Genomic DNA, 94001 nt, shown 5'->3' on the forward strand with positions numbered 1-94001 from the left:
CCACCGGGAATCCCACGGGCGGAGAAACGGGTGGGGTGACCGAGGGCGTGGCGGGAGGGAGCACCAGCGGCGATCCGGTCCATTCGCCCCCCAGCAACCCGCTGTGGTAGACGAAGACCACGCGCGATTTGTCCGCACACGTGCGGCCCAGCAACCCCACGTCGAGCTGGCCGCCGGTGTTTCGAATCACCGACACGTCCGACACCTGCGCGTCCCACACCCCGCCCGCGTTGGCCGCGACCAGGTCCACGCACGCTTGGCGAGGAAGGCCGGCGTAGCTGACGGAGAGCGAATCCCCGAAGCGTTCGACGGTGTAGGGCTGGACGTTCACCGCGCCGCCCCACGCGTTGGTCAAGACGCTTTCCCCGGCGCCGAGCTGGGAATCAGGGGCCAAACCATCGACCACTATGGCCGTGGTGCTCACCCCGCGGAACGTCCCCACCATCCCAAAACTGCTCTCGATACGTCGGGACAACTCACGCAGGTTGCGCGTTTCGCTGGCGAGCTTGGCCTTTGCATCGACCTGCCCGAAGAACAGGAACATCGCGCCCGTGGCGGCGGTCACAACGCCGAGCGCCAGCAAGGCCTCGGTGAGGGTGAAGCCCAGCGCGCTGCGCACGCCCTTGGAAAGGCGGGTGAGGGTGGGCGAACAACGGGGGCGGGTTGTGTGCGTCATGCATTCAGCATGCGATGCACCCGGGATTCCGCAAGCCCCTGTTTTTAGTCAAAAAAAGTTGGATTTTTCATCTTGACATTGCGTGGTGGTCTGGTTGCATGGGTTTAAGGGAGTGGGGCGACCTACTCACGAAAGCGCATCAAACAACCCAAGAGATCGCCGCCATGATTGAAAGCCCCATCCGCACGGCCCGCCCCATTGCGGGCCCTCCTTTCGCTCACATCCCTCCAACGGCTCCCGCGTTCCTGCCCGAAGGCAAGCTTCGCCGGCAAGCCCGCCTGGCCCGCCAGAAACGCCACTTTGAGCGCCAGCTGCGGAAGGAGCTGCAATGGAAATGACCACGGATCGGCTTGCTCAACGGCTTCTGGATGCCATCGAACACCGCAACCCTTGGGCGCTTGAAGAAGCCATCGCGGCTGTCCGCGAGGCACGACTGAAGGCGTGGAGGGGCTTGACGGCTTTCCCGTCCTTGGACCACCCGGTGGGGCCCAACGGAATAACAGCTTTCCACGTCGCTTGCATGGCGTGGCACGTGAACCAGGATGACCCGCACAAGCGGCAGTGCTACGACAAGATGGCCGGAATGCTGGCTGAAGCCGGAGCGGACGTGTTCGCGGAGTTCGGTCCGGCAAAACAACGCTGGACGATCATCGAAGCACTGCATGGCGCTGCGCCGCCGTCTGTCAAAGCATGGATGGCCTCTCAGCCGTTCGATCTGCATTGCTCGCCTTCAAACGTCGCCTACACGCTGCAGTGGGGCTGCCGTCGTCCAACCGTCTCGCTGGAAGAATAGAAGGGAATCCAAGGGCTGAACGGCCCGAAAGGTTTGCAAAAACATGCACTTGCGCAATGGTGGCGTCGGGGTAGATTCCGTAGGAACCCCTATCTACTCACGAAAGGATGCCGTATGCGACTGTGCAACTTCTCACTCAAGGGCGGCGTCGGCCGCACGACGCTGGCCCTGAATCTTGCCGGGTGCTATGCCCGTGACCCCAGCCTGCGTGTGTTGGTCAACGACCGGGACCCCCAAGCCGGAGCCTGTGCGTTTGCCTCACTGTCGGACGAAACACCGTTCAGTGTCGGGCGCTCGCGCTCCCCTGGCTTCGACGTGGAGATCACCGACACTCCACCACGCCTGCCGGACAACGAAGTGATCCCCGAGGCCGATCTCTACCTGGTGCCCACGTTGCTCGATGGGGCCAGCTTTCTCATCTTTCTGCGAACCGTGGATGTTCTTGAAAAGAAGGGAAAGCGTTACCTGCCCATCGCCAATCGGGCCAACGAGAAGCGGGCAGCCCATCGACGCCGCTTGCAGCACCCCAAGATGTCGGGCGCCATCCTCGTGCGGGATCGTGCGTTGTTTGCGGACTGCTACGAGGAGGGAAAGACCGTGTTCGACGCCAACGGCCGCTGGGCCCGGGTGGCCCAGGAGGAGATCCACGTCTTGGCGGTCCGCGTTCGCGATACCTTGGCCGCTGGTGCAGGCCGGAGGGCTGCGGCATGATGGAGTTTCCCTTGGCTTCCCTCCCAGATCTACCCATGGCCACTCGCAAAGCTCCTGCCAAGAAGGCTGCCACGAAGAAGGCCGTCAAGCGCACGTTGGATGACGTCAAGGACGTGACGCATGCCAAGCCCCGCCGGGCCAGCAAAGCGGCAAGCGTTCCGATTGCCCGAATCCCGGAGCACCTGTTGCTGGGGCCGGGCGACTACCCGGAGCGCAAATCCTATTTTGACTATGACGACAGCCAGAAAGCGGGCAGCGTCGGAGGAAAGCGGGTTCACATGGTCATGCCCCGATCGGTCACCCTCCATGACTACCGCCGTCGGGAGGACGGGCTGCGCCACCACCGGGCCATGGTGACCATCCCGCCAAAACTCCGCGAGAACATCGCCAAGCTGTTTGGCTTCGACGATTCGGAAGGCGCCGGCAGTGAAGTCGCGTTGACGACCGCCATGGTGGCGTTGGCCGACTACGCCGCGGCGTCGCTCATCCAGGATAAAACGCTGTTGATCGTGAGCTCGCCGGTGGACGAGCACGCGGAGGACCGCAAGGCAGCCCGAGTGGCGGTGCGGAACTTGGGGATGAGCAAGAACGGGAAGATTTACTGAGCGTGGCACTTTGCCCTCTGACCGCTGATCAAGAAAACGCGATCTGGGCCACGACTTGGCGTGTCCCAAGCATGACGGCACAGCCGTTGACCGGTTGGTTGCTTCACTCGATGGGAATCTGGGCAGACAAGCGCACGCTTTCCGATCGGTTGCTCAAGATTTTTAAGGTCTCCGCCAAGACTTGGGAGGCTGGGATTCCACGCAGGCCTAAGAAGCGTCAGCAGGTCTGCGATGGCCTGGTTGCTTACGCCCGGCAAAGCCATGCTGAGCTGATGCCGGAGTGTGCGGAGCGCCAAGCCCGTGCGATGGAGCGAGGTGCACGCGCTCTGTCCGAACATCCAACGCTCCCCCCGTGTAACTTCTTCCACCACACGCTTGGTATCGCAGGCGGAGATAGGCTGGAAGCACTGGCGGTTGCATTCGACCAGGTTTCCGCCGACGTCCTGCATGGGCGGTTGTCCAGGGACAGTCTGTCAGCGGCGGTGGTCAAAGCGGCAGCAGAAGTGGTTGGACTACCCGCGGGTGTTATGCAGCCGGATAGCCGGCTGGATCCAGGCTTGGATGCGTTGCTTCTGCTGCTGGCTCAGATGGATCACGACCTCACCACTCCTCTGATGGCCAACGCGGGTGAGATCAACAGCTTGGTGGCACTTTTGATTGATGCGCCCAGAAGTGGGGTGAGAAAGCGGGTTCAGCACCGACTGTTGGACATCTATTTTGCCTTGGCTACAGCCGCGGCCGGGCGTGACCTGCCGGAGAGCTTGCCGAAGGTCCGTGAGATTGAGGACGTGCTCATGGGCGGCCCGCCCGAATCCGGTGGCCAGTCCTGGGTGGTGCGTTGGCGCAATGGAACCAAAGCGCTTCGAGAAGAGGACGTGGCATCGGTGATCGCGCACGTCGGACACGTTTCGGGGAAAGACGTGTCATGGACCATGCGACGTCTCTATGTCGCCGCCCAAGTGTGGGGGAGGGTGGAAGAGCAGGGGGCGGAGGCGGTTAAGCTGGCCGGCGAGCGCTACTTCCAGTGGTGGAACGCTCTGTGCAACCAGGGGCGGGTGAAGACCCCATGGGTCCAGCCCTACTGGTCCCAGTTTTCGACAGGCAAAAGATGAAGCGGCTCCCCTCACTTCGAGGCGGAGCCGCCATGGCTCACTTGCCGTTCCGCTTTGCAACCACCGAGGCTGCTTTGGCCTTGAACGCCCGTTGTTGAGGGGAGGGGCTGGGTTGGCGATCCACCGCGCTTTGGATACGTCGCTGGGCAGCATGGGTCATTGGGGTCTTCTTGCTGTTGCTCATCGTGTTGTCCTTCCAAGAGATCGGGGTGAGCGGTCAGCCTAGAAGTGAGAAGCGGGGAAGGTGGTTAGAAATCTTGGGAATTTGATGAGCTCTTGAGACAGCTGGGGCCAGTCCGGCGCTCACATCGGCAGGGGCGTGTTGCTCAACTTGGATGACTCCTGTTCAGTCACCCTCCTTCGCAACGCCTCCTTGGACATCTTGGCTGGGGCGTCCAGCGTGAGCTCCTTTCCGTCCAACGAACGGTAGAACGGATCGTCCACCCCCGCGCTGACGTAAACGACCAGGTCCGGCCCGATGGTCAACAGGCCTGCATCGAACAGCGCGTGGATGTCCTTTCGTAGCAATAGGCCGTTGTTCAGAGCGTTGGTGGAAGCTCCGTTGTAAGGGACGATGTGAGCGGCGTCGATGACGCTGGCCAGGGCGGTCCCGGTGACCATGCACACCGCTCCGTAGTGAGCGACTAGGCGCTTGCGAAACTCAGCCTGGCCCTCTCGGATCACCCGGAGGACCTGCTCCATTCGCTTCCCCTCTGCTGCGGCAGCATCAGGAGCGGGGGGCAGTGGCTTTTCCACCCTTAATCGCCCGCTCTCCTCAAGGACGCCCTGGAGGGCTTGGATCACATCGTGACTGAAAAGCTCTGATGCCGGGCGCAACTGAAGGTCAATCCCGGACCGGTGCCGGATGTGCGCCAACAGAAGTGCGGCGTCCTCCACATACTTGAGTTTCTTTTCGCGCATGCTCCAAAGTTGGTTCAGCTCGCCCAAGCTCAAGATCTTCAGCGCTGACCTAACATCACGGCTGCTCATCCGGAGGTGGCTCAGCCCTTTTTGCAGGTGTTGACGAACCAGGTATTCCTCTAGCTCCGGCGGGTTTCCATCTTCGTTATCGCGAATGGTGAACAGGCTGCTGAAAGGCTTGTTGAATTGCTCCTTCCACTTCTTCTTTCGCCGCTGAGGCTTCGGCGGGCTCCGGTTAGCCTTACCGTCGCTTTCCTTGTCCTGATCTTTTTCGTCCATGTCGGTCAATTGATTGTCTGAGCTTGCCTCAATGGTAAGGGATCCCTGGTGTCCGGGCGCCCTTTCGACTGGCGCTTGCGGGCTTTCAACCACGCCGCTGCCAGATCGTCCACGTCGGCCTGCAGCGCGGCCCGTTCCCCAGGCAGCCATGCCCGCAACGTGCCACTGGCGACCCCAGCGTCCCGTTTCGCTAAACGGCGCCGGGCATTGAGCCACTGTGCCTTGGTTTCCTCCTGACGAGTGGCTTGGCGCTGTGTCCGCATGCGAACCGCGTTGGGCTTGTCGCTGTAAGTCCGGGCATGGTCTTTGCCTTGGCTAGGCCACGGTGTTTCGTGAGCGCCCTGTCGCCGCCGGCGGATCTGGCTCAGGCTTGGATACCGGGCCATCCACCGATTCTCAAACGTTCGATCGGGAGGGGGCGCTTCCCCTTGGGCCAGGGGGATGACCAAGGCGTGGAGGGCGATCAGTTGCCACACCGCCGATTGAAAAACATCCTCGGTTAACCCGAAGGCCACCACGTCGGGATGTTCCAGCCGTTGGCCCTGGTGCATGTTGCGCAAGAGCGCGGCCAAGTCGTTTCGCGTCAGATCGGCACGGTGGGCCAGTGGCCACCCCAGCACCCAGCCGTCCGAATGCCTCTGGACGTGAACGACGAACCGGGGGTGCATCCAGCGCTCTTGGAGCTGGGCAAGGACGCTGGCTGGCTTGGCAAAGCGCCCCACCTCGACCAGGTGGTTGTCGGAGCGCTGCAGGACAAACAGCCGGTCGGCCAGCAGGGCGTCCAGCGGTTCTGGTGGCAGCCGCTGGCTCAACTCGGGCCAGGCCAACAGGTCACGGCTGCCCCGCTCGGTGATGCAGCGCTTGCAAGCCATGCGCAGGTTCTCGGTGTCCCTTGGGCCGGCTAGGCTTGACGGAACGAGCGGTGAGAGCCCCCACGAGTGGCGACGGTCCAAGTCCAAGGGGGCGGTGCAGAAAGCGCACACAGGGCTTTCGGAACGGCGGGCCACGTCCAGCGCCCAGCGTGGGATGGCAGGCGCACGGACGGCATGGAAGGCCAGCACGCGACGGGCAAACGCGTCCAGGTCAGCGGTGTTCATGAGAGCACTCCTGAAACGACAGCAGGCGGATCGTTGATGGCCAATGGCGGTGAATGGAGGCCATGGCGCGCACCCTCGTTTGACTAAAACGAATTGGTGCGAGGGATTTGCGGCTTCCTTCCAGGGGTTCTTTGGCTCCCCACTTGTGATTCGGGAAACGCGCTGTGGGTGTATCCAAGGGCACTGCACACGTTTGACTAAAACCAATGTGATTTGGGTTTCTTGGGGCGGTGCTGCGGGTGGGCGAGGGCAACCTGTCCTGGGGATCCGGGGCAATGCGAAACGGTGGGCTGAAAAACTTTGCACGGGTTCCCGGGGTGGGGCATCGGTGGACGTGAGGGGTGGAAGAGCGGGAGCGTTGCGAGGGCATGGCGTGGGCGGTGGTCCTGTGTGGCGAGGGGGCGTAGACCACCAATAGCGCACCTGGGGCAACACGCAAGGGGCCGCCGAGAAGCAACTGCGAGAGCCCAGCGTGGGTGGAAGCAGTGTCGGCAGGGGCAGAGAAGCAGGAGCCCGGACGGTTCCCCAGAGTCGTCATACACATGACGCACTGAAGTGGGAGTGCGTTTTTCGCCCAAGAATCGGCGTCACGTCTGCCGAAATCCCAATCCAATCAAGGCCTGACCGTGTCTCCAGCGAATGGAGACAGTGTCGGTGCTTGTTAGCTCGTTTGGCCTTTGTTTTTCAGGCTCCTGCGGTGGGGCCTTGCCAACTCCGAGATTCGCGGTATCGGTGGAGTAATCCCGAAACGGAGTTACTCAACCAATGGCGTTCGTTCGTCACAACGTAAACCTCGACCGCGGGCAACTGAAACTTGCTCAGCGGCTTGCTCGTGAATCGGGCAGTGGGTTCAGCGCTTACATGCGAGAGGCGCTGGAGCGACACAACACCGCCACGTCCGTGGTGAGCGTGCTGGAGAACGCCAACGCTCAGCTGGAGCGCCTCATTGACGATCTGCGGGAAGAGAACGCGCTGTTCCGGAGTGCGCTCCAAGAAGACCTGCGGCGGTTGCGAGACGAAACGAAGGCGGAGCAGGACAGCGCCATTCAGCGCTACGAAAAAGCGCTTCGCAAGGTCGTGACGGCGGCCCTCTCGCAACCCTCTCCAAAAGGTTCTGGTGCGGCCAAGGTGCCCGCAACCGGACCCATGACTGCTCCACGCACCTAATTTTCCCCCACAGCAGGAGATCCATCCCATGAAACGTTTTTCCGTTCCTCTCACTCTCTGCCTGGCGGCGTTCTTGCCGCTTCAGGTTTCCGCCCAAGCCGCCCCTGATGCGGTCCATGCCGCGGAGGACGATGGCAAGCCCAATGCCGACAAGAAGCGTCTGTTCAAAGCCGGTGGCATCGGCTGCGTGGCCGGCGGAGCCATCGCCTTGCTCACGGGCAAGAAAGACAAGGCCCTGGGCGCTTGCGCCGCCGGTGCTGCAGTGGGGGCTTCGGCGTCCTACGTGAAGCAGCAGCGGGAGCACGCCGAGCAGGCCGCCGACGCCGCCCGTGCGGCTGGCATGAAGGCCGAAGTGGTCACCAAGACCGAAACCGTGGATGGCAAGCAGGAAGCCGTCCTGGATTCGTTGCGCTTGAACTACAACCCCACCGACATGAAGCGGTTGGACAGCGAAACTCGGGCCTTCCTCGACAAGTTCGCGGGTCTGTTGAACAAGTCCAGCAACGGGTTGACGGTGGTGTTCAAAGGCGCCGACAAGGCCGCCTGCCAGGTGCCCATCGTTGAGCTGGCCAAGCGTGGCGCGCTGTCCAAGGTCACGGTGGACGACCGCTGCGGCAGCGGTGAGCCCGTGATCGTCGTTACCCCGGTGCCTGACGTCCGGTGATCTCAGTGCCCGGGTGTCGATCGATGCTCGGGCTTCCTTCCCCCTTCCGAGGAGCCCACATGACCCCAGAAGAAAAGAACCAAAGAATCCTTCAGCGCAAGCGCAAGGAACTGCTTGAGCGTGCCAAGGCAACCCCAACCGCTTCGCCCACGCAGGAAGAGCGGCTGGTTTCCGATGGCGTGAAAGAAAACCTGAAAGCTGCCGGTCACTGGGCCGGGGTGATCAGCAAGCGCACTGCCGAGTTGACCCAGAAGGGCTTTGTTGCCGCTGCAGAGAAGGCGAAGCAAGCCAAGGCGCAACTGGACGCAAAGCGCACCCGAGAAGCCCAGGAACATCGTGGTGTCGAAGAGAAGCCTCAAGACGCTCCGCTCACCGTGGAGCAGGAAATGTTGGTCAGGCAACTGACGTCCGATGCAGCTGCACCGGTTCTCGTAGGAGCGGGTGATAAGGGAATGTGCACCGTTTGGGAACTGGTTGATGAATTTGGAGAGCCTGGCGCACAGGTTGCAGATGGATTGGGTGGCCCATCGGTGGACGCCAAGGCGTTGAGCAATGAAGATACGGCAGCCTTGGTCAATCTGTCTCAGCAGGACGCAGTGGAAGTCCTGTCCGTTCCCGCGGTGCTTGAAGGGTCCAACCGGCCCCCGGAGGCCGCGTCACCAGAGCAGCCAGTAACTCCAATCCAACCCAGCCCCCGCTCTCGTTTGCCTTGGGTCTTGGCCGGTGTGGTGGCGGTGGTATTGGCCGCGGGGGCGATCTACTTCTTGCTTGGGAAGAACAACCAGGTGCCTCCGAGCACACCGCCTCCCTTGATGCCGGTTGCCACTCCAGCCGTTCCCGAGCAGCTGCCCAAGGTGGTGGAGGACCCCGTGGTCCCGCCCGTTCCAGCAGTGCTTCCAGAGCAGGCCGAGCCAGAACCTGCGATCGAGAAGCCAGAGCCGGTCGACGCTCCCCCGGTAACGACGACAGCGCTGATTGCGTCCCAGCCCAAGCCTTCGCCGAAACGTGCGACCGCCCCATTGCCGAGGACGGCCCCCGCACCCGCCGCCGAGCCAAGGAATGACTGGCAGCAAAAAGCCAACGCAGACCTGGACGCTTGGGCGAAGAAGTCGGGGATCGACTGATCCCCCTTGCGCATCCGCGGATTCGATCTAGAAAGAAGTGACCTACTCACGAATAAGGGGGCGACATGTTCAAGTGGCTGTTCACGCAATACCGGGAACCCGGAAAACTTCACTTCGGCTCAAAGTGGCTGAACCTGCACGGGCGCTTGTTCCTCGGCAGCCCTGAATCGTTTGGCATGGGCCACCTGAGCGAAGGCGTCCGCCGCACTTTCTACTACTTGCGCGCCGATCGCAGGCCTCCGGTCAGAGACGACGCCGCGTATGAGGCGTGGACCAAGGATCGGCTCTACGCGAGCAAGGTTGAGCAGGTCGCAGAGCGCTGGGTGGCCAAGGCGGGCTTCCTGGCGTGCGCGCCGCTTTGCTTGGTGCTTGCCGTCTTGGCGCATTGGCTTCGTTGATTTGACAGGGGAGGGAAACAGAGATGGAAGCAATCAGTTTGTTCAACGTGCTTGACTGGACGAGTGGCTTGGGCCGCAAGTTCCGACGGAAGAGCGGCGAGCCTTCGGGCGTGAAAGAAGAAATCATCGTCCAGTCCCACGAGGAGTATGAAAACCTCGTGGGTCGCTTTGACGTGACCGATCGCGTTCGCAGCCGAGAGCTCGATGTGCCGGAGGCTGATCGGGATTTCGCGAAGGAATGCGGCGCGGTCTGGGACGAGAACGCCCAGGTGTTCAAGGTGCCCGAAGGACGCAGCGAGGACGAGTTCCAGGAGTGGTGGCCGAAGGTTCCGGAGGATTTGCGTGACACCCAATCGCGGATCATCACGACGAAGCGTGGGCGGCGTGCCGAGGGCTTCTTGCAGGGCAACGACATGGGGCAGGGCGGCGACAGCCTGGCCACTCCCTTGATGTATCTGGCCTTCCCCGTGATCGGCGTTCTGGCAACCTTCCTGGTGAGCCTCATCGGTTGGGCCGGCTGGGCCGCTCTGCTGCTGACCATTCCATACTTCATCGCCCTCAAGCAAGGCGAGGGCATGAAGGAGGCCCTGAAAGCCCTGGTGCTGCTGCAATGGGTTCCGATGGCGCTTCAGTTCATGGTCGGCGACAGCAAGGGCGGCACCGAGGTGGCAATGCAAGCCGGCGGCATGGCTGTGTATGCCCAGATGGCCAAGACCTACCTGTGGTGGGCCTTTGGCTTGGTCGGCGTCCTGTTTGTGGTTTGCTTTGTGGCGGCGGCCTCGCACCCGCACCGGGGCGTCATTGGCGGGACAGCCGCGCGCTTCATTCAAGCGATGCAGTGGGTGGGCCTCATCTTTGCCGCCTTGGTTGTCGCCAAGGTCCTGCCGTTTGGCTTGGGCGAGGCGGCACCTTACGTGTTGGCCTGCATGTATGCGATGCAATACGCCGAAGGCAACTTTGTCCAAAACGCCGCCCGGCTCTACCTGCAGAACAACGACAACAACCTGGCCACCCAAGGGGCGTTGATCAACTCACACGTCAAGGCACGTGAACAGCAAGCCGAGGCGGCCCTGCGGGACAAGACCCCGCTGATCACCATCGGGCGCGCCACGGGGCATCTGTCCGACAAAGGTTATGGCTACTCGCCCGACTTGGGCACCGTGATGATGTTCTCATGGCGCGATTGCCAGCAGGGCCTGCTCGTGTTCGGGGCCATCGGTTCGGGCAAATCCTATGCCGCGTTGCGACCCATCGCTCGTCGGTTCCGTAAAGCCGCCTTGGCAATGGCGTGTGTGGCGTCGGAACAAGGCGATGTAAGGGAGCGTTTGACGCGGCAGAAGCTGGCCGGCGGTGCTCTCATTGCCGACGGTAAAGACGGAGCAATCATCGCGGATCTGGAAGGATTGTTCGACATCGTCGTCAAGCCAGGAATGCGCGTGGGGCCCTATGAAGGGTTGGCGCCGGATCAGATCGTGCGGGCATTGCGCGGCGCATCCGGTGGGCGCGTGGACGAGAAATCCAAGCTTTGGACGGATGGTGGCGATGCGTTTCTCTACCACACGGGCATCATCCTTCGTGCGCTCGTGGATCACGAGATGGCTTACAGGTCCTGGTGCTCGGCCAAGCTGGAAGGGTTGGAGCGTGCACAGATGAACGCGGAGCTTGAGCTGGTCAAACAGCGAAAGCTGGGCGAGGACGTGGCCGAGACTGAGGCGTTGATCGAGCGGATCGCCGAGCAGATCGCCATCCATCGAATCCCGGTGAGCGACGACAGGCAATGGCATTACACGCCATTCCACCACATCAAGTTGTTGTCCATTGTGGAACGCGTGATTCCCGCCAGCCCCGCGCCTCGTGCCAATGCAAAGCTGATGGAGGTGGTGAAATACTTGGGCCTGGAAGAGGCGGACACGAGCCATGAAGAAGAGGGGCGGCTGGCCTATGCGGCTTACCTGCAGCAGCACCGCCTTCGTCAGGACAACGCTCCCGAAACCATCCATCCAGACCTCTTCCGTCCCATGTCTCAGCTGCAGAGCTCGCTGGAATGGGCGTTCCAGGAGATTCCCGCGATGCATCCGGAACAGAGACAATCGTTCACGCTCAACTCACGAGGGCTGCTGGAGAAGCTCTTGCGGGGCGAAAAGCTGCGGGACAGCAAGACGGACATGCCTTGGCATTCGATTGAGACGGGCGAGGTGGACGTGTCCGACGCACTCTATGGAGCCATGGTAGGCCTCTTCTTGCCCCCCACCCAATTCGGTGAAGCGGGTGAAATGATGATGCGCCTGCTCAAACAGCGGGTCATGAACGGAATCAAGGCGCGTGGTGCATTCGGCGACAAGTGGCGCGAAGCGTTGCCTGGGCAAACCGAGGTGATGTTGATGATGGACGAGGCCCACCTGTTGTTGACGGCCGATGACATCAACCTGTTCTCCGTTTCGCGCTCGCTGGGGTTGATGCCCGTGCTTGCAACGCAAGGGTTTGAAAGCTTGGTCAACGCCTTTGGATCAGTCAACGAGGCGGAGCTGATGGCCAACACGATGCAATCGGTGATCGCGCTGAAGTGCTCGCACAACACCCACGAATACCTGGAAAAGCGGTTCGGACAGGCAACGTTGACCACGTTCAAACAGCGCACCCGGGGCATCGACTACCAAGGCGGCATGAACAATTGGCGCCACTCCGTGCTCAACGACCCGGATCATGCCTACGCGTCCGCCTACGACAAGATGCGAATGGAAGGGGCCGGGCGGTTGACGGCTTCGCGCATCGACGCCGTGACGGGTCGCCGCTGGCGGATTGGATCGGAGGACACGCTGGGCCAAGACGAGATCGCGCGCGACATCGACATGCCCACCGGGGGCAAGCGCGAGGTGCAGCCGCTCTTCCTGCAGGAAGAATACTCCGCTCTTCTTGAGCCCCGCGGTCACGCCATCGTGGCGCTGAGCCGTGCCGGCATCAAGCGCTTCGACCTGGCGGAGCTGCTGCCCGACGCGGATTGATGCGGATAGGCGAGGGGGTTTGCCCCCTTGCCAAACCTGCGGATTGATCAACGATGAGCCTATTCACCCCAGCGGAGGAAACAAACATGAGCAACACCCTCTCCCAACCCATCGAAGAAATGACCGAGCTGCGAGCACTCCAGGCGCAGCGCAACGAGCGGCTTCTGGTCGATCGCCCACCGCCCCAGAAGGACAGCGCGGCCCGGGCCGACTTCGAGCAGAACGTGGCCCAAGACCAAGACGCCATCGAGCAACGCCGACAGCGCGTTCTGGATTGGGCAGAGAAGGCCTCGCCCGATCAGATCGCCGCGCTCCAGGCAAAGATCCAGGAGGCCGACAAAGCCGTTCGTGATGCAAAGCCGGACGACAAGCACGAGCAGGTGGTTCATGCGACCGTTGCGCAGTGGCGGCAGCAACGCGGGGCCCAGCGGGAGGAGACCCCTCCCATGTTGACCCGTGAGCAGCGGATGGAGAACGGACCTGGGCGCCTGGGATACGCCGATTACGCCCGCAGTTCGTTGAAGGAGGCGGCTTTCATGAAGGACTACGCTGCCAATTACGATTGGGAGAAGCACCAGAAGCAGGCCCAACCGAACGTCTTCCGACAGTAATTTTTCATCGATGTTCAAATCTGCCCGGTTCTGCGCAGAATCGGGCATTTTTGCGTCTTGACGTCCAGTTTGATGGTGCTTTACTGGTTTTGTAAAGAGTAGGTAGACCTACTCATAAAGCCAAAAGGAGAGCCACCATGTCCACGTTGTTCAATGCCCTCAAAGACTTCGCTTTCGAAAACGCGGTTCCACTGCTGACCAGCTTGTTCCTGCTGACCGCGGCCTTCGCAGCGGCTGTTCTCGTCTACCCCCCGGCCGTTCCGGTTCTGCTCAAAGTGGTGGCCATGGCGGTGGCGGGCTTTGTGACCATCGGGGTAGTGGTCCAGACTTCCTTCCGGTGAGCAGCCGGCGCTGGCTCAAGCTGCGTGCAAGGTGCAGGAAGCGTTGGCGCCGGTTTGACTGGGATGGGTTTGATTTCTGGTTCTACCCCGCGCTGATTTTCTACATGTTGGGTTGGATCGTCTTTGGCCCACCCGACAGCGTTTAGCGTTCGGGTCAGTAGTCCGGTAACGAAGCCGGGGCAGTCTGTAAAACTGCTGGTTCACTCCCCTGCAGGTTCAAGTCCTGCCTGACCCACCATTTCTGCGTGTTGGCTTGACGGCCAGCGATTCAACGCTACAACCATGGGGATGGACACCCAAGAATCCCTGTTGCGCCTCTTGCGTCCCCTGGGCCTCCAGCGAGCGGAGGCCTTGACGGGCGCGCTCGCGCGCGAAGCCGATGCGTCCAAAGGCCTTCACGATTCGCAAGTGTTGGCGCGTGCCCACGCCCTGAGCGTTGCCCCTGTCGAGGGTCGGTTGGGCGATCTGGTCTGGCAGGTCCGCCAGCGGAAGCACGATGATGTGCCCCAAGTGGACCTGCGCTGGGGCTTGCATAGGCTTGGGTTCGACGCGCCCACGCGGGCGTCCACCCAGAACCTGGTGCGTGCTTACGAGAGGCGCTTGGCAGACCGTGACGAGCCGATGGTTTACAGCACCTTGGCAGAGAGGGTGGCTGGGTTGTCCATGGCAGAGCACGTCTCGCTCTTCCAAGGCATGGCGATGGCGGTGGAGGAAGCGCGGGCACGGCAGTCCGATGCAAACCGGTTGCGGGAGAACGCACCATGGCAGGGCTGGCTCGTGGGGGCGTCCCGGGCGGGCCACGAAGCAGCACTGCTGGCCTGCATCGGCATGGGCGCGGACGCCCGGCTGCCCGATGCCAGCGGCAACACGCCACTGCATCATGCGGCCCGGTTTGGTCGCGCCTTGCTGGTCACCCCGCTGGTCCAAGCCGGTGCTGATGTGGCGGCCCTCAACGGCCACGGGTGGGCACCGCTCCACCTTGCCGCCCTTCACAAGCACGCCCGGGCCTGCCTCCACTTGATGGCCCACGGCGCCAATCCTGAGCAGCCAGGGTGGCGAGGGCGGACCCCAACGCGCATGCACCGACATGAGCAAACCCAAGCCCTTTGACGCGCTGGGTGACGTGCCCGGCAGCGTTGCGCCTTCCCAGCCGGTCCGATACTGGCACCGCGCCGTTCTTGCCGGTGCATTCGTTTTTGGCTTGGCCTACGTGGGGAGCATGGGCGTTGCCTGGCTCTTGCCGAATCCCGATGGCTCGCTCATCCGCTTCGCCGATGCTTTGAAAGGTGGTCTGGTGACCGCTTTTCACTTCCTGACCGCTGGCATCTCGGCACGTGCTCCGGCACGGGAGTTCATCGAACTGGTGTCCTACCACCACCCAGTGGCGACATGGTCCCGGATCGGGGTGTCGCTTCTGCTGGCGGCGGGCCTCGGTCTGCGGGTGTTCCTCAAGGCGACCGAGCCGGTGAGCAACACCTGGCACCTGTCCGGACCGCGGTTGCTGGAAGGAAAAGAGGCCGTGGACGAAGCCCGGCACCGCTTGATGACACCCAAGGAAGCCGAGGCGGATCCCTTCGCCCTGTCCCTCCACCCCGATCTGTTGCTGTCTAAAAAGCATTGGGCGCGCCACGTCCTGATCACCGGCTCGGTGGGTTCGGGCAAGAGCGTCATCCTCAAGCACATCCTGGAACAACTGACGCGAAAGAGGGACGCAAAGCTGTTCCTTTACGACATCAAGGGTGATTTCACGTCGATTTTCAAAAGGCCCATCATCGTGTCGCCCTTCGATGCGCGCTCCCACGTGTGGGACGTCGCCGCCGACGTGCGGACCCCGACCCAAGCGGCGGCGTTCGCTGCCTCGATCATCCCGGAGGGCGACGGCAACGCAAAGTTCTGGAGCATGGCCGCCCAGGACTTGTTAATTGGGTGCGTGCGCGAGCTCCAAAACACCCGGCCTGGCCAGTGGGGGTGGCGCGATCTGGCGGCCGTGGTGCGCCGTCCGGCCGCGGAGATGGCCGCAGGCATGCGCCCGCATTACCCCCGCGGCGCCGCACTGGTGCGTGACCCGGAAAGCCAGACCACGTCCAGCGTGCTGTCTTCCTTGGGGGGCTTCACCCGCCTTATCGACGATCTGGCCATCGCATGGCCCAAGGTTGGCAAGCGCCGTTTCTCGATGACCGAGTGGATACGGGACGACTACAACGGGCGCAAGCAGGTCATCGTTCAATCCGGACCGGACCCAACCCTGACGAAGGCCTACATCGCCGCCATGATCAACGTGGCCGTGCCGGATCTCATTGGGCCAGGCTTGCCGGACAACGAGGGCGGGCGTGGGCTCTACTTCGTGTTCGACGAGCTGACCAGCGCCGGGCGCTTGAACATCGATCCCTTGCTGGCGTTGGGACGCAGCAAAGGAGTGGTGGCCATCATGGCGGTCCAGGATCACTCCCAGATTGAGTTGGTCTATGGGGACAAGACCGCCCAGGCCTTCTCGTCGCTGGTGGGGACCCACGTGGTGTGCCAAGTGCAAATGGGGGCGACCCGGGACAAGCTGGCCAGCCAGCTCGGCAAGCGAAAAATCGCCTGGCGTGGGCACGAGGACAAAGCCCAAGTCCACGAAGAAAGCCGCGCGTTGGTTTCCAGCGGTGAGCTCACCGATCGGCTGGGTTTCCGAAAAGGCAAGCGCTACGGTCCCGAGACGTGGGGCATCGAGGCGATCGTGCAGATGGGTGGGGACGTGCTGTTGCTGACATGGCCCGGGAAGAGCCACCCAACGGTTCGCGAGGGGCAGGTGGCCGCTGCGTGGACCACCAAGCCAGCTGGCCCGGTGGTCGAGGGTGAAGGGCCATCACCGGCCGCGTCCCCTGCAAGCGCTGGCGCGTCCGCCTTCCCAACCACCGCCGAAGGCATCGATGCGGTGCAGCGGGTATTGACCATGACACCGGAGGAAATCGACGCGCTTTTCCAGCGGTGAGCGGCCTTGCCAACTCTCCGTTTTCTGGGACCTTGGAACAGTCAACGTTCTTTAGGGGAGCCCCATGATCAATCGCACGCCCATCAATGCCAAGGGCCAAAACTCGCACAGTGGCAACATGTTCGACTACATGCTGGCCACCGAGCGCCTGACCATCGACAGCGCCGTGGCCTATTACGCCGGCAGCGGTCCCGATCCGCGGCAGACGCTCAACTGGGGCGGCAAGCTCGCCGCCGAACTCGGCCTGGAAGGGCAGCCGGTCACCCGTGAGGTGATGGAAAAGCTTGGCAAGGGCTTTTCTCCCACCGGAAGGCCGTTGTGCAAAAACGCGGGCAAGGAGCCCCAATTGGTTATCAAAACGGATCGCTGGGGAAACGTGCGGTTGGACGACGACGGCAAGCCGATGGAGAAGTGGGAGGGGGGCCATCGGGTGGGGTTCGATCTGACCATTTCCGCCCCCGGGGACGTGAGCGTGGCGTTCGCGCTGGCGGATGATCGCGAGAAGCTGGCCATCCTGGAGGCCCACCGCCAGGCCTGCGCCGTCGCGATGCGCTACATCGAGAGCAAGGTAGAGACCCGGCGCGGAGAAGCGGGCGTAGACGTTATAGGCACGGCGGGATTGGTTTGGGCAGCCGCCGACCACGTCAGCAACCGGAACGTGGAATCCGACCTGCACACCCATCATCTTGTGTTCGGGGTTTCGAGGGGCGAGGACGGTCGGTGGGGCACCTACGACGCAATTGAGATCTATCGTCACACCCGCGCTGCGGATCACCTTTACAAAGCCGAGCTCTACGCCGCGATGAAAGCGCTGGGCTATGGGATTCAGCGGGAGCGCGAGGTGGACGTGATGGGGCACGAGACGGGCCAGATCCTCACCACGATTGCCGGAATCGACCGGGAGCTGGTGCTTAAGATGAAGACCCGCCGCCAGGAAATCCTGGACTACGTCAAAGAACACCCCAACGCCAGCCACGACGAGGCCTGCAAGGCCACCCGCAAGAAGAAGGAAGAACCGCCCTTCGAGCAGGTGGTCAAGGACTGGCAGCAAACCTTGTCCAACATCGCTAAAGAGCACCCGGAGCTGGTTCCCACCACCCAGTCGCTCAAGCAGACGAAAGGCCAGCACCTGGACCCGCATACGTTTGACGAGGTTTTGAAGCGCATGCACGAGAACGAGGCGATGTTCTGCGAGCATAACCTGGTCCGGGAGTTGGGGATGGAGTTCGCCGGGCAAAAGAACTCGGAAGAGGTTCTCCAAATGGTGAAAGAGTTCACCGAGCAGGACGATCTGGTGCGCGTGAAACCCGAATACCTCCACAAAGAGGACCGTGGCGCTAGGCTGGCACGAAGGCACAGTGAGGACCGTTTTTCCGCCACCTGGATGGTCGAATTGGAGGCCGAGATCATCCGCCGCTCGAAGGAGCGAGAGAGCGAGACGGACCTGAAGCTTTTCCGCTCCACCGTGGATCGGGAGATCGCCGCTTACGAAAAGCGAAAGGGGTTCACCCTCACAGAGGAGCAGAAAGCCGCCATCGGTCACCTCACTTACGGCACGGCCGGTGTGGGGGTCATGTCGGGGTTGGCCGGCACCGGCAAGACCACCGTGGCCGAGGTCTACAAGCAGTGCTTCGAAGCCGAAGGAAAGCAGTTGATGGGCTTGGCCGTGTCGGGTAAAGCCGCGGCCAAGCTGGAAGAAGAGTCCGGGATGCCCTGCATGTCTGTTGCAAAGTTCTTTTCCCAGATCCGGCAGGGCAAGGTTGCTCTGACGAAGAAGGACGTGGTGGTGCTCGATGAAGCCGGCATGGTGGCCACCGATGACACCTTGAAACTCATGACCTACTGCCAGGGGGTGGGCGCCAAGCTTGTCATGCAGGGAGACAGTGACCAGCTTCAGCCCATCGCTGCGGGCAACGGCTTTGAGCTCGCGAAGATGGCCTTGGGGGACAAGAAACTGACCGAAATCCGCCGGCAGAAGAACGCTGATGACCTGACCACCGCCAACAGCTTCTACGAGCGGGACGCCGAGGGAAAGGTCAAGAACATGCGACGCGGGCACCGCAGCCGCCAAGGCACATTCCATATGGGCGAAGAAATCCTGAACAACCTCAAGCAACGCGACTGCATCGACGACTTCGGCACGGACAAGCAGGCCATCAAAGCGTTGGTGGACGATTACTTGAAAGACAAGACGCCCATGGACGAGAAGCTGGTCTTGGCCCACACGCGCTCTGAAGTCAAGGCGCTCACCACAGGAATCCGAAAGGGGCTCCAGGAGCAAGGCGTGCTGGACAAAGAGGAGTTCACCTTCCGCTCGATCGTGAAAGGGCAGTGGGAGGACCTGACGCTCTCACGCCGCGACCGTGTGATGTTCACGGCGACCAACAACGACTTGGGCGTCATCAACGGCACCGAGGGCACGGTGGAGAGCATTCGGAAGGACAAATCCGGTGGCTACGACCTGGTGGTGCGCATCGACTCTTCGAACCCGAAAGAGGACGGGCGCATCCTGAAGTTCAACACCAGCGAGCACAACGCCTTGGCCCACCGGTATGCCATGACCGTTCACAAGGCGCAGGGGCAGGGGAAATCCGAGGTTTACCACCTGGCCACGAACATGGGCATGCTCGACCAGCAGTCTGCCTTGGTGGCGTTCACCCGCCTCACCAAAGGCAGCTACCGCATGTATACGACGGACAACGTGATGGATCGCTTGGCCGAACGGCTGGGAACCGAACGGCACAAAGAAATGGCGCTGAGCGTCGGACTGTCCAAGAGGCAGGCCGTCCCGGTGCATAACCTGGTCCAGGACGTGGAAGAGTTGTTGGCAGGATTGAAATCGCAAACCCAGGTGCCGGTAGAAAAGCATCGGGGCGCAGTGCACAACCATTGAATGGTTAGTCCATTGCCAGTCGGTCTTCGATTTCCCCGTCATCAGTCTCTGTGAAGAAAGCGAAATTGACCGCATAGAGTTCAATGATGGATTTCATGATGGTAGAAATCCTTGAGTCCGCCATGGATGTTGATTTCGCTTTGAAGATGAGGTGGTAGATGGCGGCCCATGTCGCTGCGCTGTCGTGAAACTTGATACGATTTCGCGGGCCAAGAAGCGAGCGGAATCTGCCCTCGGTAACCAATGCCTCAGCGGATTCTTCATGAACTACTTCGCATGAGGACATGAATAGGCGGCAGTTCTTTGGGATGCCAGACAGAAGTTCAGCCAGTCGCTGATAGGTGACTCCTTCTTGATTGGTCGTGTCGATGCCGTTCTTGTCCCCATGAGCAGAGATGTGCAGGTATCTGTATCCTGAGGCCCTGAAATCTCGAACTGCTGCCTTGAACTCCTTTCGAGTGCGGACATACGAATACTTGGTCTCCTTCCCGTGGAGACGAAGAATCTGAGCTAAGAAGACACCCTCAAACCGGCCATTGCCCTCATCATTCGGATAAAGGGATTCGATGATGTAAACGTTGGGGGTGGTCTTCATTTTTTTAGGTGCTTTGTTTGAAAGCCCATTCTGAGGCAAGAGTCGTTCAACTTGTCAACGGGGGAATGGCGTCTACGTTTACCCAGTGATGCAGCGGGCCAGCAATAAGACACTGGTCCCCGCCACTACCCACGGCCACCACCCCACGCATTCGGAAGGGGCTTTCACCGGTGTTCCCAGCTGCCACCGCCGCTGATGGGCCAGCCATCGCACGTGGGGCGTTGCCCGACGGTGGGGGTTGACCACAATCCCTGGCGGCTTAGCGTAGATGCGCCACCCCTCCCGGGAGGCCTTCACCCGCCACGCCTGCTCATACGCTTCGGCTTCCGCCCTGGTGGCGGTCACCACCTCCAGCGCATGGAACCGGAAGGGACGGTGCCAGCCGCCTTTGGGGGAGCGGTGCTGCTTCTCCCGCTGCTGCGGGTTCGAGCTTTGGCCGATGTAGCAGCCCCCGTCGTCGAACAGCAGGGCGTAAAGGGTGCGGGGCAGTGCGTGATACTTCTCGCTGCGTCCGAGGTTGTGGCGGTGGGGCATGGTCTCTCCGTGAGTAAAACGACCCACTCACGAATAGATCAGAATCTTGAGTTGGCAAGCCTGCTGCGAAGGGTTCGAGACGCCTATAGGCATTCATGTAAGCACTTGGCAACGAACAAGGGCCCCGAAGGGCCCTTGCCGAGACACGATCACCTCCTTTTCGCTGCTGACATTCGTTACCAGCCGATGGCCCAGGCTGCGCCCATGGCCGTGTCCTGCCCGCTGCGGGAAACCCCGATCGAGAAGGCCGATGGGGATCCGCGTGGGGTGGTCACGTCGCGGGTGTAGCCGATGGAAATGGCGGCTTGGCCGCTGCAGCCACCTACGCCTACGGCCAAGCGGTTGCGGTTCTCCCCATGGATGGCCGACGTCGAGGTGGCCATCTGGGCGTTGGCTTGGGCCATGGCGCAGATACCGCTCACCCGCTTGTCGAGCTGGCGGAAACGGCGGTCCGTCAGGTTCCAGCGGTCGTCTTGCTGCCGCTGGTAATCCCACAATTGGCCACCGTTGATCGCGTCCGTGGACCCTGCGGCGATCGCCCCCGCTGCCACCCCGGTTACCCGCTGGTTGCCGGCGTTGATCCCGGATCTGGTGACCGATGGACCGCCCTGGACAGTGAAGCCGTCGCTGTTGTGGATGGCCTTGGCCACCTGGACCGAGCCCTTTTCGGACAGTCCAACGTTGTCTTTCAAGCCAACGGTTTGGGTGCCGTCCCCGTTGTCAGTGACCTCGATGTTGGCCCCGGCCACCGTGGTGCTGCTTCCTCCGTCCTTACCGTCCTTGCCTGCTGGGCCTTGCGGACCGGTGGGGCCCTGTGGACCGGGGGTGCCACCACCGCCGCCAGGGTTTTGTTCCAGCTGGTGAACGCGCCCATCGAGATCGTAGATGGCACCGGCCACGGTGGTGTAGTTGTTACCGCTGCTCAGCTGGTAGTTCGGCGCCACGATCAAGCCGTTCACCATGGAGGCGCCAGCGCCCAAGGTTTCCACGGCGGTCCGCAGTTGGCTGACGGCCACGGCGTCGTCGTCCGCTTTGCCCAAGGCAACTTGGGTCAAGCGGCGGTTGCCAAAGGCTGCAGTGTCTTCTTCATCGCACGTGGTGTTGGCGCCCACGGCCACGCATCCCCATGCGTTGGCCACGGCACGGGGCCCCAATGCCACACTTTCTGTGGCGTTGGCCGTGGCAGACGCGCCGAAGGCGGCAGAGTAGGGCGCAAACGCCTGTGCCCATGGACCCACGGCGGTGCCGGCCTCGCCGGCAACGCCAGCGCTGTAACCGTAGGCGCCGGCAAAGTCGGCGGTTGCGTTGGCACCGGGCCCCACGGCGGATGCACCTTCGCCCTCGGTCTGGGATGCGGCGCCCAACGCGAGGTTGCGATCGCCTTGAGCATTCGCCCCGGCCCCGAAAGCCGCCGCGCCGTTTCCATCGGCTCTTGCGGTTGAGCCTACAGCGGTCCCGCCATCCCCGAGCGCGCGGGCACTAGAGCCGATGGCCACACCGGTGATCCCGCTGGCCAGGCTGTGCCCGCCAATGGCCACCGCGGAATCGCCGGTGGCTTGGGCTTGGGGTCCGACGGCGACGGCGTAAACCGCAAATGCCTGTGCGCGAGAGCCAATGGCGAGCGCATTTGAGCCCTGCGCTTCGCTCGAGAACCCCAGAGCGGTTGTATGGCATCCGCGAGCGGTGGCGCGATTGCCCACCGCAGTGGCCCCCAGGCACTCACCCGGAACGCCATTTTCATCCACCATTATCCCGCCGTCGGCGAGGGCGTCCGCCCCGATGGTCGTGGCCCCAACGGTCAACGATTGGGCGCGGTCGCCTACCGCAGTGGTCTCGGGTTTGGTGGCAACGGCACCGTTGCCCACTTGAACCTGGGCTTGCGCCGTGCCAGCAACAAGGCCTGCCAGCAAAGCGCAGTGGATGAGGGAGCGTTTCATGGGGTGGCCTCCTGGGTCTGAAATGAGTGAGCGTGTGCACTCACGAATAGATCAGATCCTGGAATGCGCAAGCCCCCCCCCAACGAAACTTCCCGGCGCAACGGCAGGAGGGGCCGGTGCGCCAGGAAGCGGTGGGGCCGACTTTTCCCCACCCCTGTTCTTCTACGACAGGGAAAAAATTCCGCAAGCCCCCTTGCGCGTTTTCGATTCTCCGCTTGCATGGGTGTATCGCTCATGTGAGTAAGGAGGCCTACTCATGTTTCAACGCTTGTTGCTCGCGCTCGCACTGGCCAGCGCACCCGTCTTGGTCCACGCGCACGCGCCAGCCACCGATTCCGTTGAGGTCCACGGGAAGAAGCCTGGGTTTTTCAAACGCCTGTTCCACCGCCACAAAGACGCCCCGCAGTGGGACGGTGTCCAGCCCGAGCTTCGCTCAGCGCTGGAACGCATCGCCTTGCAGATGAAGGACGAGGGCTACGACCTGCGGCTGATGGAGGGCTACCGTTCTAAACAGCGCCAGGCCGAGCTGCTCGCCAGCCAAAAGGGCGTGACCCAGGTGGGGCCAGGCAGCAGCTGCCACAACCACGGTTGGGCCGCGGACATGGTCATCTACAAGCGCGGGCGCCCTTCTTGGGACCTGAAGGACGAGCAGGTGCGGCAGGGCTACCAACGCTTCGGTGAGCTCGCCCAGCAGGCGGGATTGAGGTGGGGCGGGGCTTGGAAGAGCTTCAAGGACATGCCCCACGTCGAGATGCGCAGCGAGTGCCTGGTAGCCATTCGTGGCGGATCTGCCCCCCGCCGATCGCTGCAAACAGTGATTGCCAAGGCCGAGTCAGTGTCTGACGCACCGAAAGCACCCCGTTGGGCCTGGAGCGTCGATTCCGAGCTGGCGCCGGACTGGGCGTGCGAATCCGTGCTTTGCAGTGTGTCGTGGGCGACGGTGAGCCGGCCATGGAGCTATGGCGTAAGGCCGCCGTTGAAAGGACTCCGTCCAGAACCGTTTGCTGAGGCGTCCTGTCCCATGGCCCCAATTGCCCTGAGGCACACATGAGGAAGCGGTCCACCGGATTGCTTCCCTTTTCGGCGGAGAGTGGGGGCGAACGGGTCATCTGCCCTGATCGCGCCGGTTTGGAGAAGATCGAGATTGGCGATCCCAAGGGCGGCAAAAACGGCTGGATCCGTTGCACCGCAAGGGGTATGCTCATCGTGGGCACATTCAAGGGCACCTCCCAGATTCGTGAAACCCAAGCCGTCCAAGGGGTGAGGGCACTTCTCAAGGAAGTCCCACTCTCTCCGCCAGTTGTTTAAAAGAGCCTCTGGAAACAGGGGCTTTTTTGTTTCTACAGCCTTCGCTGCCCGCCCGCTTACCCATTCACCTGCAAAGATCGATTCTGCACGATCTGCTGCCGAACCCGGCCTTGCGCCTCGGATTGTATCCAGAGTGCGCGGCGTCTGATGCGGATAGAGCGCCGGAAGCGGCCGGCCTTGATCTCTCCGCAGATAAAGGTGGCGTCCATACCGGTCATCTGGCTCACGTGATCAAGCGATAGCAGCTCTTCCAGTCTTTCAGCCACGGCCATGATAGCCTCCCATGGCGCGAGCCTTCGCAGGACGGTAGGCCAGCCCAAGCTGGAACTGCAGAACGTTGTCGATCGGCATTTCGACCGAAGTGGGGCGCGCGCTGCGCGCCGGGCGATTCAGTCTTCGCCAGGCTGCGATGGCCTTGTCGGGTTCGGCATGCTTGCTGGTCGACCTGCAAGCGCACTCGACCAGGTGGCCGCCACCGGCGGATGCACAGCGCTTGTCGTGGATGTGGCGCGCGCGGTGGCCGGTGGCGCAGTTCGGCAACCCTTCCGGGTGGCTGATATGTTCTTGGGTCATGGCTGCACTCCTCGATGTGGGCTTCGAGCTGTTCGATCAGGAAGGTGGCTTCGCTGGCTCGTCGGCGGCGTTCGTGCGTGCTGACCGGCATGGGGCCGGCATCCTGGATCCACTTCAGCGGTTCAAGGAACCAGCTCGGTTCCACGGGTAGCCGGGTGAGTGGGTCGACCTTCTTGTCGGGCGGGAAGCAATCCGGCCCGGCCCAGTCCTGGCTTTCCCCGCAGCACAGACGTGGCGCTGGAAGTCGTGAACCTTCTCGGGCTGGACGACGCGCGGGGTCTCGAACAGGGCGCGGACAACGAGGTCGCGCTGGTGGGCGGCGTAGACGTAGCCGGCGTCGGCCTGGACCCAACTGCCCGGGCCCACGTCCTTCTCGTTGCGATACTCCCAGCGCACAGGCTGGGCGGTGTAGAGCGCGGTCAGCGTTGGAGTGGTGGCCGAGGGCGGCGCTCATGCGGCGGCCGCCTGCGGATTGCTGCGGTCGATGGAGGCGCGCTGGTCGATCTGATCGGCCGCAAGGACGAGGTGTTCGGCCACTTTCCGTGCTTCAAACGGGTTCAGGTTTACCAGCGCGTCGCCGACCTGGATGACAATGGTTCCTGCGTGGGCCGAGTTTCTACGCGGGCTGCGGCGCGGCTGGCGTGATGCCGTCAACCAGGCGCTGGAGCAACTGGTGCTGGCGCCGCCGGCGGGGATCGAGACTGGGACTAGGTAGGCGCGCTGCTATCGCAGCCGGAGGCGTTTGCCTGGCCGGAAAAGGCGGAGCTGCCGCTGGATGCTAGTGAGCCGGCGATTGAGCTGTAGCCGCGGGAAGCGATCACGATGGCTGAACATGGCCGGGGCCAGATGGCGCCATGTGCTATTCCGCCCACATCACCGTCGTCTGGTAAAGATAAGTTTGCATGGGCTGAGATTGCAGCGCGTCAATAAAAACCCAGCTCCTAGTGGAGCTGGGCCGGTCACGGTTTTATCAGATTTGCTGAATTGGTCCGACCTCTACGTCGCCGTTGCATCTGCCTACGCAGCCACCACCCAAGCCAGGGCCGCCAATCCCTCCGCCGTGACCTCCCCAGTCGCCCATGTCTCCGCCGCCGCCACCGCCTTCATAAATTGGCTCGGGCATGACGCCTTCGCGTGGCGTCTGACCTTCGCCTACCCAGTTCGATTCGAAATTCTCGTGGTAGACGGTGCAATGCGTTGCGTTGCATATCTGGTACGTCGTTCCAGTCGCCCACGCGAAGAGTGGTACGTAATCGATTGGTGCGCGTGAGTCTTTGATGACTTCCAGGGTTCTTGCGTCAGGAACCGGCGATGCCACGTGACAGTCGTTGCAGAAGTAGGGGCCGCGTTCAAAGGCTAAAGTGCTTGCAGCAAGGGCGAGCGCGGCAGTGGCTACCAAAATGAGAATGGCCTTGCGGCGGGGTATGCGGAAAAACTTCCTATCGACAGCAAGAGTCATAGATTTGATTTCCCTTTCTTAGGGCTAAGGAGAGCTGTTCTCCACTTAGCGATTTGTCCAAGGTACTAACTTGACGAGCCGGCACTATCGAGGGGTCCATGAGGCGTACTGCTTCAAAGTACGCTCTGCTTGTAACTTGGTCCTCATCGATCAGCACACCAGCGTGGTAGGCATTCCCCAGCTGAAGTAGCGCGTCGGCGCTACCTTGAGATGCCATTTCTTGCAGATAGCTTACGGCTGTCTGCTTGTATTCCTTTGCGCGGTCCGGGTTGCGAAGCAGCTCAGCAGGTCCGCCCAGAGCTGATTCGGAGTCTGCGGCATAGAGCAGTCTCGCTCCGATGTTCCCCTGCTCTGCAGCAAGCGATAGCCATTTGCTCGAGCTGACTTCATTTTCCGCCGAAAGGTCGTTGCAGGCAGCTGCGACATCTGGCGAGGCTTGCAAGGCGGCTCCCCTGGATGCGCGCCTGTTGATGTTTGCGCATTCATTGAGCTTTAGAAAGATCCCATAGGAGGCCGTCGCATCGCCGGCCATCGCCAATGGCGAAAGTTCCGCAACTACCTTGTCGACGGTGCCACTCGGCACACGCCCGAAGTCCTCAACGACATAGGCTCTGCCAGATAGATGTCGCACGCGAACTGATCTGTTGGCCGACGACGACAGACTGGTCGTTGTGGTTGTATGGGGCGCGGGGACCGAATTCGCGTCTATCGTGATCTTGGGCACGCCAGTCGTGGGCGTTCTGATGCTGTCATTGTCCTGTCGCGACGTGGGGGAGGTGGCGGCAAACCGCCAGATGCCTGTTCCAATCAAAGCAATTGCCGCTGAGAGGATTAGAACCTTAGTCTTTGATGACATTGCCTTCCTTCATGTTGTAACGAGGGGATCGAGCGTGTTTCGATCGGGCGCCCGATGACAGGGACGTCAGGCACGCCGAGCCTCAATTCCGTATTCACTAAGCATTCATATATGAATCACATTGTCAATTTCCGATGAACTTGTCGATCATGGAAGTCCGTGTTGTGCTGTAGGTAAATGCCTACTATGCGACGCTTCACTTCGTGCTTGAGGCAGCCATAGGATTTCTCTTGGCAGGCCTGGGGTCTGCAGGCGTGCGCATTTGGACGGCCGGAAGATGTGGCAGACCAAGGACGTGCGTGCGTCCAGCATCAGGCAGGGTATGCGCTACGCCGAACGCTGGTGCGCGGCGAGATTGTACCCGGAGATGCACCTGCGGGCGGCTTTGGCCCGGCTGCTGGAAACCACTCCAAGCGAACCGCTCGAACCGCCTCCGGGCCTGCCGCCAACGCTCGAGCAACACCAACAAGCCGGCGCCTAGCTGAGGCTGGGGCTAGAGATGTGGCGCGGATCAAAGAGGCGCTGTAACTGCGCCGATCACCGAAGGAGGCCAAGCCCAGTGCGAAGTACCCGATGAAGGTTTGGGTGAGGGCAGGGCATACGCAGCTTCGGTCCAGTCACGCCCGAGGTGGACGGTTGGGACAAGCGTGCCCGCAAAGCTAGTCAGGGAGACTTATCGGGAAGGGGGGGCAGAGGAGGCAGCGGGTTGGGCGCCGTAGCAAAAGGTTTTGGTGGCAGCGGGAGAGTCTTCGGAGCGACTGGCGGAGTATTCCACGCTGTCTTGAAGCCCAAGCTCTGCATCATCTGGAATGGAGTGCAGCAAGCCACTCCAACTGAGGCGCATGCGTCAGGAAGCTTTCTATTGTGAGCTGCTGCTTTGGGTCGGCTAACCTCATGGGTTACCACGCAGCGGTTGCCTGGATCCTTTAGGGCATGAGCCACCAAGAATGGATCTTGTCCAATCATCTGGAGTTGGACTTCGTTCAATGTCAGTGAGTACCCATTCTCCATCACCGTTCTAATGAGCGGGGAAGTAACGGAGTCCGCAAGGAGAATCGCATCTTTGTTCTTCTTTTCACTCGCCCAAGCAAAAAGCTCGTCTTTCTCGGAATTGTTGGAGCCGTCCTTGATCTCTTGGAAAATTTCCAATGGCATCTTGATGTTTCCAAGGCTTCCGTGGTGGTGGAGCCAAGACCAAAATTCAGGCACCCACGAGTGTCGGAAGTAGGTGTTCGCCGCTTGCATCACGACGTTCGCATCGACCAGATAGATCATCAGGCGGCCCTTCCATTTGCCGTGTTCAAGAGCGGGTACACACTACGAGGCGCAACGCCCAAGATTTTTGCCGCTTTCGATGGGCTGAGGCTCCCCTCCATCACCCCCCGGTAAGCGGTTTCTACCAGTGCCTTGCCAAGCCTATGGCGTCGAACAACATAAAAGTTCGGTCCGCCATCTTTTGCTCGATCTTTGCGAGCGTCCTTCTCATTCTGCTTTTGACGGCGCCATTCGGCGCGCATGAATTCCGCAACGCTGGTCCAAGATTCCTCGGAGATCCTGCCGGCTTGAAATGCGCGAAATGCGACGAGCGTTGTGCTGATGTTGCGCGCCGCCGCAAAGGCAGACATAGCATCAGCTAAATCGTTAGGAGCATTGCTCGCTGGCAGCGGTAGGGAGGCTATTTCCTCTGCAGAAAGCAGGAAAGTGCTAGCCACCTCATTGCAAAATCTCTCAGAAGCAAGCTCTGTGCTTAAAGTGCTGATGCCGGACTCGCCAAACCAAAGATGGCAAACCTCATGCAGCAGAGTGAAGCTCCACGCGCTCTTGGCGTCCTGGCTGTTAATTACGACAAACGGAGCGAAGGGGTCAGAAAGGGCTATTCCTCGGAATGCCCTAACATCGATATCCGTGTGGTGAGTGCCAAGATTACTTAGCAGCACGACGTAGATACCAATCGCCTCGAATTTCTCGCGCAAGTAAGAGAAGGCTTCATCCGTGTTCCTGGCGCGCCTGAATTCGTCGCGGCTAATGCCGCTCCACTTGACCACGCTAGCTAGAACAGACTCAACAGACGTCTTGCCCTTCGAAGACCCTACGAATCCCACCGGCGGCTGATCTTCCTCTTCAAGCAATGCGCGAACAAGTGCCTGCCGCGCTTTTACATCACGCAACAAAGTTGCAACCACCGGCTCATCTGCAGAACTCCGCTCGGGAAGTGTGCGGAAATCGAGGGAAGACCGGTCAGGTTCAGGTGGAGCAGAGAGATAAAAAGACAGCAGCGGCCTGCGGTAGGCTTTGGCCATCCTCAGGAGCATCGCATCGGAGGGCTCGTCCTCGCCCGTTTCAAGAGCGATCAGGCGATCAAGCTTGGTTGCCCGCTTTGTGTCGTTAAGGGCCAGCTTCGACGCGGCAACATCCGGCGTCATCCCCGCCGTTTCGCGTGCCCATCTCAAAATTTCAGGATTCACCGACGGCATGGCCATCCTGGCGCGTGTGCTGTGGATGGCTCGATCTTACCCGGGCTTCTGGGCAACTTCCAGTCCATGGCGTTCAGGGCGAAAACGGAGCATTCCCGCAGTACTCGGCCCATGCCATCATGAGCGCTCTCTGCTTCCCCAACATGGTTCCCCGCTTATAGGCTACTTTGGCTTTATCGCGGATCCTGTGAGCCAAGGCGGTCTCAGAGAGGTCGTCAGGGTAATCCGTGGTTTCACTAGCCCAGTCCTTGAATGTTGACCTTGACCCGTCCTGAATTGGGTTGACACTTTTCCCCTACGGAAAAGGAATGTTCAATGAAATCAACAATCAGGCGCAGCCAACGGGACTATTCGCTGGCCTTCAAGCTGTCGGTGGTCGACCAGGTAGAGCGCGGGGAATTGACCTACAAACAGGCCCAGGAGCGTTATGGGATCCAAGGCCGGAGCACGGTCCTTTCCTGGCTTCGTCGGCACGGTCGGCAAGACTGGTCAGCTGGTGCATCATTCCCTCCCATGAGCACCGTCCCCAAAGCCGTCGCGGCCAAGCCGCTTACGCCGGAACAACAGATCAAGGCCTTGCAGGTCCAGTTGCGAGAGGCGAACGAGAAGGCGCAGCTCTTCGAGGCGATCTTGGACGTCCTCAAAGAGGATTACGGGGTACGCATCGTAAAAAAGCCTTCCGGCAAGTCCTCACGCAAGGGCGCCTCAAAGGCGTAAGCGTGGCAAGGGCTTGCCGCCATTTCAGCATCAGTCGGCGGGCGTTCTATCAGGCTGGACACCGTCATCAGCGGCGAGACGCTGCTGATTCCACGGCGCTGGCGCTGGTGAGCGATTGCCGCGCGCGCCAGCCGCGGTTGGGTACGCGCAAGCTGCACCATCTGATTGAACCGAAGCTACAAGCGGCGGGGCGGGTAGCGGATATCACCTACCTGCCCACTGACGGAAATATCGTTTACCTGAGCCTGGTTACAGACGTCTGGTCACGCAAGATCGTGGGCTGGAGCGTGAATGAGACGCTGCAGACGGAACACACTGCGCAAGCACTGGAAATGGCCCTGAAATGGCGAAAAACGAGGCAGCGCCTGATCCATCATTCGGATCGGGGCATCCAGTACTGCTCGGACAACTACCAGACCATCCACACCAAGCATGGCCTGACCTGCTCCATGACCGACGGCTACGACTGTTATCAGAACGCGCTTGCGGAGCGGATCAACGGGATACTCAAAGGAGAATTTTTGCTTCGTCGCCCACGGGACCTGGGACAGGCCCGGCAGATGGTGGCTGAGGCAGTGGAGATCTACAACGCGGAGCGACCCCATCTGCCCCTTAAAATGCAGACGCCCGATGCGGTGCATCGGGCGTCTTTGGCCGCCTGAGGGCGGTCAGATCATCCACCCCATAGGTGTCAACCTATGGCAGGACGGGTCATACGGCCCTTGCTGCCTAGCCATCCGCCCACAAGGGTCAAGTGAACGAACAAACCAGTGCCGTCCTCCGATACCAGGGAAGTAACGCATTCAAGGACGGCAAGTGCTTCTGTTGCGCAATTACTGAGCTGGGCGCCGGTCAATTTGAATGCATCAGGCATCCGCGCTAGGCTGCGCATGCCCATGGAGGGCGACGAACGAAGTCATGGCATGAAGATTGGATGCAAGCATTCTGTTGCTGTTGCGGCCTGTGCGTTGAACTTTGGAATCAGCAGCGCCACGGCGAAAGGCCCCTGCCCTTGTTTCGTCTGCGAGGTCCAGTACATTGCATGTGAGGCGTCAGGTACAGACTTGAGTATCTGTGCCCGGAACTATATGCACTGCTTGCGTCTGAATGCCTGCATTTTCCCGTAATAGGACGCGGCGAGGACGTGTGGGGACCTTGCGATACCCTGCAGCCTCGCCACCATCCAGACAAAAGCCTCGGTCCTGCCGGGGCTTTTTCGTTTCCGGAAACGCCATGGCGTGCATCATGCCGGGGGCGAAACCGAGACGGTGTCTGTGTGCCCTGATGCAGGCAGGCATATTTGGAGGGAGCGGGATGCTCTCATCCCCGCTGCCCACCCTTCGGTTTGTTATGGCACAACGGGTAACTGGAGCACGACCGGAAGGCCCCATGCGGCCCCATCCGGTCCACGAACACGCCGACCTTGCACACCGGGCAGCGCTCTTCGTGGATGGCCGCGCCTGAAATCGCGGTCACTTCCACTGCTCTGTCCTTCACCAGCTCGTCCAGGAACGGCGAACGCTTCCCCTGTAGGGTGAACATGGCCACCGAGCGTCGCGCACGCGTCAGCGCGACATAGAACAGCCGCCGTTCTTCGCTCAGCGGATAGGTATCCCCATCCGGCATTGCCAGCGAAAGGACCGGGTCATCGGCGCGCAGGCTCGGGAAGCTGCGGTTGATCATGCCCGGCAGAATCACGTAGTCCGCCTCGCGTCCCTTCGACCGATGGACCGTCAGGAACTCCACGTCCATCGTGCTGCCGAAGGCAGTCTTCCAATCCGGTGGCACCGCGCTGCGATCGGCGCGATACCGCCCCAGGATGAATACAGTCACGCGCCCATTGCGGCCCTGCGGCACCGCGCCTGACAACAGCTGCTGATGCAGCCTGGCGAGGTACTGGCGAACGCCATCCTGCAGCTCCTCGCGACGATTCATCTGGAACGCTTGCAGCACTGGCCCCATTGCCGGTGCGGCAGAACGAACCGCCTTGGCAATCTGCGCTGGATTCCGGCTGACGAAACGGCTGGACGCATCGCAGAGCGCCTGGGGGCAGCGGAATGTCTGCTCCAGTTTCAGCACCTGGCCATGGCCCATCCACTCGCGGAATCCGGTCATCACCGAAACGTCGGCACCGGCGAAACGATTGATCGATTGCCAGTCATCGCCCACCGCAAACAGATAGCGGCCGGGGCGGCTGACCAGGGCACGGCAGAGCCGGGCGCGGGCGCGCGAGGCATCCTGGAATTCGTCGGCCATCACCAGTTCGTAGGGCGATTCATAGCGGCCCTGTTCCAGCAGTCCGGCCGCCATGTTGAGCATGTCTTCGAAATCGATGCCGTGCTCGTCAGCCAGTGCGTTGTCCCAGGCCTGGAAAACAGGGCTGGCGATTTCCAGGAAGCGCCGATGCCGTTCCTTGAACTGGTCTTCGGGCATCTGTCGCAGGCGCTCCGCCATATCATCCAGCGTCAGGCAGTTGCTCTTGGCATGGGCAATGAAGGTGCGCATCAAGCCGATCAGGTCCGCGTCCGGCATGGGCTTTGCGCCCTGCTCGGGCAGCTCGCGGTCGGGGTTGGGGTCGAGTTCGACACCGGAGTCGCCAAGCCTCTCCGCCATATCCCGCAGGGCGTATCCACTGCGCAGACCAAACGAGGTGGTTTCAACAAGGGCGGTGCCTCGTGCCGCATGCTGTTGACGCTTCCAATGCATACCTTCGGCGTAGTCGGGAAGCTGCTCTGGCGCCTGGCCATCCGCATCCAGCGAGAAGTGCTCGTGATACAGCCCGGCGTGCGGGTAATAGAAGTTGGGGCGATACTGGCAGTGGGTGTCTGTCGCAGTATCGAACTCGTAGCGTCGCTCGTAGTCGTACGTCACGCCGTTGTAGAACAGCCAGTCGGCGATCACGCATTCTTCCAGGCTCTTCACCCGCTCACCCTGCAGGGTGCGGATGTAGGGCGTGCCATCGCGTTCGTAGCCATCGGCCTCCATTTCCGCGCCGAATGCCGGCAGGTCGCGCCCGAACACCAGGCGGAACATGTCCCACTGGGTGCGGAAGTGGATCGAGCGATCCTTCAGGTCGTCCACCAGCTCGGCCAGCTTGTTGAAGCCCAGCGTGGCGTCAATGGTCCATTCGGGGATGTCGGGCTTGCGGCCGGTGACCTTGGCGATGATGGCCAGGCCTAGGGCGTGGAAGGTCCGGGCCTCAACCACGGTGTTGCCCATGCCGAGTCGATCGAAGGTTCGCTGCGCACGCTCCTCCAGTTCCTTGGCAGCATCCTTGTTGAAGGCGAGCATCACGATGCGTTCGGGCTCGACAAAGCCGCGGTCAATGGCATAAGCGGCCTTGGCGACCATCGTGGAGGTCTTGCCGGAGCCGGCCGCGGCCACGACCTGCACCCGATTGTCGAAGCAGATGACGGCGCGGGCCTGTTCCTCTGTCAGCGGCTTGCTCTCGACCCGGCCCAGGAAGTCCCTGGCCAACACCAGCTCGCGCAGGGTCATGGCCTCATTGGCTTCGGCCCAGGCAGCGGGCCAATCCAGGTTCCAGTCGCGCAGGGCGTCCAGCGCCGCGCGATGGCTGTCCGCATGCAGATCTTCATGCACGTCTTCGTCGCGGAACAGCTGCTCCAGCTCAGGCGGCTGCAGGGGCAGGTCTGAGCGCTTCGCAAGCAGCGCCTGCTGCTGCTCATGGGTGATCCAGCTGCGACCGGCACTGCCTCGGTCGATGAGGGCATCCGCGTCGCCCAACCAGGACTGGATCTGCTTCAGAATCGTGTCGAACAGGGCCTTGCGTCCACGCGTGGTTCGCGCAAAGAGCAGGTGCTGCAGGGCCCCCGCAAGCCGGGACGCTCGTCCGTTGGGGAGCCCGTCCACGCACAGCCCGGCAGCATCGCCGGTCTGCAGTTCGACCCGTGACCAGAAGACCCCTCGATGGACCTGCACCTGCTGATCACCATCCACGCGCAACCTGTACTGCTGGCCGGAGACACTGAGTTCAACGTACTCGCCATCAAGCCGCAGCGACCAATGGGGCGAACGGGTCACGCGTCGGCCCCAGCCCGAGGGGCGCCATTCCATAGACATCCAGATACTGCCTTGCAAGCGTCAATAGTGCTTATTGAGCCCCTAAGCCCACATGATAAGGGGCTTGGAAGCCGCCTGTGGTCGTCAGCTCGCGGATTGACCTCGGTACGGGCTTCGCGTGCGCAGGAAGTGGTCGGTGGAGTCGCGGGGTGTCGCGTTTATCGCGTGCGTCCCGGATGCGGGCTCCGTACGTGCCACTATGCACCTGTGCAATGGTGTGCCACGATCCGGCGGCTCACTGCATATTAAGTGAAAGCAGTGCTTGGAGAAAGGCCTGGGAGGGAATGCCCCGATGAATGCAGTGGATCCGGAATTAAAGAGGTTTCTGTCAAGGTTCGATGAGTGCCACACCTTCGAAGGCTGCGAGTTGACCAGTCCGGAAAGCCATGGGATCGACGACGATACGCCGCTGCATATAGCGGCGTTCAATAACGACGTGGATCTACTCAAAGAGTTGATGCCGTTCGTCACCAATATCGACGTACTCGGGGATATTGGATTGACCCCGATGGCGAACGCCGTGATTAGTGAAAGCCTCGAGGCCGTTGTCTACCTTCTCTCCTGTGGTGCGGACCCCATGATCCTGGATGAAGTGGGCGATTCGGTGCTGGATATCATGAAGATGAGACCCGTCTTCAATCAGTTGGTTGAGCAGATCGAGAGCGAGCTGCCGGGGGCGGTTTGAGGTGGGCGAGGTGTGGGTGCTGAGGCGCGCTCGTGGCTCCGCAACCTGGGGCAGGCCGAGAAGATCACGGCGCTAGGATCGCGTACCATCACTCGTAGGCGCGATCCTGCTTCGTCGGCGGTACTTCCACCACATCACCGCGTCGGATCAGCTCGTCCAGATCCACCGCCGAAGCGGCCAGGGCATCCTGCGCATCGAAATCCCACTTGTCCTTGTACTCGCGTGCCAGCAGGTCGCAGACCGCTTTGGCACGCGGATAGGCATCGTCCTTGCCCTCGTTCTGCTTCAGCGCATCGCGATGGATCTGGCACAGCATGAGCTGGTGCGCATCCTCGGCGCGCTCGCGCTCCCAGGTGATGTCGGGCAGGCCCGAAAGCGCAGCGGCAAGTGCGAACGCGGTCATTGGCATGTCGGGTGTCCAGGCAGCGATGGGAACCCGAGCGTATGCGAGCGGCAGTGGCTTGGGGACACCACCGCCCGCGTCGTTTCACTGCATGTTCACCATTCGCCGCAGCATGGAAGCTGCATCAGATGCAGTTGATCCAGACGACCTGCTCACGCATTCACATTCACCACAATCCGCCCACGCACCTTGCCCGGGATGATCTGGTCGTAGACGTCCAGCACCTCGGCAAGCCCGATCAACTGCACGGTACTTTCGAGCTTCTGCGGATCCAGGTCGGTGGCAAGCCGGTCCCACGCGCGCTGTCGGATGTCCTGCGGCGCATTCACCGAATCCACACCGGCAAGCGTCACGTTGCGGAGAATGAAGGGCAGCACCGAGCCATGCAGCTCATCACTCTGCGCCAGCCCGCAGGCGGCCACGGCGCCTCGGTATTTCGTCTCGGCAATGGCGTTGACGAGGGTAGGGCCACCGGCCACATCCACCACCCCGGCCCAGCGTTCGGCGCTCACCGGCCGCTCGCGCGGTTCTGAAAGCCGCGCGCGGTCGATGATCTCGGCGGCACCCAGGCTGTGCAGATACTCGGCGTGTTCAGGTCGCCCAGTGGCAGCCACCACGCGATAGCCCAGCTTTGAGAGGATCGCCACCGCGATCGAACCGACGCCACCGTTGGCGCCGGTCACCAGCACATCGCCCTTTTCGGGCGTCAGCCCCGCATGTTCGAGGGCCAGTACGCACAGCATGGCGGTATAGCCTGCGGTACCGATGGCCATGGCGTCGCGGGTGCTGAAGTTGCCGGGAATCCGGTTGAGCCATTCGCCCCGCACGCGCGCGCGCTGGGCCAGCCCGCCGTGATGTCCCATGCTCAGGTCCCAGCCATTGAGCACAACGCGGTCGCCTGGCTGGAAGTCGGCTCTACTGGATTCCAGCACCACACCTGCCAGATCGATGCCGGGAATGAGCGGGAACGTCCGGATGACCGGACTCTTGCCGGTCAGGGCGAGCGCATCCTTGTAGTTCAGCGTGGAGTACTCGACGTCCACCAGAACGTCGCCGTCCATCAGATCGGCTTCATCAAAATCGACCAGCTCGGTCGAAACCTGGTTGTTCGTCTTGCGGGTGAGCAGTGCTTTGAACGTCATGCTGGGCCTCACATTCAAGGAATGGGGCCATGCTAGGCTCGCACCGTTATCGCAACAAGAACGATGAATTTCCGTAGGTACTATGGTTTTCCGGAGTATGCATGCGTAGCAGGCGTTGGGATGGCAAGAGCGGTTGCGCGGTGGAAGTCACGCTGTCGGTGATGGGCGGCGTGTGGAAGCCGATCATTCTGTTTCACCTGATGACAGGCAAGCGACGTTTCATGGAGCTGACCCGGCGTGTGCCCAACGCCACCCAGTCCATGCTGACCAGCCAGCTGCGGGAACTGGAGGCTGACGGGGTGGTGATCCGCCACGTGTACCCGGAAGTGCCGCCGAAGGTGGAGTACGAGCTTTCCGAATTCGGCCGCACGCTGGTGCCGGTGCTGCTTGCCATGCGCGAGTGGGGTGAAACCTATCGCGGCCATAAAGGCACGGACAGCGACGGCTGAGACCTGGAGTAGTGCCGAAGCAGTATCCGCAGTACTGCAGGCAGCGCATGTGGCGCGCAGCCTGGTTTCATGAAGGGCTGCGATGCGGTTCCTGTTCCGTGGACGGCCGGTTGCCTATAGTGGCGCTGGAACCCTGCAATGGAATGCCCATGCACGTGATGTCCCCCAGCCGGTGTCTGACGCTTGCACTTGCCGTTGCAGTGAGTGCCGGCGCCTGTGCGCGGCCACCGTCCAACGAACACGAAAGGAATCCCGCCATGCCCGGCGCAACCCAGACCGGCCGCACGATCAACGGCCACACCTATACCGATGCGCCCGTGGACGTGAAGCTCGGGCCGAACACTTTCCGCATTCCGGCCAACTACCTGGACAGCCAGATCGCACCGTGGCCGGGCGAGGGCGTGACGCTGGTCATCGAGTGGCCGGACATGAAGCCGACGGCGCCGGGTGCGCGGGCGAATCCGCGTACGAATGATTTCCGGAAGGAGATTGCCATTCGGATCAACTACGTCGATCGCGTTCCCGTCGAAACACTGCTTTCAAGGCTGTCGTCAAATGAAGCCATCACGGAGGAGGGCTCTGTGGAAAGGGAGGATCCCAGGGACCGTCTCGATCAACGCGTTGCAAAGCCGCAGACCTTGGGCCTGACGCCCTATGCAATCGATGAAGCGAAGATGGTGGTGTACGCGAAGAAGTATGAGGCGCGGTACGGGAAGCCGCCTGTCCGCAATCCCGCCTACGAGAGAGACTGGTACATCGCACGCCAGGGCGATGGTCGGATCAGCTCGTTCATCAAATGTGACGGCGAGGAATTCCGACGCGACGGCGTGCGGCTGGAGGGGCGCGAGGTGATCAGTGAGCCCGGGGAAGTGGCAGCGGGCTGCGTTCATTACTTCGTGGACATCGACAACAAGCTGTCCGTCAGCCTGGACTACAAGAGAGCGTTTCTGAAGGACTGGAAGCGCATGGAAGAGGCCGTCAGGGACGTCATCGCGCGCACCCGGTCCAAGTGATCGGTGATTCAAGGAAGAGAAGGGGTAGGGTATGAGTGGATTGACCGAGCGAGATCTGAGCGTCCTTGGCAGCTATGCCAGAGACGGCAACCGCGAGCTTTACTGGAACTACCTGTCGCAACTGCCGGGAGCCGATGGATACGGGACACTGGCACTGGGTGTTGTACGCAATGACAGCCTGCCGGGACGCGTCGCGAACACTTATGCACAGAACTACGCGAAGAGCCAGCAGGAAGAGGGATCCCGGTTTCCAAATGCACAGTTGACCGAACGGCAATGGGAGTCCTTTGGGCAGACACTGCTCGAAAGAGATCTTGAGTTGCGGCAGCAGTGGATGAACGAGCGCCGCCCAGACCTGGCACTGAATCTTCCCGGCAAGGATGTAATGCTGGCTCACGACCGTGCATTTGAACGGCATGAACTCGATCCCAATTGCTGGACGCCGCGCGTGTTGCTGCAGGCGGCTGAGCAGAAGAGCGGCCCCGCGAAGCTGGAACAGATCTGGACCAACATGCTCAACAATGACTACGCCGGAGGCCCGCGTGTAGGCAACACCAGCGTCGATGCCATCAGCCAGATGGGATGGACGAAAGGCGGCCAGTACCTCACCCGGTTGAGCGTGCTGGAAGCCACCCAGGCCCTGGAAGGGCGCTCGGCGGTTGATCCGAACGTCATCGGTGGCAACAGCTACTACGCGATGTACTTCGAGGCGGACAGGAAATGGGCCAGCATCAGTGCGGGCGGCGGTCACATGTCGCTGCGCGAGATCACCGATCCCTCACGTATCGCCGAACTCAACGACGCGCGCGAGGTTCGTCTGGAGCGCCTGGAGAAGCGAACCCAGTTCCACCCGGACGACCCGTATCGGACCATTACCCGCAGCCCGCTTACCGCAGCCGTGGACGACGTGCCGGATCCCTCACAGGCGCCGACCCGTCTGGCCGACATTGGTCCTGGCCACCGTGAGTACACATTGCTGCAGCAGGTGCGCGAAGGCGTGGCCGCGATCGATGCCAGCGCGGGGCGTACCCACGATGAGAACAGCGAGCGTCTTGTGGCGAGCGTGATGGCCTTGGCCCGCCGCAACCAGCTTGAACGCGCCGATCACGTGCTGCTGAGCGCCCAGACGGCCGACGCTCCCGCAGGGCGGAACGTGTTCGTGGTGCAGGGCGAGATGACCGACCCCGCCCACCTGCGCGCTTCAATGCCCACGGATATAGCAGTACAGACGCCGGTTGCGCAGTCGTTGCAGCAGATGAAAGCGGTCGACCTGGATCGCCAGCAGACTGCCGGGCAACGCCAGCAGGAAATTGATGTGCAGGCGCGCGAGAACCATGCGATGCGGATGGGATGAAATCACACCGCCAGTCGCGTATGGAACCTTTTCAGTAGTAAGGCGCAGCGCCTGCCAGCCAATGCCAGCCCCCGAAATGGGGGCCGGCACGCATCACGGCAGTGCGTGGCTTACGGGATGGTGCAGCCGCTGTTCCGCAGGCAACGAGCAAACGCCGGGTAACAGACCTTCTCGCCATTACCCGCCGCCAGGCACGCGTCATACGCGGTGTAGCAAGGGGTACAGCGGGACTGCGCGGAGGCACTGCCGATTCCCAGGGTCAGTGCAGCAGCCGCAATAGCAACAGACAGCTTGAATCCAATCTTCATGCTTCACTCCGTTGATAGCCCTCCTTGGGCAACGGCAACGCTACAGGCGGAGGAGATCGTGCACAAGTGACTGGAAGTGCCGACGGTTTCGGACACGCGTGGACCAGTGCCAGGCAACGATCTGCTTGCCGGCAGTGGATCAGCGCTACACGTGCTTCCGGTCAGAAGCTGTAGGCCGCCTGCACATACACCCGCCGTGGATCTCCGGGGAAATGCCCGTTGCGTTCAATGAAGCCACTGGCCGCGTACACCTTGTCGAACAGGTTCTTGACGTTGGCCTGGAACTGCCACTGCCTCCACGTGGTCTTCCAGCTCACGTCGAACACGGTGTAGGCCTTGACCGTCTGCCCATCCAGGCTGACGCGTTCGCCGACGTGATCCGCGCCAAAGCCGATGGCGGAGTTGATCGCCGGCAGGTCATAACGCGTCCACAACCCCAGCTTGTTGCGCGGCGCATTGGCGAATCGGTCGCCTGAGGCGTTGGTGATGCCATTCGGTCCGGCGTCCTTCACCCGCGCATCGTTGTAGGCGTACGTCAGATTCAGCACCCAGCGCTCGCTGAGGTCGGCCAGCAGGTCAAGCTCCATGCCGGTGCTGCGTACCAGGCCCAGCGCGGCCAACTGGTTCACGCCACCGATCACCTCGCCGGTGGCCTGCACGATGTTGCTGCGGTCGATCCGGTAGGCCGCCATGTTCAAGGCCACACGGTCGGCCAGCAGCGACTTCATGCCTACTTCCCACTGCTTGCTGCGCTCGGCATCGAACGGTCCGCCAGCGGCCGGGTTCTGGTTGGCGGCACTCTGCGGCACGAAACCACTGGCGACGTTGGCGTAGACGTTCAGGCCCTCGCGCACGGTGAACGTGCTGCCCAGCCGCCAGCTGAGATCGTTGCCATCCACACTGTTGCCAGTGATGCGATCCTCATCCTTGAAGCCATCCCAGCGCACCCCGGCCAGCAAATGCCAGCGCGGGCCCAGTACCAGTTCGTCCTGCAGGTAGCCGCCATGGCGCTTGCTGCGGGTGGATGTGCTGCGCCAGGGCAGGGCCGCCAGGTTGTAGTCGTGCCAGGTACTGGCGCCGTACACGGGATTGAACAGGTCGATGCCGCGCACCGGCCCGGCGCCACGCGCAAGGTCAGCGCTGTTCGCGGTCTGTGCGGTGAAATCCGCATCCAGCTGGTACACATCGGCGCCGAACAGCACCTTGTGCTCAACCGTGCCGGTGGCCACCCGCCAGACGGCATTGCCGTTGGCAGTGAATGCTTCGTTGTCGCGTATCTGGTTGCGCAGCTGGCGGGTCATCCACTCGGCCACGCCATCGCGGTCACGATCGATCAGGCCCATCGGCTCGTGGTACATCTGGTGTTCGTTGTTGCTGAACCAGCGGGCGGCGAAGTCCAGGTCCAGAGTGTCGCTCGGCGCGAAACGGTACTGCGCCAGCGCCACTTTGGCGCGCATGTCGAGGAAGTCGCTGGCCTCGTTGTGGTTCCAGCGGCGGTCGGTCAGGAACGTGCCTGCATCGTTGACCGGCACGCCACGCAGGCGGTTGCCGCCAAGGTTCTGGGTGATGTCGGTGAACTGCAGCACCAGCTCGCCGGTCTGGCCAACGTCGAAGGCCAGCGAGGCGTCGCCGATCACGCTCTCGCTGTCGGTGTTCCAGCGCACGCCCTGTTCACTGTCGGCATAGATCCCGGCGCGATAGCGTACGCTGCCGATGGCATTCAATGGCCCGGTACCCTCGATCGATCCGGCAAGGAAGTCCTTGTCGCCGAGCTGGACCTCGATGCGGCGTTCGGCGCTGGCTTTCGGCTTGCGGGTCACGTAGTTGATGACACCGCCCGCATCACCCCCGCCATACAGCGCGCCTGCCGGCCCCTTCAGCACTTCCACGCGCTCGATGTTGAACAGTTGCGGCACCGAAAATCCTGCGTACGGGTCGCCGCGCAGGCCGTCATACAGCACGTTCTCCTGGCGGAAGCCGCGCAGGGTCACCCCGGCATAGCTGAAATAGCTGATGCCGCTGATGCTGCGATAGAGGTCGGTCACCTGGCGCGCGGCCTGGTCGTCGATCAGTTCACGCGGGATGACCTGGATCGACTGTGGGACCAGCTCCAGGGGCGTATCGGTGCGGGTGCCGACCGCGGCATCGTCTACCCGATACAGTGTCTGTGCGCGTCCGCGGACTTCGACTTTGTCCAGATCCTTGGGTGCGGCAGCGGAGGACTCAGCTGCATGCGCAAGGGTCGCCACGTGCAGGGTCAGTGCCAGGCACAGGGTGCGTTGCAGGGGCATGGGCAGGGGCATTGGGGAGGGTCACGTGTCTGCAAATGAGAAAGATTAGCATTTGCGATACTTCGACGCCTATTCCCCGGATGCGCTATGGACGCGCGCCGGGGTCCGTATACGGGGTGCCCGCCAAGGCCACCAGTACCCCGGTGGCACCGCGCACGATCAGCTGCCGCATGGCCTCACGCGGGTCCTCGCCCTGCAGCTGGCTTGCCAGTCCTTTCTCATAGGCCGCCACCATCGACGCCAGCAGCATGGCCGCGCCCAGTCGCGCTTCGGCGTCATGTTCGGGCCGGCCGACAGCGTGGGCCATCAATCGCGCCAGATCGTCAGTCAACTGCGCCTGCAGCCGTCGCGCGTGCGCGACCAGTACCGGGCTCTCCGCCACGGTGCCCCAGAAGGCGACAGCGCCGGCATTGATGCGCAGCAGCGGATGGCCAGCCTCCAGCAACTCACGAACGAGCGACTGGAAGGCCGCGAGCGGGGTCAGGCCGCTGCGCGCCATCATGCCCTCGCGCAACAGCGTGCGCGCCTCCTCATCCCGGTCGAACACCAGGTCTTCCTTGCTGGCGAAGTAGTTGAAGACCGTCTTGCGTGAGACGCCCGCGGCTTCGGCGATCTCGGACATGGAGACGGCCTCGAAGCCGCGCCGGATGATCAGCTCGGTGGCGACGTCCGAAATCGTTTGTCTGGTCACGGCCTTGCGTTGTTCGCGGCGGCCAGGAGGCGGGGTCATGGGCGGTTCACTTGTGAAAACGTACACCGAGTGTAACATTTGATCCGCCAGAGCGCCGACCCGGCGCTCACAAGGAATCTCGATGCTGTACGACGTCGTCATTGCCGGTGCTGGCCCGGTTGGCCTGTTCCTGTCCTGCGAACTGGCCCTGGCCGGGTGTTCGGTGCTGGTGCTGGAACAGGCCGGGTCCGCCGGTTCGCCGTTGAAGCGCCTGCCATTCGGGCTGCGCGGCCTTAACGCCCCCACGCTGGAGGCGCTGGATCGGCGCGGCCTGTTGGACGCGGTCGCCGCGACGCAGGTGCTCAAGCCCGAGAAGGGCGCGCCGCCGCCCGGCACCGCCCATTGGCTGGCGCAGCCGCGTGCGCTGGGTGGGCACTTCGCGGGCATTCCATTTGCACTGGACGATGTGGACCAGGCGCGCTGGAGCTGGCGCCTGCCGACACCGGCGGGCACCCAGATGGCGGTGGAGTTGCAGGCCCTGGAAGCGGTGTTCGCCGAACGTGCGACTGCGCTGGGCGTGCGCATCGAACGCGGGCGTGCGGTGCAGGCGGTGGATGCGCACGAGGCGCAGGTTGCCGTGCACACCGGCTCCGGCAGGGTCCACGGCCGCTGGCTGGTCGGTTGTGATGGGGCCCGCAGCACGGTACGCAAGCAATCGGGCTTCCTCTTCGCTGGAACCGGGCCAGAGTTCACCGGTTACACGCTGCTGGTCGAACTGGCAGATGGGTGTGTACTCACACCAGGCCGACAGTTCACCGATCACGGGATGTGCAATTTCAACCCGCCAGGCATGCTGGCGCTGGCCGATTTCGATGGTGGCGCCGGCCATCGCACGCCACTGGACCGGCTCACCGCGCAAGCGTTGCTGCGGCGGGTGTCTGGCCGCGAGGCAACGATCACTGCATTGCACCTGGCCACGACATGGACCGATGCTGCGCGCCAGGCGACGGCCTATCGCAGCGGACGTGTGCTGTTGGCGGGTGATGCCGCGCACATGCATTCGCCGTTGGGCGGCCAGGGACTGAACCTCGGCATCGGCGATGCGATGAACCTCGGTTGGAAGCTGGCCGCCGTGGCGCGGGGCAAGGCCGATGAGGCGCTGCTGGACAGCTATCAGGCTGAGCGCCATCCGGTGGGCGCCAAGGTGCTGGACTGGTCGCGCGCGCAGGTTGCGCTGATGCGACCCGGGCCCGGTTCGCGCGCACTGGCAGCGATCATGGCCGACCTGGCCGGCACCCGCGATGGGGCCACGTATCTGGCCGAGCGGATCTGGGGTGTTTCGCAGCAGCTGGATCTTGACGGAGACCACCCGCTGGTCGGCAGGAGCGCGCCGGATTTCCGGTTGGTCGATGGCCGCCGCCTGGGCGAACTGCTGAGAGCGGGGCAGGGGGCGCTGCTTGTTTTCGACCCGGCGTCTTCGCCGCCGCAGCATGGCCAACGCTGGCAGCCTTCCATCGCCTGCGCTGCAGATACTGGGGATGCGACATCGGGCCTGGGGGCGGTGCTGGTGCGCCCGGATGGCATCGTTGCCTGGGCCTGTGGCACGCAAGGGGATATGTCCGGCCTCGATTCAGCGCTTGCTTCCTGGACCGGTCCGACCCGGTGTTCTGCCGGCTAATGCGCAGTCACCATCGTCTGCGAGCGACAGCTGGCCTCGGTCATCACCGAGGCCAGCTGCTTCAGTGAGTAGGGCTTGCGCAGCAGCGTGAAACCGTGGCCTGGATCGCGGGCCAGCAGTTCGCTGTAGCCACTGGTGAGGATGATCGGAAGATCGGGCAGGCGGCTGCGGATGGTGCGGGCCAGATCCAGCCCATTGGTCCCGGGCATGACCACGTCGCTGAACACCACGTGGAAACGCGCAGCGTCGCGCTCGAGCTCCGCCAGTGCTTCGTCGGCATTGCGCGCGAGTACGACGTTGTACTCAAGCTCGCGCAGCGCACCGACTGCAAATTCGGCCACATCCACATTGTCTTCCACCACCAGTACGCACAATCCGTGACCATGCAGCAATCCCGGTTGCGCGGTCGGCAGCTCGATGGAGGCGTTTGCCTGCGCCAGCGGCAGATACAGCGTGAAGCGCGTACCGACACCGGCCTGGCTCTGTACGTCCACTTCGCCCTCGGACTGCTTGACGAAGCCGAACACCTGGCTGAGGCCAAGCCCGGTGCCCGCGCCCACTCCCTTGGTGGTGAAGAATGGCTCGAAGATCCGGTCCACCACGGACGGATCGATACCGGCACCGGTGTCGCTGACGCTGATCGCAGCGAAGTTGCCTTTCATCGGCGCCGCGAACCGTACGGAAGGCACCGATGTCAGCTGTTCCACATCGATCGTCACCTTGCCGTGGCCGTCAATGGCGTCGCGCGCGTTCACCGCGATGTTGATCAGTGCGGTGTCGAGCTGGGTCCGGTCCAGCAGCACCGGCAACGGGGCGTCGGGCAGGTTCACCGACACGGAGATGCGTGCACCCAGCACTGTGGTGATGATGTCTGAAAGCGCGCGTACGCTCTCGCAGAGGTCGAATACCTGCGGCGACAGGCTCTGCCTGCGCGAGAACGCCAGAAGCTGGGCGGTCAGGCGAGTGGCGCGGTCAGCGGCGGTTTCGATCGCCTGTACATAGCGCAGGCGCGCATCTTCGGCCGGCCAGGTATGCAGCAGCATGTCCACGGAACCGGTGATGACCTGCAGCAGATTGTTGAAGTCGTGGGCAACGCCGCCGGTCAGCTGGCCGATGGCCTCCAGCTTCTGCGACTGCCGCAGCTGTTCGCGGGCGCGTACCAGTTCAAGATGGGCCTCGCGTGCCTGCTCGGTGATGGCCGCCACCTGGCGGGTGTGCCGGTCGCGTTCGATCACCCGCTCGGTCTGCTCGCTGACCATGCAGATGATGCCGGCCACGCCTCCGCAACCGGCACGCAGCGGCGAGTAGGAGAACGTCCAGAATGTCTCGCGCAACGTGCCATCACGGTCCATCATCAACGGCATGTTCTTGAAACTGCGGCTTGTACCGCCGAAGGCGTCGTTGACAGCATCGACGACGTCGGCCCAGACGTCCGCCCAGACGTCTTCCAATCGGCTGCCCATGGCGCCGTGCAGCTTGCCGCCCAGCATCGGCAGGTAGGCATCGTTGAAGAAGAACGCCTTGTTGTCGTGGCCCCATGCGATCCACAGAGGCTCCGGAGAATCCAGGATCATCGCCAGCAGAGCGCGAAGTTCGGGAGGAGCGTTGATCGCGTCGGCGGAACGGGCCCAGTCGCTGTCCTGCAGCAGTCGGTAGGCGAGTTGATCGGGTGCCGAGACAGGAAGGGGGAAGGGATGCATGGCCGTGCGCGAAGAAAGGTGCCGCAGCTTAGCCGAGGTGATGTCATTGCGCCCTGCACAGCTCCTTTGCCCTGGCTGTCATCGGCCCTGCGCGGCGCACGAGGTGACTCACGGGGCGCCCTCTGACTGCACCATCATCCCTGCGCCAACAGCCTGCGTCGTGGCACCGTCGTATTGCAGCCTCAGGCACCCAGAAGCGAATTCACCTGCCAATCGGCAACCCGCGCATGGCTCACCGCCTGATGACTGCCGCATCCGTCGCAGCGGAACAAGGCGCCGCCCGGCAGCTGGACCAGATTGTCTTCGCTGGCCGAGCGGGTTTCAGAGCAATGCCGGCAGATGACAGTGAGCGCCGTAATGCGCTCCACCCCGCCAGACAGGTCGAACACAGCTTCAAAGGCATGGATGACAGGGTGACCAGTGGCCGGCATCGGGAAAGTCGTCGTGATGGGGAGGCCTTATCCTGCCCCCCCGATCGTGACGGGCTGGTCATCCGCATGCATTGGAACGATCAAGATGCCCGGCGGCTCAGAGATCCTTCTTCTTGCCGCTCAGGTCGATCGGCCTGTCACTGCCCTTGCGCTCGCTCGACCACACTTCCATGCTCTTGTTGCAGCGGCTCTCGCGGGCAGCCACTTCGGGCGGCAGGTCCTTCAGATGCGGCGACTCCTGGCAGGCCTGGTGCATGTTGCTGTCGTCATACGTGGCACAGGCGCTGAGCGTGGCCAGGGCAAAGGCGGTGAGGGAGGCGCGAAGCAGGGGCTGCAGGATCATGGGGAGGTCTCGGGTGGTGCCGGGCTGGCCATGGAATTCAAATCCGTGACCCCGGGCACGAGCAATCCGTCCAACCGCACTTGTTATTTTGTAACAGATGCGCGATAGTCCGGCGCCTGCTGCTGTCAGGCGACGCAGATCATCAGGATCATGCTCAGCGCCAGCATCAGCACGAATACGCGCCGGCTCAGCGCAAGGCAGGCCAGGCAGGCGGCCAGTGCCCAGGCAGCCAGCAGCGCGCAGGCCAGCAGCCACAGCCCGATCACGATCAAGGATCCGGTCGCCAGCGCCGACAACGCGATGGCCTTGTACAGAGCCACGCCCAACACGCTGCCGAGCACGCCCGCCTGCAGGGCGATGGCATCGTGATGTGCGGGGGCAGGCGCGTGGAGCATGGTGGCTGGATGGTTCCAAGCGTGAGCGGCGCGCGTACTGTGCCCGAATACACATCCACGCCATGTGTACTTCGCCGACGGCGTGATCAGTGACGGCGGCGCGACAGCAATAGCCCAATGCCCACCACGGGCACGATCCCAAGGATCGGTGCTTTGTACAACGGCCAGCCATGCAGTACGCCCGTGATCACCAGTGCCGCCGTCGCCAGCAACAGGCCCGCACCCCAAACGCGTGCGGGCCAGGCACCGAAGAAGTGGCGACGTTGCGGAGCCGCGGCAGCGTTGGCGGGCCGATCTGCGAGCGCCTCTGCCAGTGCGTCCCGGAAGGTTGGGAAATCATGCATCGATGCCCGCGTGCGCTGCAGCAGCACGCTCGGTCCATCGATCAGGATCAGATCGACATGATCGTCCAGGTTGTAGGACCGGATCTGCTTGAACGGGAGAGGAGGACGGTGCTGGAATACCAGACGATCCTGTTCCAGTACCACCCGGTCCCGTTGTGGGGAATAGACAACGAAGCCGAGGATCAGCGGCGACAGCGTGAAAATCGCTGCCGCGCCCAGTGCCGGAAGCGGCCCAAGTTCGGGTGCGACGGCAAACAGGAGTATTGCCAGTGGTCCGGCTCCGGCGGCAACGATGGCGTACTGGTGATAGCGCCTGAAGATGCGTACTTCGCTGCCGATTTTCCGCGGCCGGGCGGGGAGACGGGAGCGGGCGGTGGGTGACTTCATGGACTGCGTTCGATCACGGCATTCTGGCAAGAAAGCGTGGCGTCGCGTTGCAATGAAGTCCATACAACTATTTCGAATCCACCCTTGCTGGACCCCTGTGTGAGTCCTCGTGCGCCTTCGCCCATGCATCTGCTCAGTCGAACTCGCCCTCGGCCGATTCCAACCGCTGCCGGTACGCCGCCCGATGCTGGTACAGGCGCTGGCACTCGGCGGACCGGTGGATCCGGCTGGCCGGTTCGTTGGCCACGGCGTCGCACATCCTTGCGATGTGGTTGTTGGACGCCAGTTCGGTCACGAAGAACACGGCGGTGATGCCGGTACCCAGCAGCACGACATAGAGCAGGCGGCTGAGCCAGCGCGTGCGCTTGCGCTCGAAGTGCTGCTGGAGGGTCAGGTCGAAGCGGATGATGCTGAGCACGATCCAGATGATCGCGACCAGGAAGCAGATGGTAGGCAGCAGGCCTCGCCAGAGTCCTGCTTCGTACACCGACTCGCTGTAGTGAACTGCTGCCCCGGCACCTGCGATGGCGATCGCCAGCGCCCAGTTACGGCCCAGCGAGAGCAGGTCATCGAGCAGCTTCTCCCGGTTCCTGGTCGATCCTGCTGCCACGTGGGTTCCGTCTCCATGCTGCGACCGGCGGCGGAACTGCCGCCGATCCTGCAGATGGTGGAGCATCGCTGCGGCGATGAGAAGACCGCGCGGCTCAGTGTGCGAGGGCGCGGGCGCCGATCCAGCGCCGGTAGCGGCGGGTCCGACACTTTGCGGCCGCCTGTGCCAGCAGCAGGGCCCATACCGGTGAAATCGTGGGTGCGGTGGGGCGGTGCCGGCTCAACCGGCCCAGCTGATACTTCACTGCGGCCATGTGCGCACTGGCCGCCAGCGGCTTGCTGCGCCAGTTGATGTTGCGCAGTGTCGGCACCGGATCGCGGCCCTGCTGCCAGTGCTGCGGCAGATCCGGCTTGATCGCCAGCGCCGTGGCGATGCCGATCATGGCCACGCCGCTGGCCAGCACCTGCTCTGCCACTTCTCGGCGGCGGATGCCGCCGGTGACCATCAGCGGCATCGTTGCCACCGTGGCGATCTCGCGCGCGAATTCGAGGAAGTACGCTTCGCGGGCCACGCTGCGCTGGTCGCGTGCGGCGCCGGTCATGGCCGGTGCTTCATAGCTGCCGCCAGACAGTTCGACCAGATCCACGCCGAGGGGCGCCAGCATCTCGACCACGTCGCGCGCGTCCTCGGGCGAGAAGCCACCCCGCTGGAAGTCGGCGGAGTTGAGCTTCACCGCCACCACGAACGTGGGCGCCACCGCCGCGCGCACACCCTGCACGATCTCCAGCAGCAGGCGTGCACGGTTCTGCAGGCTGCCACCCCAGCGGTCATCGCGGCGGTTCGACAGCGGCGACAGGAACTGGCTGAGCAGGTAGCCGTGCGCGGCATGGATCTCCACGCCGCTGAAACCGGCGCGCTCGGCCAGCTCGGCACTGCGGATGAAGCGGGCGATCACGTCTTCAATATCCGCCTCGGTCATCGCCCGCGGCGGCGCGAACTGTTTGGACAGTGCGCCCATGTCCAAGGGGACCGCCGAAGGAGCCAATGCCGGCTGGCCGAGCGCGGCCGGCATCTGCCGCCCGGGGTGGTTGATCTGCATCCACATCTGCACCCCGCGCGAGCGCGCGGCGTCGGCCCAGGCGATGAAACGCTCCAGGTGGCGATCGTCCTCCAGCACCACGCCGCCGGGGCCGGTCATGGCGCGGCCATCAACCATCACGTTGCCGGTGATGATCAGTCCGGCGCCGCCGTCGGCCCAGCGCTGGTACAACTGCAGCAGCGCTTCGGAGGGGGCGTGGTCGGCGTCGGCCATGTTCTCCTCCATCGCCGCCTTGGCGATGCGGTTGCGGATGAGGGCGCCGGAAGGCAGCGCCAGGGGCGAGAACAGCGACATGGGACAGCTCCAGGACAGGGGAATGGCGCTACGCTAACCTTCAAGCTTTATTGAAGGTCAATGGGTTCCGATGTCGAGGATTCAGGCAGATGAAGATCGGTGAGCTGGCCCGCCGCACGGGCCTGGCGGCGTCACGCATCCGCTTCTATGAGGAGGCAGGGTTGCTGGTCGTCCAGCGGCAGGCCAACGGCTACCGCGACTACCCGGAGCAGGCGGTGCTGCTGCTGGAGCTGATTACCGGTGCGCAGCGCGCCGGCTTCAGCCTGGAGGAGATACGCGCCTTGCTGCCACCGGACATGGGCCAGTGGCAGCACGACGCATTGATCTCGATGCTGCAGCAGAAGGTGGCCGACATCGAGGCGCTGCAGTTGCGGCTGGCAGAGAGCCGGGCGCACCTGCTGGCCCTGATCGAGGACATCCAGGCGCGGCCGGAGGGCATCGACTGCGCGGCCAACTCGCGGCGGGTGCTGGAGCGCGTCAAGCGCGGTGAGCTGGCGCGCCCGACACTTGCGGCCGGCGATACGGCGTTGCTGCGGCCGGATCGCCGCCGCCGCGCGGGCAGCAGCTGACGATCCGGCGCGAAGGTCAGTGACTGCCCACGCCGGCTGTCTTGCGCTTCTTGTCCAGCATCACCGCCACGCACCACAGCAGCAGGCCGCCGATGGCGGTGGCGGCACCGACATAGCCGGTGCTGGCCGGGCTGAAGCCGGCACTGATCGCCATGCCGCCCAGCCACGGCCCCAGCGCATTGGCGGTATTGAAGGCGGCATGGTTGGAGGCGGCGGCCAGGGTCTGTGCTTCGCCGGCCACGTCCATCAGGCGCGTCTGCAGCACTGCCGCCAGCGCGCCCATGGTGCCGACGGTAATGATCATCGGACCGATCGTCCACACCGACTGCGCGGCCAGCGGATACAGCAGCAGCATCACGATCGACCACAGCAGCACCACGGCGGCGGCCTTGAAGTGGAACTTGTCGACCAGCCAGCCACCGGCGATGTTGCCGATGATCGCGCCGATGCCGAACACGCCCACCGCCAGCGGCATCCACGATTCGGCCACGCCGGTGACCTGCACCAGGGTCGGTGCCAGGTAGGTGAACACACAGAACATGCCGGCGAAGCCAACGGCGCCGATCGCCAGCGCCAGCCACACCTGGGTGGTGTTGAAGGCGCGCAGTTCGCGCATCGGCGAGGTACGGACCTCGTCCGGGTCCGGCAGCAGGAAGCGCGCGATCATCGCCACGGTGGCGATGGCCAGCACGCTGACCAGGGCAAAGGCGGTGCGCCAGCTCAGCTGCTGGCCCAGCCAGGTGGTCAGCGGATTGCCGACCAGGATCGCGATCGACAGGCCCAGCAACACGCGCGACATCGCCTGGCCGCGCTGGCCGGCCGGGCTGATCGCGGCGGCCACCAGCATCGCCACGCCGAAGTAGGCGCCATGCGGCAGGCCGGCGACGAAACGCGCAATGAGCATCGTGCCGTAGTTCGGTGCCAGTGCGCTGGCCAGGTTGCCGACGGCATAGAAGCCCATCAGTGCCAGCAGCAGCTTGCGGCGAGGGAAGCTGGCGCCGACGAAGGCGAGGATCGGGGCGCCGACGACCACGCCGATGGCGTAGGCGCTGATCAGGTGGCCGACCTGGGTTTCGGAAATCGACAGGCCGCGGCTGATCTCCAGCATCAGGCCCATGCTGGCGAATTCACTGGTGCCGATGGCGAAGCCGCCCAGCGACAGGGCAAGGATGATCAGGGTGCGCTGACGGGGCGTCAGCCGCGCAGCCAGGGAAGAGTTGGGGCTCATGCGGGGCGCGATGGGGGCGGGGAGCCGGTCATTGTACTGCTGCACCGCAACAAGGGCAGCAGCACTCAGGGTAAATCAGCGTTTGATCGGTGACACGTTCGCCCACCCGCCATCGCGCGGCGCGATCAGAGGCCCAGCGCTGCCCGGGCGTGCGCATACTTGCCGCGCAGGCGCCCGGCCGTCGCCGCGTCGAGCATCGCCAGGCGCTGCGGATCGGCGTTGTCATCCAGATCGGCCTGCTTCACCTTTAGTGCCAGCGGGTGGGCGGCAATGCGCGCGTAGTAGCTGTCCGCGTCGGGGGCCGCGTCGCGGTTGAGCAGGTGCACCGCCTCGCGCAGCGGGGCGGGAAAGACCTCGATCCGTGCGGCAAACGCCGGGCAGTCTTCGGCTACGTCATGCAGCCAGGCCACCACTTCGGCGTCATCGTCGCCGCGCACCGCGGCCGCCACCCGCGCCACATGGCAGATGTAAGGCTGGCCGGCCTTGTCCGTCTGGCCCGTGTGGGCCTCGGTGGCCAGCGTGCGTGCAAGTGCTACCCAGTCCATTGCAATCTCCTTGGATATCCGCAGACAGTTTCGCGCAGAAACCGTAGCGCTTGTGCATACGCCGATGACACTGCGATGGGCATCATGGCGGGGCAGGGGACGCAGTGTTGCCCCGACAAGGAGGAATGCGATGCAGGAATTCAGGCATGTGCTGGAAACCCGTGGCCGCTATCAGCTGGTAGCAGTGTCCTACGAGCCGGTGTACGCTCCGGGCGATGTGGTCGGCCATGCGGTCGTCGCCGACGATGGGGATCGTCTGACCGACCTGGTATCACTGGCCGAAGCGCGCCAACTGCTGTTGCAGCGGGTGCGTGAAGAGGGCGAAGAGCCCGGGCTGGAGAACGAAAACAACCTGCGGAAGAAGGCGTCGCGCTGGCGCCGCCGCTAGGCCGTCGCGCCCTCGTGCGCATCATGGAGGATTCGGGTGTTGCCCAGTAAGAAGTATCTGCTCATCGCCATCGTCACGCTGGCGACCCTGCTGCTTGGTTTCGTGTTTTCCGGCTACCTGGCCCTGTTGTTCCTGGGGTTGGACACCAAGCTGTTCACCTGGAACACGTACTACCAGTACTACCACGCCATCGGCCAACCGCAGGTTGCGCCGTTCGTGGGCAAGATCAAGTGGGCCGGCTACGTGGGCTTCGGCTTGCCGCTGCTGGTCCTGCTGGTGACCGGTCTGGTGCTGCTGCTGAAGAAGGACAAGCGCTCGCTGCATGGCGACGCGCGCTTCGCCACCGGCGCCGACCTGTCCAGGCATGGCATGTTCAAGAAGACCGGCCAGAGCATCGTGGTCGGCAGCCATGGCGGCAAACTGGTGCGGCTGGATGGCCAGCAGTTCGTGATTCTTGCGGCACCCACCCGTTCAGGCAAGGGCGTGGGCGTGGTCATCCCGAACCTGCTGGAATACGGCGAATCGCTGGTGGTGCTGGACATCAAGCAGGAGAACTTCGACCTGACCAGCGGCTGGCGCGCCAGCCAGGGCCAGGAGATCTACCTGTTCAATCCCTTCGCCGAGGATCGGCGCACGCACCGCTGGAACCCGCTCAGCTATGTCTCCGATGATCCGGCATTCCGGGTGTCGGACCTGATGAGCATCGCCGCGATGCTGTATCCGGACGGCGCCGAGGACCAGAAGTTCTGGGTCAGCCAGGCGCGCAACGCGTTCATGGCCTTCACCCTGTATCTGTTCGAAAACTGGGACGACGAGCGCAGCAGTGGCTTCCCGGGCGGCTCGGGCACGCCGACGCTGGGTTCTGTCTACCGGTTGTCATCCGGCGATGGCACCGATCTGAAGAAGTACCTCAAGGCCTTGTCGGAGCGTTCGTTCCTCAGTGGCAACGCGCGTTCGGCGTTCGCCAACATGCTGTCCCAGGCCGACGAGACGTTCGCCTCGATCCTGGGCACCTTCAAGGAACCGCTCAATCCCTGGATCAACCCGGTGCTGGACAAGGCCACCAGCAGCAACGACTTCCTGCTGACCGACGTGCGCAAGAAGAAGATGACCATCTACATCGGCATCCAGCCGAACAAGCTGGCCGAGAGCCGGCTGATCATCAACCTGTTCTTCAGCCAGCTGATCAACCTCAACACCAAGGAACTGCCCAAGTCCAACCCGGACCTGAAGTACCAGTGCCTGCTGCTGATGGACGAATTCACCTCGATCGGCAAGGTCGAGATCATCGCCTCGGCGGTGTCCTACATGGCCGGTTACAACATCCGCCTGCTGCCGATCATCCAGAGCATGTCCCAGCTCGACGCCACCTACGGCCGGGAAGTCTCGCGCACGATCATCACCAACCACGCGCTGCAGATCCTGTACGCGCCGCGCGAGCAGCAGGACGCCAACGACTATTCGGACATGCTGGGCTACACCACCATCCGCAAGAAGAACGTCACGCACGCCCGCGAGAAGACCCACAGCTTCACCGAGGAGCGGCGGGCACTGATGCTGCCGCAGGAGCTGAAGGCGATGGGGCCGGACAAGGAAGTGTTCCTGTACGAGGGCATACCGCATCCGGTGAAATGCGACAAGATCCGCTACTACAAGGATCGCTACTTCACCTCGCGGCTGCTGCCGAAAGTCGACGTTCCCATGCTTAACGTCTAATTCACGTCGTTAAATTTGTGACGTAGATTCATATTCACTGACGTGAAAACGTGAGTTGAGTCAAGAATTCGGCATTTGTTCATAGATTTTCAGACTTGTCTGACATGGAATTGACGCGTGGTTGTGCGACCCTGTGCATGCCGTTCAGAAATGTGTGATGGATGGCAGATGTTGTAGAGCAGGGTGGCCAGGAGTTTGTGCCATGAAACATGGATGGTTTCGACGTTGGTGAGGTATGCGGGTGTGTCGCCGGCAGTGTCTGGCGGCCCCGCGACTTGGTTGGCAGCCGTTGGCTGCAGGGGAGCCGGAGTGGGTGTGCTGCCAGTCAGTGCGTCGCTCCGATTCCGGCGTGCGCGACGCAGCGCCGGACGACCAGGGGACCAATGCTCGGGACTGCTTTTTCGTACGTCAAAGTGAAGCCCGTATGAATCAGGCGTTTATCGCGAAAATGTCCATCGCCGCAGTGGCGGCGTTGATGGTGGCCGGTTGCGCCACCAAGTCCGCTCCGGATTTCGGAGGCCGCTGGAAGCCGGTGAACCGCTTTGCTGCGGCAACCACCGAGATCCCGCTGTACTCCAGTTACGTCTACCAGGCCTCGCCGATGGATGGCACGCTCAAAGCCATGCTCGAGCGCTGGGCCAAGGATTCCGGACGCACGCTGGATTACCGCCTGAGCTCGGACTTCACCCTGTACGGCGCGGTCTCCAACATCGATACCACCAACGCTCAGCAGGCCGTGATCGATCTGACGGCGGCCTATGCAGCGCAGGGCATCTCCGTCTCCATCGTTGGCAACCAGATCGTTGTGCAGAGCGCTGGCTCGACGCCGACCGCGTCGGCACAGGGCGCTGATTCCAACAGCGGCACCTGAGTCCACCTCGAAATCATCGAACGTGCCGCTCCCCGCGCCTGTCGCAGGGGTGCCACGCCCATTGATGTTTCAGCAGTACGGAAGAATCCATGTTCCGCAAGAAGGATCCCGGCAATAGTCCCAAGGTCGAGCAGTCGGTCGCCAAGGCGGTCAGCTACGAGATCACCGTGGCCGACATGGCGCGTCGCAGTGAGCGCCGTGCCTGGTGGGTCGCCACCGGCTCATTGCTGATGTCGCTGGCACTGGCTGGCGGCTACTACTACATGCTGCCGCTGAAGGAGAAGGTGCCGTTCCTGGTGATGGCCGATGCCTACACGGGTACCGCTACGGTGGCGCGCCTGAGGGGCACGTTCCAGGGCGAGACGATCACCACCAACGAAGCGGTCAACCGCAGCAATGTCGCCCAGTACGTGCTGGCGCGCGAGTCGTACGACTCCGCGGTGATGGGGTTGCGCGACTGGGAGCTGGTGTTCGTCATGTCCAGTGATGCCGTGGCCGCAAGCATGAAGCAGCGCTATGCCAGCAACAATCCGCAGAATCCGTTCGTGATGTACGGCCGGGGCAAGGCGATCAGGGTCAAGATCCTCAGCATCACCCCGCTGGGCGTGCAGGCGAACGGCAGCTTCCGTGGCGCGTCCGTGCGCATCCAGCGCAGCCTGCTCGACAAGCGCAGCGGTGTGTCGACCTATCTGGACAACCAGCTGGTCACCATGCGCTTCCAGTACAACCAGAATCTGGCGCTCTCCGAACAGGACCGCGTGCTCAACCCATTGGCGTTCCAGGTCACGGAGTACCGTGTCGACAATGACTATGCGCGCGGGGTGCCCGTGCCGGATGACGGTGCCATGCAGCAGCAGGCCCAGGATGCCGCGCAACAGGCACAGCTCGCCGCGCAGCAGGCGCAGGGCATGTACGTTCCGAACAATCCGGCCGCTGCCACCATGATCGATCCCGCCACCGGTCAGCCTGTCGCAGTGCCGGCCAATGGGCAGATGCAGCCGATGCAGGGTGCGCCCATGCAGGGGCAGCCGGTCCAGGGGCAGCCGATGCCGGGGCAGGGCGCGCCGGGACAGCCGGCAATGATGCCGGCACCGAACCATTCCACCGGAAATGCTGATGGAGCAAGCAACCGATGAGTAGTCGAAAAATCAGGGGAAGCGCGTGGGCGCTGCTGTCGTTGCTGTCGCTGGTGTTTTCCAGCGCGGCGATGGCACAGGCAGTTGACCACTACGAGTATGAGAAGGACCGCATCTACCCGGTTCGCACCGGTCTGGGCCTCACCACCCAGATCGAGCTGAGCCCGAACGAGAAGATCCTCGACTACAGCACCGGCTTCAGCAGCGGCTGGGAACTCACCCGTCGCGAGAACGTGTTCTATCTCAAGCCGAAGAACGTCGACGTCGACACCAACATGATGGTGCGTACCGAGACCCATTCGTACATTTTCGAGCTGAAGGTCGTTGCCACCGACTGGCGCCAGCTTGAGCAGGCCCGTCGCGCCGGCGTGCAGTACAAGATCGCATTCGTCTATCCGAATGACACTGTGTTCGGCCCTGCCCAGTCGGCGGTCGAGGAGGAGGCGCAGCCGCTGCTCAGTACCGAGCTGGCCAAGGATCGCCAATACAACTTCAACTACTCCTATTCGACCAGCAAGGCCAAGAAGATGGGATGGCTGGTCCCGGTCAACGCCTACGACGATGGCCGTTTCACCTATCTGAAACTGCCCAACTCGCCCGAGTACAAGACCGGTATCTTCCCGGCCGTATTCGGTCGCGAGAAGGAGTATGGCGAGGATTTCGTGGTCAACACCACGGTTGAGGGCAATACGCTGATCGTGCACGGGACGTACCCGTACCTGGTCATCCGCCACGGCGACTTCGTCGTCGGCCTGCGAAGGAACGTGAAGAAATGAGCCAGCAGAACACTCCCGAAAACGATCCGAATCCGTCTCCGTACGGACAGGGGCCTGCGGCTCAGGAGCCATCGGCGAACCCTTACTACGGGCACGCGCAGGCAGAGGCGGCGCCGGATCTGGATGCCAGTGCCCCACAGCTTCGCTCTGCGGAAGAGCAGCGCTTGAACCGCAAGGCGCTGTTGTTCCTCGGCGGCATCCTCGTGTTGTTGCTGGCCATGGGCTTCCTGCTGCTGCGCAAGGGCAAGGAAGACGCTGAAGAAGCCAAGGCGCCGCCGCAGGTTGCACGTTCGAGCACCCCCGACCTGCCGATCATTGCACCCTCCGCGATTCGCGAGGCTGCCCGGGAAGCCGCCGAGCCCATTCCGATGCTGCCGCCACCGCCGCAGGAAACGATGGGCCCGACGTTCATTCCTCGTGCCGAACCCGAGCGCGAGGTCGAGCGTGGCCCGAGTCTGCTGGATCGCCGCATTGCCGGTAGTGGTGGCGCAGGCGTGGGCACGGGCGACGCTGGCGGCCAGGCCGCAGCAGGGGACAACGACGATCCCTACATGCAGGCCACGTTGGCTGCGCTGCAGGCGCAGAACGGCAATGCTCCGCCGGCCAAGGTGCGCCGCGGGCCTGATGTGGAGGATGTGTCCAATGCTTCCTACATCCGGAGCCCCGACGCGCTGCTGGTGCGTGGCACCTATCTGCGTTGTGTACTCGAGACCCGCATCATCACCGATCTTGCAGGTTATACGTCGTGCCTGTTGACCGAGCCGGTCTACTCGATCAACGGCCGCAGCCTGCTGCTGCCCAAGGGGTCCAAGATCTATGGTGCGTACGGTGGCGGTCCCAAGGGCAAGCGCGTGGAAGTGATCTGGGATCGCATCACCACGCCCAATGGCATCGACGTGGCCATGTCCAGCCCGGGCGTGGATCAGCTGGGTGGTGCCGGTCATCCTGGCCAGTACAGCGCGCACTGGGGTAGTCGCATTGCGTCGGCGTTGATGATCAGCCTGATCGCCGACGCCTTCAAGTACGCCGCAGCCGAACATGGCCCAGAGTCGACGACGGTTTCCAGCAATGGTTTCGCCGTTCGTTCGCCCTATGAAAGCGCCACCGCGCGCACGATGGAGCGTCTCGCCAACGAAGCCCTCACCAGTTCGAATCGCCCGCCGACTGTCACCATCAACCAGGGCACCATCGTGAACGTCTACGTCGCCAAGGACGTTGACTTCACCAACGTGCTCAACCCGCGCCGGTAACCCGAAGAACAACCATGGACGCCGAAGTGTCACCCCTCGCCCTCGTTTCCAGCGATTTCCTGCGCTATCAGTACGAAGTGCTGGGCATCGCCGAGTACATGACATCCCCGGAAGTGACGGAAATCTGCATCAACCGTCCCGGTGAGCTGTACCTGGAAACCCGGGCCGGGTGGCAGCGGGTGGACGTGCCGGGCCTGACCTTCGAGCGGGCCCGGCAGTTCTGCACCGCCGTAGTGAACGAAAGCAACACCGGCCAGCGCATCACCGATGCCGATCCGGTGGTGTCGCTCACGTTCCCCACCGGCCAGCGTGCGCAGTTCGTGATTCCACCTGCCTGTGATGCCGGCAAGGTTTCGATCACGATCCGCCTGCCGTCCAAGCACACCAAGTCGCTCACCCAGTACCACGAGGATGGTTTCTTCAACCAGATCCTGGAACAGGATGGCAGTCTGAGCGAGCAGGACCGCGAGCTGCTGGAACTGCGCCAGCAGCGCGAGTACGCAGAGTTCTTCCGTCGTGCGGTGATGTACCGCAAGAACATCGTGGTCTCCGGTGCGACCGGTAGCGGCAAGACCACCTTCATGAAAGCGCTGGTCAATCATATCCCGGACAACGAGCGCCTGGTCACGATCGAGGACGCACGCGAGCTGTTTCTGACCCAACCCAATGTGGTGCACCTGCTGTACTCCAAGGGCGGGCAGAGCACCAGCAATGTCAGCGCAAAGAGTTGCATGGAAGCCTGCCTGCGCATGAAGCCAGAACGCATCATCCTGGCCGAGCTGCGCGGTGACGAGGCGTTCTACTTCATCCGCAACTGCGCATCGGGCCACCCGGGCTCGATCACCAGTTGCCATGCCGGTAGCCCGGAGCAGACCTGGGATCAGCTGGCGCTGATGGTGAAGGCCTCGGCCGAGGGTTCGGGCCTGGAGTTCAACGTGATCAAGCGACTGTTGATGATGACCATCGACATCGTCGTGCATATCAAGGCGCATGCCGGCTCGCGCTACATCACCGGCATCGACTTCAATCCTGGGCGTGCCCAGGGGCAGGAGGGCTGACCAATGCTGCCAGGACTGGAAATGATGGCGTGCCCGGAAATGGCCGTCTCGATGGACGTGATGCAGCACGTCATCAACGTGGAATCGTCGCGCAACCCCTATGCCATCGGCGTGGTCGGCGGCGCCCTGGTGCGCCAGCCCAAGGCCCTCGACGAGGCGCTGGCCACCGTTCGCATGCTGGAGGAGAAGGGCTACAACTTCTCCATTGGCCTGGCTCAGGTCAACCGCTACAACCTGGGCAAGTACGGGCTGGATTCCTACGAGAAGGCCTTCCAGCAGTGCCCGAACCTGCAGGCTGGTTCGCGCATCCTCGCCGACTGCTACAAGCGCTCCGGTGGTGACTGGGGCAAGTCGTTCAGCTGCTACTACTCGGGCAACTTCGAGACCGGCTTCCGTCACGGGTACGTGCAGAAGATCTACGACTCGATCCGCCGCGGTCAGCAGGTCGCAAGCAACGGCGTCGCGCCGATTGACGTGGTCAGCCGCGGCGAGCGTCGGGTGGTCAGGGTCGAACATCATCCGCAGACGGCCTCGCCGGCCCAGGCACGCATCGTCGCCCAGGCCAGTGCGCCGGTGTACGTGCCGTCCAATGACCCGGCCCGGGCCTACACCGTTTACCCATCCACCGGTGCGATGGCCCGCGGCAGCCTGCTGAACATCGCCGACCAGGCGGTATCGCGCGTGGTGCTGGGCTCGGTCGATCGAATGATGCAGCCACAGGCACAGCGTGGAAACGACATGCCGCAGCAGGCTCCGCAGCCGTATCAGCAGCCTGGTGCGGCGCAGGGCGGGGCAGCCATGCCGCAACAGCTTCCCGGGATGGCTGCCGGCGCGAACGCGCCGGTGATGCTGCGCCCGTGGAATGAGCGTAACGCGCCAGCAGCGGACACCCAGAATTTCTACAACGCACCGGCGCCCCGTGCGCCGGTGCAGCAGATTCCCGCAGGGGATGCGGCCTTCGTGTTCTGACGAAGTCGTGGTGCGACCGGTCCCCCGGCTGGTCGATTCAGTTGTGTTAGTCCATCAACAAGGAAATCAATCCATGAAGCGATTCAATCTCGACCTCGTCCAGGCCCAGCGCACGCTGAAGACCATGCTGATGGCCGTCGCATTCGCCGGTGCTGTGTTCGCTCCGCAGGCCCTGGCCGGCACTGACTTCGGTGGTACCGATGGCAAGGTCTGCGGCTTCTTCTCCAACATCAACGGTCTGCTGAACATGGCCTCGATCGCCGTGGTCACGATCGCCGTGATCTTCGCCGGTTACCAGATTGCGTTTGCCCACAAGCGCATCGGTGACGTGGCCCCGATCCTCATCGGCGGTGTGCTGATCGGCGCGGCAGGCCAGATCGCGCGCATGCTGCTCGGCAAGGAGGCTGGCAGCTGCGAAAAGGTCGGTGGTGGCGACGGCGCTGGCATGGCGTTTGAAATGATCAAGCACGCCGTCCAGTACTACAGTGCATAAGAACGTCCTGTTCCGGGGATGCACGCGCCCAGCGATGTTCCTGGGCGTTCCCTACCTGCCATTTTTCATGGTGGCGGGTGGGTTGTTGCTGCTGAGCATGTACACGAACTTCTGGTTTCTGCTGACCATCCCGGTGGCCATTTTCATCATGCGGCAGATGGCCAAGCGTGACGAGATGATCTTCCGCCTGCTGGGCCTGCGCCTGATGTTCAAGCTCAAGGTGCGCAACGTGCAGGAGCATGATGGCATGTGGGTGTTCAACCCGAATCACTACCGCAACAAGCCAGCCCCCAGGGATTGAGGGCTGGATCCGGCCAAGCGGGCGTTGAGCGCCCGCCTGGCCAACTCCGCATCTTTGTCGGCAGTACCTTTTGGAAGCAGTCGTATGTTCAACCCAGATACCTCCATCAGCGAATTCATCCCCTTGTCGTCGCACGTGGCTCCGAATGTGGTGAAGACCACGGGCGGCGACTACCTGTTGACGTGGCACCTGGAAGGGCTGCCGTTCGTGGGGCGCGAAGAATGGGAGCTTGAGCATCGGCACAACACCTTCAACCGGTTGCTGCAGACGCTGCGCGCACCGGATTTCGTCAACGTTGCCTTCTGGGTGCATGACATCCGGCGCCGTCGCACCCTGAAGGGAAAGAGCTACTACAAGCAGCGCTTCAACCAGGATGTGTCCGACCAGTACATGGGCATGCTGTCCTCCCAGCGCATCATGCAGAACGAGCTGTACCTGACGATGATCTATCGCCCGGTGGTGGCGGGAAAGCGCTTCGTGGAGAAGTCCGCGAACGTGGACAAGCTGCGCGCCGAGCAGGAGCAGGCCGTCGAGAAGCTGATGGAGCTCGCCGGCAACGTCGAGGCTGTGATCCGCGACTACGCGCCTTACCGGCTCGGTATGTACGAAGCCAAGAACGGCGTGGTGTTTTCCGAAACGCTTGAGCTGTTCGGCTACCTGATCAACCGCATCGATGAGCCGGTACCGGTGCTGTCGGCGCCTGTGAAAGACTATCTTCCGGTCAGCCGTCATATGTTCTCGGCCAAGACCGGCGATTTCGTGATCAATACGCCCAATGGCGTCAATCATTTCGGCGCGATCCTGAATATCAAGGAATATGCCGAGGGGACCTATCCGGGCATCCTCAATGGTCTGAAGTATCTGGACTACGAGTACGTCATCACCCATTCGTTCAGCCCGATGGGGCGCCAGGACGCATTGAAGGTGCTGGACCGGACCAAGGGCATGATGATCTCGTCGGGCGACAAGGCGGTCAGTCAGATCGTCGAACTCGACCAGGCGATGGATCATCTGTCGTCAGGCAACTTCGTGCTGGGCGAATACCACTTCATCATCGCGGTGTATGGCGACAGCCAGGCGAAGCTGTCGCAGAACGTGGCCTCGACCCGTGCCGAGCTGTCCAACGCCGGTTTCGTGTCGACCAAGGAGGATCTGGCAGTCACCTCGTCGTTCTATTCGCAGCTGCCGGCCAACTGGCGCTTCCGCACGCGGCTGGCCAACGTCAGCTCGCTGAATTTCCTCGGCCTGTCGCCGCTGCACAACTTCGCCACCGGCAAGCAGCACAACAACCCGTGGGGCGACTGCGTGACCACGCTGCAGACCACCAACGGCCAGCCGTACTACTTCAATTTCCATGCCACCCATCCATCCGAGAATTCGCTGGGTGAGAAGGCGATCGCCAACACCATGGTGATCGGCAAGTCCGGTACCGGCAAGACCGCGCTGATCAACTTCCTGCTCAGCCAGGTTCAGAAGTATGAGCCGTCACCGACCATCTTCTTCTTCGACAAGGACCGTGGTGCGGAGATCTTCGTGCGTGCCTGCGGTGGCAATTATCTGGCCCTGGAGAACGGTGCGCCGACCGGCTTCAACCCGTTCCAGTGCGAGAACAACGAAGCGAACGTGCAGTTCCTGGCCGACCTGATCAAGGTGCTGGCCGGCAAGCGCGAGTACAGCGCCCGCGAGGAAGAGGACATCTACCGTGCGGTGGAGAGCATGCTCGATACGCCGATGCATCTGCGCAGCATGACCAACTTCCAGAAGAGCCTGCCCAACATGGGCGACGACGGCCTCTATGCGCGCATGCGCCGTTGGACTTCGGGCAATTCGCTGGGTTGGGTCTTCGACAATCCGATCGATACGGTGGATCTGAGCAAGGCCAACATCATCGGCTTCGACTACACCGACATCATCGACAATCCCGAAGTGCGCGTGCCGGTCATCAATTACCTGCTGCACCGCCTGGAATCGCTGATCGACGGTCGACCGCTGATCTATGTGATGGACGAATTCTGGAAGATCCTGGACGGCGAGGGTGGCCTGAAGGAGTTCGCGAAGAACAAGCAGAAGACCATCCGTAAGCAGAACGGCCTGGGCATCTTCGCCACGCAGAGCCCGGAAGACGCGCTGAAGAGTGATATCTCCGCTGCCCTGATCGAGCAGACCGCCACGCTCATCCTGCTGCCGAACCCGAACGCCAGCAAGAGCGACTACATGGATGGCCTGAAGTTGACCGAGGCGGAGTTCAAGGTGGTCACGGCACTGGACGAGCGCTCGCGCTGCTTCCTGGTCAAGCAGGGCCATGCTTCCAGTGTCTGCCAGCTCAACCTGCGTGGCATGGACGACATCCTGTCGGTGATCTCGGCCTCGACCGACAACATCGACATCATGCATCGGGTGCTGCAGACGGCTGCAGTCCGCAATCGGATCACCGTGGACGAACTCACGCCGGAACAGTGGCTGGAGGACTTCTACAAGAACCGAAAGGGCTCTGGTAAAGCCAAGGCCTCTGCCGAAACCGATGCGGCTTGAAAGCCCTGGATCAGACAGCGCCGAATGAAATCCATTCCCCTGGAGAAGAACATGAGCATGACATCCCGAAATCACAAGCGCCACCGCGGTCTGCGTCAGAAGCGCCTGGCAGCCATCCTGCTGGGGAGCATGGTCATGTTCTCCACCACGTCGGTTTCGGCCGGTGGTTACCCTGTCTTCGACCTCAGTAATCTCATGCAGGCACTGAAGGACTTTGCCCAAGGGAAGGCGCAAATGAAGGCTGACGGGCTGGAGTACGCGGCTCAGGTAACTCGGTGGAGAAGGACGTTCCAGGAGTACCAAAATGCGCTTGTCCAGATCCAGGGCATGATCAACAACTTCGGCTTGCCGCCAGGCGCCACATTGGAGCGGGTTCCAGACGACTATATGGTCGCCGACCTCTGCCGTACGTCGGCGGGCTTCAGCGCTGGCAGCCTGCTGAAGAAGTTTGTGCTGGATACCTCCGGTGATCTCTACGCGCAGCAGCAGCAGCTGTGCGTCAACATCCAGATGATGGAAAACCGGAAGCGCAACGAGACGGTGGATTTCATCGAGAAGACCATTCCCAGCATCAACGCGTCGTTGTCTGAGATCATGGGCTGGCGAGGCGGCGCCGATGGCAATCTTGCGGGAACTCTTTCGGCCGTGAACAGTGACTCCCTGCGTACGGCAAACGATATTTCCAAGCTGCAGCAGGAGTGGGAGGCGCGCATGCGGTCCTACGACGCCTATCAGGAGTCAATGATGGCCAATCAGCGCGTGCTGGCGCGCGTGGCATTGAAGGGCAAGCCGGGCGTCATCTCGCAGCTGGTCAAGACGGCCGCATTGGAACGCGCTTTGCACGTCGACTGACGCCGCTTGGGGCAGGTGCATAGGCACCCGCTCCACGAGGTTGTCCGGTAGGGATACATCAAGGGATTGCGGAAATGATCAGGTCGATTGCCAATTTTGATTTCAATGGCGGATTCCAGGATTTGATGGGGCACGTTGCACGTGTCCAATCGATCGGGGATTTCGTGTTCTTCAAGTTCATCTTCGACTTCCTGCGAAGCAAGATAAACAAGTTCGGCATCGACATGATGGGGGAAATGATGCAGTGGGTCGGCGGCATCGCCCTCACGCTCATGACCCTGTGGGTGCTGGTGCAGGGCTTCCGCATCGTGACCGGCCGCAGCCGGGACTCAATGATGGTGCTGGTGACCAATATGGCTCGTGCGGCGTTGATCGTCAGCGCGGCCACCACGATGGGCGCTTTCGGCACCAACCTTCAGAGCTTCCTCACCCACGACGTCAAGGCAGAAATCACGAAGGTCGTGACAGGCTCGAACGAGTCACCCGAAGCTCAGATCGACAAGAGCCTGGCATGGATGCAGGTGGCGCTTTCCAGTATCGACGCCATCCAGATCATGAATGACGGGGAGCTGCTGGAGGACAAGAAGCGGGCACTGTTCTTCATCGGCATGGGCACCGCAGGTCCAGCCATCACCGCTGGTGCGATGCTGATGCTGTATGAAATCGCCATGGCGCTGTTCATCGGCTTTGGCCCCCTGTTCATCCTCTGCCTGTTGTTCGACCAGACCAAGCAGTTGTTCCAACGTTGGCTGTTCTACGGCATCGGCACGATGTTCTCCATGGCCGTACTTGCAGCGATGGTTTCCATCGCACTGGACATGGTGGTACGTGTAGCGGCTACTTTCTGGACCACAGCGCTGGTGCAGGAATTCATCCTCAAGGAAAGCATGTCCGACGGCATGACCAGCCAGGCAATGCAGCAGGGAGGCATGGGCCTGATCCTCACCGCGTTGATCCTGACTACACCCCCAATGGCAGCGATGTTCTTCCAGGGTACCCTGGGCACCTTCATGGCATATTCGCAGATAGGCGGTGGTGCAAGTGCCTCGCCGAGTGCCGATGGTCGTCCGCCGGGCATGTCGGCTCCGCCGCCGGCGCCTTCCGCAGACGGCAGTCACGGTCAAACACAGCACAGCGCAACAATGCCGCGGCTCGATGGTAGCCGTGGGGCGCCGGTTCAGACCCCTGGCACACGAGGGAATGCATCCGGTGACTGATGTGGCGTCGCTGGCATCTTTTGAATTCGAGGAGCGTATGGGCTTTTCCGCATTGCACACCGTGGGTCAGCTTGCATTGAGTCTTGTTCTCTTTTTGGGTATTGCCTATCCCCACAATGCAAGCGCGGAAGGCAGATGTCCCCCCGGACAATATCCGATAGGTGATCAGGGTGTGGGCGGCTGTGCACCGATTCCAGGTGCTGGTGGCGCTGCTCGCCAGCCCGAGCCTGCAGGGCAGTGGCATAAGACGTGGGGCGCGATTGCGTCATCCGACGCAACAGCAGACGCAGGTGTTGCAACGGGTCGGCTAAGCAAGGAAAACGCGGAGCAGATGGCCTTGGCAGACTGCGGCAGGCGCGGTGCGTCCGATTGCCGGGTCATTTATTCGTATAGGAACCAGTGCGTTGCGTGGTTGGTTCCCAATAGCCAGGACGGAGCTTCCCGCGCCGGTCTTGCCAGCGCCAAGAATTCTGCCGAGGCACGGAAGTTTGCCCAGCAGTCGTGCGTCGACACTGGCGGGAAGGCCTGTCAGGTTGTATATGAGGACTGTACGAAGCCGGTCTATGAGTCGTTCTGATCCGGTGGTCGGATTGACGGTCTGGTAGCCAGTGCAACTCACTACGGCATCGAGAAGCTCTGTGCTTCTTGGGGCAGCTCCACTTCTTCTGTTTGCTCCAATATGGGCTGTGGCCAAAGGTCGCCAATCTTCTGGTCGTTACGCGATTGGGGAAAGGATGTAGGCGCCGCAGGGCAAGTGCTTGAGCAGTGTGGTCTTAGTGAGTCGTCTTCAGCTACCACAACCAGCGATCTGACGGCGCCAAGCCCTTCCTCCGTCAAGGCTGATAGCGATTCCCGCCCAGGGAAACTACGGCGTCGTTGCAATCAGTTTGTGAGGCTAGCGTTGCGAGAGGTCTGCGCAGAGACCTTTGGATATCGCGTGAAACACGGCAGATGATTTCAAGGACGGTGGAGTGGAAATGAGCAGAGGATATCTATTTGGAGGTCTGTGGCTTTTCGTTCTGCTATTGGGCATCGCGCCCATCGATTCTGTCGTGGCCGAGGGCCGCTGCCCGCCGGGCCAGTATCCGATCGGCGATCAGGGAGTGGGCGGCTGTGCTCCCATCCCTGGGGCAGGCCGGAGCGCGCCTGATGAGAATCCCGGGTACTGGGTCAAGACATGGGGTGCTGTCGCCAGCTCGCCTGGAGGAGATGCAGGTTCCGCCACTGGGCATCAGGCCAAGGCTTCGGCAGAGCGCCAAGCCGTCGAACGATGCCGGCAGGGCGGAGCTACCGACTGCACAGTCGTTTTTACCTACTACAACCAGTGCTATGCGGTTGTCCGGGCTGCACGACCGGAAAATGGCATGAGATTCAACACCGGGGCGACGAAAGAACAGGCGCAGGAGCGGGCAACCAAGGACTGCAAGGATTTGGGAAGTCAGGCTTGCTCCGTTTTCCATTCTGACTGTACCAAGCCTTTCTTCCAGCAAGACTGATCGGTTGTGACATCACACGGAGATTCAAGGCAAGGCCCGACTTCAGATCTTTGCGCGGTGATTCAGCTTTCGTAATTTCTGCTCTGCTGTTTGCTGCATTACTTGTTGCCAGCAACGCCTGTGCGGAGGGCCAATGCCCTGCGGGCCAGTACCCATCGGCGATCAAGGGGTTGGCGGGTATGCCCCGGTTCCTGGAGCAGTGGGAACTGCCCGCGAACCCGGACCTGCTGGCCAGCGCCGAGGACGCCGCCGAAGCGCGGAAGTTTGCCCAGCAGTCGTGCGTCGACACCGGTGGATGGGCGTGTCAGGTTGCATACGAGGACTGTACGAAGCCGGTCTATGAGTCATTCTGACCCGTTGATCGGATTGTCGGACTGGTAGTCAGCGCAACTCGCGATGGCGGCGGAAAGCTTCATGTGTTTGGGCGCAGCTCCGTTTGTTCTCTTGGCTCCAGCGTCGACAGTGGGCAACGATCGTCCGCTCAGGTCGTCCCACCTCTCACAATGGGCAAAGGAATGGGTCTCCCCATGAAACGAATCCACCTCGCTTTTCTTCCGTGTCTGCTGATTGCAGGCCTGCTGCCGTTCACTGCGCTCGCCGAAGGCAACTGCCCGCAGGGCATGTATCCCATCGGTGGCCAGGGTGTACTGGGCTGTGCGCCCATTCCGGTGAGCAGCTCAGGCTCCCCGTACAACAATCGCCCCAACTGGGCGCAGACCGTGCGTGGCGTGGCGATGGATGCCCGCGGCGACACCTTCATCAGCAACTCGATGCGCTCGCGGGGCAAGGCCAAGCGTGCATCCATGAAGGAGTGCAAGGAGTTCGGGAAAGGCGAATGTACGTTGGCGACCCTGTTCCAGGCGCAATGCGTGGCGGTCGCCCACGCGGGCCTGGGCACTGAAACCACCAGCGTCGCCACCGCCATGTCCGAACAGGGAGCGGTCATTGTCGCGATGCAGCAATGCAACGCGAAGGCGGCATGGAAGCAGCTGCCGCAGGGACAATGCGGGATCGCCAGAACGGCCTGCACGGCGGATCTGTTCATCAGGTAAGGCGCCATTCACGCTAAGCCCCGTTTTCTGTGATCAATTCCGCTTTTCGATTTCCTCGCACTTCGACGCGGCAGAACGCCTCGCGGTAAGCTCCCCACGCGTCATGAAAATGACGCGCCAGTGCCACCGAATGCAGGGGTTCTTCCGTCCAATGAGGACGCTGTCAGCCCCTGCATCGGGTGACGCTCGCCATCATCGCGGCCTTGCCGTACGCAAGGCTATGATCCCTGTCCGCGCAGGCGCGGATAAGCCGGAACGCGTTCCGGCTGGGCAGGGAGGCGGGTATCGGCATGACCACATTGAAGGAGTGGGAGGGGATGGAAGACAGGGTTGGCGCACACATGGACGATGCCCTGGCATTTGTTCCGTCCGGTGCGAACCTGCTGGAAGCCGTAAGGGGCGAACTCAACGGCGATGGCATCGAGTATCAGCTGCTGGTCATCGACCAGCCGACGCCGGAAGGGCTGGTGCCCGGCCAGCACGGGCCAAACCGGGTGCTGCTGTTGCTGCGCGGTGATGGGCGCGGGCGCTGGCAGCTGGCCGCGCGCAACGACAAGCTGGTGCCGTGTTCCACCCGAGGTGGCCTGGCCGGCGACCCTTTTGCGTATGCAATGGTCGAGAAGGGCACCTTCAGCGTGATCACCAACGGCGGTAGCCGCGAGCGCTGGAGCAGCACCTACCGGTTCCGCTATGCGCCCGCGGACAAGGCCTGCTGGGTTGACGGGGTGAGACGCAAGGTCGTGGATATCGAGACCGAAGCGACCAACATCCGGGATTACTCGGCGGCGGAGCTGGGCAGGGTGAGGTTCGAGGACTTCGACCCATCCAGTGTTGCCGAGGTGTCGCTTCCATGAGCCAAGCTCCAACCGGCGGAAGGGAATCCGCGCTGATGAAGATTCAGGAGTTGCACTGTGTCGACCGATAGAGAGTCGCAGCTGTTGCGACAGGCGACCAAAGCCGGCATCGACTCCCCGCTTGAACTGGCCAATTTCATGGCCCAGGCAGGGCACGAGTCGCGCGGCTTGAGCCGGCTCAACGAGAGCTTCAACTTCACCCGGGGAATCTCGCAGATCCCGGTGGAGGCTGCGTGGCGCAATGGCAACGCCGCGTTGGAGAGCGCCCGCCAGGAAGCGCTGCGTGGTCGCCCGGGAAACCTGGCCGAGCTGATGTACGGCGGGCGCATGGGCAACGACGCGCCTGGTGACGCGCTGAAGTACCACGGCCGCGGCTATCTGCCATTGGTCGGCAAGGAGAATTATGAGCGTGCCGGCAAGGCGCTGGGTCTGGACCTGGTGAATCACCCGGAGCTGGCAGCGCAGCCCGAGCACGCAGACCGTATTGCCGTATGGCAGTGGCAGACACGGGTGCCGGAGGGGGCGCGCCATGATGTGCGCGAAGCAACTTATGCGCTCAACGGCGCGCTCAATGGCATCGAGGCGCGCCGGCAACGATTTGAGGTCTGGCAGCAGAAGTTGACGCCGGACGTGATGGCGCGACTGGATCGCGGCGAAGTCGGTGCGCCGGCGCAGACCGTTGCACGCGACATGTCGCATGCCGGTGAGCCCGGCAACGCATTGTTCGAGGATGCGCGCCGGCACCTGCAGCAGATGGGGCCACAAAGTGGACTGCGCAGTGCACAGGAGCTCGACAATACCGCTGGCGCATTGGCGCTGGGGGCGCAGAAGGCCGGCCTGTCGCGCATCGATTATCTGCTGGCGGGCAACGACGGCCGTACGCTGTTTGCAGTGCAGGGCGCGCTGGGTGATCCGGCCATGCTGCGTGCGTCTGTTGACCGGGAGCAGGCCTCCCAGCAGCCACTGGCGCAGAGCAGCCAGCAGTTGGCGGCCAGCGTTGCGCAGCAGGATCCGACGGCCGCGCTCGCCCGCGAGCAGGAGCAGCGTTCTCGATCACTGTAGCACTTGGTGCCGGCGGGCAGGGTGCCCGCCGTTGTTTTGCGTACGACGCGTGGCGCCCTGTGGCGCCGACATGGAAACCCACCCGTAAGGACACCACATGCGAATCGTTCCCTTGAATGCCCTGCAGGCCGCTGCCCGCTGCAATGCATCCGCGCGCCGCCTGCCGCCGCTCTGGCTGCTGTCACTTGGACTTGCCGCAGCCTCGGCACAGGCTCAGGAGACAGCGCCGCCCGTCGCGGAAACGCACGCCACGGCACAGGCGATCGCTGATGCGCCTGCAGGGACGGCACCGCCTGCCACCGTCGAGCGAACCGTTCCGGCGGTAGCACCCGCACCGCCCGCATTGGCCATCGTGCCATTGCCGCCCGAGCGGGCGACCGAGCGGGCGCTCGGTGCGCGCTGCCCGGTGGATCTGGCCGGGCGACTGGCGACCCAGGGCGACCTGCTGACCGGCGCCTGCCAGGGCACCATGCCGGCGCATCTGGCCGCTCTGCTGGTCGCGCTGCCCGAGCAGGACATCCACCTGCCGCGCAACTGGCGCGAGCGAGAGGTACAGCAGAAGGCCTGGTTCAAGGCGGTGCCTGGGTACGGCCAGCGACCGGACTTCATCGTGCGGATGGGCGACGTCTGGGTGCGCTCGCTGGAAGGGCGCGACGCCGACAGCACGTTCTACCTGGTGTCCGCGCCGTTCACCTGTAGCGACCAGGTCGCCAACCGCGATGACTACAGCGCGGAGCCGGTACGTGTGCCAGCGGGTAGCTGCCGCGAGGCCTATGTGGGCCAGCGTGTGTACCAGGTGCGTGGCGATGCGCCGCCGAGGGATGTTACCGCCGAAGCGATGCCGGCCATGCCACAGGTGACCGAGGCGGATCGCGCACGCCAGCTGGCGCGTGGGGGCAGGATCACGCTGGATCACAGCAAGCTGCAGTTCGGGCCGGCCATGCGTTGGTTCGTGCAGTATCCGGAGACGGTGCCGAAGGGTGGGGCGCGTGCGTTCAGTGACTGGAACCGCGAGCATCTCGCCTTCGTGGTCTGGACCGGCGATCGCTTCGAGTTGCGCGACAAGGTCCCGCGCAGCCAGTGGCCGTGTGATCCGGTCGCGCCGGGCGATCGCGCCTGCGGCGGCTTCCCGGATTCCGGGCCGGATCTGTTCGTGACCGCCAGTGCATCTGCACCGGTCGCGGCCACCAGCCCCTGAGTCACGGTGCTGAGGCGGGAGCCGGAATGACCGGCTCCCGCGCTGTCCATCAGGCCTGCAGGCTGCGGGTCTGATGCTGCTGCTGTTCCAGCTGTTGGTCGCGCTCCAGCGCAAGGCGCTGGCCTGCAGCCTGCTGGTCGATGCGCTGGCTGCTCTGTTCCAGCGGCGTGTTCATCGCCACTGCCGTATCCACCGACACGCGAAGGTGGGCGGGGTCACCGCCCTGGCCCTGCACGGCGAAGCTGCGCGAGGCATCGGCGTTCATCACCACTTCGTCGATGCGCTTGCCGCCTGCAGCGTGCATCTCCGCCGCCAGGCTGCCCGCCAGCTGCGTACTCATCACGTCCGGCACGCGGCCAACGCGCACGTCATGTGCGTGCACGCCGCGGATCGCGTCGTTGAACAGCGGGTTACCCAGGTGGTTGGCATCGTCCATGCGCAGCATGCTGGTGTGATGGCCATTCTTCTCCGCTTCGCGGCGTGCCGGTTCACCGGGCTGCAGCGGGCCGCGGATGTGGTCGTACAGATCGATGGCGCCGCCCGGGATGCCGCGTGCAGCGCGGGTGACGCCGCGACGCAGTGACTCGACGTCGTCGCGATACTCCTCGATCATCTTGGCGTTGTCTTTCGCCAGCTTCTGCGTTTCCGGGTGCTTCAGCACCGAGCCTTCGTTGAGGAAGTTGCCCAGCTTGTGCGCACCGAACGAGCTGGTGGCCGCGATGATCGGGCGGTCCGGAATCAGATCACGCAGGGCGTGATTGCTGAAGCCGTTTGCCGCGAGCGTCTTGATCTCGTCGGGCTTGGCATAGATGCGTACCTGGCCGAAATGCGGTGACGCGGCGCTGACCGGATCGGAGGCCATGACGTGGTTGATCATGGTGTTGCCGCCTTCCGGAATGCGATAGCTTAGGCTGACCGCGCCGTAGGCATTGAAGGTTTCGCCCTTGACGTTGAAGTGGTGCGAGGTGATCTGGGCAAGAGCGCCGCCGAGGGAGTGACCGGTGACGGTGACCTGGGGCGCGGGCACACCGTTCAAGCGGGATTGAAGCGCAGCGCCTTCGAGCGTCCTCTGTGTCAAAGCAATCGCGTCAGGCGCCTGTACGTTGGTGCGCGCAACCACCATGCCGCCGTCGGTCAGAATCGCATCGCGAGCGATCTGCTCGGTGCCACGATGCGCAATGACGATCTCTTTGGTGTCTACGCGCTGATAGACGGTGCCCTGATAGCCGTTGAGACGATTGTTGACATGCTCAAGTATCTTGTACTCATGGCCGTTTAACGTGACTTTTTCTTCTTGGCCGGGTTCACGTCGGCCGACGGCCCGATCCTTGTAGGCGTCATTGGATAACGCGGCGTAGTCCTGAGAGGTGATGGTCACGGCGCGACCTCACTTGCGGAGAGGGTGATCGTAAACAGCTTGTCCTGCAGATCAGCGGCGTAGTTGCTGCGATCGGGCTCGCCACTGGCTGGGAAGTTGGGAACGCGATCTGCCTTCGGATAGACCAGATCCGGATAGTAGAGCGTATGGGCGCCACCTTCGGTCAGCGGCTTGGCGTCGACGAAGGTGAGGAAGCGGGTCTCTTCTTCGGCACCCGTTGCCTTCAGCATTGCCCCGGCACCGGTGAACTCCCACTTGCAGACGCCACGACCGTAGTAGTCCTCATCCAGCATGCGGTCCACATATAGCGTGCCGCGGTACTCGCCCTCAGCGACCTTGCGCAGCTCCACCGGTTCCTGGCTGGTGATACGTGCAGCTGTGCCGGTGGCCGGCTCGATGTGGCCGCACTGGTCTTCGTTGGTGACGTCGTACTGCGCTACGCCCTTGACCAGTGCGAAATCGCCGGGGGCATCCTTCAGGCGCAGCACCAGCTCATAGGCCTTGCGCGGGGTGGGGTTGAGCTTGGCGAGGCCGCGCCCGCCCTGGGCGACATCGGCTTCAGCAGCGGCACGTTCCTGGTTCATGGCGGTCTCCGGGTTGCAGGCGGTCAATAGAAGCAGAGCAAGGCACGGAATCATCTTGTGGCGCAATGTCGGCCTCCTTGGGGGTAGGGGGTGTTGAACTGGCAGCTCATGGCACGAGCTTCTGCACAGTGGTGGTGGTTGAGAACAGCGCGTCGCGCAGATCTTCGCTGTACCCCGACGGATCTTCCTCGCCACTGGCGCCAAAGTTGGCGACAGTGTCGGCGCGCGGATAGATAAGGTTTGGGTAATAAAGCGTAAGAGGTGAGTCGCTCTCCATGCGCTCCTTGTCGACGAACGTAAGGAATCGCGTATCCGCCTCGCCGGTCGTAGCGCGCAACATCGCACCGACACCCGTCAACGTCCAATGGCAGACGCCACGCCCGTAGTAATCCTCGTCCTGCATGCGGTCGAGGTAGAACGTACCGCGGTATTCGTTCTCGTCGACCTTGTGTAGTTCCACCAACTCCTGGCTGGTGATACGGCTGGCGGTACCGGTCGCCCACAGGACCCGGCCGCAGTCCCTGTGGTTGCTGACGTCGTACTGGGCAACGCCCTCGACCACCGCGAAGGGACCGGGGGCATCCTTCAGGGTCAGTACCAGCTCGTAGCCCTGCTGCGGTGACGGGTTGAGCTTGGCCAGGCCGCGTCCACCTGCGGCAACGTCACGCTCTGCGTCCGCGTAAGGCGAGCAGGCCGTCAGCGCCATCAAGAGGCCCATCGGTACCAGGTGGCGTCCATCGCGTGTCGGCGTGGCTACATCCATGGCGGCATCCTGCATCGTGCGTCCGTGTCCATATATCCTTCCCTGGTGACAGGTTTATCGATTATGGAGTGTTCTGGAAACCTGGCGCCAGCTACGGCAAGGTGTCGGTGACGGAATTTTGACGCATTCAGCGTTCGGCAGCGTCGCCGAATCGATTGCGGCACAGGCGATTCGGGGTTGACCAGGCGATTGCGCTTCGCGTTCGACATTTCGCCGCCAATTTGTGACAACGGTCGCCTATTCACGCGACGCTCACGCAAGCGAGCATTACGCCATGAACTACACCATCCGTGCCGAAGCCATTGATGATCACGCCACCCTCCATGCGCTCACCGAGGCCGCGTTCCGGAACGCGGCGCACAGCAGCCATACCGAGCAGTTCATCGTCGACGCCCTGCGCGCGCGCGGGGAGCTGAGCGTTTCGCTGGTGGCCGAGATGGACGGGAAGGTGATCGGCCATGTGGCGGTGTCGCCGGTGACGATCAGCGATGGCAGCACGGGCTGGTTTGGCCTGGGGCCGATTTCGGTATTGCCCGCCTGGCAGGGGCAGGGCATCGGTGCGGCCCTGATGCATGCCGCACTTGAAGCACTGCGTCAGCAGGGCGCACATGGCTGTGTATTGCTGGGCGAGCCCGCCTATTACGGTCGCTTCGGCTTCTGTGCCGAGCCGGGCCTGGTGCTGCCGGGTGTGCCGCCGGAGTACTTCCAGGCACTTTGCCTGCAGCCTCCGTTGGCACAGGGCGAAGTGCAGTACTCACCGGCCTTCGAGGCGACGGCCTGATCCGGGCCTGGCACGTTTCTGCTCAGGGCGCGCGCCAGACGGTCGGTTCGGGTTGCGGCTTCGGAATGCGGTAACCGCCGATGTGTTCAAGCAGTTCATTGGTACGGCGCTGCTCGACCAGTACTTCACGCAGCAGGTTGCGCACGGCGAAGATGGCGAACGGCACCAGGATCCAGACCAGGCTGATGCCCAGCGCAAACAGGGTCAACAGGGCTTTTGCACCATCCATGCGGCATTCCTTGGTCGAAAGCAGCCACGCTAGCACGTGGCTGCTGCCGACGGATGTCAGCCGTTGTGCCGAAGGTGGATCAGCGGATACGGACGGCCTTGCGAATCCAGCGGTGAACGTCCGGTTTCGACGAAGCCCATGCGCAGGTAGAAGCCGACGGCCTGTGCGTTCTGTTCGTTGACGTCAGTACTCAGCTGCGGATGCTGGGCCAGTGCGTGCTGCAGCAGTTGCCGGCCGATGCCGGTGCCACGTACGTCCGGATCGATGAACAGCGCTTCCATGTGCGTGCCGTCGATCAGCATGAAGCCCAGCGGCCGATCCTGCGCATCGACAGCAACGGTCATCGGCGCTTGCGGCAGGAAACCGGCGACTTCGGCATCGATGGCCTGGCGGTCTTCGGCACTGAGGAAGTCGTGGGTGGCGTCGACGGCGCGGCGCCAGAGGTCGACAAGAGCGGCGCCGTCGTCGGCGCGGGAGGGGCGGAGGGTGATCATGGGTTCGCCAAGGTGCTTGCAAAGAGTGCGTAGTATGGCGCGTCCCGATCCAGCGCGCAGATGTGGATTCATCCGGCGTTGCGATGGCGGATGAAGGGGCTGTAGGTAGTGGCCTCCGCGCGCAGCACAACGCCGTCCTCGAAATCGCTGCTGTCGTTGAAGGGCACGGTGGGCCACTGCGGCCATTGCGCCAGGCGTTCGCGGTAGTAGTGGGTCGCTGCAGCCAGTGCCTCGTCGTGGGCCTGCACGCGCTCCGGTCCCAGCCCGGAACGCACGCCGTGCACCACGTGCGGTTCCATCACGTCGAAGCCGACGTAGCGCAGGCTGTACATCAAGGGCCACAGCAGCAACCGGGTATCTCCCTCGCGGCCGTCGACTGCGCAGGCCCGTGCCGATGAGCCGGTGGTGACGCTCAGCAACGCACGCTTGCCGCGCATCGCTCCGTGCTCATGACGCAGGCGGCTGTTGTACATCGGCCCGTACACCAGTACGCGGTCCAGCCAGCCCTTCAGGATGGCCGGCGCCGCGAACCACCACAGCGGGAACTGCAGGATCAGCAGGTCTGCGGCCCGCAGCAGTTGCAGGTGACGTTGCACATCGACGGGCAGCTTGCCCTGCTCGGCGCTGTGCCGCTGTTCGCGTTGGGCGTCGAAGTGGCCGGGATGCAGGCGATGCGGATGGTGGTCAGCCGCTTCCAGCGGATCGAAGCCCTCCGCATACAGGTCGACCACGTCCACCTGCAGCGCGTCATGCCGCAGTTGCTCGGCGGCCTGAGCGGCCAGATGTGCATTGAAGGAGCGGGGCTCGGGGTGGGCAAGCAGGATCAGGGCGCGCATGGGGCGAGGTGTTCGAGGAGTGTGCGACCATCCTCGCGGTGCCGGCATGCGCCGGCAATTACGCACCTTGAGGTAACCATGGCCTTTCCCGGGGATGTCTATGCCGCCGACTGTTCGGCACGCGATGCGCTGGCGCTGATTTCAGGCAAGTGGGTGATGCTGCTGCTGCCGGCATTGGCGCAGGGCCCGCTTCGCAACGGCGCGTTGCTGCGGAAGATCGAAGGCATCTCGCAGAAGGTGCTGACCCAGACCCTGCGCCAGCTGGAGCGCAATGGGCTGGTCGAGCGGTGTGACCGGGGCAGCAAACCACTGCATGTGGAGTACCGCCTGACCGAGGTCGCGCGCGGCCTGGTCGAGACGCTGTCCGCCCTGGATCGCTGGGCCGAGCACAACTTCCCGGCGCTCGATGCGGCCCGCGAGCGCTTCGACGCGCGCTAGCGGCGCCTGCACGGCCCCGGGCGTACAATGCGCCCCCGGCGGCCATCCTGGCCCAGTTGAAAAGCGAGAACCGCCATGACCGATGTCCTGGGTGTACCGGTGCACGATGCCGATGAACACTGGATGCGCCATGCACTGGCCCTGGCCGAGCGCGCGCAGCGTGAGTTCGACGAGATTCCGGTCGGGGCGGTGCTGGTGGGCGCCGACGGCCAGCTGCTGGGCGAGGGCTGGAACCTCAACATCGCCTCGCACGACCCCAGCGCGCATGCCGAGATCGTGGCCATGCGGGCCGGTGGAAAGCTGCTCGCCAACCATCGCCTGCTTGGCAGCACGCTGTACGTGACCTTGGAGCCGTGCGCGATGTGCGCGATGGCGATCGTGCATGCGCGCGTTTCGCGCCTGGTCTACGGCGCCAGCGACCCCAAGACCGGTGCGTGCGGCAGCGTGTTCGACCTGCTCGGCGATGCCCGCCACAACCACCGGGTCGAGATCCACGGCGGGGTGCTGGCCAAGGAAGCCAGTACGCGCCTGACCAATTATTTCCGCGCCAAGCGTGGCAAGCCGCCGCTGCTGCTGGAAGACCACGTCGGCGAGGGCTGAGGGGCGAACGGGTATGATGGGCGCCTCTTTCCTTCACCGGTAGGCCGCGCGCCTGCCCAGCAACGAGGCGACACAATGGCGGACACCGGCGCGGCCAACGAACGACTGATCTGGATCGACCTGGAAATGACCGGGTTGGACACCGACAACGATTCGATCATCGAGATCGCCACCGTGGTCACCGACGCCCAGCTGAACGTACTGGCCGAAGGTCCGGAATTCGCCATCCATCATCCGCTGGAAACGCTGGAGGCGATGGACGAGTGGAACCGCAACCAGCATCGTCGTTCGGGCCTGTGGCAGCGCGTGGTGGACAGCACCACCACCCTCGGCCAGGCCGAGGCGCAGACGGTGAACTTCCTGGCGCAGTGGATCCCGGCCGGCCTTTCGCCGATGTGCGGCAACTCGATCTGCCAGGATCGCCGCTTCCTGCACCGCCAGATGCCGCGCCTGGAGAAGTACTTCCATTACCGCAACCTGGACGTATCCACGGTGAAGGAACTGGCCAAGCGCTGGGCGCCGAGCGTGGCCGCTGGCGTCGGCAAGAACAGCAACCACACCGCACTGAGCGACGTGCACGACTCGATCGCCGAGCTGCGCCATTACCGCCAGTTCATGGGCACGCTGGCGGGCTTGCCCACGGCCTGAACAACAACGCCGGGCATGGCCCGGCGCGACCGGGTGACACGCGAACTGGTAGTGCCGGCCGCGGGCGGGCAAGGCGTCGGGGTCGGATCCCTTTCCCGCGGCAAGGGATCCGACCCCTCTGTCGTGCCTCGCGACGAACCGTTCAACTCCCCGGCGCTAAGATCGGCGCCATGAACGAGCCCATCCTGCTTCCCCGCGACATTGCCCACGACGCCCGCGACTGGTCCGACCTGCAGCGGGCGGTGGCCCTGCTGGAAGCGCCGACCCTCACCGCGCGCATGGCCAACCTGGTCGGCACGCCGCTGGAGTTCGCGGTGAAGGCGCTGCCCAAGGCGGTCTCCGGTCGCATACACGGAGCGGTGCAGGCGGCGCTGTCCAAGTCCGCACAGGCGGCGCTGTGGAGCATGGACAACACCCCCGGCAAGGGAGCGTCGACCCGTTGGCACAAGCTGGCGGCAGCCACTTCGGGCGCGGTCGGCGGTGCCTTTGGTTTCGCGGCCTTGTTCATCGAACTGCCGGTGTCGACCACCATCATGATGCGCGCCGTGGCCGACGTGGCCCGCAGCGAGGGCTTCGACCTGTCCGAGTTCAGCACCCGGCAGGCGTGCCTGGAGGTGTTCGCGCTCGGTGGCAACTCGCCGCGCGACGACGCCAGCGAGACCGGCTACTACCTGGCCCGTGGCTTCACCACCGACGTGATGCGGCATCTTTCGGCCGAACTGGCTGGGCGTGTGGTGACCGGCCGCGACCTGACCTTGGGCGTGGCACCGAAAGAAGCTGGAAAGCTGCTGGCGAAGATGGTGGAAAAGGTGGCGGCGCGCTTCGGCGTGGTGGTTACCGAGAAATTCGCCGCACAGGCAGTGCCGATCGTCGGTGCTGCCGCGGGTGCAACACTGAATACCATGTTCACCGACTACTACCAGGACATGGCGCGCGGCCACTTCATCGTGCGCCGGCTCGAGCTGAAGTACGGGGAAGATGTGGTGCGCGCCTGCTATGACCGCGTGGCGCATGGCGCGGTCAAGATCGAGCCAAGGCTGGAGTAGCGCCACGCCATGCGTGGATGAGTCCTCGTGCCGGGTGATCCTTGCCTCGAGGGAACAATTGTTTTGCCAGTGCATGCCTGTTGCCTGGCAGCCGGCATCCCCATCCTTTGCGGCACTCCCCCCGCAAGAGATTGCCGCCATGATGTTCACCCCCCACCCCCTGGGCGCGCTGACGCTGCCCAACCGCATCGTGATGCCGCCGATGACCCGCTCGCGCGCCGCCGATGGCAACGTCGCCACCGCGGAAATGGCCGCCTACTATGCGCAACGCGCCAGCGCCGGCCTGATCGTCAGCGAAGGTACCCAGATCAGCCAGCAGGGCCAGGGCTATGCCTGGACCCCGGGTATCCACAGTGCCGAGCAGGTGCAGGGCTGGCGGCAGGTGACCGATGCGGTGCACGCCGCCGGTGGCCGCATCTACGCCCAGCTGTGGCACGTCGGCCGTGTCTCGCATGTGGCCCTGCAGCCCGATGGCGCGGCGCCGGTGTCTTCCTCGGCATTGCTCGCCGAAGGCGTGAAAGTGTTCGTCGACCCGACTGGGGCGGGTCCCGGAGCCGGTTTGGGCGAGATGATCCAGCATTCGATGCCGCGCGCGCTGCGCGAGGACGAGATTCCCGGCATCGTCGCCGATTACGCGCAGGCCGCGCGCAATGCGCTGGCCGCGGGATTTGATGGTGTGGAACTGCACGGCGCCAACGGCTACCTGATCAACCAGTTCATCGATTCGCAGGCCAACCAGCGTACCGATGCCTACGGCGGCTCACTGCAGAATCGCCTGCGTTTCCTGCGCGAGGTGGTGCAGGCGGTGGTCGAGGTTGCCGGTGGCGAGCGTGTGGGCGTGCGCCTGGCGCCGCTGACTACGCTGCAGGGGGCGGTGGACGATACGCCGCAGGCGACCTATCTGGCTGCCGCACACCTGCTCGGTGAGATGGGGGTGGGCTACCTGCACATTGCCGAGGCCGACTGGGACGATGCACCGCCGATGCCGGTGGCGTTCAAGCAGGCGCTGCGCATGGTCTACCCGGGCACGCTGATCTACGCCGGCAAGTACACCGCCGAGCGCGCCGAGCAGGCACTGGCCGAAGGCTGGGCTGACCTGATCGGCTTCGGCCGGCCGTTCATCGCCAACCCGGATCTGCCCGAGCGCCTGCGTACGGGCGCGGCGCTGAATCCGCCGGATCGCGCCACGTTCTTTGGCGGTGGCGCGGTCGGCTTCACCGATTACCCGACGCTGGAAGAGAGCGTCGCGGCCTGATCCTGGCCGGCATTTCAGTCAGGCGGCGAGGGGTAGTGCCGGCCGCTGGCCGGCATTTCAGTCAGGCGGTAGTGCCGGCCGCTGGCCGGCATTCCACTGCCGGATCACGGCTTGTCGCGCACCAGCGCGTCGGCTTCAACCACGCCGCCATCCTTGCCGTGCAGGTACAGGTGCATGTCCTGCTGCGGGTACGGGATGTTGATGCCGGCCTTGTCATAGCCCAGCTTCAGCCGCTCCAGTAGCGTGACCTTGGTGCCGAACCAGTCGGCCGACTTCACGTAGCAGCGGATGCCGAGGTTGATGGCGTGTGCGCCCAGCTCGTAGACCACCACGTCCGGTGCGGGGGTCTGCAGCACGCGTGGGTCGGCCTTCATCAGCGCCAGCGCGGTGTCGCGTGCCAGCTGGATGTTGTCTTCGTAGCCGATGCCGATCACCAGTTCGACGCGGCGCGTCGGTTCGGCGGTGAGGTTGATGATCGGTGCGGCGGTGATCAGCGTGTTCGGAATGGTGGTGTGCTGGTTGTCGGCACCGATGAGCACGGTCTGGAAGATGCGCACTTCGCGCACCGTGCCGGTCTGCCCGGCCACGGTGACCACATCGCCCACGCGGAACGGTCGCAGCGTCACCAGCATCACGCCCGAGGCGATGTTGGACAGCGAATCCTTCAATGCCAGACCGACCGCCAGGCCAGCGGTGCCGAGCACGGCCAGCAGCGGGGTGATCTGCACGCCCAGAGTCCCAATGGCCAGCACCACCACGATCACCAGTGAGGCGGCATACACCACGTTGCGCAGGAAGCTGCCCAGCATCGGGTCCACACCCATGCGCGCGGTGGCGCGCGGCATGGCATTGGACAGGCGACGTGCCACCCACAGGCCCACCAGCAGCACCACGATCGCGGCCAGCAACGGCACGCCGTAGGTTTCCAGCAGGCGTTCCCAGTCGAGCGAGTGGAACCAGGGCGTTGCGGCGGGGGCGGGTGGGGCTGTAGCAATCATGCGGGCTCCTTGTCGAACGGGCGCGGCGCTCAAGAACGCCAAAAACTGAAAACCCCGCAGAGGCGGGGTTGCATGCGGGCAGATTATCGGCATGGCGGGATGAACGTGATGTCAGCCGCCTTCGATCAATGCGCCCGTACCCTTGAGCAGCGAGCGTAGTCCCTGCACCAGATGCGGTTCTACCGTGCTGAGCCAGAGGCGGCCGGGCACCAGCTCGTCCAATGTGCAGCCGGGGGTACCTTGCAGTAGCCCAGCCAATGTCTTGTCGGGTGCGACGGGTGCACCCAGCTGTGCCGGATTGAGCAGACTAAGCGGGAAAATGTTGCGGGCCTTGCGCAGGCGCACCTCCGGCGGGGCGTCATGCCAGATCTGATTGCGGTCTTCTTCGTCCTTGGGTTGGGTTCCATCGCAGTAGCCACTGATGTAAGCCTGCGGGCTGCGCTCGAAGGGTGGGTGGGTGACGTAGCCAAAGTCCCAGTCATACAGAGCGATCAGCCCCACTAGGAGCCCCCGGAAGGACTGCGGTTCCAGAGGAAAGCGAGCGTCCTTCGAGAACAGAACGAATTCCGTTCCAAGCTCACGACTGGAGAAGAAATCGACGGATGCCGTCAGATCGTAGGCGGGCGCGTCACTTCCTTTGGGTACAGCGTCAACACCGAGGAGAGTCAGCTCGTTGAAGCCACTGGCCAGAAGTCTTCGATGTGCTGCATTGCCCAGCTTCGCCAACTTGCCGCTCTGGCCCTTTCCGTCAGCCGCAAAGTGGGTGGCCTCTACTCCACGCTTTTCGAGCATGGATATAGCCAACTCGTGAAACTTCTGGAAATCCTGCGCTCCTGCCAGTGGGCCGGAGTAGTTGGACAGTCCAAGTGCGAACGGGATGGTCATGGGGCGAACCTTGCCGGCAAGCGATTCCAGTCCTCCCAGTGTGCGTCGGCCATTTCAGGGCGCCTACTGGAATAGTTGCAAATGACATATCGGCCCAGTTGGTCCCCAAAAGCAGAAACCCCGCCGAGGCGGGGTTTCCTTAATCAGCCTTACAGCCGGATCAGCCGTTGGCCTTCAGCTTGGCCAGGCGCAGCCAGGTATCGACCACGGTGTCCGGGTTCAGCGACACCGACTCGATGCCTTCCTGCATCAGCCATTCGGCCAGATCCGGGTGATCGGACGGGCCCTGGCCGCAGATGCCAACGTACTTGCCCTTGGCTCGTGCTGCCTTGATCGCCATCGACAGCAGCTTCTTCACTGCCGGGTTCCGCTCGTCGAACAGGTGCGCAACGATCGAAGAGTCGCGGTCCAGGCCCAGGCTCAGCTGGGTTAGGTCGTTGGAGCCGATCGAGAAGCCGTCGAAGATCTCCAGGAACTCATCGGCGAGCAGTGCGTTGGACGGCACTTCGCACATCATGATGATCTTCAGGCCGTTCTCGCCCTGCTTCAGGCCGTTCTGTTCCAGCACCTCGACGACCTTGCGGCCTTCTTCCAGGGTGCGCACGAACGGAATCATGACCCACAGGTTGTCCAGGCCCATTTCGTTGCGCACGCGCAGCACGGCCTTGCACTCCAGCGCGAAGGCGGCCGAGAAGCTCGGGTCGACGTAACGGCTGGCGCCGCGGAAGCCGATCATCGGGTTCTCTTCGTGCGGCTCGTAGTTGCTGCCGCCGATCAGGTTGGCGTACTCGTTGGACTTGAAGTCCGACAGGCGCACGATCACCGGGTTCGGTGCAACCGAGGCGGTGAGGGTGGCGATGCCTTCGGCCAGGCGGTCGACGTAGAAGCTGACCGGATCACCGTAGCCGGCGATCTTCTCATCGATCTTCTTCTTGGTCGCCGCGTCCTGGCGGTCGTATTCCAGCAGTGCGTTCGGGTGGATGCCGATGTGGCTGGCGATGATCATTTCCAGGCGGGCCAGGCCGATGCCGGCGTTCGGCAGCTGGCCGAAGTCGAAGGCACGTTCCGGGTTGGCCACGTTCATCATGATCTTCAGCGGGGCCGGCGGCATGTTGCCCAGATCGGTGGTGGTGCGCTCGAAGCCGAGCTTGCCTTCGTAGATGAAACCGGTATCGCCTTCAGCACAGCTGACGGTGACCAGCTGGCCATCTTCAATGACCTTGGTGGCGTTGCCCGAACCGACCACGGCGGGCACGCCCAGCTCGCGCGCGATGATCGCGGCGTGGCAGGTGCGGCCACCACGGTTGGTGACGATGGCCGAAGCGCGCTTCATCACCGGTTCCCAGTCCGGGTCGGTCATGTCGGCGATCAGCACGTCGCCCGGCTGCACGCGGTTCATGTCGTCCAGCGTCTTGACCACGCGGGCCACGCCCGAACCGATCTTGGCGCCGACGGCGCGGCCTTCGGCCAGCACGTTGCCGCCCTTTTCGGTCAGCGCGAAGCGCTCGATCTGGGTGGCGTGGCTGCGCGACTTCACCGTCTCCGGGCGCGCCTGCACGATGAACAGCTTGCCGCTGACACCGTCCTTGGCCCACTCGATGTCCATCGGGCGGCCGTAGTGCTTTTCGATGACCAGCGCCTGCTTGGACAGTTCCTGCACGTCCTCGTCGCTGATCGAGAAGGTGTTGCGCAGTTCGACCGGAGTGTCCTCGATCCTGACGCGCTCACCCGGGACATCCGAATACACCATGCGGATCGCCTTGCTGCCGAGCGAGCGGCGCAGGATCGCCGGCTTGCCGGCCTGCAGGGTGGGCTTGTAGACGTAGTACTCGTCCGGATTGACCGCACCCTGCACGACCATTTCGCCCAGGCCGAACGAAGAGGTGACGAACACCACGTCGCGGAAGCCGGACTCGGTGTCCAGGGTGAACAGCACGCCGGAGGAACCGACGCCCGAACGCACCATCAGCTGCACGCCGGCGGACAGGAACACGTCCTCATGCTTGAAGCCGTGGTGGACGCGGTAGGCGATCGCACGGTCGTTGTACAGCGAGGCGAACACTTCCTTGACCTTGTGCACGACATCGTCGGCACCGGTGACGTTGAGGAAGGTCTCCTGCTGGCCGGCGAAGGAGGCATCCGGCAGATCCTCGGCGGTGGCCGACGAACGCACGGCCACGGCCACGTCGCCGCCGCCGTTTTCGGCGCTCAGCTTGGCGTAGGCGGTGCGGATGTCCTGGTCCAGCTGCGGCTGCAGCGGCGCATCGATCACCCAGCTGCGGATTTCCTTGCCGGCGGCGGTCAGCGCGTTGACGTCCTCGACGTCCAGCGTGGCCAGCTTGTCGAAGATGCGCTTGGACAGGTCGTTGTGCGCGATGAAGTCCTTGAAGGCTTCAGCGGTGGTGGCATAACCGCCCGGCACCGAAACGCCCAGACCGGCCAGGTTGCCGATCATCTCGCCCAGGGACGAATTCTTGCCGCCTACGCGGGCCAGATCGGCCAGACGCAGTTCGTGCAACCACAGGATGTTCTCGTTCAAGCGCGATGCTCCGTTTGGCCATCGCCCGAGGCGGGCTGAGTGGCCGCGTCCGTAGGAAGAAGCCGATATGATGCCGGGCAGAGCACCGTCGGCACAAGCTTGTGCTGGCGGCCTTTTTAAGCTTCGTAGGGGGTAAAAGCGCGCATGTCGACCATCCGCCCGGTGTTCTACGTTTCCGATGGAACCGGTATCACCGCTGAAACCATTGGGCATAGCCTGCTCACCCAGTTCTCCGGGTTCAGCTTCATTACCGACCGCATGTCGTTTGTCGACGACCCCGAAAAAGCGCGTGAAGCCTGTGCCCGGATCCAGGCGGCAGGGGAGCGGTACCAGGTCCGGCCGATCGTGGTGAACTCCTGCGTGGACCAGAGCCTGAGCCTGATCCTGGCCGACAGCGGGGCGCTGATGCTGGATGTGTTCGCGCCGTTCATCGAGCCGCTGGAGCGTGAACTGGCAAGCCCGCGCCTGGCCCGGGTCGGCCAGGCGCACGGCATGGTCGACTTCGACACCTACCACCGCCGCATCAACGCGATGAACTTCGCCCTGACCCACGATGACGGTATCGCGGTGAACTACGACGATGCCGACGTGATCCTGGTGGCGGTGTCGCGCGCCGGCAAGACGCCCACCTGCATCTACCTGGCCCTGCATTACGGCGTGCGTGCGGCCAACTACCCGCTGACCGACGAGGACCTGGAAAGCGATCGCCTGCCGCCACGCCTGCGCAACTACCGGCGCAAGCTGTTCGGCCTGACCATCGACCCGGACCGCCTGCAGCAGATCCGCCAGGAGCGCCGCCCGAACTCGCGCTACGCCAACCTGGAGACCTGCAAGCGCGAGGTGGCCGCGGCCGAGGTGATGTTCCAGATGGAGCGGATCCCGACGCTGAGCACCACCCATACCTCGATCGAGGAGATTTCCAGCAAGGTGCTGGCCACGCTGGGGCTGCAGCGCGAGTTGTATTGATTCCGGTGGAGCCGGTAGAGCCGGCCGCTGGCCGGCTGATCGATGGACCCTCGGCCGCGATATTGCGCTGCCGGCCAGCGGCCGGCACTACCCCAGGGCTTGGCTTGTGCATGTACGCCCCCACGTTGAAGCACCAACGTGTAGGATCGACCCATGGCCCGAGCCTTGCCCCGTACCGAACGCATTCCCCGCCTGAGCCGGTTGAGCTGGCTCATGGGCCTGTACGCGGAGAACTATCGCCATCTGGTGCGCCTGTTCGAACCGGCCGGACTGGCGGCGGGCAGCTACATTTCCTCGATCGGCGACGGCCTGGATGTCCGCCTGGACGTGATCGAGTGCCACCGCTACACGGTGGAACTGCGCCTGACCTACGACCTGGCCGACCCGGTCACCGGCGAGCCCGATCCGTCGGCCTACGTGCGCCTGTACCGTGACGCGCGCCAGGCTGAGACCACCCATTGCTATGTCGGCCGCCGCTGGCAGGACACCATGGGCCTGTACCCGCCGCCGGCGGAACTGATCAGCCACCGCATGCGTATGAACACCTTCCTCGGCAAGTGGCTGGAATACCTCGCCGAGCGCGGCCACGGCGTGGCCACCCTGCGCCGCGATCCTGATGGCGCCACTGCGGCTGCCGAACGCCGCCTGTCGCTGGTGCGCTGATCGGCCATAATCCACGGCTGACCTGCCGCTGGATGCTGCCCATGCCGTACACCCCGATCGTCGCCACCCTGGGCTACGTGCTGTCGCCCGATCGTCGCCAGGTGCTGATGATCCACCGCAACACCCGGCCCGGTGACCACCACCTGGGCAAGTACAACGGGCTGGGCGGCAAGATCGAACCAACCGAAGACGTTGCGGCAGGGATGCGCCGCGAGATCGCCGAGGAAGCCGGCATCGACTGCACCGGCATGCGCCTGCGCGGCACCATCAGCTGGCCGGGTTTCGGCAAGCACGGCGAGGACTGGCTGGGCTTCGTGTTCGTCATCGACAGTTTCGAAGGCACCCCGCACGGCGGCAACCACGAGGGCACGCTGGAGTGGGTGGACCTGGACAAGCTGGACACGCTGCCGATGTGGGAGGGCGACCGCAACTTCCTGCCACTGGTGTTCGACGCCGACCCGCGCCCCTTCCACGGCGTGATGCCGTACCAGGACGGCCGCATGGTCAGCTGGTCCTACAGCCGGCTGTAACCCGGCGAATCGGGAGGGGGGCGATCTTTCGAGTGGGGATCAACCTTCCAGGTGGGTGCCAACCTTGGTTGGCACGCTCTTCCGGTTGATTAATACCCGGGCAATATTGACGAACGAAAATTACCCGGGCAATATTCGCGCATCACCTCCGATGCCATTGCCATGCCTGCGTCCCGACTCCCCCCCTTCAGTTGTTTCGACGGCCACCGGCTGGTCGCTTCCGGTACCCCGGAAGTGGCCGCGCTGGCCCTCAAGCAGCTGCGCGCCGACAACGCTGCCGGACCCTTGCTGGTGTTCGACAACGCTACCGGCCGCACCCGTGATTTCGATACGCGCGGCAGTGACGCAGAACTGCTGGCGCGGGTCGTCGAAGCCTTTCCCGCCGCCGTCGAGGCGGATGCCGACGTTACTGCCGAAGAGGCGCCGGCAACTCCGCGTGGCCGCGGCCGCCCCAAGCTGGGCGTGGTCGCACGCGAAGTGACCCTGCTGCCGCGCCACTGGGCGTGGCTGGCCGAGCAGCCCGGCGGGGCCTCGGTAGTGCTGCGCAAGCTGGTGGAGGCGGCCAGCCGTGCTGGTGCGGACAAGGACCGCCGGCGTCGCGATGCCGAGCGCGCCTATCACTTCCTGCAGACCATCGCCGGTGACCTGCCGGGCTTCGAGGAGGCCATCCGTGTCCTGTTCGCGCACGACCGGGCGGGCCTGGAAATGGCGTTGCGCAGCTGGCCGGAGGATGTGCGCAATCACGCCCTGCGCCTGGCCTTCGATGATTCTTCGGACCACGCAGACGGCTGAGCCACTGCGCCGTTGCTGAGCGGCGGCGCCACCTGATCGCGGGCCACGGCCGCCCGCTCCCATTTGCTTGCTTTGCTGGCGGAAACGCCGGGCAGGGCAGCGCCTTGCCCAGAGAACCCCATGGACACCCCCGCACATCCCATCCCCCCGGTCGCGCCGCCCCTCTGGCACACCTATCTGAACCTGCTGCTGCCGATGCTGCTGACCAACGCATTGCAGCTGGCCGCAGGCACGCTGGACAACATCTACCTCGGCCATCTGCTGGGTACGCAGGCGGTGGCCGCCGCCGCAGCGTTCTTCCCTGTCTTCTTCCTGCTGCTGGCCCTGGTAATGGGTCTGGCGACCGGTGCGATGGTGCTGATCGGCCAGGCCTGGGGAGCGGGCCGGCCGCAACAGGCTCGCGCGGTGGCCGGCAGTGCGGTGGCACTGATTCTGCTGTTGTCAGTGCTGGTGATGGCGGTCGGCGGCGGTTTCGCGCCACAGCTGCTGGCGGCACTGGGCACGCCAGCGCCGATCCTCGGCGAATCCATCGTCTATGCCCGTGTCCTGCTGCTGGCGGCACCGGCGTTCTTCCTGCTGTGGCTGGCCACTGCGGTGGGCCGTGCGGTGGGCGATGCCAAAACGCCGCTGCATGCGCTGCTGCTGGCCACGGTGGTCGGCCTGCTGTGCACGCCGCTGCTGATCCTGGGCTGGGCCGGCCTGCCGCAGCTGGGCGCGGCCAGTGCGGCAGTCTCGGCGGCGCTCGCCTCGCTGCTGGCCCTGGCCTGGCTGATGTGGCGGTGGCAGCGGATGGGGCACCCGTTGGCCCCGGGGCATGAGTTGCTGCAAGCCATCCGCTTTGATGGAGCGCTGATCCGTTCGATGCTGCGCATCGGCATACCGTCTTCGTTGCAGATGCTCAGCCTGGCCATTGCCGAAATCGTGCTGCTGGGCTGGATCAACCGCTATGGCTACACGGCCACGGCCGCCTACGGTGCGGTCAATCAGTTGATGAGCTGGGTGCAGCTGCCGGCAATGTCCCTAGGGATCACTGCCACCATCCTCGCCGCGCATGCGATGGGAGCGGGGCGTACGGCACGGCTGCCTGCCATCGCCCGCACCGGGGTGATGCTGGGTCTGGCGATGCTGACAGTCGTAGTGCTGCTGGTGATGGCGCTGGCGCCATGGCTGACTGGCTTGATCCTGGCGGCCGCAGAGCCGCGCGAAATGGCCACGCAGCAGTTGCGCACGGTGGTGTGGGGCGTGCTGGCGATGGGAGGCAGTGCGGTGCTGGTCGGAGTGATGCGCGGCAGCGGCACGGTGCTGTTGCCGGCATTGCTGGGCATGGCTGCCGTGTTGCTGCTGGAGCTGCCGTTGGCGATGTGGCTGCAGTCCCGGCACGGTCTGGCCGGGCTGTGGTGGGCATGGCCGCTGGGGTTGCTGGCCATGCTGGTGATGCAGGTGTTCTGTTTCGCGCATTGGCGGCGCCGCGTGCAGGCTGGGTAGTGCCGGCCGCTGGCCGGCAATCCGCAATGGCCGGAGCAGCCGGCCAGCGGCCGGCTCTACCACTCGGTCGGATCGCATCCGGCGCGGATGCAGGTGTTCTGTTTTGCTCGTTGGCGGCCGGGTGCAGGCCGGCTCTATCACTTCAGTGCCGCTGTGCCAGCAGCAGGTGGAAGTGCTTTTCTCGGGTCTGGCCGTCATTGCCGGCCGCGGATTCGCGGTGGCTGCGCCAGGCCGAGACGCGGAAGCCCGATACCCGCAGCGCCAGCTCCACCGTGTCCAGGTCATGCAGCTGGAAGTCGGCGGCGAATGGCAGGCTGCGCATGAAGCTGGCATCGCCGAAGGCCAGGCACAGGCGGCCGCCCCGGCGTAGCACCCGCGCCAGTTCGTCCAGCACCGGGGCCAGGTTTGGCCAGAAGTACAGGGTGTTGACCGCCAGCGCGGCATCCATCGCGGCATCGGCGACCGGCAGTGCATGGGCGTCGCCGTGTCGCATCGCCGCACGTTCGGCCATCCCGGCGTCGGCCAGCCGCTGGTTGCCGGCCTCGACCATGGCCGTGGACAGCTCGATGCCCAGATAGTGGCTGCCGGTGGCCTGCAGCATCAGTGGCGCGAAGGCCGCATTGCCCGGGCCGACCTCCAGGACCCGTTCGCCGGCACCGACGGCCAGCAGCCCGATTGCGGCCAGGTTGAGTGCGCCGTTGCTGTGGTTCATCGAGTCGGCCACCGCCAGCGCGGCCTCGCCGTGGGGCTGCCGCAGCTGTGCGGCCAGGGTGGGAGCATCCAGCATCATCATCGTCCGTTGCAGAGTTTCGGACGTGGCGGCGGCGGGTCCGCCGGTGACCATAGCGCCGACCTTGTGGCTTGGGAAGTAGGGAAACCCCGCTTCCGGGTGATGAGGAAATGTCCAGCGTCGCAGTCGGTGAGATCTGGTTGTCCACAGGGGGTGTGGATTACGCGTGGGCAACTTTGTGGATAAGCCGCGACAGGCGCCACCCCCCTAGGCTGTCAAGATGGGTGGCGAAAAATTCACCGTCGGTGAGGGCAGGTGAGGGAGCGGTGAAGGCGGGGCCTGCCAGCGCTGTCGCCAGCGGCGGCGCTCGCGGTAACCTGTGGGCCTTGATGCTCCGTGAGACCCCATGAAACGTCACTTCTCGATGCTGCGCGAATTCCAGCTGGCCGACTGGTTCACCCTGGCCAATGCTTTCTGCGGCACCGGTGCGGTCTTTGCCGCGATGCGCTTCCTGCAGGACGGCGAGCGCGGCTACCTGCTGTTCGGCATGGCGCTGATCCCGCTGGCCTTCATCTTCGACGCGCTCGACGGGCGCATCGCGCGCTGGCGCAAGTCCAGCTCCACCCTCGGCCGCGAGCTGGACTCGCTGTCGGACGTGATCTCCTTCGGCGTGGCGCCGGCGGCGCTGGCCTATGCCTGCGGCATGCAGGGCGGCTGGGACTGGCTGGTGCTGAGCTACTTCGTCTGCTGCGGTGTCAGCCGCCTGGCACGCTACAACGTCACCGCCGAGGCGCTCGCCGGCGACGAGGGCAAGGTCACGTATTTCGAGGGCACCCCGATCCCGACCAGCCTGGTGCTGGTGATCGTGCTGGCGATTGCCGCCGGTACCGATGCCATCGGCCAGGACCTCTGGTTCGGCCAGTGGCAGATCGGCCCGTGGCAGCTGCACCCGATGGTGCTGTTGTTCGCCTTGTCCGGGTCGCTGATGATCAGCAAGACCCTGCGTATCCCCAAGCCATGAGCCAGCCCAGCGGAGGCCTGCAATGACCAGCTCGGCCCACGACGCCGGCAGCAGCGATTTCGAGACCCTGGCCCGGCAGTACTTCGGCGCCTGGGGCGATGCCCTGCGTCATGCGAGCACGCCCGGCGCACCCGCCGGTGACGACCCCGGCAGCTGGCAGCGGTTGTTCGACTGGTGGGGCCAGCTGTTGCCCGAGCAGGCGCAGGGCGCACCGGAAGATGCCGTGCGCCGGTTCCGGGAGCAGGCGGGCAGCTGGTACGGCACCATGCAGGAGGTCGCCGCACGGTTTGCCGGCCGCGACGCCAGCAGTGCCGATGTGGCCCAGGCCTGGCGCGAGGCGGTGCAGGGGCAGGGCGATGGCATGCTGCAGTGGATGCTGCAGGGCGCCCGTGGCAGCACCCACGCCGGCGCCACCGTGCCCGAATTCGCCGCATGGCTGCAGCAGTTCCAGCTGCAGGCGGGCCCGTGGCTGCAGAGCCCGGCGTTCGGCCCCGGCCGCGAGCACCAGGCGCGCTGGCAGGCGCTGCTGCGGGTGCAGGAGGAGTACCAGCAGCATTCGCGCGCCTACGTTGATCAGATCAGGCAGGCGTTGGACGAGGCCTTCGCGTTGTTCGAGCAGCGTCTGGCCGAGCACGAACAGCCCGGCAGCCAGTTGACCAGCGCCCGCGCGATGTTCGACCTGTGGATCGAAGTGGCCGAGGAGGCCTACGCCAAGGTCGCCATGTCCGAACCGTTCCAGCAGGTGTACGCCTCGCTGGGCAACGCGCAGATGCGCCTGCGCGCCGGCCTGCAGCGCGAGGTGGAACAGATGAGTGAGCGTATCGGCCTGCCGACCCGCAGCGAGATGGACGCCGCGCATCGCCGTATTGCCGAACTGGAGCGCAGCCTTCGCCGCCTGCAGGCACAGGTGGCGGTGCTGGCGGGGACCGCCGCGGTCGATCCGGTGTCGCAGCCGGCACCGGCGAAGGTGAAGCCGGCCGCGCGCAAAGCCGCGAAGAAGGCCGCGCCGGCGAAGAAGGCGCCTGCAAAGAAGGTGTCTGCGAAGAAGGCTGCGTCTCGCGCTTCCACTCGGGCGCGTGACCGATGAAAGGACCGCTGGGCTTCAACGCCGATGACCTGATGCAGGAAACCCTGGCCATGCAGCGCAAGCTGATGGAAGGGCTGAAGCTGCTGCCGCAGGTGGAAGACGTGGACTATGGCGTGACCGCGCGCGAGGAAGTCTGGCGTGACGGCAAGGTGGTGCTGTACCGCTTCGTCGGCGAACAGGCACCGACCCGGCGCACGCCGCTGCTGATCGTCTACGCGCTGGTCAACCGGCCGTACATGGTCGACCTGCAGGCCGACCGTTCGCTGGTGCAGAAGCTGCTGGCGCTGGGCCAGGACGTGTACGTGCTGGACTGGGGCTACCCGGACCGGTCCGAACGCTTCCAGACCCTGGAGGACTACCTGCTGCGCTACATCGACGGCGCGGTCGATGCGCTGCGTGCGCGCAGTGGTGACCCGGTGGACCTGCTCGGCATCTGCCAGGGCGGCGTGTTCGCACTCTGCTACGCCGCGCTGCGCCGGCAGAAGCTGGGCAAGCTGATCACCATGGTCACCCCGGTCGACTTCCAGACGGCTGACAACATGCTCTCGCATTGGGCGCGGCAGGTGGACGTGGACCTGCTGGTCGACACGCTGGGCAACATCCCGGCCGACCTGATGAATGCCAGTTACCTGATGCTCAAGCCATTCCGCCTGAACGTGCAGAAGTACGTCGGCCTGCTCGACATCCTCGATGACAAGGCCGCGCTGGAGGATTTCCTGCGCATGGAGAAGTGGATCTTCGATTCACCGGACCTGGCGGGCGAGGCGTTTCGCGATTTCATCAAGCAGTTCTACCAGGGCAATGGGCTGGTGAACGGCACGGTGCGGATCGGCGAGGAAGCGGTGGATCTGTCGCAGGTGACGCTGCCGGTGCTGAACATCTATGCCGAGCAGGACCATCTGGTGCCACCGGATGCCTCGCGCGCGATGCGCGGGCGTTTGGGCACGGACGACTACACCGAGTCCAGTTTCCGTGGTGGACATATTGGTATCTACGTTTCCGGCCGCGCGCAGCGCGAAGTACCGGCCACGATCGATGGCTGGTTGAAGGCGCGCGATCTGTAGAGTCGAGCCATGCTCGACTGACTTGGGGGTGATGATGTACCGGATTTTGTTGATTCTTGCGGCACTGCTGACAGCACCACTTGCCCACGCCGCACCCAGTACGGATGCACGCCGGGAGATCGCCCAGCTGATCGCCAGCCTGGATGGCTCCCAGTGCCGTTTCCAGCGCAATGGCAGCTGGTACGACGGCAGCGACGCGCGCGCGCACCTGCAGCGCAAGTACGATTACCTGCTGAAAAAGGGCATGGTGGACAGCGCCGAGCAGTTCATCGAGCGCGCTGCCAGCCAGAGCAGCATGAGTGGCAAACCCTACCGCATCCAGTGTCCGGGGCAGCCTGAACAGACCGCAGCCGCCTGGTTCGGCGCACGCCTGCAGGCCCTGCGCCACCGCACGCCGTAGACATGGGGGCAGTGTAGAGTCGAGCCATGTTCGACTGCCTTGTCCGTTTCCCGGAGCTGCCGCCATGAACACCGCGCCCAAAACGCTGTCGCGTTCATTGAACGACCGCATGATTGCCGGCGTGATGGGCGGCATTGCCCATCGCTTCGGCTGGAATGCGACCCTGCTGCGGGTGATCTACGTGCTGGTTTCGCTGGCCTCCGCCGCCTTCCCTGGCATCCTGGTCTACCTGATCCTGTGGCTCCTGATCCCCAACGAGGCCGATTGAAGACTGGAGCAACGCCCTGGCCGATCTGGCTGCGCGCGCTGCAGGTGCTGGGCGCGGTGTGGACGTCACCCAATTCTCTGCTCGGCGTGATCGGCGGCTTGGCCGGCATGCTCGGCGGCGCGACATTGCGCTGGAGCGGCCGTGACTGCGCGCTGGTGTTCGACCGCTGGCCGTGGGGGCCAGGCGGGGCGATCACTCTGGGGAACGTGATCCTGCATACCGGCCATGACTTGGGCATTTCCTGCCGCACCTATGCGCATCAGGCAGGGTGGGGCGTGGAGCCGCTGATCCGGCTGGATGATCACGAACGGGCGCACGTGTACCAGTACATGGTGCTGGGCCCGCTGTACCTGCCGGTGTACCTGCTGTGCGGCGGGGTGAGTGCGCGCAATCCGTTCGAACGGGCGGCCGATCATTTCGCCCGGTTCGGGCGTGGCTGGTGGCCGTAGTTTCCAGCCAACGGCGCAGCCCCTCGTGGGTGGTCGCGGAATGCGTTTCATGCGATTGGGCCGGGCGGGGTG

97 protein-coding genes, 1 tRNA gene and 2 pseudogenes are annotated in these 94001 nt (G+C 63.5%); 62 read left to right on the forward strand and 38 right to left on the reverse strand.

The genetic code is table 11. The features are described from left to right. Positions 1-676: type 4 pilus major pilin (locus O0K41_RS03070; RefSeq protein WP_308304435.1), on the reverse strand; the 676-nt coding region annotated here is incomplete at its 3' end. Positions 677-1004: 328 nt separating this feature from the next. Between O0K41_RS03070 and O0K41_RS03075 the strand changes: the two genes are divergently transcribed. The 4 genes from O0K41_RS03075 (at position 1005) to O0K41_RS03090 (ending at position 3897) form a co-directional block, all read left to right on the forward strand. Beyond that, on the forward strand, positions 1005-1469 hold the full coding sequence (locus O0K41_RS03075) for a hypothetical protein (protein WP_012480700.1): 465 nt from the start codon (positions 1005-1007) through the stop codon (positions 1467-1469). A 114-nt stretch (positions 1470-1583) separates the two neighbouring features. Further along, positions 1584-2180, forward strand: a complete 597-nt coding sequence (locus O0K41_RS03080) for a ParA family protein (RefSeq protein WP_012480699.1) — start codon at positions 1584-1586, stop codon at positions 2178-2180. Positions 2181-2215: 35 nt separating this feature from the next. After that, on the forward strand, positions 2216-2785 hold the full coding sequence (locus O0K41_RS03085) for a hypothetical protein (protein ID WP_230548552.1): 570 nt from the start codon (positions 2216-2218) through the stop codon (positions 2783-2785). A gap of 71 nt (positions 2786-2856) precedes the next feature. Beyond that, positions 2857-3897 (forward strand): hypothetical protein, encoded by a 1041-nt coding sequence (locus O0K41_RS03090; RefSeq protein WP_044570512.1) that lies wholly within the window; start codon positions 2857-2859, stop codon positions 3895-3897. Between the two features lie 37 nt (positions 3898-3934). Here O0K41_RS03090 and O0K41_RS03095 read toward each other — a convergent pair whose 3' ends face one another. From O0K41_RS03095 to O0K41_RS03105, 3 genes are all read right to left on the reverse strand, one after another. Beyond that, complete coding sequence (locus tag O0K41_RS03095; protein WP_012480696.1) at positions 3935-4081, reverse strand: hypothetical protein; 147 nt, start codon at positions 4079-4081, stop codon at positions 3935-3937. Between the two features lie 119 nt (positions 4082-4200). Continuing rightward, entirely contained in the window at positions 4201-5097 is an 897-nt protein-coding gene (locus tag O0K41_RS03100; RefSeq protein ID WP_012480695.1) for an HNH endonuclease, read from the reverse strand. Positions 5098-5102: 5 nt separating this feature from the next. Next, on the reverse strand, positions 5103-6194 hold the full coding sequence (locus O0K41_RS03105; RefSeq protein WP_012480694.1) for a hypothetical protein: 1092 nt from the start codon (positions 6192-6194) through the stop codon (positions 5103-5105). Positions 6195-6959: 765 nt separating this feature from the next. On the opposite strand from O0K41_RS03105, the gene O0K41_RS03110 reads away from it, so the two are divergent. From O0K41_RS03110 to mobF, 11 genes are all read left to right on the forward strand, one after another. After that, positions 6960-7361, forward strand: coding sequence for a hypothetical protein (locus O0K41_RS03110; RefSeq protein WP_088430998.1), 402 nt, complete (start codon positions 6960-6962; stop codon positions 7359-7361). Positions 7362-7389: 28 nt separating this feature from the next. Then, positions 7390-8025, forward strand: a complete 636-nt coding sequence (locus tag O0K41_RS03115) for a hypothetical protein (protein ID WP_006375355.1) — start codon at positions 7390-7392, stop codon at positions 8023-8025. 59 nt (positions 8026-8084) lie between these two features. Next, positions 8085-9149, forward strand: coding sequence for a hypothetical protein (locus tag O0K41_RS03120; protein WP_224481862.1), 1065 nt, complete (start codon positions 8085-8087; stop codon positions 9147-9149). Between the two features lie 65 nt (positions 9150-9214). Next, on the forward strand, positions 9215-9547 hold the full coding sequence (locus tag O0K41_RS03125) for a hypothetical protein (protein WP_006375352.1): 333 nt from the start codon (positions 9215-9217) through the stop codon (positions 9545-9547). 23 nt (positions 9548-9570) lie between these two features. Further along, complete coding sequence (locus tag O0K41_RS03130) at positions 9571-12549, forward strand: TraM recognition domain-containing protein (RefSeq protein WP_006375350.1); 2979 nt, start codon at positions 9571-9573, stop codon at positions 12547-12549. A gap of 86 nt (positions 12550-12635) precedes the next feature. Beyond that, a complete protein-coding gene (locus tag O0K41_RS03135; RefSeq protein WP_006375347.1) occupies positions 12636-13160 on the forward strand; it encodes a hypothetical protein in 525 nt (174 codons plus the stop codon). Between the two features lie 137 nt (positions 13161-13297). Then, positions 13298-13501 carry a hypothetical protein gene (locus tag O0K41_RS03140; protein ID WP_032971083.1) on the forward strand — a complete coding sequence of 68 codons (204 nt, stop codon included), beginning with the start codon at positions 13298-13300 and terminating at the stop codon, positions 13499-13501. 151 nt (positions 13502-13652) lie between these two features. After that, a tRNA-Tyr gene (locus tag O0K41_RS03145) sits at positions 13653-13739 on the forward strand. Between the two features lie 50 nt (positions 13740-13789). Further along, a complete protein-coding gene (locus O0K41_RS03150; protein ID WP_224481860.1) occupies positions 13790-14611 on the forward strand; it encodes an ankyrin repeat domain-containing protein in 822 nt (273 codons plus the stop codon). Continuing rightward, positions 14589-16475: a helicase HerA-like domain-containing protein gene (locus O0K41_RS03155; protein WP_006375344.1), complete on the forward strand. Its 1887-nt coding sequence runs from the start codon at positions 14589-14591 to the stop codon at positions 16473-16475. The genes O0K41_RS03150 and O0K41_RS03155 overlap by 23 nt, the downstream gene beginning before the upstream one ends. 64 nt (positions 16476-16539) lie before the next feature. Continuing rightward, a complete protein-coding gene (mobF, locus tag O0K41_RS03160; RefSeq protein ID WP_164222112.1) occupies positions 16540-19368 on the forward strand; it encodes a MobF family relaxase in 2829 nt (942 codons plus the stop codon). 4 nt (positions 19369-19372) lie between these two features. On the opposite strand, the gene O0K41_RS03165 is transcribed toward mobF, so the two are convergent. From O0K41_RS03165 to O0K41_RS03175, 3 genes are all read right to left on the reverse strand, one after another. Further along, complete coding sequence (locus O0K41_RS03165; protein WP_032971082.1) at positions 19373-19963, reverse strand: hypothetical protein; 591 nt, start codon at positions 19961-19963, stop codon at positions 19373-19375. 78 nt (positions 19964-20041) lie between these two features. After that, complete coding sequence (locus O0K41_RS03170; protein ID WP_006375340.1) at positions 20042-20497, reverse strand: GIY-YIG nuclease family protein; 456 nt, start codon at positions 20495-20497, stop codon at positions 20042-20044. A 176-nt stretch (positions 20498-20673) separates the two neighbouring features. Continuing rightward, on the reverse strand, positions 20674-22434 hold the full coding sequence (locus O0K41_RS03175) for an adhesin (RefSeq protein WP_049398256.1): 1761 nt from the start codon (positions 22432-22434) through the stop codon (positions 20674-20676). Positions 22435-22690: 256 nt separating this feature from the next. Here O0K41_RS03175 and O0K41_RS03180 point away from each other — a divergent pair, with 256 nt between their 5' ends. Continuing rightward, on the forward strand, positions 22691-23485 hold the full coding sequence (locus O0K41_RS03180; RefSeq protein ID WP_006375262.1) for a M15 family metallopeptidase: 795 nt from the start codon (positions 22691-22693) through the stop codon (positions 23483-23485). A gap of 313 nt (positions 23486-23798) precedes the next feature. On the opposite strand, the gene O0K41_RS03185 is transcribed toward O0K41_RS03180, so the two are convergent. Both O0K41_RS03185 and O0K41_RS03190 read right to left on the reverse strand, forming a co-directional pair. Then, entirely contained in the window at positions 23799-24014 is a 216-nt protein-coding gene (locus O0K41_RS03185; protein ID WP_059034754.1) for a hypothetical protein, read from the reverse strand. Then, entirely contained in the window at positions 24001-24315 is a 315-nt protein-coding gene (locus tag O0K41_RS03190) for a hypothetical protein (protein WP_059034753.1), read from the reverse strand. Before O0K41_RS03190 ends, O0K41_RS03185 begins: the two co-directional genes overlap by 14 nt. 231 nt (positions 24316-24546) lie before the next feature. On the opposite strand from O0K41_RS03190, the gene O0K41_RS03195 reads away from it, so the two are divergent. Continuing rightward, a complete protein-coding gene (locus O0K41_RS03195; RefSeq protein ID WP_123958721.1) occupies positions 24547-24960 on the forward strand; it encodes a hypothetical protein in 414 nt (137 codons plus the stop codon). A gap of 325 nt (positions 24961-25285) precedes the next feature. Here the strand turns inward: O0K41_RS03195 and O0K41_RS03200 are convergent, their stop codons facing one another. Next, on the reverse strand, positions 25286-25774 hold the full coding sequence (locus tag O0K41_RS03200; protein ID WP_123958720.1) for a hypothetical protein: 489 nt from the start codon (positions 25772-25774) through the stop codon (positions 25286-25288). Further along, complete coding sequence (locus O0K41_RS03205) at positions 25755-26630, reverse strand: sel1 repeat family protein (RefSeq protein ID WP_123958719.1); 876 nt, start codon at positions 26628-26630, stop codon at positions 25755-25757. The genes O0K41_RS03200 and O0K41_RS03205 overlap by 20 nt, the downstream gene beginning before the upstream one ends. Positions 26631-26892: 262 nt before the next feature. On the opposite strand from O0K41_RS03205, the pseudogene O0K41_RS03210 reads away from it, so the two are divergent. After that, positions 26893-27293: pseudogene (locus O0K41_RS03210) on the forward strand (hypothetical protein); the annotation flags it as partial. On the opposite strand, the gene O0K41_RS03215 reads toward O0K41_RS03210, so the two are convergent. Both O0K41_RS03215 and O0K41_RS03220 read right to left on the reverse strand, forming a co-directional pair. Beyond that, positions 27294-27905 (reverse strand): DUF4411 family protein, encoded by a 612-nt coding sequence (locus O0K41_RS03215; RefSeq protein WP_080398568.1) that lies wholly within the window; start codon positions 27903-27905, stop codon positions 27294-27296. Next, a complete protein-coding gene (locus O0K41_RS03220) occupies positions 27905-29104 on the reverse strand; it encodes an XRE family transcriptional regulator (RefSeq protein WP_164222110.1) in 1200 nt (399 codons plus the stop codon). The genes O0K41_RS03215 and O0K41_RS03220 overlap by 1 nt, the downstream gene beginning before the upstream one ends. A 315-nt stretch (positions 29105-29419) precedes the next feature. On the opposite strand from O0K41_RS03220, the pseudogene O0K41_RS03225 reads away from it, so the two are divergent. Then, a pseudogene (locus tag O0K41_RS03225) lies at positions 29420-30483 on the forward strand (IS3 family transposase). Between the two features lie 658 nt (positions 30484-31141). Here O0K41_RS03225 and O0K41_RS03230 read toward each other — a convergent pair. After that, a complete protein-coding gene (locus O0K41_RS03230) occupies positions 31142-33895 on the reverse strand; it encodes a UvrD-helicase domain-containing protein (protein WP_088436589.1) in 2754 nt (917 codons plus the stop codon). 298 nt (positions 33896-34193) lie between these two features. On the opposite strand from O0K41_RS03230, the gene O0K41_RS03235 reads away from it, so the two are divergent. Then, complete coding sequence (locus O0K41_RS03235; protein WP_088436590.1) at positions 34194-34586, forward strand: ankyrin repeat domain-containing protein; 393 nt, start codon at positions 34194-34196, stop codon at positions 34584-34586. Between the two features lie 88 nt (positions 34587-34674). Here the strand turns inward: O0K41_RS03235 and O0K41_RS03240 are convergent, their stop codons facing one another. Together O0K41_RS03240 and O0K41_RS03245 are read right to left on the reverse strand one after the other, a co-directional pair. Next, positions 34675-34995 (reverse strand): hypothetical protein, encoded by a 321-nt coding sequence (locus tag O0K41_RS03240; protein WP_005410147.1) that lies wholly within the window; start codon positions 34993-34995, stop codon positions 34675-34677. 146 nt (positions 34996-35141) lie between these two features. Next, on the reverse strand, positions 35142-36131 hold the full coding sequence (locus O0K41_RS03245; RefSeq protein ID WP_024956405.1) for an MDR family oxidoreductase: 990 nt from the start codon (positions 36129-36131) through the stop codon (positions 35142-35144). Positions 36132-36232: 101 nt separating this feature from the next. Between O0K41_RS03245 and O0K41_RS03250 the strand changes: the two genes are divergently transcribed. The 3 genes from O0K41_RS03250 to O0K41_RS03260 all read left to right on the forward strand — a co-directional run bounded on the left by O0K41_RS03250 (position 36233) and on the right by O0K41_RS03260 (position 38947). Next, positions 36233-36580 (forward strand): helix-turn-helix domain-containing protein, encoded by a 348-nt coding sequence (locus tag O0K41_RS03250; RefSeq protein ID WP_049449066.1) that lies wholly within the window; start codon positions 36233-36235, stop codon positions 36578-36580. A gap of 149 nt (positions 36581-36729) precedes the next feature. Further along, positions 36730-37593, forward strand: a complete 864-nt coding sequence (locus tag O0K41_RS03255; protein ID WP_088436602.1) for a hypothetical protein — start codon at positions 36730-36732, stop codon at positions 37591-37593. Between the two features lie 31 nt (positions 37594-37624). Further along, positions 37625-38947 carry an XVIPCD domain-containing protein gene (locus tag O0K41_RS03260; RefSeq protein WP_049449068.1) on the forward strand — a complete coding sequence of 441 codons (1323 nt, stop codon included), beginning with the start codon at positions 37625-37627 and terminating at the stop codon, positions 38945-38947. A 110-nt stretch (positions 38948-39057) separates the two neighbouring features. Here the strand turns inward: O0K41_RS03260 and O0K41_RS03265 are convergent, their stop codons facing one another. From O0K41_RS03265 to O0K41_RS03275, 3 genes are all read right to left on the reverse strand, one after another. Continuing rightward, positions 39058-39255 (reverse strand): hypothetical protein, encoded by a 198-nt coding sequence (locus tag O0K41_RS03265; RefSeq protein WP_005410142.1) that lies wholly within the window; start codon positions 39253-39255, stop codon positions 39058-39060. A gap of 161 nt (positions 39256-39416) precedes the next feature. Next, complete coding sequence (locus O0K41_RS03270) at positions 39417-41558, reverse strand: TonB-dependent receptor (RefSeq protein ID WP_088436591.1); 2142 nt, start codon at positions 41556-41558, stop codon at positions 39417-39419. A gap of 73 nt (positions 41559-41631) precedes the next feature. Continuing rightward, positions 41632-42276, reverse strand: coding sequence for a TetR/AcrR family transcriptional regulator (locus tag O0K41_RS03275; RefSeq protein WP_005413851.1), 645 nt, complete (start codon positions 42274-42276; stop codon positions 41632-41634). Between the two features lie 82 nt (positions 42277-42358). On the opposite strand from O0K41_RS03275, the gene O0K41_RS03280 reads away from it, so the two are divergent. Beyond that, positions 42359-43894 carry an FAD-dependent monooxygenase gene (locus tag O0K41_RS03280; RefSeq protein WP_123958718.1) on the forward strand — a complete coding sequence of 512 codons (1536 nt, stop codon included), beginning with the start codon at positions 42359-42361 and terminating at the stop codon, positions 43892-43894. Here the strand turns inward: O0K41_RS03280 and O0K41_RS03285 are convergent. The 7 genes from O0K41_RS03285 to O0K41_RS03315 form a co-directional block, all read right to left on the reverse strand. Further along, the gene (locus tag O0K41_RS03285) at positions 43891-45594 is read right to left on the reverse strand and encodes a PAS domain-containing sensor histidine kinase (protein ID WP_123958717.1); all 1704 of its coding nucleotides are present in this window, start codon (positions 45592-45594) and stop codon (positions 43891-43893) included. The two genes, O0K41_RS03280 and O0K41_RS03285, sit on opposite strands and share 4 nt — an antisense overlap. 182 nt (positions 45595-45776) lie before the next feature. Then, positions 45777-46025, reverse strand: a complete 249-nt coding sequence (locus O0K41_RS03290; RefSeq protein ID WP_049449074.1) for a hypothetical protein — start codon at positions 46023-46025, stop codon at positions 45777-45779. 97 nt (positions 46026-46122) lie between these two features. Then, complete coding sequence (locus O0K41_RS03295) at positions 46123-46368, reverse strand: hypothetical protein (protein WP_024958240.1); 246 nt, start codon at positions 46366-46368, stop codon at positions 46123-46125. 125 nt (positions 46369-46493) lie between these two features. Next, positions 46494-46763 (reverse strand): hypothetical protein, encoded by a 270-nt coding sequence (locus O0K41_RS03300; protein WP_005410135.1) that lies wholly within the window; start codon positions 46761-46763, stop codon positions 46494-46496. 86 nt (positions 46764-46849) lie between these two features. Next, on the reverse strand, positions 46850-47494 hold the full coding sequence (locus O0K41_RS03305; protein WP_012480650.1) for a hypothetical protein: 645 nt from the start codon (positions 47492-47494) through the stop codon (positions 46850-46852). A gap of 133 nt (positions 47495-47627) precedes the next feature. Beyond that, positions 47628-48104 carry a hypothetical protein gene (locus O0K41_RS03310; protein ID WP_005413845.1) on the reverse strand — a complete coding sequence of 159 codons (477 nt, stop codon included), beginning with the start codon at positions 48102-48104 and terminating at the stop codon, positions 47628-47630. Between the two features lie 94 nt (positions 48105-48198). Next, on the reverse strand, positions 48199-49437 hold the full coding sequence (locus O0K41_RS03315; RefSeq protein ID WP_088436596.1) for an NADH:flavin oxidoreductase/NADH oxidase family protein: 1239 nt from the start codon (positions 49435-49437) through the stop codon (positions 48199-48201). An 89-nt stretch (positions 49438-49526) separates the two neighbouring features. On the opposite strand from O0K41_RS03315, the gene O0K41_RS03320 reads away from it, so the two are divergent. Then, the gene (locus O0K41_RS03320) at positions 49527-50006 is read left to right on the forward strand and encodes a MerR family transcriptional regulator (RefSeq protein ID WP_005410131.1); all 480 of its coding nucleotides are present in this window, start codon (positions 49527-49529) and stop codon (positions 50004-50006) included. 16 nt (positions 50007-50022) lie between these two features. Here the strand turns inward: O0K41_RS03320 and O0K41_RS03325 are convergent, their stop codons facing one another. Continuing rightward, positions 50023-51234: an MFS transporter gene (locus O0K41_RS03325; RefSeq protein WP_049449076.1), complete on the reverse strand. Its 1212-nt coding sequence runs from the start codon at positions 51232-51234 to the stop codon at positions 50023-50025. Between the two features lie 125 nt (positions 51235-51359). Then, on the reverse strand, positions 51360-51779 hold the full coding sequence (locus O0K41_RS03330; RefSeq protein ID WP_049449078.1) for an HD domain-containing protein: 420 nt from the start codon (positions 51777-51779) through the stop codon (positions 51360-51362). A 130-nt stretch (positions 51780-51909) separates the two neighbouring features. Here O0K41_RS03330 and O0K41_RS03335 point away from each other — a divergent pair, with 130 nt between their 5' ends. From O0K41_RS03335 to O0K41_RS03430, 20 genes are all read left to right on the forward strand, one after another. Continuing rightward, positions 51910-52167 (forward strand): hypothetical protein, encoded by a 258-nt coding sequence (locus tag O0K41_RS03335; protein WP_005410128.1) that lies wholly within the window; start codon positions 51910-51912, stop codon positions 52165-52167. 36 nt (positions 52168-52203) lie between these two features. Continuing rightward, on the forward strand, positions 52204-53883 hold the full coding sequence (locus O0K41_RS03340; protein WP_049449080.1) for a type IV secretory system conjugative DNA transfer family protein: 1680 nt from the start codon (positions 52204-52206) through the stop codon (positions 53881-53883). 424 nt (positions 53884-54307) lie between these two features. Further along, complete coding sequence (locus O0K41_RS03345) at positions 54308-54754, forward strand: hypothetical protein (RefSeq protein WP_012480646.1); 447 nt, start codon at positions 54308-54310, stop codon at positions 54752-54754. Positions 54755-54843: 89 nt separating this feature from the next. Next, the gene (locus O0K41_RS03350; protein WP_012480645.1) at positions 54844-55890 is read left to right on the forward strand and encodes a type IV secretion system protein; all 1047 of its coding nucleotides are present in this window, start codon (positions 54844-54846) and stop codon (positions 55888-55890) included. After that, on the forward strand, positions 55887-56666 hold the full coding sequence (locus O0K41_RS03355) for a TrbG/VirB9 family P-type conjugative transfer protein (RefSeq protein ID WP_012480644.1): 780 nt from the start codon (positions 55887-55889) through the stop codon (positions 56664-56666). Before O0K41_RS03350 ends, O0K41_RS03355 begins: the two co-directional genes overlap by 4 nt. After that, positions 56663-57916, forward strand: a complete 1254-nt coding sequence (locus tag O0K41_RS03360) for a TrbI/VirB10 family protein (RefSeq protein WP_012480643.1) — start codon at positions 56663-56665, stop codon at positions 57914-57916. The genes O0K41_RS03355 and O0K41_RS03360 overlap by 4 nt, the downstream gene beginning before the upstream one ends. A gap of 14 nt (positions 57917-57930) precedes the next feature. Beyond that, a complete protein-coding gene (gene virB11 / locus O0K41_RS03365; protein WP_012480642.1) occupies positions 57931-58974 on the forward strand; it encodes a P-type DNA transfer ATPase VirB11 in 1044 nt (347 codons plus the stop codon). A gap of 3 nt (positions 58975-58977) precedes the next feature. After that, positions 58978-59943: a lytic transglycosylase domain-containing protein gene (locus O0K41_RS03370; RefSeq protein WP_012480641.1), complete on the forward strand. Its 966-nt coding sequence runs from the start codon at positions 58978-58980 to the stop codon at positions 59941-59943. Between the two features lie 73 nt (positions 59944-60016). Continuing rightward, positions 60017-60436 (forward strand): TrbC/VirB2 family protein, encoded by a 420-nt coding sequence (locus O0K41_RS03375; RefSeq protein ID WP_012480640.1) that lies wholly within the window; start codon positions 60017-60019, stop codon positions 60434-60436. Then, on the forward strand, positions 60429-60737 hold the full coding sequence (locus O0K41_RS03380) for a VirB3 family type IV secretion system protein (protein ID WP_012480639.1): 309 nt from the start codon (positions 60429-60431) through the stop codon (positions 60735-60737). Before O0K41_RS03375 ends, O0K41_RS03380 begins: the two co-directional genes overlap by 8 nt. A gap of 84 nt (positions 60738-60821) precedes the next feature. After that, positions 60822-63269, forward strand: coding sequence for a VirB4 family type IV secretion/conjugal transfer ATPase (locus O0K41_RS03385; protein ID WP_024958424.1), 2448 nt, complete (start codon positions 60822-60824; stop codon positions 63267-63269). Between the two features lie 51 nt (positions 63270-63320). Beyond that, a complete protein-coding gene (locus tag O0K41_RS03390; protein WP_123958716.1) occupies positions 63321-64121 on the forward strand; it encodes a hypothetical protein in 801 nt (266 codons plus the stop codon). 74 nt (positions 64122-64195) lie between these two features. Further along, the gene (locus O0K41_RS03395; RefSeq protein ID WP_049449086.1) at positions 64196-65338 is read left to right on the forward strand and encodes a type IV secretion system protein; all 1143 of its coding nucleotides are present in this window, start codon (positions 64196-64198) and stop codon (positions 65336-65338) included. A gap of 37 nt (positions 65339-65375) precedes the next feature. Continuing rightward, positions 65376-65915: a DUF4189 domain-containing protein gene (locus O0K41_RS03400; RefSeq protein ID WP_099588514.1), complete on the forward strand. Its 540-nt coding sequence runs from the start codon at positions 65376-65378 to the stop codon at positions 65913-65915. Between the two features lie 400 nt (positions 65916-66315). Continuing rightward, on the forward strand, positions 66316-66834 hold the full coding sequence (locus O0K41_RS03405) for a DUF4189 domain-containing protein (protein ID WP_065427930.1): 519 nt from the start codon (positions 66316-66318) through the stop codon (positions 66832-66834). 179 nt (positions 66835-67013) lie between these two features. Then, positions 67014-67187 carry a hypothetical protein gene (locus tag O0K41_RS03410; protein WP_158230916.1) on the forward strand — a complete coding sequence of 58 codons (174 nt, stop codon included), beginning with the start codon at positions 67014-67016 and terminating at the stop codon, positions 67185-67187. A gap of 174 nt (positions 67188-67361) precedes the next feature. Beyond that, positions 67362-67886 carry a DUF4189 domain-containing protein gene (locus tag O0K41_RS03415; protein WP_164222107.1) on the forward strand — a complete coding sequence of 175 codons (525 nt, stop codon included), beginning with the start codon at positions 67362-67364 and terminating at the stop codon, positions 67884-67886. 317 nt (positions 67887-68203) lie between these two features. After that, positions 68204-68740: a hypothetical protein gene (locus tag O0K41_RS03420; RefSeq protein ID WP_005410114.1), complete on the forward strand. Its 537-nt coding sequence runs from the start codon at positions 68204-68206 to the stop codon at positions 68738-68740. A gap of 57 nt (positions 68741-68797) precedes the next feature. Beyond that, a complete protein-coding gene (locus O0K41_RS03425; RefSeq protein ID WP_164222105.1) occupies positions 68798-69802 on the forward strand; it encodes an XVIPCD domain-containing protein in 1005 nt (334 codons plus the stop codon). 97 nt (positions 69803-69899) lie between these two features. Beyond that, positions 69900-71000 carry a hypothetical protein gene (locus O0K41_RS03430; protein ID WP_111197157.1) on the forward strand — a complete coding sequence of 367 codons (1101 nt, stop codon included), beginning with the start codon at positions 69900-69902 and terminating at the stop codon, positions 70998-71000. A 49-nt stretch (positions 71001-71049) separates the two neighbouring features. Here the strand turns inward: O0K41_RS03430 and O0K41_RS03435 are convergent, their stop codons facing one another. Genes O0K41_RS03435 through O0K41_RS03445 form a run of 3 tightly spaced genes read right to left on the reverse strand, consistent with a single transcriptional unit; the run spans position 71050 to position 73725 of the window. After that, positions 71050-72378, reverse strand: a complete 1329-nt coding sequence (locus tag O0K41_RS03435; RefSeq protein ID WP_005410111.1) for an XVIPCD domain-containing protein — start codon at positions 72376-72378, stop codon at positions 71050-71052. Beyond that, complete coding sequence (locus O0K41_RS03440; protein ID WP_012480629.1) at positions 72375-73028, reverse strand: hypothetical protein; 654 nt, start codon at positions 73026-73028, stop codon at positions 72375-72377. Before O0K41_RS03440 ends, O0K41_RS03435 begins: the two co-directional genes overlap by 4 nt. 40 nt (positions 73029-73068) lie before the next feature. Then, entirely contained in the window at positions 73069-73725 is a 657-nt protein-coding gene (locus O0K41_RS03445; RefSeq protein WP_062607457.1) for a hypothetical protein, read from the reverse strand. A 274-nt stretch (positions 73726-73999) separates the two neighbouring features. Here O0K41_RS03445 and O0K41_RS03450 point away from each other — a divergent pair, with 274 nt between their 5' ends. After that, positions 74000-74506, forward strand: coding sequence for an N-acetyltransferase (locus tag O0K41_RS03450; RefSeq protein WP_024958431.1), 507 nt, complete (start codon positions 74000-74002; stop codon positions 74504-74506). 22 nt (positions 74507-74528) lie between these two features. Here O0K41_RS03450 and O0K41_RS03455 read toward each other — a convergent pair whose 3' ends face one another. From O0K41_RS03455 to O0K41_RS03465, 3 genes are all read right to left on the reverse strand, one after another. Continuing rightward, entirely contained in the window at positions 74529-74735 is a 207-nt protein-coding gene (locus tag O0K41_RS03455) for a hypothetical protein (protein ID WP_005410107.1), read from the reverse strand. Positions 74736-74791: 56 nt separating this feature from the next. Then, complete coding sequence (locus O0K41_RS03460; protein WP_049449095.1) at positions 74792-75229, reverse strand: acetyltransferase; 438 nt, start codon at positions 75227-75229, stop codon at positions 74792-74794. Positions 75230-75297: 68 nt separating this feature from the next. Then, positions 75298-76065: an NAD(P)H-dependent oxidoreductase gene (locus O0K41_RS03465; protein WP_049449097.1), complete on the reverse strand. Its 768-nt coding sequence runs from the start codon at positions 76063-76065 to the stop codon at positions 75298-75300. A 78-nt stretch (positions 76066-76143) separates the two neighbouring features. Between O0K41_RS03465 and O0K41_RS03470 the strand changes: the two genes are divergently transcribed. The 5 genes from O0K41_RS03470 to O0K41_RS03490 all read left to right on the forward strand — a co-directional run bounded on the left by O0K41_RS03470 (position 76144) and on the right by O0K41_RS03490 (position 80052). Continuing rightward, complete coding sequence (locus tag O0K41_RS03470) at positions 76144-76503, forward strand: helix-turn-helix domain-containing protein (RefSeq protein ID WP_005410104.1); 360 nt, start codon at positions 76144-76146, stop codon at positions 76501-76503. Between the two features lie 75 nt (positions 76504-76578). Continuing rightward, entirely contained in the window at positions 76579-77103 is a 525-nt protein-coding gene (gene tadA, locus O0K41_RS03475; RefSeq protein ID WP_005410103.1) for a tRNA adenosine(34) deaminase TadA, read from the forward strand. A 75-nt stretch (positions 77104-77178) separates the two neighbouring features. Further along, positions 77179-77751, forward strand: a complete 573-nt coding sequence (gene orn / locus O0K41_RS03480; RefSeq protein WP_049449100.1) for an oligoribonuclease — start codon at positions 77179-77181, stop codon at positions 77749-77751. Between the two features lie 170 nt (positions 77752-77921). Then, positions 77922-78797, forward strand: a complete 876-nt coding sequence (locus O0K41_RS03485) for an EcsC family protein (protein ID WP_099560303.1) — start codon at positions 77922-77924, stop codon at positions 78795-78797. A 139-nt stretch (positions 78798-78936) separates the two neighbouring features. Further along, positions 78937-80052, forward strand: a complete 1116-nt coding sequence (locus O0K41_RS03490) for an alkene reductase (protein ID WP_164222103.1) — start codon at positions 78937-78939, stop codon at positions 80050-80052. Positions 80053-80156: 104 nt separating this feature from the next. Here the strand turns inward: O0K41_RS03490 and O0K41_RS03495 are convergent, their stop codons facing one another. The 3 genes from O0K41_RS03495 to ppsA form a co-directional block, all read right to left on the reverse strand. Next, complete coding sequence (locus O0K41_RS03495; protein WP_164222101.1) at positions 80157-81050, reverse strand: mechanosensitive ion channel domain-containing protein; 894 nt, start codon at positions 81048-81050, stop codon at positions 80157-80159. 111 nt (positions 81051-81161) lie between these two features. Further along, positions 81162-81935: a hypothetical protein gene (locus O0K41_RS03500; RefSeq protein ID WP_164222099.1), complete on the reverse strand. Its 774-nt coding sequence runs from the start codon at positions 81933-81935 to the stop codon at positions 81162-81164. A gap of 160 nt (positions 81936-82095) precedes the next feature. Then, positions 82096-84474: a phosphoenolpyruvate synthase gene (ppsA, locus tag O0K41_RS03505; protein ID WP_005410098.1), complete on the reverse strand. Its 2379-nt coding sequence runs from the start codon at positions 84472-84474 to the stop codon at positions 82096-82098. Between the two features lie 144 nt (positions 84475-84618). On the opposite strand from ppsA, the gene O0K41_RS03510 reads away from it, so the two are divergent. From O0K41_RS03510 to O0K41_RS03530, 5 genes are all read left to right on the forward strand, one after another. Next, entirely contained in the window at positions 84619-85440 is an 822-nt protein-coding gene (locus O0K41_RS03510) for a pyruvate, water dikinase regulatory protein (protein ID WP_005410097.1), read from the forward strand. Positions 85441-85593: 153 nt separating this feature from the next. Next, complete coding sequence (locus tag O0K41_RS03515) at positions 85594-86103, forward strand: DUF1249 domain-containing protein (RefSeq protein WP_005410096.1); 510 nt, start codon at positions 85594-85596, stop codon at positions 86101-86103. A gap of 41 nt (positions 86104-86144) precedes the next feature. Beyond that, a complete protein-coding gene (locus tag O0K41_RS03520) occupies positions 86145-86633 on the forward strand; it encodes an 8-oxo-dGTP diphosphatase (RefSeq protein WP_005413820.1) in 489 nt (162 codons plus the stop codon). A gap of 162 nt (positions 86634-86795) precedes the next feature. After that, positions 86796-87425 (forward strand): DUF2239 family protein, encoded by a 630-nt coding sequence (locus O0K41_RS03525; protein ID WP_164222097.1) that lies wholly within the window; start codon positions 86796-86798, stop codon positions 87423-87425. A gap of 120 nt (positions 87426-87545) precedes the next feature. Continuing rightward, entirely contained in the window at positions 87546-88910 is a 1365-nt protein-coding gene (locus O0K41_RS03530) for an MATE family efflux transporter (RefSeq protein ID WP_123958709.1), read from the forward strand. Between the two features lie 142 nt (positions 88911-89052). Here O0K41_RS03530 and O0K41_RS03535 read toward each other — a convergent pair whose 3' ends face one another. Further along, positions 89053-89703: a class I SAM-dependent methyltransferase gene (locus O0K41_RS03535; RefSeq protein ID WP_164223347.1), complete on the reverse strand. Its 651-nt coding sequence runs from the start codon at positions 89701-89703 to the stop codon at positions 89053-89055. 343 nt (positions 89704-90046) lie between these two features. On the opposite strand from O0K41_RS03535, the gene O0K41_RS03540 reads away from it, so the two are divergent. The 6 genes from O0K41_RS03540 (at position 90047) to O0K41_RS03565 (ending at position 93929) form a co-directional block, all read left to right on the forward strand. Next, positions 90047-90661, forward strand: a complete 615-nt coding sequence (locus tag O0K41_RS03540) for a phosphatidylcholine/phosphatidylserine synthase (protein ID WP_005410091.1) — start codon at positions 90047-90049, stop codon at positions 90659-90661. Positions 90662-90683: 22 nt separating this feature from the next. Then, on the forward strand, positions 90684-91748 hold the full coding sequence (gene phaE / locus O0K41_RS03545) for a class III poly(R)-hydroxyalkanoic acid synthase subunit PhaE (protein ID WP_164223350.1): 1065 nt from the start codon (positions 90684-90686) through the stop codon (positions 91746-91748). Next, positions 91745-92812, forward strand: coding sequence for a class III poly(R)-hydroxyalkanoic acid synthase subunit PhaC (gene phaC / locus O0K41_RS03550; protein WP_012480614.1), 1068 nt, complete (start codon positions 91745-91747; stop codon positions 92810-92812). The genes phaE and phaC overlap by 4 nt, the downstream gene beginning before the upstream one ends. A gap of 31 nt (positions 92813-92843) precedes the next feature. Further along, complete coding sequence (locus tag O0K41_RS03555) at positions 92844-93212, forward strand: YfeK family protein (RefSeq protein ID WP_005413813.1); 369 nt, start codon at positions 92844-92846, stop codon at positions 93210-93212. Between the two features lie 64 nt (positions 93213-93276). Then, positions 93277-93480: a PspC domain-containing protein gene (locus tag O0K41_RS03560; protein ID WP_108270191.1), complete on the forward strand. Its 204-nt coding sequence runs from the start codon at positions 93277-93279 to the stop codon at positions 93478-93480. Continuing rightward, positions 93477-93929 (forward strand): hypothetical protein, encoded by a 453-nt coding sequence (locus O0K41_RS03565; protein WP_005413812.1) that lies wholly within the window; start codon positions 93477-93479, stop codon positions 93927-93929. The genes O0K41_RS03560 and O0K41_RS03565 overlap by 4 nt, the downstream gene beginning before the upstream one ends. The last annotated feature ends 72 nt before the right edge of the window (positions 93930-94001 follow it).

The organism is Stenotrophomonas sp. Sm2128, assembly GCF_030985535.1.
Lineage (GTDB): Bacteria > Pseudomonadota > Gammaproteobacteria > Xanthomonadales > Xanthomonadaceae > Stenotrophomonas > Stenotrophomonas maltophilia.

What these genes read in the sequence shown, in the direction of transcription:
- O0K41_RS03075 (WP_012480700.1), top strand. Translation starts at nt 1,005, where the DNA reads ATGGAAATGACCACGGATCGGCTTGCTCAACGGCTTCTGGATGCCATC.
- O0K41_RS03080 (WP_012480699.1), top strand. Translation starts at nt 1,584, where the DNA reads ATGCGACTGTGCAACTTCTCACTCAAGGGCGGCGTCGGCCGCACGACG.
- O0K41_RS03085 (WP_230548552.1), top strand. Translation starts at nt 2,216, where the DNA reads ATGGCCACTCGCAAAGCTCCTGCCAAGAAGGCTGCCACGAAGAAGGCC.
- O0K41_RS03090 (WP_044570512.1), top strand. Translation starts at nt 2,857, where the DNA reads ATGACGGCACAGCCGTTGACCGGTTGGTTGCTTCACTCGATGGGAATC.
- O0K41_RS03095 (WP_012480696.1), bottom strand. Translation starts at nt 4,081, where the DNA reads ATGAGCAACAGCAAGAAGACCCCAATGACCCATGCTGCCCAGCGACGT.
- O0K41_RS03100 (WP_012480695.1), bottom strand. Translation starts at nt 5,097, where the DNA reads ATGGACGAAAAAGATCAGGACAAGGAAAGCGACGGTAAGGCTAACCGG.
- O0K41_RS03105 (WP_012480694.1), bottom strand. Translation starts at nt 6,194, where the DNA reads ATGAACACCGCTGACCTGGACGCGTTTGCCCGTCGCGTGCTGGCCTTC.
- O0K41_RS03110 (WP_088430998.1), top strand. Translation starts at nt 6,960, where the DNA reads ATGGCGTTCGTTCGTCACAACGTAAACCTCGACCGCGGGCAACTGAAA.
- O0K41_RS03115 (WP_006375355.1), top strand. Translation starts at nt 7,390, where the DNA reads ATGAAACGTTTTTCCGTTCCTCTCACTCTCTGCCTGGCGGCGTTCTTG.
- O0K41_RS03120 (WP_224481862.1), top strand. Translation starts at nt 8,085, where the DNA reads ATGACCCCAGAAGAAAAGAACCAAAGAATCCTTCAGCGCAAGCGCAAG.
- O0K41_RS03125 (WP_006375352.1), top strand. Translation starts at nt 9,215, where the DNA reads ATGTTCAAGTGGCTGTTCACGCAATACCGGGAACCCGGAAAACTTCAC.
- O0K41_RS03130 (WP_006375350.1), top strand. Translation starts at nt 9,571, where the DNA reads ATGGAAGCAATCAGTTTGTTCAACGTGCTTGACTGGACGAGTGGCTTG.
- O0K41_RS03135 (WP_006375347.1), top strand. Translation starts at nt 12,636, where the DNA reads ATGAGCAACACCCTCTCCCAACCCATCGAAGAAATGACCGAGCTGCGA.
- O0K41_RS03140 (WP_032971083.1), top strand. Translation starts at nt 13,298, where the DNA reads ATGTCCACGTTGTTCAATGCCCTCAAAGACTTCGCTTTCGAAAACGCG.
- O0K41_RS03150 (WP_224481860.1), top strand. Translation starts at nt 13,790, where the DNA reads ATGGACACCCAAGAATCCCTGTTGCGCCTCTTGCGTCCCCTGGGCCTC.
- O0K41_RS03155 (WP_006375344.1), top strand. Translation starts at nt 14,589, where the DNA reads ATGAGCAAACCCAAGCCCTTTGACGCGCTGGGTGACGTGCCCGGCAGC.
- mobF (WP_164222112.1), top strand. Translation starts at nt 16,540, where the DNA reads ATGATCAATCGCACGCCCATCAATGCCAAGGGCCAAAACTCGCACAGT.
- O0K41_RS03165 (WP_032971082.1), bottom strand. Translation starts at nt 19,963, where the DNA reads ATGAAGACCACCCCCAACGTTTACATCATCGAATCCCTTTATCCGAAT.
- O0K41_RS03170 (WP_006375340.1), bottom strand. Translation starts at nt 20,497, where the DNA reads ATGCCCCACCGCCACAACCTCGGACGCAGCGAGAAGTATCACGCACTG.
- O0K41_RS03175 (WP_049398256.1), bottom strand. Translation starts at nt 22,434, where the DNA reads ATGAAACGCTCCCTCATCCACTGCGCTTTGCTGGCAGGCCTTGTTGCT.
- O0K41_RS03180 (WP_006375262.1), top strand. Translation starts at nt 22,691, where the DNA reads ATGTTTCAACGCTTGTTGCTCGCGCTCGCACTGGCCAGCGCACCCGTC.
- O0K41_RS03185 (WP_059034754.1), bottom strand. Translation starts at nt 24,014, where the DNA reads ATGGCCGTGGCTGAAAGACTGGAAGAGCTGCTATCGCTTGATCACGTG.
- O0K41_RS03190 (WP_059034753.1), bottom strand. Translation starts at nt 24,315, where the DNA reads ATGACCCAAGAACATATCAGCCACCCGGAAGGGTTGCCGAACTGCGCC.
- O0K41_RS03200 (WP_123958720.1), bottom strand. Translation starts at nt 25,774, where the DNA reads ATGACTCTTGCTGTCGATAGGAAGTTTTTCCGCATACCCCGCCGCAAG.
- O0K41_RS03205 (WP_123958719.1), bottom strand. Translation starts at nt 26,630, where the DNA reads ATGTCATCAAAGACTAAGGTTCTAATCCTCTCAGCGGCAATTGCTTTG.
- O0K41_RS03215 (WP_080398568.1), bottom strand. Translation starts at nt 27,905, where the DNA reads ATGATCTATCTGGTCGATGCGAACGTCGTGATGCAAGCGGCGAACACC.
- O0K41_RS03220 (WP_164222110.1), bottom strand. Translation starts at nt 29,104, where the DNA reads ATGCCGTCGGTGAATCCTGAAATTTTGAGATGGGCACGCGAAACGGCG.
- O0K41_RS03230 (WP_088436589.1), bottom strand. Translation starts at nt 33,895, where the DNA reads ATGGAATGGCGCCCCTCGGGCTGGGGCCGACGCGTGACCCGTTCGCCC.
- O0K41_RS03235 (WP_088436590.1), top strand. Translation starts at nt 34,194, where the DNA reads ATGAATGCAGTGGATCCGGAATTAAAGAGGTTTCTGTCAAGGTTCGAT.
- O0K41_RS03240 (WP_005410147.1), bottom strand. Translation starts at nt 34,995, where the DNA reads ATGCCAATGACCGCGTTCGCACTTGCCGCTGCGCTTTCGGGCCTGCCC.
- O0K41_RS03245 (WP_024956405.1), bottom strand. Translation starts at nt 36,131, where the DNA reads ATGACGTTCAAAGCACTGCTCACCCGCAAGACGAACAACCAGGTTTCG.
- O0K41_RS03250 (WP_049449066.1), top strand. Translation starts at nt 36,233, where the DNA reads ATGCGTAGCAGGCGTTGGGATGGCAAGAGCGGTTGCGCGGTGGAAGTC.
- O0K41_RS03255 (WP_088436602.1), top strand. Translation starts at nt 36,730, where the DNA reads ATGCACGTGATGTCCCCCAGCCGGTGTCTGACGCTTGCACTTGCCGTT.
- O0K41_RS03260 (WP_049449068.1), top strand. Translation starts at nt 37,625, where the DNA reads ATGAGTGGATTGACCGAGCGAGATCTGAGCGTCCTTGGCAGCTATGCC.
- O0K41_RS03265 (WP_005410142.1), bottom strand. Translation starts at nt 39,255, where the DNA reads ATGAAGATTGGATTCAAGCTGTCTGTTGCTATTGCGGCTGCTGCACTG.
- O0K41_RS03270 (WP_088436591.1), bottom strand. Translation starts at nt 41,558, where the DNA reads ATGCCCCTGCCCATGCCCCTGCAACGCACCCTGTGCCTGGCACTGACC.
- O0K41_RS03275 (WP_005413851.1), bottom strand. Translation starts at nt 42,276, where the DNA reads ATGACCCCGCCTCCTGGCCGCCGCGAACAACGCAAGGCCGTGACCAGA.
- O0K41_RS03280 (WP_123958718.1), top strand. Translation starts at nt 42,359, where the DNA reads ATGCTGTACGACGTCGTCATTGCCGGTGCTGGCCCGGTTGGCCTGTTC.
- O0K41_RS03285 (WP_123958717.1), bottom strand. Translation starts at nt 45,594, where the DNA reads ATGCATCCCTTCCCCCTTCCTGTCTCGGCACCCGATCAACTCGCCTAC.
- O0K41_RS03290 (WP_049449074.1), bottom strand. Translation starts at nt 46,025, where the DNA reads ATGCCGGCCACTGGTCACCCTGTCATCCATGCCTTTGAAGCTGTGTTC.
- O0K41_RS03295 (WP_024958240.1), bottom strand. Translation starts at nt 46,368, where the DNA reads ATGATCCTGCAGCCCCTGCTTCGCGCCTCCCTCACCGCCTTTGCCCTG.
- O0K41_RS03300 (WP_005410135.1), bottom strand. Translation starts at nt 46,763, where the DNA reads ATGCTCCACGCGCCTGCCCCCGCACATCACGATGCCATCGCCCTGCAG.
- O0K41_RS03305 (WP_012480650.1), bottom strand. Translation starts at nt 47,494, where the DNA reads ATGAAGTCACCCACCGCCCGCTCCCGTCTCCCCGCCCGGCCGCGGAAA.
- O0K41_RS03315 (WP_088436596.1), bottom strand. Translation starts at nt 49,437, where the DNA reads ATGTCGCTGTTCTCGCCCCTGGCGCTGCCTTCCGGCGCCCTCATCCGC.
- O0K41_RS03320 (WP_005410131.1), top strand. Translation starts at nt 49,527, where the DNA reads ATGAAGATCGGTGAGCTGGCCCGCCGCACGGGCCTGGCGGCGTCACGC.
- O0K41_RS03325 (WP_049449076.1), bottom strand. Translation starts at nt 51,234, where the DNA reads ATGAGCCCCAACTCTTCCCTGGCTGCGCGGCTGACGCCCCGTCAGCGC.
- O0K41_RS03330 (WP_049449078.1), bottom strand. Translation starts at nt 51,779, where the DNA reads ATGGACTGGGTAGCACTTGCACGCACGCTGGCCACCGAGGCCCACACG.
- O0K41_RS03335 (WP_005410128.1), top strand. Translation starts at nt 51,910, where the DNA reads ATGCAGGAATTCAGGCATGTGCTGGAAACCCGTGGCCGCTATCAGCTG.
- O0K41_RS03345 (WP_012480646.1), top strand. Translation starts at nt 54,308, where the DNA reads ATGAATCAGGCGTTTATCGCGAAAATGTCCATCGCCGCAGTGGCGGCG.
- O0K41_RS03350 (WP_012480645.1), top strand. Translation starts at nt 54,844, where the DNA reads ATGTTCCGCAAGAAGGATCCCGGCAATAGTCCCAAGGTCGAGCAGTCG.
- O0K41_RS03355 (WP_012480644.1), top strand. Translation starts at nt 55,887, where the DNA reads ATGAGTAGTCGAAAAATCAGGGGAAGCGCGTGGGCGCTGCTGTCGTTG.
- O0K41_RS03360 (WP_012480643.1), top strand. Translation starts at nt 56,663, where the DNA reads ATGAGCCAGCAGAACACTCCCGAAAACGATCCGAATCCGTCTCCGTAC.
- virB11 (WP_012480642.1), top strand. Translation starts at nt 57,931, where the DNA reads ATGGACGCCGAAGTGTCACCCCTCGCCCTCGTTTCCAGCGATTTCCTG.
- O0K41_RS03370 (WP_012480641.1), top strand. Translation starts at nt 58,978, where the DNA reads ATGCTGCCAGGACTGGAAATGATGGCGTGCCCGGAAATGGCCGTCTCG.
- O0K41_RS03375 (WP_012480640.1), top strand. Translation starts at nt 60,017, where the DNA reads ATGAAGCGATTCAATCTCGACCTCGTCCAGGCCCAGCGCACGCTGAAG.
- O0K41_RS03385 (WP_024958424.1), top strand. Translation starts at nt 60,822, where the DNA reads ATGTTCAACCCAGATACCTCCATCAGCGAATTCATCCCCTTGTCGTCG.
- O0K41_RS03390 (WP_123958716.1), top strand. Translation starts at nt 63,321, where the DNA reads ATGAGCATGACATCCCGAAATCACAAGCGCCACCGCGGTCTGCGTCAG.
- O0K41_RS03395 (WP_049449086.1), top strand. Translation starts at nt 64,196, where the DNA reads ATGATCAGGTCGATTGCCAATTTTGATTTCAATGGCGGATTCCAGGAT.
- O0K41_RS03400 (WP_099588514.1), top strand. Translation starts at nt 65,376, where the DNA reads ATGGGCTTTTCCGCATTGCACACCGTGGGTCAGCTTGCATTGAGTCTT.
- O0K41_RS03405 (WP_065427930.1), top strand. Translation starts at nt 66,316, where the DNA reads ATGAGCAGAGGATATCTATTTGGAGGTCTGTGGCTTTTCGTTCTGCTA.
- O0K41_RS03410 (WP_158230916.1), top strand. Translation starts at nt 67,014, where the DNA reads ATGCCCCGGTTCCTGGAGCAGTGGGAACTGCCCGCGAACCCGGACCTG.
- O0K41_RS03415 (WP_164222107.1), top strand. Translation starts at nt 67,362, where the DNA reads ATGAAACGAATCCACCTCGCTTTTCTTCCGTGTCTGCTGATTGCAGGC.
- O0K41_RS03420 (WP_005410114.1), top strand. Translation starts at nt 68,204, where the DNA reads ATGGAAGACAGGGTTGGCGCACACATGGACGATGCCCTGGCATTTGTT.
- O0K41_RS03430 (WP_111197157.1), top strand. Translation starts at nt 69,900, where the DNA reads ATGCGAATCGTTCCCTTGAATGCCCTGCAGGCCGCTGCCCGCTGCAAT.
- O0K41_RS03445 (WP_062607457.1), bottom strand. Translation starts at nt 73,725, where the DNA reads ATGGATGTAGCCACGCCGACACGCGATGGACGCCACCTGGTACCGATG.
- O0K41_RS03450 (WP_024958431.1), top strand. Translation starts at nt 74,000, where the DNA reads ATGAACTACACCATCCGTGCCGAAGCCATTGATGATCACGCCACCCTC.
- O0K41_RS03455 (WP_005410107.1), bottom strand. Translation starts at nt 74,735, where the DNA reads ATGGATGGTGCAAAAGCCCTGTTGACCCTGTTTGCGCTGGGCATCAGC.
- O0K41_RS03460 (WP_049449095.1), bottom strand. Translation starts at nt 75,229, where the DNA reads ATGATCACCCTCCGCCCCTCCCGCGCCGACGACGGCGCCGCTCTTGTC.
- O0K41_RS03465 (WP_049449097.1), bottom strand. Translation starts at nt 76,065, where the DNA reads ATGCGCGCCCTGATCCTGCTTGCCCACCCCGAGCCCCGCTCCTTCAAT.
- O0K41_RS03470 (WP_005410104.1), top strand. Translation starts at nt 76,144, where the DNA reads ATGGCCTTTCCCGGGGATGTCTATGCCGCCGACTGTTCGGCACGCGAT.
- tadA (WP_005410103.1), top strand. Translation starts at nt 76,579, where the DNA reads ATGACCGATGTCCTGGGTGTACCGGTGCACGATGCCGATGAACACTGG.
- orn (WP_049449100.1), top strand. Translation starts at nt 77,179, where the DNA reads ATGGCGGACACCGGCGCGGCCAACGAACGACTGATCTGGATCGACCTG.
- O0K41_RS03485 (WP_099560303.1), top strand. Translation starts at nt 77,922, where the DNA reads ATGAACGAGCCCATCCTGCTTCCCCGCGACATTGCCCACGACGCCCGC.
- O0K41_RS03490 (WP_164222103.1), top strand. Translation starts at nt 78,937, where the DNA reads ATGATGTTCACCCCCCACCCCCTGGGCGCGCTGACGCTGCCCAACCGC.
- O0K41_RS03495 (WP_164222101.1), bottom strand. Translation starts at nt 81,050, where the DNA reads ATGATTGCTACAGCCCCACCCGCCCCCGCCGCAACGCCCTGGTTCCAC.
- O0K41_RS03500 (WP_164222099.1), bottom strand. Translation starts at nt 81,935, where the DNA reads ATGACCATCCCGTTCGCACTTGGACTGTCCAACTACTCCGGCCCACTG.
- O0K41_RS03510 (WP_005410097.1), top strand. Translation starts at nt 84,619, where the DNA reads ATGTCGACCATCCGCCCGGTGTTCTACGTTTCCGATGGAACCGGTATC.
- O0K41_RS03515 (WP_005410096.1), top strand. Translation starts at nt 85,594, where the DNA reads ATGGCCCGAGCCTTGCCCCGTACCGAACGCATTCCCCGCCTGAGCCGG.
- O0K41_RS03520 (WP_005413820.1), top strand. Translation starts at nt 86,145, where the DNA reads ATGCCGTACACCCCGATCGTCGCCACCCTGGGCTACGTGCTGTCGCCC.
- O0K41_RS03525 (WP_164222097.1), top strand. Translation starts at nt 86,796, where the DNA reads ATGCCTGCGTCCCGACTCCCCCCCTTCAGTTGTTTCGACGGCCACCGG.
- O0K41_RS03530 (WP_123958709.1), top strand. Translation starts at nt 87,546, where the DNA reads ATGGACACCCCCGCACATCCCATCCCCCCGGTCGCGCCGCCCCTCTGG.
- O0K41_RS03535 (WP_164223347.1), bottom strand. Translation starts at nt 89,703, where the DNA reads ATGATGATGCTGGATGCTCCCACCCTGGCCGCACAGCTGCGGCAGCCC.
- O0K41_RS03540 (WP_005410091.1), top strand. Translation starts at nt 90,047, where the DNA reads ATGAAACGTCACTTCTCGATGCTGCGCGAATTCCAGCTGGCCGACTGG.
- phaE (WP_164223350.1), top strand. Translation starts at nt 90,684, where the DNA reads ATGACCAGCTCGGCCCACGACGCCGGCAGCAGCGATTTCGAGACCCTG.
- phaC (WP_012480614.1), top strand. Translation starts at nt 91,745, where the DNA reads ATGAAAGGACCGCTGGGCTTCAACGCCGATGACCTGATGCAGGAAACC.
- O0K41_RS03555 (WP_005413813.1), top strand. Translation starts at nt 92,844, where the DNA reads ATGATGTACCGGATTTTGTTGATTCTTGCGGCACTGCTGACAGCACCA.
- O0K41_RS03560 (WP_108270191.1), top strand. Translation starts at nt 93,277, where the DNA reads ATGAACACCGCGCCCAAAACGCTGTCGCGTTCATTGAACGACCGCATG.